Annotated in this window: 97 protein-coding genes and 3 pseudogenes (1 of these 100 running past the window's edge); 45 read left to right on the top strand and 55 right to left on the bottom strand. The window is 61.6% G+C overall.

Going from position 1 to position 115,343, the window contains the following annotated elements:
• Positions 1-1,522 (top strand): thiamine pyrophosphate-binding protein (locus HV796_RS20495; protein ID WP_175228336.1); only part of this gene is annotated, 1,522 nt, incomplete at its 5' end.
• Between the two features lie 98 nt (positions 1,523-1,620).
• On the opposite strand, the gene HV796_RS20500 is transcribed toward HV796_RS20495, so the two are convergent.
• From HV796_RS20500 to HV796_RS20510, 3 genes and pseudogenes are all read right to left on the bottom strand, one after another.
• Entirely contained in the window at positions 1,621-2,100 is a 480-nt protein-coding gene (locus HV796_RS20500) for a PRC-barrel domain-containing protein (RefSeq protein WP_175228337.1), read from the bottom strand.
• Positions 2,101-2,202: 102 nt separating this feature from the next.
• Positions 2,203-4,581: a glucose/quinate/shikimate family membrane-bound PQQ-dependent dehydrogenase gene (locus tag HV796_RS20505; RefSeq protein WP_281369804.1), complete on the bottom strand. Its 2,379-nt coding sequence runs from the start codon at positions 4,579-4,581 to the stop codon at positions 2,203-2,205.
• A gap of 252 nt (positions 4,582-4,833) precedes the next feature.
• Positions 4,834-5,907, bottom strand: a pseudogene (locus HV796_RS20510) (DNA topoisomerase IB); the annotation flags it as partial.
• A 326-nt stretch (positions 5,908-6,233) separates the two neighbouring features.
• Here HV796_RS20510 and HV796_RS20515 point away from each other — a divergent pair.
• Positions 6,234-6,704: a hypothetical protein gene (locus HV796_RS20515; RefSeq protein WP_175228340.1), complete on the top strand. Its 471-nt coding sequence runs from the start codon at positions 6,234-6,236 to the stop codon at positions 6,702-6,704.
• A gap of 54 nt (positions 6,705-6,758) precedes the next feature.
• Here HV796_RS20515 and HV796_RS20520 read toward each other — a convergent pair whose 3' ends face one another.
• The 3 genes from HV796_RS20520 to HV796_RS20530 form a co-directional block, all read right to left on the bottom strand.
• Positions 6,759-8,393, bottom strand: coding sequence for an FGGY-family carbohydrate kinase (locus HV796_RS20520; protein WP_175228341.1), 1,635 nt, complete (start codon positions 8,391-8,393; stop codon positions 6,759-6,761).
• Between the two features lie 171 nt (positions 8,394-8,564).
• The gene (locus tag HV796_RS20525) at positions 8,565-9,752 is read right to left on the bottom strand and encodes a GMC family oxidoreductase (RefSeq protein WP_175228342.1); all 1,188 of its coding nucleotides are present in this window, start codon (positions 9,750-9,752) and stop codon (positions 8,565-8,567) included.
• A gap of 139 nt (positions 9,753-9,891) precedes the next feature.
• Positions 9,892-11,226, bottom strand: a complete 1,335-nt coding sequence (locus tag HV796_RS20530) for an aminotransferase-like domain-containing protein (protein ID WP_175228343.1) — start codon at positions 11,224-11,226, stop codon at positions 9,892-9,894.
• A 94-nt stretch (positions 11,227-11,320) separates the two neighbouring features.
• Between HV796_RS20530 and HV796_RS20535 the strand changes: the two genes are divergently transcribed.
• Complete coding sequence (locus HV796_RS20535; protein ID WP_175228344.1) at positions 11,321-11,935, top strand: DJ-1/PfpI family protein; 615 nt, start codon at positions 11,321-11,323, stop codon at positions 11,933-11,935.
• Between the two features lie 23 nt (positions 11,936-11,958).
• Here HV796_RS20535 and HV796_RS20540 read toward each other — a convergent pair whose 3' ends face one another.
• A complete protein-coding gene (locus HV796_RS20540; protein ID WP_175228345.1) occupies positions 11,959-12,792 on the bottom strand; it encodes an SDR family oxidoreductase in 834 nt (277 codons plus the stop codon).
• 215 nt (positions 12,793-13,007) lie between these two features.
• On the opposite strand from HV796_RS20540, the gene HV796_RS20545 reads away from it, so the two are divergent.
• The 4 genes from HV796_RS20545 (at position 13,008) to HV796_RS20560 (ending at position 18,665) form a co-directional block, all read left to right on the top strand.
• On the top strand, positions 13,008-14,861 hold the full coding sequence (locus HV796_RS20545; RefSeq protein ID WP_175228346.1) for an FAD-binding oxidoreductase: 1,854 nt from the start codon (positions 13,008-13,010) through the stop codon (positions 14,859-14,861).
• A gap of 45 nt (positions 14,862-14,906) precedes the next feature.
• Complete coding sequence (locus tag HV796_RS20550) at positions 14,907-15,623, top strand: haloacid dehalogenase type II (RefSeq protein WP_175228347.1); 717 nt, start codon at positions 14,907-14,909, stop codon at positions 15,621-15,623.
• Positions 15,624-16,098: 475 nt separating this feature from the next.
• The gene (locus HV796_RS20555; protein ID WP_175228348.1) at positions 16,099-17,070 is read left to right on the top strand and encodes a helix-turn-helix domain-containing protein; all 972 of its coding nucleotides are present in this window, start codon (positions 16,099-16,101) and stop codon (positions 17,068-17,070) included.
• Positions 17,071-17,765: 695 nt separating this feature from the next.
• The gene (locus HV796_RS20560; protein ID WP_175228349.1) at positions 17,766-18,665 is read left to right on the top strand and encodes a pirin family protein; all 900 of its coding nucleotides are present in this window, start codon (positions 17,766-17,768) and stop codon (positions 18,663-18,665) included.
• A gap of 47 nt (positions 18,666-18,712) precedes the next feature.
• Here HV796_RS20560 and HV796_RS20565 read toward each other — a convergent pair whose 3' ends face one another.
• On the bottom strand, positions 18,713-19,585 hold the full coding sequence (locus HV796_RS20565) for a hypothetical protein (RefSeq protein WP_175228350.1): 873 nt from the start codon (positions 19,583-19,585) through the stop codon (positions 18,713-18,715).
• A 315-nt stretch (positions 19,586-19,900) separates the two neighbouring features.
• On the opposite strand from HV796_RS20565, the gene HV796_RS20570 reads away from it, so the two are divergent.
• The 8 genes from HV796_RS20570 to HV796_RS20605 all read left to right on the top strand — a co-directional run bounded on the left by HV796_RS20570 (position 19,901) and on the right by HV796_RS20605 (position 29,127).
• The gene (locus HV796_RS20570) at positions 19,901-20,695 is read left to right on the top strand and encodes a sulfite exporter TauE/SafE family protein (RefSeq protein ID WP_175228351.1); all 795 of its coding nucleotides are present in this window, start codon (positions 19,901-19,903) and stop codon (positions 20,693-20,695) included.
• Between the two features lie 173 nt (positions 20,696-20,868).
• Positions 20,869-21,633 carry a tetratricopeptide repeat protein gene (locus tag HV796_RS20575; RefSeq protein ID WP_175228352.1) on the top strand — a complete coding sequence of 255 codons (765 nt, stop codon included), beginning with the start codon at positions 20,869-20,871 and terminating at the stop codon, positions 21,631-21,633.
• A gap of 195 nt (positions 21,634-21,828) precedes the next feature.
• A complete protein-coding gene (locus HV796_RS20580) occupies positions 21,829-23,427 on the top strand; it encodes a methyl-accepting chemotaxis protein (protein ID WP_175228353.1) in 1,599 nt (532 codons plus the stop codon).
• A 411-nt stretch (positions 23,428-23,838) separates the two neighbouring features.
• The gene (locus HV796_RS20585; protein ID WP_175228354.1) at positions 23,839-24,945 is read left to right on the top strand and encodes an AI-2E family transporter; all 1,107 of its coding nucleotides are present in this window, start codon (positions 23,839-23,841) and stop codon (positions 24,943-24,945) included.
• An 18-nt stretch (positions 24,946-24,963) separates the two neighbouring features.
• Positions 24,964-26,511, top strand: a complete 1,548-nt coding sequence (locus tag HV796_RS20590) for an efflux transporter outer membrane subunit (RefSeq protein ID WP_175228355.1) — start codon at positions 24,964-24,966, stop codon at positions 26,509-26,511.
• A complete protein-coding gene (locus HV796_RS20595) occupies positions 26,508-27,635 on the top strand; it encodes an HlyD family secretion protein (RefSeq protein ID WP_175228356.1) in 1,128 nt (375 codons plus the stop codon). Before HV796_RS20590 ends, HV796_RS20595 begins: the two co-directional genes overlap by 4 nt.
• Positions 27,636-27,643: 8 nt before the next feature.
• Positions 27,644-28,681 (top strand): DUF2955 domain-containing protein, encoded by a 1,038-nt coding sequence (locus HV796_RS20600; protein ID WP_175228357.1) that lies wholly within the window; start codon positions 27,644-27,646, stop codon positions 28,679-28,681.
• Between the two features lie 56 nt (positions 28,682-28,737).
• A complete protein-coding gene (locus HV796_RS20605; protein ID WP_175228358.1) occupies positions 28,738-29,127 on the top strand; it encodes a potassium channel family protein in 390 nt (129 codons plus the stop codon).
• A 37-nt stretch (positions 29,128-29,164) separates the two neighbouring features.
• Here HV796_RS20605 and HV796_RS20610 read toward each other — a convergent pair whose 3' ends face one another.
• A complete protein-coding gene (locus HV796_RS20610) occupies positions 29,165-30,910 on the bottom strand; it encodes an FAD-dependent oxidoreductase (RefSeq protein WP_175228359.1) in 1,746 nt (581 codons plus the stop codon).
• A gap of 289 nt (positions 30,911-31,199) precedes the next feature.
• Here HV796_RS20610 and HV796_RS20615 point away from each other — a divergent pair.
• Positions 31,200-31,388 (top strand): annotated as a pseudogene (locus HV796_RS20615) (OsmC family protein); the annotation flags it as partial.
• 68 nt (positions 31,389-31,456) lie between these two features.
• On the opposite strand, the gene HV796_RS20620 reads toward HV796_RS20615, so the two are convergent.
• The 10 genes from HV796_RS20620 to HV796_RS20665 are packed head-to-tail and all read right to left on the bottom strand — an operon-like array spanning position 31,457 to position 41,557.
• The gene (locus HV796_RS20620) at positions 31,457-32,527 is read right to left on the bottom strand and encodes an SDR family oxidoreductase (RefSeq protein WP_175228360.1); all 1,071 of its coding nucleotides are present in this window, start codon (positions 32,525-32,527) and stop codon (positions 31,457-31,459) included.
• 48 nt (positions 32,528-32,575) lie between these two features.
• Positions 32,576-33,655, bottom strand: a complete 1,080-nt coding sequence (locus HV796_RS20625) for a maleylacetate reductase (protein ID WP_175228361.1) — start codon at positions 33,653-33,655, stop codon at positions 32,576-32,578.
• Positions 33,652-34,515: an intradiol ring-cleavage dioxygenase gene (locus tag HV796_RS20630; protein ID WP_175228362.1), complete on the bottom strand. Its 864-nt coding sequence runs from the start codon at positions 34,513-34,515 to the stop codon at positions 33,652-33,654. Before HV796_RS20630 ends, HV796_RS20625 begins: the two co-directional genes overlap by 4 nt.
• A 20-nt stretch (positions 34,516-34,535) precedes the next feature.
• Complete coding sequence (locus HV796_RS20635; protein WP_175228363.1) at positions 34,536-34,820, bottom strand: YciI family protein; 285 nt, start codon at positions 34,818-34,820, stop codon at positions 34,536-34,538.
• A gap of 27 nt (positions 34,821-34,847) precedes the next feature.
• On the bottom strand, positions 34,848-35,771 hold the full coding sequence (locus HV796_RS20640; protein ID WP_175228364.1) for an NAD(P)-dependent oxidoreductase: 924 nt from the start codon (positions 35,769-35,771) through the stop codon (positions 34,848-34,850).
• A 4-nt stretch (positions 35,772-35,775) separates the two neighbouring features.
• Positions 35,776-36,846, bottom strand: coding sequence for a 2,3-butanediol dehydrogenase (locus HV796_RS20645; protein WP_175228365.1), 1,071 nt, complete (start codon positions 36,844-36,846; stop codon positions 35,776-35,778).
• Between the two features lie 56 nt (positions 36,847-36,902).
• The gene (locus tag HV796_RS20650; RefSeq protein WP_175228366.1) at positions 36,903-37,874 is read right to left on the bottom strand and encodes an ABC transporter permease; all 972 of its coding nucleotides are present in this window, start codon (positions 37,872-37,874) and stop codon (positions 36,903-36,905) included.
• On the bottom strand, positions 37,871-38,845 hold the full coding sequence (locus tag HV796_RS20655; protein ID WP_175228367.1) for an ABC transporter permease: 975 nt from the start codon (positions 38,843-38,845) through the stop codon (positions 37,871-37,873). Before HV796_RS20655 ends, HV796_RS20650 begins: the two co-directional genes overlap by 4 nt.
• On the bottom strand, positions 38,829-40,406 hold the full coding sequence (locus tag HV796_RS20660) for a sugar ABC transporter ATP-binding protein (RefSeq protein ID WP_175228368.1): 1,578 nt from the start codon (positions 40,404-40,406) through the stop codon (positions 38,829-38,831). Before HV796_RS20660 ends, HV796_RS20655 begins: the two co-directional genes overlap by 17 nt.
• Positions 40,403-41,557: an ABC transporter substrate-binding protein gene (locus tag HV796_RS20665; RefSeq protein ID WP_175228369.1), complete on the bottom strand. Its 1,155-nt coding sequence runs from the start codon at positions 41,555-41,557 to the stop codon at positions 40,403-40,405. The genes HV796_RS20660 and HV796_RS20665 overlap by 4 nt, the downstream gene beginning before the upstream one ends.
• 207 nt (positions 41,558-41,764) lie before the next feature.
• On the opposite strand from HV796_RS20665, the gene HV796_RS20670 reads away from it, so the two are divergent.
• Positions 41,765-42,697 (top strand): helix-turn-helix transcriptional regulator, encoded by a 933-nt coding sequence (locus HV796_RS20670; protein WP_175228370.1) that lies wholly within the window; start codon positions 41,765-41,767, stop codon positions 42,695-42,697.
• 210 nt (positions 42,698-42,907) lie between these two features.
• Here the strand turns inward: HV796_RS20670 and HV796_RS20675 are convergent, their stop codons facing one another.
• From HV796_RS20675 to HV796_RS20685, 3 genes are all read right to left on the bottom strand, one after another.
• The gene (locus tag HV796_RS20675; protein ID WP_217477955.1) at positions 42,908-44,632 is read right to left on the bottom strand and encodes a SulP family inorganic anion transporter; all 1,725 of its coding nucleotides are present in this window, start codon (positions 44,630-44,632) and stop codon (positions 42,908-42,910) included.
• A gap of 212 nt (positions 44,633-44,844) precedes the next feature.
• The gene (locus HV796_RS20680; protein ID WP_217477957.1) at positions 44,845-45,675 is read right to left on the bottom strand and encodes a DMT family transporter; all 831 of its coding nucleotides are present in this window, start codon (positions 45,673-45,675) and stop codon (positions 44,845-44,847) included.
• 106 nt (positions 45,676-45,781) lie between these two features.
• Positions 45,782-46,228, bottom strand: a complete 447-nt coding sequence (locus tag HV796_RS20685) for a thiol-disulfide oxidoreductase DCC family protein (protein WP_175228373.1) — start codon at positions 46,226-46,228, stop codon at positions 45,782-45,784.
• A 146-nt stretch (positions 46,229-46,374) separates the two neighbouring features.
• On the opposite strand from HV796_RS20685, the gene HV796_RS20690 reads away from it, so the two are divergent.
• On the top strand, positions 46,375-47,505 hold the full coding sequence (locus HV796_RS20690) for a DSD1 family PLP-dependent enzyme (RefSeq protein WP_175228374.1): 1,131 nt from the start codon (positions 46,375-46,377) through the stop codon (positions 47,503-47,505).
• 240 nt (positions 47,506-47,745) lie between these two features.
• A complete protein-coding gene (locus tag HV796_RS20695; RefSeq protein ID WP_175228375.1) occupies positions 47,746-48,840 on the top strand; it encodes an SDR family oxidoreductase in 1,095 nt (364 codons plus the stop codon).
• 18 nt (positions 48,841-48,858) lie between these two features.
• On the opposite strand, the gene HV796_RS20700 is transcribed toward HV796_RS20695, so the two are convergent.
• On the bottom strand, positions 48,859-49,827 hold the full coding sequence (locus HV796_RS20700; RefSeq protein ID WP_175228376.1) for a homocysteine S-methyltransferase family protein: 969 nt from the start codon (positions 49,825-49,827) through the stop codon (positions 48,859-48,861).
• 224 nt (positions 49,828-50,051) lie between these two features.
• Positions 50,052-51,026 carry a GlxA family transcriptional regulator gene (locus tag HV796_RS20705; RefSeq protein ID WP_175228377.1) on the bottom strand — a complete coding sequence of 325 codons (975 nt, stop codon included), beginning with the start codon at positions 51,024-51,026 and terminating at the stop codon, positions 50,052-50,054.
• 124 nt (positions 51,027-51,150) lie between these two features.
• Between HV796_RS20705 and HV796_RS20710 the strand changes: the two genes are divergently transcribed.
• Complete coding sequence (locus HV796_RS20710) at positions 51,151-51,831, top strand: DJ-1/PfpI family protein (RefSeq protein ID WP_175228378.1); 681 nt, start codon at positions 51,151-51,153, stop codon at positions 51,829-51,831.
• Here HV796_RS20710 and HV796_RS45415 read toward each other — a convergent pair.
• Complete coding sequence (locus tag HV796_RS45415; RefSeq protein WP_175228379.1) at positions 51,828-53,249, bottom strand: methyl-accepting chemotaxis protein; 1,422 nt, start codon at positions 53,247-53,249, stop codon at positions 51,828-51,830. The two genes, HV796_RS20710 and HV796_RS45415, sit on opposite strands and share 4 nt — an antisense overlap.
• 336 nt (positions 53,250-53,585) lie before the next feature.
• On the bottom strand, positions 53,586-54,587 hold the full coding sequence (gene ftrA / locus HV796_RS20720) for a transcriptional regulator FtrA (protein ID WP_175228380.1): 1,002 nt from the start codon (positions 54,585-54,587) through the stop codon (positions 53,586-53,588).
• A 110-nt stretch (positions 54,588-54,697) separates the two neighbouring features.
• Between ftrA and HV796_RS20725 the strand changes: the two genes are divergently transcribed.
• From HV796_RS20725 to HV796_RS20735, 3 genes are all read left to right on the top strand, one after another.
• Positions 54,698-55,108 carry a rhodanese-like domain-containing protein gene (locus HV796_RS20725; protein ID WP_175228381.1) on the top strand — a complete coding sequence of 137 codons (411 nt, stop codon included), beginning with the start codon at positions 54,698-54,700 and terminating at the stop codon, positions 55,106-55,108.
• 219 nt (positions 55,109-55,327) lie between these two features.
• On the top strand, positions 55,328-57,328 hold the full coding sequence (locus HV796_RS20730; protein WP_175228382.1) for an ATP-binding protein: 2,001 nt from the start codon (positions 55,328-55,330) through the stop codon (positions 57,326-57,328).
• Positions 57,329-57,631: 303 nt separating this feature from the next.
• Complete coding sequence (locus HV796_RS20735) at positions 57,632-58,897, top strand: multidrug effflux MFS transporter (protein WP_175228383.1); 1,266 nt, start codon at positions 57,632-57,634, stop codon at positions 58,895-58,897.
• Between the two features lie 45 nt (positions 58,898-58,942).
• Here the strand turns inward: HV796_RS20735 and HV796_RS20740 are convergent, their stop codons facing one another.
• Positions 58,943-59,737, bottom strand: a complete 795-nt coding sequence (locus HV796_RS20740) for a class I SAM-dependent methyltransferase (protein WP_175228384.1) — start codon at positions 59,735-59,737, stop codon at positions 58,943-58,945.
• Between the two features lie 147 nt (positions 59,738-59,884).
• A complete protein-coding gene (locus tag HV796_RS20745; protein WP_175228385.1) occupies positions 59,885-60,637 on the bottom strand; it encodes a helix-turn-helix domain-containing protein in 753 nt (250 codons plus the stop codon).
• Positions 60,638-61,030: 393 nt separating this feature from the next.
• On the opposite strand from HV796_RS20745, the gene HV796_RS20750 reads away from it, so the two are divergent.
• Positions 61,031-61,537, top strand: coding sequence for a cupin domain-containing protein (locus HV796_RS20750; protein ID WP_217477958.1), 507 nt, complete (start codon positions 61,031-61,033; stop codon positions 61,535-61,537).
• Positions 61,538-61,550: 13 nt separating this feature from the next.
• On the opposite strand, the gene HV796_RS20755 is transcribed toward HV796_RS20750, so the two are convergent.
• The 13 genes from HV796_RS20755 to HV796_RS20815 form a co-directional block, all read right to left on the bottom strand.
• Entirely contained in the window at positions 61,551-63,032 is a 1,482-nt protein-coding gene (locus HV796_RS20755; RefSeq protein ID WP_175228386.1) for an efflux transporter outer membrane subunit, read from the bottom strand.
• Positions 63,033-63,034: 2 nt separating this feature from the next.
• Entirely contained in the window at positions 63,035-66,364 is a 3,330-nt protein-coding gene (locus HV796_RS20760; protein ID WP_175228387.1) for an efflux RND transporter permease subunit, read from the bottom strand.
• Positions 66,361-69,477: an efflux RND transporter permease subunit gene (locus HV796_RS20765; protein WP_175228388.1), complete on the bottom strand. Its 3,117-nt coding sequence runs from the start codon at positions 69,475-69,477 to the stop codon at positions 66,361-66,363. Before HV796_RS20765 ends, HV796_RS20760 begins: the two co-directional genes overlap by 4 nt.
• Positions 69,478-69,495: 18 nt before the next feature.
• Entirely contained in the window at positions 69,496-70,752 is a 1,257-nt protein-coding gene (locus HV796_RS20770) for an efflux RND transporter periplasmic adaptor subunit (protein ID WP_175228389.1), read from the bottom strand.
• 746 nt (positions 70,753-71,498) lie between these two features.
• Positions 71,499-71,783 (bottom strand): hypothetical protein, encoded by a 285-nt coding sequence (locus HV796_RS20775; RefSeq protein ID WP_175228390.1) that lies wholly within the window; start codon positions 71,781-71,783, stop codon positions 71,499-71,501.
• On the bottom strand, positions 71,780-72,262 hold the full coding sequence (locus HV796_RS20780; protein WP_175228391.1) for a DUF2778 domain-containing protein: 483 nt from the start codon (positions 72,260-72,262) through the stop codon (positions 71,780-71,782). The genes HV796_RS20775 and HV796_RS20780 overlap by 4 nt, the downstream gene beginning before the upstream one ends.
• A 4-nt stretch (positions 72,263-72,266) precedes the next feature.
• Positions 72,267-72,758 (bottom strand): type VI secretion system tube protein TssD, encoded by a 492-nt coding sequence (gene tssD / locus HV796_RS20785; protein WP_175228392.1) that lies wholly within the window; start codon positions 72,756-72,758, stop codon positions 72,267-72,269.
• Between the two features lie 330 nt (positions 72,759-73,088).
• Entirely contained in the window at positions 73,089-73,586 is a 498-nt protein-coding gene (yfiB, locus tag HV796_RS20790; protein WP_281369807.1) for an outer membrane lipoprotein YfiB, read from the bottom strand.
• A gap of 81 nt (positions 73,587-73,667) precedes the next feature.
• Positions 73,668-74,930 carry a diguanylate cyclase DgcN/YfiN gene (dgcN, locus tag HV796_RS20795; protein ID WP_175228394.1) on the bottom strand — a complete coding sequence of 421 codons (1,263 nt, stop codon included), beginning with the start codon at positions 74,928-74,930 and terminating at the stop codon, positions 73,668-73,670.
• Entirely contained in the window at positions 74,927-75,433 is a 507-nt protein-coding gene (gene yfiR / locus HV796_RS20800) for a regulatory sequestration protein YfiR (protein ID WP_175228395.1), read from the bottom strand. Before yfiR ends, dgcN begins: the two co-directional genes overlap by 4 nt.
• A gap of 495 nt (positions 75,434-75,928) precedes the next feature.
• A complete protein-coding gene (locus HV796_RS20805; RefSeq protein WP_175228396.1) occupies positions 75,929-77,161 on the bottom strand; it encodes an NAD(P)/FAD-dependent oxidoreductase in 1,233 nt (410 codons plus the stop codon).
• Positions 77,162-77,165: 4 nt separating this feature from the next.
• Positions 77,166-77,474, bottom strand: a complete 309-nt coding sequence (locus tag HV796_RS20810; protein WP_175228397.1) for a non-heme iron oxygenase ferredoxin subunit — start codon at positions 77,472-77,474, stop codon at positions 77,166-77,168.
• 32 nt (positions 77,475-77,506) lie between these two features.
• Positions 77,507-78,580: a fatty acid desaturase family protein gene (locus HV796_RS20815; RefSeq protein WP_175228398.1), complete on the bottom strand. Its 1,074-nt coding sequence runs from the start codon at positions 78,578-78,580 to the stop codon at positions 77,507-77,509.
• Positions 78,581-78,746: 166 nt separating this feature from the next.
• Between HV796_RS20815 and HV796_RS20820 the strand changes: the two genes are divergently transcribed.
• The 8 genes from HV796_RS20820 to HV796_RS20855 all read left to right on the top strand — a co-directional run bounded on the left by HV796_RS20820 (position 78,747) and on the right by HV796_RS20855 (position 86,771).
• On the top strand, positions 78,747-79,808 hold the full coding sequence (locus tag HV796_RS20820) for a LacI family DNA-binding transcriptional regulator (protein ID WP_175228399.1): 1,062 nt from the start codon (positions 78,747-78,749) through the stop codon (positions 79,806-79,808).
• A 271-nt stretch (positions 79,809-80,079) separates the two neighbouring features.
• Positions 80,080-80,550 (top strand): FecR family protein, encoded by a 471-nt coding sequence (locus HV796_RS20825; protein WP_175228400.1) that lies wholly within the window; start codon positions 80,080-80,082, stop codon positions 80,548-80,550.
• A complete protein-coding gene (locus tag HV796_RS20830; protein WP_175228401.1) occupies positions 80,547-81,164 on the top strand; it encodes an OmpA family protein in 618 nt (205 codons plus the stop codon). Before HV796_RS20825 ends, HV796_RS20830 begins: the two co-directional genes overlap by 4 nt.
• A gap of 123 nt (positions 81,165-81,287) precedes the next feature.
• Positions 81,288-82,751, top strand: a complete 1,464-nt coding sequence (locus HV796_RS20835; RefSeq protein WP_246355956.1) for a CHASE2 domain-containing protein — start codon at positions 81,288-81,290, stop codon at positions 82,749-82,751.
• A gap of 98 nt (positions 82,752-82,849) precedes the next feature.
• A complete protein-coding gene (locus HV796_RS20840; RefSeq protein ID WP_175228403.1) occupies positions 82,850-83,272 on the top strand; it encodes a DUF1801 domain-containing protein in 423 nt (140 codons plus the stop codon).
• A 185-nt stretch (positions 83,273-83,457) separates the two neighbouring features.
• Complete coding sequence (locus HV796_RS20845) at positions 83,458-84,828, top strand: MFS transporter (protein WP_175228404.1); 1,371 nt, start codon at positions 83,458-83,460, stop codon at positions 84,826-84,828.
• A 51-nt stretch (positions 84,829-84,879) separates the two neighbouring features.
• Positions 84,880-86,064 (top strand): amidohydrolase family protein, encoded by a 1,185-nt coding sequence (locus HV796_RS20850; protein ID WP_175228405.1) that lies wholly within the window; start codon positions 84,880-84,882, stop codon positions 86,062-86,064.
• Positions 86,065-86,114: 50 nt separating this feature from the next.
• The gene (locus tag HV796_RS20855) at positions 86,115-86,771 is read left to right on the top strand and encodes an O-methyltransferase (RefSeq protein WP_175228406.1); all 657 of its coding nucleotides are present in this window, start codon (positions 86,115-86,117) and stop codon (positions 86,769-86,771) included.
• A gap of 68 nt (positions 86,772-86,839) precedes the next feature.
• Here the strand turns inward: HV796_RS20855 and HV796_RS20860 are convergent, their stop codons facing one another.
• The 8 genes from HV796_RS20860 to HV796_RS20895 all read right to left on the bottom strand — a co-directional run bounded on the left by HV796_RS20860 (position 86,840) and on the right by HV796_RS20895 (position 96,790).
• On the bottom strand, positions 86,840-87,970 hold the full coding sequence (locus HV796_RS20860; protein ID WP_175228407.1) for a phosphatidylinositol-specific phospholipase C1-like protein: 1,131 nt from the start codon (positions 87,968-87,970) through the stop codon (positions 86,840-86,842).
• Between the two features lie 93 nt (positions 87,971-88,063).
• Positions 88,064-90,361: a GH92 family glycosyl hydrolase gene (locus HV796_RS20865; RefSeq protein WP_217477959.1), complete on the bottom strand. Its 2,298-nt coding sequence runs from the start codon at positions 90,359-90,361 to the stop codon at positions 88,064-88,066.
• An 11-nt stretch (positions 90,362-90,372) separates the two neighbouring features.
• Positions 90,373-92,616, bottom strand: coding sequence for a TonB-dependent receptor (locus tag HV796_RS20870; protein ID WP_175228408.1), 2,244 nt, complete (start codon positions 92,614-92,616; stop codon positions 90,373-90,375).
• A gap of 97 nt (positions 92,617-92,713) precedes the next feature.
• A complete protein-coding gene (locus tag HV796_RS20875) occupies positions 92,714-93,472 on the bottom strand; it encodes a TonB family protein (protein WP_175228409.1) in 759 nt (252 codons plus the stop codon).
• Between the two features lie 33 nt (positions 93,473-93,505).
• Positions 93,506-93,901 (bottom strand): ExbD/TolR family protein, encoded by a 396-nt coding sequence (locus HV796_RS20880; RefSeq protein WP_246355957.1) that lies wholly within the window; start codon positions 93,899-93,901, stop codon positions 93,506-93,508.
• Positions 93,898-94,533 (bottom strand): MotA/TolQ/ExbB proton channel family protein, encoded by a 636-nt coding sequence (locus HV796_RS20885; protein ID WP_175228410.1) that lies wholly within the window; start codon positions 94,531-94,533, stop codon positions 93,898-93,900. The genes HV796_RS20880 and HV796_RS20885 overlap by 4 nt, the downstream gene beginning before the upstream one ends.
• A 644-nt stretch (positions 94,534-95,177) precedes the next feature.
• Entirely contained in the window at positions 95,178-95,795 is a 618-nt protein-coding gene (locus HV796_RS20890) for an RNase A-like domain-containing protein (protein ID WP_175228411.1), read from the bottom strand.
• A gap of 155 nt (positions 95,796-95,950) precedes the next feature.
• Positions 95,951-96,790, bottom strand: coding sequence for a DMT family transporter (locus tag HV796_RS20895; RefSeq protein ID WP_175228412.1), 840 nt, complete (start codon positions 96,788-96,790; stop codon positions 95,951-95,953).
• A gap of 93 nt (positions 96,791-96,883) precedes the next feature.
• Here HV796_RS20895 and gcvA point away from each other — a divergent pair, with 93 nt between their 5' ends.
• Both gcvA and HV796_RS20905 read left to right on the top strand, forming a co-directional pair.
• Positions 96,884-97,792 carry a transcriptional regulator GcvA gene (gcvA, locus tag HV796_RS20900; RefSeq protein WP_175228413.1) on the top strand — a complete coding sequence of 303 codons (909 nt, stop codon included), beginning with the start codon at positions 96,884-96,886 and terminating at the stop codon, positions 97,790-97,792.
• A gap of 26 nt (positions 97,793-97,818) precedes the next feature.
• Positions 97,819-98,286, top strand: a complete 468-nt coding sequence (locus HV796_RS20905; protein WP_246355958.1) for a P-loop NTPase family protein — start codon at positions 97,819-97,821, stop codon at positions 98,284-98,286.
• A 72-nt stretch (positions 98,287-98,358) separates the two neighbouring features.
• On the opposite strand, the gene HV796_RS20910 is transcribed toward HV796_RS20905, so the two are convergent.
• Positions 98,359-99,309 carry a LysR family transcriptional regulator gene (locus tag HV796_RS20910; RefSeq protein WP_175228414.1) on the bottom strand — a complete coding sequence of 317 codons (951 nt, stop codon included), beginning with the start codon at positions 99,307-99,309 and terminating at the stop codon, positions 98,359-98,361.
• A 107-nt stretch (positions 99,310-99,416) separates the two neighbouring features.
• On the opposite strand from HV796_RS20910, the gene HV796_RS20915 reads away from it, so the two are divergent.
• Together HV796_RS20915 and HV796_RS20920 are read left to right on the top strand one after the other, a co-directional pair.
• Positions 99,417-100,928 carry a CoA-acylating methylmalonate-semialdehyde dehydrogenase gene (locus HV796_RS20915; protein ID WP_175228415.1) on the top strand — a complete coding sequence of 504 codons (1,512 nt, stop codon included), beginning with the start codon at positions 99,417-99,419 and terminating at the stop codon, positions 100,926-100,928.
• Between the two features lie 218 nt (positions 100,929-101,146).
• Entirely contained in the window at positions 101,147-102,247 is a 1,101-nt protein-coding gene (locus HV796_RS20920; RefSeq protein ID WP_175228416.1) for an NAD(P)H-dependent flavin oxidoreductase, read from the top strand.
• Between the two features lie 161 nt (positions 102,248-102,408).
• Here HV796_RS20920 and HV796_RS20925 read toward each other — a convergent pair whose 3' ends face one another.
• Both HV796_RS20925 and HV796_RS20930 read right to left on the bottom strand, forming a co-directional pair.
• Positions 102,409-102,645 (bottom strand): tautomerase family protein, encoded by a 237-nt coding sequence (locus HV796_RS20925; RefSeq protein ID WP_175228417.1) that lies wholly within the window; start codon positions 102,643-102,645, stop codon positions 102,409-102,411.
• A 94-nt stretch (positions 102,646-102,739) separates the two neighbouring features.
• A complete protein-coding gene (locus tag HV796_RS20930) occupies positions 102,740-103,450 on the bottom strand; it encodes an SDR family NAD(P)-dependent oxidoreductase (protein ID WP_175228418.1) in 711 nt (236 codons plus the stop codon).
• Positions 103,451-103,922: 472 nt separating this feature from the next.
• On the opposite strand from HV796_RS20930, the gene HV796_RS20935 reads away from it, so the two are divergent.
• A complete protein-coding gene (locus HV796_RS20935; RefSeq protein WP_175228419.1) occupies positions 103,923-104,882 on the top strand; it encodes a LysR family transcriptional regulator in 960 nt (319 codons plus the stop codon).
• 129 nt (positions 104,883-105,011) lie between these two features.
• Here the strand turns inward: HV796_RS20935 and HV796_RS20940 are convergent, their stop codons facing one another.
• Entirely contained in the window at positions 105,012-105,461 is a 450-nt protein-coding gene (locus HV796_RS20940) for an LLM class oxidoreductase (protein WP_175228420.1), read from the bottom strand.
• Between the two features lie 228 nt (positions 105,462-105,689).
• Here HV796_RS20940 and HV796_RS20945 point away from each other — a divergent pair, with 228 nt between their 5' ends.
• From HV796_RS20945 to HV796_RS20970, 6 genes are all read left to right on the top strand, one after another.
• Positions 105,690-105,971, top strand: a complete 282-nt coding sequence (locus HV796_RS20945; protein ID WP_175228421.1) for a hypothetical protein — start codon at positions 105,690-105,692, stop codon at positions 105,969-105,971.
• 326 nt (positions 105,972-106,297) lie between these two features.
• Positions 106,298-106,555 (top strand): nitronate monooxygenase, encoded by a 258-nt coding sequence (locus HV796_RS20950; RefSeq protein WP_246355959.1) that lies wholly within the window; start codon positions 106,298-106,300, stop codon positions 106,553-106,555.
• A gap of 193 nt (positions 106,556-106,748) precedes the next feature.
• Positions 106,749-108,701 (top strand): acid phosphatase, encoded by a 1,953-nt coding sequence (locus HV796_RS20955; RefSeq protein WP_175228422.1) that lies wholly within the window; start codon positions 106,749-106,751, stop codon positions 108,699-108,701.
• Between the two features lie 106 nt (positions 108,702-108,807).
• Entirely contained in the window at positions 108,808-109,386 is a 579-nt protein-coding gene (locus tag HV796_RS20960; protein WP_175228423.1) for a flavin reductase family protein, read from the top strand.
• Between the two features lie 183 nt (positions 109,387-109,569).
• Positions 109,570-110,421 carry an alpha/beta fold hydrolase gene (locus HV796_RS20965; RefSeq protein WP_175228424.1) on the top strand — a complete coding sequence of 284 codons (852 nt, stop codon included), beginning with the start codon at positions 109,570-109,572 and terminating at the stop codon, positions 110,419-110,421.
• Between the two features lie 282 nt (positions 110,422-110,703).
• A complete protein-coding gene (locus tag HV796_RS20970) occupies positions 110,704-112,431 on the top strand; it encodes a tetratricopeptide repeat protein (protein ID WP_175228425.1) in 1,728 nt (575 codons plus the stop codon).
• Here the strand turns inward: HV796_RS20970 and HV796_RS20975 are convergent.
• Both HV796_RS20975 and HV796_RS20980 read right to left on the bottom strand, forming a co-directional pair.
• Complete coding sequence (locus tag HV796_RS20975; protein ID WP_175228426.1) at positions 112,428-113,285, bottom strand: GNAT family N-acetyltransferase; 858 nt, start codon at positions 113,283-113,285, stop codon at positions 112,428-112,430. The genes HV796_RS20970 and HV796_RS20975 overlap by 4 nt on opposite strands.
• Before the next feature lie 528 nt (positions 113,286-113,813).
• Positions 113,814-114,185: pseudogene (locus HV796_RS20980) on the bottom strand (T6SS effector amidase Tae4 family protein); the annotation flags it as partial.
• Between the two features lie 224 nt (positions 114,186-114,409).
• On the opposite strand from HV796_RS20980, the gene HV796_RS20985 reads away from it, so the two are divergent.
• A complete protein-coding gene (locus tag HV796_RS20985; RefSeq protein ID WP_175228427.1) occupies positions 114,410-115,033 on the top strand; it encodes a glutathione S-transferase family protein in 624 nt (207 codons plus the stop codon).
• 106 nt (positions 115,034-115,139) lie between these two features.
• Positions 115,140-115,343: the beginning of an L-threonate dehydrogenase gene (gene ltnD / locus HV796_RS20990; protein ID WP_175228428.1), read on the top strand. 732 nt of this gene lie beyond the right edge of the window; 204 of the gene's 936 nt are visible here — the first part of the coding sequence; its start codon is at positions 115,140-115,142; its stop codon lies beyond the right edge, outside the window.

The following is a 115,343-nucleotide window of genomic DNA, read 5'->3' on the forward strand; positions in this document are numbered from 1 at the left end:
CGCGAGCGGCCGGTTTGGTGTGTACGCAACCACCAGCGGTCCGGGCTTCACGAATACGCTGACCGCATTGGCGACCGCTTACACGGACCGATCGGCTGTGCTCGCGTTGTCGGGCGAGGTCGGGCGCGACTGGATGGGTCGAGGCGCGTTTCAGGACTCGAGTCCCGCCGGGATGCGTGCGACGGCCATGGCGACGCCGGTGACGGCATTACAGCTCGAGCTCGGCGCGCCGTCGCTGACCTATCGGCATCTGGATCGTCTGTTGCACAGTATGTTGGGTCATGCGTCCCGCGGTCCGGTGCATCTGTCGATACCGGCCGATGTTCAGCGTGCGGAAACAGCAGGTCATTGGTCAGCGCTGCACGAACGGCTGTATCAGCCTCGCTTTGTCGACGCCCATCGTTGCGGCGCGTTCTGGGATCATATGGACTCGGGCCCGAAGGTGGCGATTCTGGCCGGCACCGGGTGTGCGCAGTCCAACGCCGCGGAGGAACTGAAGCGGTTCGCCGAACGCTTCGACGTGCCGGTGGCGACGACACTGTCCGCTAAAGGCGTGTTTCCGGAAGACCATCCATTGAGTCTTGGGGTGCTGGGCTGGTGCGGCAACCGCCCGGCACTCGATGCGCTTACGTCGGGTGAACTCGATGTGTTGTTCGTGCTCGGTTCACGTCTGAATATGCTCGATACGCTGATCTGGAGTGACGGCTTCAGGCCGCGGCATGCGCTGATCGTCAATGACATCAATCCTTCGGGCGTGTTTCGCGACTATCACGTGAATCTGTCGATACTCGGCGATGCACGTACGTGCCTTGAAATGTTGCACGATGCGTCGCCTGAAGTGGCCATGCGCCTGCGCGCAAGCGGTGCCGCGAGACGCGACTGGGTGGCGCGGCTGAAAACGGCAGGCGCATCGAATGACGCGGCTGTGCGGCCCGAGTCGAATTCCGGACATATTCATCCGGCCGACGCGGTGCTGGCACTGCGCCGGGTGATGCCCCGCTCGACGCGACTGTTCATCGACAGCGGCGCGCACGCGTTCTTTGCAGGGCACCACTGGACTGCGTATGAGCCGGGGCGGTTTTTTACCTCGATCAAGTATATGGGCGCAATGGGATGGGCGATCCCAGCCGCGATGGGTGCGCAACTTGTACACCCGAACGACCCCTGCGTGGTCGTTACCGGAGACGGTTGCATGCTGATGCATGGAGTCGAGATTCAGACCGCCGCACGATACCGGGTTCCTCTGATTTGTGTGGTGTTCAACAACTCGGCTTTCGGTAATCCAAAACTGCGCGCGGACCGCGTCAGCCCCGCGATGGGGGAATTGCATGCGTTGCCGACCCATGACTGGGCGGGATTTGCGAATGCTATTGGCGCAATGGGCATCACGGTTGACGATCCGTCGAACCTCGCGAATGCATTTGAGCAGGCATTGGAGGCCAGAACGACGGTAGTGATCGACGTGCGGACGGGCAATTTTCCGACACCGACTGAGCGCTTTGACGCGCAAGCCGTTGCATGAGTCCGCGACTGCATTCGCGCATCAACGGGCGAAGCCTGAAGTGACGGTGCGTGGACGCAGAGTCCGCGCCCACGCACCGTTACGTTACTGCTTGTCGTTTAAAGACCCTGCATATCTCTGCGTGGCTCGACGGCGCCGCGGGTTGTGCCGGGCATCTCCGACCAATAGGGCTGGCGATTGTAGTATTCGTGAAGCCGCATGCCCCACGAGACATCCGCCATCGACGGCCAGTGGTCCTTATCGAAACCCGGATCGTCCTTGATGCGCTGCGCGGTGATGTCGACGCGGAAGCATTTTTCGGCCGTATCGAGCGTCAACGCGGTCCATGGGATCGCGTGCAACGTCGTGCCCATGCCGAGAAAACCGCCTTCCGATAGAACTGCGTAGGCAATGCGGCCACTGCGCACGTCGAGCATGATGTCGGAAACCTTACCGACATGCTCGCCGTCTGCCGTGATGACCTTGTCGCCATCCAGCGTCGCCGCGGCCATGATTTCAGGGCCCGGCCCTTCGCCAACTCCACCGCCGACGATCTGTGCACCCGAGCCGGATGCGCCTTTCGGGTCATATGTGCTCATAATGTTGTCCTCCCAAGGTAAGGTGTGAGCGCTGTTGAATGCGCAAACCCTGTGCCTGGGTCTCCTGCGGAATTCGCACGCGATGTTCCGGCAATACCGCCTTTATTTCGCATCCGGCAGCGCATACGCGATCACATAGTCACCGAGCTTCGTGCCGAACGATCCATGCCCGCCGGCCGCGATCACGACATACTGTTTGCCGTTCGCCTCATAGGTCATCGGCGTCGCCTGGCCGCCCGCCGGCAGCCGCGCGCGCCACAGTTCCTGGCCGGTGTCGGTGCTGAATGCGCGAAGGTAATTGTCCGCGGTCGCGCCGATAAAGAACACATGGCCCGCTGTCGTGACCGGCCCACCGAGCATCGGCATACCCATGCGGAACGGCAAAGGCAGCGGCGAGCTGTCGTACACGGTGCCGATGCGTTTTTTCCAGACGATCTGATTCGTATTGAGGTCGAGCGCCGCGACGTAGCCCCACGCGGGCTCTTTGCACGGCAACCCGAATGGCGACAGGAACGGGTTCAGCGTCACCGCGAACGGAACGCCGTACTGCGGCTGGATACCTGCTTCAGTGCCGGTGCCGTTCTGACCCGCCGCGGGCGGTTCGGCGGGATTGTGCGGACCGCGCGGAACGAGCCGTGATACAAACGGCAGCGCAATCGGGTTCGCGATGGCAAGGTGCCGGTCGGTGTCGATCGCGATACCTCCCCACTCGAACATGCCGAGATTGCCAGGGAAGACCAGTGTGCCCTGCTCGGACGGCGGCGTAAACGGCCCTTCATAACGCAGGCGGTGGAACATCACGCGGCAGACGAGCTGGTCGTACATCGTCGCGCCCCACATGTCCGTGTCGCGAAGGTTTTGTGCCGGACGGAAAGTCAATTGCGAGAACGGCTGTGTCGCGGATACCCAGTCGCCATCCGCCGGCCCTTGCGGCACGGGCTGCTCGGGCGCGGGGACGAGCGGCGTGCCGGTGCGGCGATCGAGCACGAAGATGTTGCCGGTTTTCGCCGGCACGTAGATCGCGGGCACCACATTGCCGTGCACGTCGGTGAGATCGGCGATGGTCGGCTGGGCGGGCAGGTCCATGTCCCACAGGTCGTGATGCACGGTCTGATAGAACCACGCGAGCTTGCCGGTGGACGCATTCAGCGCGAGCAGTCCGCTCGCATAGCGTTCCTGCTGCGGCGTGCGGTAGCCGCCCCAGGTGTCGGGCGTGCCGACGCCCATCGGCAAGTAGACGAGATCGAGCTGCGGATCGTATGCAGCGGGCGCCCATGAGTTCGGCGAATTCTTCGTGAAGCTATGCTGGTCGTCGGGTATGGCATTCGGCGTATCGGAGCCTGGATCGAATGCCCACAGCAGCTTGCCTGTCTCGACGTCGAAGCCGCGGATCGCGCCCGACGGCTCGCTCGTCGAATAGTTGTCCGTCACCGAGCCGGCGACGACGATGACCTTGTCGGTGACCACAGGCGGCGATGTCGGTTCGTATTCCCCCGCCGTTTTAACGGGCTCTAGATTCTGCAGGTTGAGGTCGCCGTTATCGGCGAATGCTGGGCAGCGTTGGCCGGTTGCCGCGTCGAGTTCGAACAGATGACCGTTGTTGACCGGCAGGATCACACGGCGCGAGCACGCCGGCAGCGCGGCTTGCGCCTGTGCGGTCGTGGCAGCGCGGGCCGCGTCAGTCTCGTGATATGACACGCCGCGACAGGTGACGTGCTGAAAGCTCGGGTCGGTTTTCAGGCCCGGGTCGAAGCGCCATTTTTCCTTGCCGCTTGCCGCGTCGAGCGCGAACAGGATCTGGTGCGGCGAGCACAGAAAGAGCGTATCGCCGACCTTGATCGGCGTGACCTCGTCGGTGATCTCCACCGGGTCGCCCGGTCCTTTGTGGTCGCCGGTTTCGAACGTCCATGCGACTTGCAGGTCTTTCACATTCTGTTCGTTGATCTGCGCGAGCGGCGAATAGCGGGTGCCGCCCTGCGTGCGACCGTAAGTGGGCCAGTCGGCGGCTTGCGAGTCGGGCGTGGGCGTGGCGGCGGATTGCGCGGAAACCGTGCCGTCGATTTGCTGCGGGTCGTTGAATGCCGCATAGGTCAGTACGGCGGCGCTCGCGATCAGTCCGATGACCAGCGCTGCCACAGCATGCGTGACGGGTGCGGAAAAGGTGCGTGAAATGAACGGCAGTAGCAGCCAGATACCGAATATCACCAGCACATCGGTGCGCGGCGCGAGCGCCCATAAGTCGAAGCCTACCTCGTTCACCGCCCATACGACTGTGACGATCAGCAGCAGCGCATACAGCGCGAGCGCCCATCGGTTGCGACGGTAGACGAGCCACGCGACCGCGAGCAACACGATGCCGGCTATCACGTAGTACGGGGAGCCGTGCAGCACCAGCAGCCAGATGCCGCCAAATAGCAGATACAGGCCGGAAAGGCCGGCGAAAAGGATAGTCAACCACCGTGCGATTCGTGTTCCGTTCATATCGGTCGCCATGATCGAAAGTTGTTACTGGTGCGCGGTCAGCACTTCACGTGCCGATCAGTCTTTTCATTTACCGCGCATGGCCGAACTGTTACGCATGAGTGTCGTGCACGTGGCAGTCGCTTGACGAATACTCCCCCTCTGATAGTGCTTCGTAAACTGCTTCATGGTCGGTGCTCATTCGCTGCACAGTAAAGCGAGCTTCAAAAGCTTTGCGGCAGCGTCGGCGATCAATGGATGGGAGTCGGGCTACTTTCGACTCGCGAGCCGCGTGCGCTTATCCACCCGGGCGAGCAGTGCAATATAGGCAAGTTCATCGGCCTTCATGCGGCGTTTGGCCGATTGCGGCGGTAAGTCGGCCAGTTCTCCCGCATCGAACGCGGCGATGACGCCCGGATGGATATAGCAGCGCCGGCATACTGCCGGCGTATTGCGCAACAGCGTCGCGACCTCCTTCACCGTCGCGACGACGTGGCGCCGCGCGTCCGCTGCGCTTTCGCAAACCAGCTGGCGCAATGCGGCCATCGCAAAGACGCTGCCTGCCCACGTCCGATAGTCTTTCGCCGTGAAGTCGGCGCCGCTGACCGCGCGCAGGTATTCATTGATATCGGCTGAGCCGACCGTATGGCGTGTACCGTCTTCGTCGACGTACTGGAAGAGGTCATGGCCCGGCAATTCGGCACATCTGCGCACGATGCGTCTGACGCGGGGATTCTCGATCGATACGTCGTGCTCGACGCCTCCCTTGCCCGCGAAACGGAATCGCACTCCGCCGGAGCGTATCGTCACGTGCTTCTTGCGCAGCGTCGTGAGGCCATACGACTGGTTTTCACGCGCATATTCGACACTGCCGATACGGATCAGCGTCGTATCGAGCAGATGCACGACGGCTGCCATCACTTTCTCCCGCGGCATGCCGCTGCGGGCGAGATCGCGTTCGACGCGCGCGCGTATTTTCGGCAGCGCGCGCCCGAACGCGGCCATGCGGCCGAACTTGTCGGCGTCGCGTGTCTCGCGCCATTGCGGATGGTAACGGTATTGCTTGCGGCCTCGCGCGTCGCGAGCGGTCGCCTGAATATGGCCGCGCGGATCAGGACAAATCCACACGTCGCAGTAAGCCGGAGGAATCGCGAGTGCATTGATGCGTGCGATTGCCGTTTTGTCTTCGATGCGCTTGCCGTTCACGTCGAAATACACGAACGCATGCCCGAGCCTTTTGCGTGTGAAGCCGGGGCGGGTGTCGTCCACATGCCGCAGTCCGGGCGGCAGTTCACGCTGCACCGCTTGGGTAATCGCGCGGGCTGTGTCACTCGTCATCGTTTTCATCGGCGAAATCCGCTTGGCTGCTATGTGCCGTATCGGCGGCCTGAATCGTCACGCAATCGACGTGCCTGGACTTCAGCGCACGCGCGACTGGCCACGCAGGCGCGCTCATCCGGTTGGGCCTTCGTTTAGAAATTCGCAAGCGTGACTTAAGTTCTATTTAATGAAATACCTTTCAATCTGTCGTGAGTGATTCGACGGCTCATGGATATGGCCGACATGTCGCAGCGCAGTCCGAACCATTCATATCCGGCCGCTCCCGAGCCGATTTTCAAGCGCTTGTCGCACGCAGCTATAATCGCGCTCAAACTTTCCCAGGGATCTGATCCGTGAAAAAGAACGCTGCCTTTGCGCTCGTTACGCTCGTCACGCTTGCGCTCTCCGCCTGCTCGTCTACGGACAAGGATGCGCAGGCCGCGCAATTCGCGCATAACGAAGCCAATCTCAGCACCGCGCAGCACAACGCGGCGGTCGATTGCAGTGACACCGCGCAGTGCGACGCCGCATGGGTGCTGACAAAGCGCTATATCGAGCAGCATTCGAATACCTCGGTGACGCGCGCCGATGCGTTCTCGATCGACACCGACGTGCCCTCCAGTTCGGGCGACGTCGCTTTCTCAGCCACGCGTGTTGCGAAGGGGACGGGCGGCGGCGCGACACTGACGCTCTTTGCGCAGTGCCGCAGCATGTACGGCGCTAACGACGAGAAAGGTTCGGACTATGACGAGTGCGTCGAGAAGATCGTCAAGGCGCAGAACGGGTACGTGCCATATCTCAAGGCGCATGTGTCGGGGCAGTAAGCGCGTCGACTCAAACAGCCCCGATTACGGCGCACGGGTTACCGTCGCATTGCACTAGCGGATTTCTTTGGCGACACGCTGCAGCTTCGTGAATGCGCGATACCGCGTGTCGTGTACGGTCGCGGTGTCGCCTGGGCCCGGCGTATAGGTCTGGCTGATCCGCGACATGCGGGCCATGGCCGAGCGCAGGTCATCGAACATGCCGCCCGCCACGCCGCCCAGCATCGCCGCACCCAGCAACACAGGCTCGTGCGCCTCGGTCGCAAGCACGGGCCGGCCGGTTGCATCGGCGAGCAGTTGACGGACGAGATCGAGCCGCCCCGCGCCGCCGCTGATCACGACCTGCTCGATCGGCGCGCCCGCTTGAGCCTGCGTTTCGATGATTTGCCTCAGCCCGTAACCGATGCTGCAAAGGCCGGCGACGTAGAGCGCAACCAGACTATCCAGACCGGTTTCCATCCCGAGGCCCGCGATCACCGCTCTCGCATGCGGATCGGCAAACGGCGCACGATTGCCGAGGAACTCCGGAACGACATGCAGGCTTTCAGCGAGCTTCACGGCGTCTGACAAGCTGGTGGAATGCTTCGCTGCCAGACCGGCAAGCATCGCCGGCAACGACTCGCCGGACTGCTCCGCGCGGCTTTGAGCGCGTGGGGTTTCCGGGTGCATCGACAACAGTCGCTCGATCGCCGCGCCGGCCACCGATTGGCCTCCTTCGTTGAGCCATGCATTGGGCACCATCGCCGAGAAATACGGTCCCCACACGCCGGGTACGAAGACCGGCGCGCGAGTCGTCGTCATCGTGCACGACGATGTGCCGAACACGTAAGCCAGGCAGGACTCGGGTTTCCCTTCGGCGCCGACCGTGCCGATCCCGCCGGCGTGCGCGTCGATCATGCCCGCGGCGACTGGCGTTCCGGCGCGCAAGCCGAGTTCCGCGGCGGCGTGCGCGGTCAGTCCGTTGCCAAGCGGCGTGCCCGGCTCGACAACCCGCTGGCCGATGCGCGCAAAGCCTTCGTCCGCGAGCACGGCGAGGCCCACGGTGCGGAAGTAGCTTTCGTCCCAGCGCCGTTCGTGCGCGAGATAAGTCCATTTGCAGGTGACCGTGCAGGTGGACCGGGACAGATCGCCGGTCGCGCGCCAGGTCAGGAAGTCGGTCAGATCAAAAAACTGCCACGCGGCCGCGAACACGTTGGGCCGGTTCTCCAGCAGCCACAGCAGTTTCGGCGTCTCCATTTCGGGCGAGATCGTGCCGCCGACGAATTTCAGCACGTCGTGGCCGGTGCTGTTGATGCGTTGCGCCTGTTCGAGCGCGCGGTGATCCATCCAGACGATGATGTCGCGTTCGGCCTTCTCGGACGGACCCACGGGTAACGGTTGCCCGCCCGGGCCCAGCACGACGAGCGAGCAGGTCGCGTCGAACCCGATGCCGGCGATCTGCTCGGGCGGTATCGCGGCCTGCGTCAGCGCTTGCGTCACCGAATGACAGACCGCGTTCCATATCTCGCCGCTCGACTGCTCGACGATCGCGCCACTTTCATGGAACGCCGTGATGTCGTGTTTCGCCGACGCGACCATCCGGCCGGCGGCATCGAAGATGCCGGCGCGGGCACTGCCGGTGCCCACGTCGACGCCGATTACATAGCGTGTGCCGTTCGCCGCGCGGGTATTCAGGTTGCCTGAGGTCATAGCTTGCTGGTTTATCGCGGTTGCTCTAGTCGAAAATTAGCGTCATCAAAGCACGCTCACCGCTGAAAATAAAGCCGTGAACCCATACTTTTTTTGCGTGTGGATCAGCCCCAAACCCCAGGCGGCGAGCGGTCAATTTTTGTGCAAAGCAGCAAGCTGCGCAATTCGCCGTTATGTCGCTGTCGAGCGGATCATGTCGGCGGCCTTTTCCGCAATCATGATGGTCGGCGCATTCGTATTGCCCGATATGACGGTGGGCATGATCGACGCGTCGACCACGCGCAGCCCGGAAAGGCCATGAACGCGTAGCTGCGGGTCGACCACAGCGTCGCCGCCGATACCCATCTTGCAGGTGCCGACCTGATGGTGATACGTCACCGCGGATTGCCGGATGAAATCGCGCAGCGTGCTACGGCTTCGTACGCCACGTCCCGGATAGACCTCCGCTTTGCGCCATGCGGATAGCGTGGCGTGCTCGCCGATGTCCAGACAGAGGCGCACGGCGGACTCCATTGCAAGCAGATCGTCGTCGGTTGCGAAGATATTCGGATCGATCAGCGGCGCGACCGATGCGTCGTTTGAGATCACGCGCAATGAGCCGCGACTCGTCGGCCTGACCATGCCTGCAGCGAGTGTCCAGGCGTTCAACGGGCCGGTAAGTCCGGGGGCGTAATAGGGCAACGTCAGACGCGTGACCTGTGCACCGGTCAGGATGTGCAGATTCGGCCGAGCGCCGGCGGTCGATAGAAACGCCGCTGCTGCCGAATGCCGCCGGCCGTTCTTCACGGTCAGATCGGCGAAACCGACGCCTAGCGAGGTCGCGCCGTTGAAATCCTCATTCAGCGGAATACCCGCATCGACTGCGGCCTGAACCGCGGTCGCACAGAACGGATGACGATCGGCGATGCGCGACACGTTGAGCGGGCCACCCGTGCCGTGGTACGCGTTAGCGCCGCCTTCGTAGTGTTCGGATCTGATGAAGTACGGGAGTACCGATGCATAGTCCCAGCCGATACATCCTGCGTTGGCCCATGCGTCGTAGTCGCTGTGATGGCCGCGTATGTACACCATGCCGTTCAGCGAGCTCGACCCTCCGAGCGTGCGTCCCCGTGGCCAGAATAGCTTGCGCCCGTGCGCATTCGCCTGCGGAACCGTTTCGAACGCGTAGTCGCGTTCGGTGTGCCACAGCAGCGGCCAGCCAGACGGTATCCAGATGTTCGGGTCGTTGTCCGGCGGACCGGCTTCGAGCAGCAGCACGTTTGCGTCGCTCTCGCTCAAGCGCGCGGCGAGTACGCATCCGGCCGAGCCCGCGCCGATGATCACATATTCATAAGCCCCGCGCGTCGCTGATTTACCCATCGATCACTCCCTCTCTCCGTTGAATGACGGTTAAAGAAAGTATATCGATGAAAGTATCACATATATCAAATTTATCGAATTTAAATGAATTATGAATTTCGGCGTGACGTGCCCGCTATGCTCGCGAGCGGAACCGGCCTTAGTACGTGTGATCGGCGATGACAGATTTGACGCGCTGTAGCGCGTCTTTCAGCGTATCGAGTTCAACGGATCCCAAAGCCAACCGTATCGCGTGAGGCACCTGCTTTGCGGTGGAAAACGGCTCGGCCGTCGATACCCAGATCCGTTCGCGCCTGAGCGCCATTGCGATCTGATCCGCGCGGGTCTCCGCGGGAAGCGGTAGCCAGATGAAGTACGACGCGGGATGGCCGATCCGTTTCAGCCGGCCTAGTGCATCGGTCGCGATGGTCTGTCGAACCGCCGCATCGCTGCGCTTCTCCGATTCAAGGCGCTCGACGGTCCCGTCGTCGAGCCAGCCGCATGCGATGGCGGTCATCACGCCCGGCGTATTCCATGTGGTCGCTCGGATCGCACGCTCGATTTTCGGCACCCATTCGAGCGGTGCGGCGACATAGCCGACACGCAGACCGGTCGCGACGCTCTTCGAAAAACCGGAGACGTACACGGTCAGATCCGGCGCAAGCGTTGCGAGCGCCGGCGGCGCGTCTTCCGCGAGAAAGGCGTACGCGCCATCTTCGATGATGAGTAATCCGTAGTAACGTGCGATCGATGCCAGCGCGCGACGTTTGCGCATTTTCATCACCCAGCCGAGCGGGTTATGGAGCGTCGGCATCGTGTAGATCGCGCGGACCCGCCGGCGTTTGCACAGCGCTTCGAGCGCGTCCAGATCGGGACCTTCACCGGCGGCGGGCAATGGGACGAGTTCCAGCCGATGCGCTTGCGCGAGCAACTTGAACCCCGGGTAGGTCAGCGCGTCGACCGCGACGACATCGCCGGGCTGCAACAGCGCCATCACGGTGGTGGCGAGGCCATGCTGAGCGCCGTCGACTAGCATTACCTGAGCTTCGGTGACGCACAGGCCGCGGCGCGCGAGATGTCGCGCGACCAGCGCGCGCTCATGTTTGCGGCCGCCATGGGGCTGATAGCGCAGCAGTGCTTCCAGATCGCCCGCCGACGAGAGCTGCCGCAACGCCGCCCTCAACAGCTCCGCCTGGCCGGGTAGCGCCGGATAGTTGAAGTTCAGGTCCACCGTATCCGCAGCGACCGCGACCTGATCGATGCCCTGACCACGCGGAAGCAATGCTTCCTTGACAAAGGTGCCTCGTCCGGTTTCACCGCTGACAAGCCCCATCGCGTCCAGCTCCGCATAGACGCGCGTGGCCGTCACGAGCGCCAGTCCCTGTTGCGCGGCGAGCTGCCGGTGAGTGGGAAGGCGCGTGCCGGGCGCGAGACGACCGGTGCGGATGTCGGCCGCGAACCGGTCGACCAGTTGCTTGTAACGGGGCGTCGGCATAGGTGAATGTATCCATGACAATTTTTTGATTGTATTTATTTTTGACCGTAGCATGCCTTTACGCAACCCTTCATCGTCCCGACAGGAGGACACCGTGCATATTGCCATTCTGACGTTCGACGGCTTCAACGAACTCGATTCGCTGATCGCGCTCGGCATTCTCAATCGTGTGAACAAGCCGGACTGGCGTGTTTCGATTGCCTGTCCGACGGACGAGGTTCGATCGATGAACGGCGTCGTGCTGAAGGCGCAAGCGTCGCTGGAGGAGGCGTCGCGGGCCGATGCGGTGATCGTCGGAAGCGGCAGGCTGACCCGGGAGGTGGTAGCGGATCAAACCCTGATGGCGCGCCTGCAGCTCGACCCCGCGCGGCAATTGCTAGGCGCGCAGTGCTCGGGGACGCTTGTCCTCGCGAAACTGGGACTGCTGCAAGGCGTCCCCGCGTGCACGGATTTGACCACCAAACCATGGGTGCAGGACGCGGGGGTTCAGATCCTCAATCAGCCGTTTGTGGCGAATGGAAATGTCGCGACGGCGGGCGGCTGTCTCGCGTCGCAATATCTGGCTGCGTGGGTGATCGCACGCGTCGCGGGGATCGACGCCGCACGCCGTGCGATCCATTACGTCGCGCCGGTCGGAGAGAAGGACGAATATGTCGAGCGTGCGATGCGAAACATCGCACCGTTTGTGGAGGCGGCGGTTAGCCAGTAGTCAGTTGAAAGGCTGCCCTTCGCTTAGCGATCGAGGCTGGTTGAATGCGCAACTTCTTGCTGTGCTTCGAGGGTGGCAAGGCGTTGTGCCAGCGCGCGACGAATCACGTCATAAGCGTCTGCGCCTAATACGAGGCGCTCGGGTGCGATGTCCGCATCCATCGATGCGACGATGGCCTGTGCGACCTTGCGCGGATCGCCGGGGTCGCTCGCGGCGCCGGCATGCTGGATTCTGCGGCGGAACAGGCCGACGGTCGTCTGCTCGTACGCGTCGATCGGCTCCGCGTGCACCGCATTCGAACTGAACGACGTGCGCATGCCGCCGGGCTCGACAATCGTAAGCTGGATGCCGAATGGCGCGACCTCCTGTCTGAGCGCATCGGTGAAGCCCTCGAGTCCCCACTTCGCCGCATGATAGACGCTCGCTGACGGAAAAGCGGCCTGACCGCCCATGCTGGAGATCTGCACGATTCGGCCGCCGCGCTGCTTGCGCATCAGCGGCAAGATGCAGCGCGTCACCTGTATCGGTGCGAGCAGATTGACTGCGAACTGGCGTTCGATCTGTGCGTCCGACACTTCCTCCGCGGCGCCGCGAAGCACATAACCGGCGTTGTTGACTAATACGTCGATCTTGCCCCATGCGGTCGCGACACTGTTGATGGTCTGCTGGACCCGCTCGGTGTTCCTGATGTCGAATGTTTCGACTGTCAGCCTATTGCCGTATCGCTGTTGCAGCTCGTCGAGCGCGTGGGGGCGACGCACCACGGCTGCCACGCGCTCGCCGCGTTCGAGTGCGAGTTCGACCAGTTGCCGGCCAAGCCCACTAGACGCGCCGGTAATCAACCATACTTTCTGCAAGACTTCCTCCGTTCGAATGGACGCAGGCGGTCGAACCGACTGCCGTTCAGTGTGATGACAGTTGAACGGCATCGCTTATTCCACATTGCACGTATGCGATGCAGCGGTGGAAAGCAGGCCGGCTTTCAGATATTGTTTTTGTGCTTTCAGGTCAGCGATGCTCAGAGGTTGTCGTTCATCGGGTCAACAGAACAGCATCATGGAGACATTGGCATATGGCTTCATTGAAGCGCAGAACACTGATCAATGCCGCGATAGGTATCGCAGCAACCGGCTATATGTCGCGCTTTGGATCGCTGGCTGCCGGGCAGGAGCCGGACGCGTCATTTCCCGGAACATCGCGAAGAGTGCGCATGGCGGATCCGGACTGGCCATCCCGAACCGAGTGGGCCGCGCTCAATGAAAAGGTGGGGGGACGTCTGCTCGAGGTGGCATCGCCACTCGACGCATGCCGGAACGCACCGCGCGATGCAGCCTGCCGTAGCCTCGTCAAGCAGCTCAAAAACCCGTACTTCCTCGGCGACGAACCCGCTTTAACGCAAACGTCCGGCTGGATCGACGCATGGACTTCAACGCCGAGCGTGTATGCGGTGGCGGCCGAGCAATCGAACGATGCCGCGGAAGCGGTCAAATTTGCCCGCGCGCATCGGCTCAGGCTGGTGATCAAGGGCGGCGGCCATAGCTACCAGGGCACCTCGAATGCCGCTGACTCGCTTCTGATCTGGACGCGGCGCATGCGCGGCATTCGCATGTACGACGCATTCGTTCCATTGGACTGCGTGGGCGACGTGCCGCCGCAACCCGCGGTCACGGTGGCGGCGGGCGAAATCTGGATGCACGTCTACGACGCCGTCACGACGCGAGGCGGCCGCTATGTGCAAGGCGGCGGCTGCGCGACAGTCGGCGTCGCGGGGTTGGTGCAGAGCGGCGGATTCGGCAGTTTCTCAAAGAAATTCGGCACGGCGGCCGGCTCACTGCTGGAAGCGCAGGTCGTGACAGCCGATGGCATCGAACGGGTGGTCAACGCCCGTACTGACCCGGACCTGTTCTGGGCGCTCAAGGGAGGGGGCGGCGGCAGTTTCGGCGTCGTGACGAGCGTCACGCTCAAGACGCACCCGTTGCCGGAGACCGTTGGGGTTGTATCGACCGCGATCCGCGCCGCGTCGCCTGCGGCGTTTCGGCGCTTGATCGACAGCTTTCTCGCGTTCTATGCGGACAACCTGTTGAACGAACACTGGGGCGAGACGGTTTCGATGCGCCCCGATGCGACGTTGCGTATTTCAATGCTGTTTCAGGGCCTCGATCGCGCGGAGGCCACGCGCATCTGGAAGCCGTTCCTCGATTCGGTTGGCGGATCGGCCAACGATTTCACGATGATCGAGCCGATTCGCATTCTCGCGATTCCCGCGCGTCACCTTTGGGACCCGGCGTTCATCATGAAGAACGCGCCGGGTGTGATGATCGCGGACAGTCGATCCGGTGCGGAGCAAGACAATGTGTTTTGGGCTTCGAACGAAGGGGAGGCCGGTCAGTTTCTCTATGGATATGAGTCGATGTGGTTGCCTGCATCGCTACTGGATCGGTCAGCGCGCGCGTCGCTGTCGGACGCGCTATTTGAAAGCAGCCGGCAGTGGAGTGTGTCGCTGCATTTCAACAAGGGCCTGGCCGGCGCGCCGGAAGAAGCCCGTCTGGCCGCGCGCGAGACCGCGATGAACCCCGACGTCTTGAATGCGTTCGCTCTGGCCATCATCGCAGGCGAAGGGCCGCCGGCGTTTTCAGGAATGCCGGGCGCGACAGTCGATGCCACGGCTGCGCGCAATGCGGCGACGAGCATCCGCGCAGCGGCGCAATCGTTGCGCATTGTCGCGCCGCAAGCGGGCGCCTATGTGTCGGAAAGCAGCTTCTTTCAGCAAGACTGGCCGCGCGCATACTGGGGCGAGCATTATCCGATGCTTCGCGAAGTGAAGCGGAAATATGATCCGGACGGTCTCTTCTTCGTTCACCAGGGGGTTGGTTCGGATGAGTGGGGGCGGGATGGTTTTACGCGCTTGCCGTTGGGAAACACATAACGTCGCGACGCCCAGTTACGATGCGACGATCTGCAGGAGTGGCAAATGAACGACGTGAAGGCTTTTGTATTCGATGTTTTCGGCACGCTCGTCGATTGGCGAAGTGGGGTGGCGCGCGACGCGGCGCATTTTCTTCAAGGACAGGGTCGCGGCGCGCACGAAGCTGACGCGTTCGCCGACGCGTGGCGTGGGCTTTATCAACCGGCGATGGAGAAGATTCGAAAAGGCGAGCGGCCGTTTGTCAAACTCGATGTATTGCACCGCGAGAATCTCGAGCAGGTGCTGCCGGTGTTTGGAATCGATACCCGGCGTGTGCCGGCGCCGGAACTGGATGAGCTCAATCTCGCATGGCATCGGCTCGATCCGTGGCCGGATACGGTTGAGGGGCTCACCCGGCTGAAATCGCGGTACATCATCGCACCGCTGTCCAACGGCAATATCAGGCTGATGATCGATATGGCGAAGCACGGCGGCTTGCCCTGGGATGCGATTCTTGGCGCGGAGGTCGCGCAGGCCTATAAGCCCATGCCTGACGCGTATTTGCGGACCGCGCAGGTGCTTGCGTTGGCGCCGGACAGCGTTTGCATGGTCGCGGCTCACAATAGCGATCTCGCGGCGGCGCAGAAGTGCGGGCTCAGGACGGCCTTCATTGCGCGGCCCCACGAACATGGGCCGGCGCAGACGATTGATTTGAAGCCAGAAGGGAAGTGGGATTGGGTTGCGACGGATCTTGCCGATCTGGCAAAGCAGTTCGGCGTGTGACTGGCAGACAGATAACGCTCGCTGAGCTTACAAACAAAACGCTGCTGTGATGGGATGCGGTATGCGAAGTGCTGCTCATATTGGTCTATCGGGCAGACCACCGGCTGCGCGATAGTCAATTCGCGGCGTTGTTCAGTCAAAAACATTTGCATTACACGCTATCGCATCGACGTATGCGGACGATTTTCCGTTTGCGCGTGATCGGGCGTTTCTGCGCGTGCACTCTTAAAAGTCTTTGCCGCAACTATCGATACGTCACCTATGAGCTAGCGGCAATGGTTTATGCATTGACAGCCTATGTGCATGACCGCTAGTCTGCGGCCGTCGACTGCATTGCAGATGTATGTTGCGCAAGCGAAGCTGATTTGCCTGATCGTCGCAGCGCATTTGTCTGTGCGTGTCATATTCAGGCGTGCTGTATCTTTTGACCGATCGAATGCCCGATACCAGTACCCCGCCCTGTTCCAGGAAGCAGATGGACACTGAGCCCATTGAAGCAGGCGGTATCCGTATTCATGGTGAATCCGTTGATCGGCGACATCAACGCGCGTTTCAGGTCGACGGCATGCTCGTCGAGTTCGGCCCCGGTGGGGCGGGAGACTCGGTCGTGCATCACTGGAGCCTCGGGCCGCTCGGCCTGATGCTGCTCGAAGTGGGCGACCTGTCGCTGACGCCTGACTCGGCCTATAACGATCGATTCGTGTATCTCGCGGTCATCAAATCGGGTGATGTGACGATCGAAGCGAATGGCGAGATCCATAACGTGGGCGCGGAAAGCATGTTATTGATCGACCTCGACGCGCCGCACGTGCAGCACTTTGGCCAGCATTCGGAAGCGATCGTGCTTAGGGTGCCGCGCAAGATTCTCGCGGAACGCAGCGGTTTTCGCGAACGGCGGCTCGGGCTGATGACGCCGGATATGACGGAGCCGGATGTCCGCGCGGTCAGCGAGACCGTGTCGCTGGTCGGTCGGCAGCATGGCCGCACGAGTCTCGAGTTGCGTCGGCGGCAAGGCGAACATCTGCTCGACATCTTCAGTGTGATCATCGACGATCCGCACGGGCCTGGCCGTCAGCGAAGCAGCAGTGCGACGCTGCTTCGCGCGAAGCGGTTCATTTCGCAGAACATCGGCAATATGGAGCTGAGCGTCGCGCTCATCGCGTCCGCTATCGGTACATCCCAGGCTCATCTTCATCGGCTGTTTCGCGCAGACGGTCATTCGTTGATGCGCTATGTGCTGTGTCATCGGCTTGAACTCGCTGCCGAGTTGCTGACAAGACGCAGCGGACGCCGGATGCCGATCAAGGAAGTCGCATTCCGATGCGGCTTTGTGAATGCAGCTCACTTTAGCCGCGCATTCCGGCAGCGCTTTGGCGTTTCGCCGAAGGCGATGGCGACCACCGGGTTGAACGTGGACCCCACCAGCGGCGAAGATCTCGCTCGCTGATCGGATTGTCAGCGTTCCTTGCGCCGCTTTTGCCTCTTTCGCCCTCCCGCACACCGCGTGCCCGTCAGATCAGCTTTGGAACAGGTCCGATTTCTGCCGGCAAAGAATCCAATCAGAAAACTTAGCTTATCCAAAGATTCGGAATAGCCATATTGCGCCGCTTGTTATGAAAGCAAGTGCGCCGTTTGTCCCATCAGCGTTGCTGTGCGCACCGGTGAATCCGTCCGGTCGATGATGATCATCATCGATTCGGCGATACGTCGCCTTGTCCGAATATCGTGCATCGTCAGCAGCGCGATGCTGCGCGATCCGGCAAGACTTGCAGCTCGTAATGACGGTATGTGGCCGGCAATCGGTTGCAGGGCGCCAGCCTCGTTCGATGACAGAGGTGAGTATGGGAAAGCGAATGACGTCGGCCGCGTTCAACGGTCGTGTTTTGATCATCAACCTGCGCGGCACGGACCATCCCGTTTCCACACACGCCACGTTACGGTCGATACCGGCGTTCATGCGACTTGCCGCAGCGGAGCCGATTGACGCACAGCACACGCCAGAGCCCGCGACGTCGCACGCAAGGCGAATGCGGGCAAGATGGGTCAGGGTGGATGGCGTAGGGCTGGTTTGTCGCTGGAACTACGAGGATGAGTGATGACACCCATACGGCCACACCGTGCTACCGATCAACCGGAGATGTTATGACCGCGATACCCGACTCGCTCAACCCATTGCAAACGACACGCCGCAGGATTATCACGCGCACAAGAGGCCGAACGAATGGACCGGTCACGCAGTTCGTCAGCCCTTCGGACCTCGGCCGGTTACTCAAGCCCTTTGTGATGCTGGCGCGTTATGCCGTTCCCGAAACTGCTTCGTTTTACTACCCAATGCATCCGCATTCAGGCATCGCGTCGCTGGCGGTGATTGTCGAGGGCACGCTGAGCTCGTTCGACAGCAAGGGCAAGCCCAAAATGCTGCAGCGCGGGTCAGTGGAACTGCTAATGGCCGGACGCGGCGTCTGGCATGGCGGCCCGGTCAATACGACCGGATCGACGTGCGGCTATCTGATGTGGCTCGCGTTGCCGCCTCAGCACGAGCTCGCGCCGCCGGCCGAAGCGTTTCTCGATGCGAGGCAGACGCCGGTGGAAGGCGCTGCAAGGGTTTTGCTAGGCCGCTTCAATGGGACTGAAAGTGCATCGCATGTGCCTGTGGCGGTGACCTGTTTGCACGTCGAATTGCGCGAAGGCGACAACTGGCGCTACGACCCGCCTGAGGGTCACAACGTGTTGTGGATGGTTGCCTGCGCGGGCTCGTTCGCCGTCGGCGAGCGCGTCGACCATGGCGAACTGGTCGTATTTGAGCGATCGCATGCGAGCGTCGATGTCGTTGCCCGCAGCGATTGCGGTTTCATTCTCGGTTCCGCGCCATTGAGTCCCCACGATATCGTCGAGAGCCACTCGTCGGTGCATACGAGCGCCGCCGCGATGCGTGAGGCCGAAGACGAAATCACGCGCCTTGGCGAGCGGTTAAACGCGCAAGGGCGGCTTAGCGCCGAACAATGGGAGGGCGCAATGCAAAAGATGCGTTACCGCCGTTAGACGCGGCGCTAGTTCCGCTGCGGCCACGTGGCAGGCGGTGAGGAACTTCAGATTTCCCCGGCTAGCCAGAGCGCGACGTTGACCGCATAACGCTGGGTGTCCCGCAGCGCTTGCTGCTCAGTCTGCATTCCATTGCCCGGAAGCTCGCTGACAAAGCTTGGACAGCCAAGCCGCGTGTCCCAGTTGTAGTCCGCGAAGTGGTGGAAGGTGCTTTGCGCGACGGCCGGGCCGCCTGCGGGTGAGGGTTCGAAAGCGACCGCAAGGTTGAAGCGCTTGCCGGTCGCTTTGCTTGTGCCCCTTGCGATCACGCGAGCGGGTTCATCTTCCGGAGCGGTAACGGCGCCTTCGTGCGGATGGGCGGGCAGGAACCGGATGGCGCCGGCGGGAGAGTCGGGACTCGCTAATACAGGGTGGGTCGGTCCGACGATCGTGACTTCCTGAAAATCGCCATTTGCGCCCGAGTGGAAATTGGGCCACGAGATGTCGGTTGTGTAAGGGTCGTCCGCCACGCGTGTCGATTCGTCCGGGTGCAGGTTGCGCGTATGGAAATGGTGCGCCTTGCCCACTCCGCCCAACGTGCACAACGAACAGCCCAGATCCATATGGTCCCGCGTCACGAGCAGGCCACGACCCGATTGCCGGAATCGTGTGATGCCGGCGCAGTCCTCGGGGGCGAGACCGTTTCCCTCATCGACCGCAAACAGCCACAGTTCGTCGAATTCGGTTTCATCGAGGCGGGAAAGAATCGAGTCGGGCTGGCCGAGCGGATCGCGATCGCGAGCGACGACGTTGAATGTCACGCGTTCGTCATCATCCCGATGAGTGCGCAGCAATTCGGTCAAGCGGCTGAAGCGCGCAATTGACCAGTCGTTGTCGGCAGGCGGGATGGTCGTTTGGAGCAGGATCTGGATAGTACGCACGATGAATGGCCTGAAATTGTCCGGGCTAATGGTATGGGCTGTGTAACCGGCCTGCAAGCGACCACGCCACGGCCCCGTGTGCCGGGCCTCCGGGAATAGTCACAAGATTGCCGTCAACGACGAAATGGCCGCGAACAGACGACGCGTTGAGCGAAGGCGGCAACCTTGCGCATCGCGACGCATGCGGCGAATGCGGCGCATCCGCAAGGCTGATCTGCCCGTAATATATGCCAATAACAATCATTCGCATTTGAGGGGCGGCTGTCGTAGTATGTCGGCTCGCGGGTTATGCCGAACTGATGGCAGCGTGATCTGATGTTGAGTGCTTTCGTCGTGAACAATGTCTGGTTTTACGTATTGAGCGTACCTGCACTGCTGCTCACCAGTTTTTCGAAGGGCGGCTTTGGGCTGGGTCTGGGCGTGGTGACGGTCCCGTTGATGGCGCTTTACCTGCCGGTGCCTGAGGTGGTGACGATTCTGCTGCCGGTGCTGTGCGTCACCGATCTCATCGCGCTTTGGCAATACCGTGGCAAATGGAGTTGGCCGTTGCTGCGGCTTGCGATCCCCGCCGCGTTTGTCGGCATCGGTCTCGGCACGCTGGCACTCCATCATCTCGATGAAGCGTGGTTACGTCTTGCCGTTGGGGTCATCTCCGTCGACTTTGTCCGGCGCCGCTGGCGCAGACCGCATCGCGCCGCGCCGGAAACGGCGCCTCGCGACGAACCGGTGCCTCGTGTGCGGCCGGCTTCGTGCCTGTTCTGGGGCGCCACATCCGGCTTCACCAGCTTTATGGCCAACGCCGGCGAACCGGCACTGACGATGTATCTGTTGCCGTTCAGGTTGAGTAACAGCAGTTTTGCGGGAACCACCGCGGCCTTCTTCGCGGCGGTCAATCTCACGAAGCTGATGAGCTTTTCGATGCTCGGCTTGTTTACCCACACGACTTTGCTCACGAGCCTTCTGCTGACACCGATTGCATTGCTTGGCACTTTTGCAGGCTTCCGGTTCAACCGTCGGCTGAACGCGGCGCTGTTCCATCAATTCTCTTGCGCGATCCTGCTGGTGATCGGCGCGCGGTTGATCTATACGAGTCTGAAGGTCATCGTGTAGTCCGCCCGGCCGGCCGGAAATAAATTGATTCGGACCGCATAGTTCCACGAAGGCTGAAAGGGCATCGTGGCAATCCAATACTGGCTACCCCGGCCGACGCAGTAAAATGGCGCTCGTCCCATCACAATGAGCGGGCTCAGCCGATTGTTGGCGTGCTCGAAAGTTCAATTTCCATGTCCTATTTCGGAATCGGTCTACACGTCATCATCGCGATCTGCCTCGCCGTGCACGCGGTCCATACGCGGCAAAATATTTACTGGCTTTTTATACTTTTCTTTTTTCCGCTGCTCGGCAGCGTGGTTTATTTCTTTGCCGTGCTGTTGCCGGGTTTTCGCCAGTCGCGTAGCGGGTACGCCGCATCGCGGGCGATTGCCCAACTGGTCGACCCTGATCGCGCGTTGCGCGAGGCACACGCGGAATTCGATCGCGCGCCGACGGTTCAGCACAGGATGCGCCTGGGCGCCGCATTGCTGGCCGCCGGCCGGCCCGGCGAAGCGCTCGAACATTATCAGGCGGCGGCCAATGGCCCGTTTGCCGACGATCCCGGCCTGTTGCTCGGTTTGGCTCAGGCGCAATTTGCCGTGGCCCAGCATGCGGCGGCCAGCGCGACCTTGACGCGCCTCTTTAACGCGAATCCACAGGCGCGCAATCAGGGCGAACCGGCGCTGCTCCACGCGCGCACGCTCGCGGCGCTGGGCTCGGCCGATACGCGCGCGGCTTTCGAGGCCGCGCTCAAGTGCGCGGGCGACGCGGCGCCCCGGTGTCTGTTTGCCGACTGGCTCGCTAAACAAGGGGATCAGGCGGACCACGACCGGGCTCGCAGTCTGTATGCGGATATCGTGCACGACGCCAAATACTGGCCGCGCCACGCGCGAGACCATAACCGCGAATGGCTGCAGCGCGCACAGTCGGCTTTGGCGTCGATGCCGGCGCGTTGATCAATCCGGCTGGATTCGGGCAGGTAGTGCGTTGCTAACGCAACCTGAAGCAACTTAAAGCAACCGTTTGCGAGTGGAATCTAGATTTAAACCACAATTGCCATTTCATGCAATTTTCTTTCTAATAGCGTGCGCCGGGGAGTCTGATTCATTTTGGTTTGCTAACCCAGTCAACAGGTCTCCATAACAAAAGCCATGAACCCTCTGTTGCCGCTTAGAGTCCAGGTGGGCCGTCACGCGAAAACGCTTGCCGGGTATTTTCCCGCTCCGTTTGTACGCGATGAATCAAACGGTATCGATATCCTCGGTATCATGACCCCGCGGCTGCTAAGCGGCAATGCGCTGCTCAACCTCAATTACAGCGCGGTCGACGGTTTTACTCGCGCCACCCGGTCGACTGCCACGCTGTTCGTCGTAAATGGCGCAGACTTCGTGCGCGTCACGACGTCGGTCAAAAAACAGAACGGCGAGCGTGCCGTGGGCACGCAGCTCGATCGCTCGCATCCCGCGTGGCGGCTGCTGCGCGACGGTCAGTCCTATACAGGGTATGCAACGCTATTCGGCAAGCAATACATGACGCAGTACGAGCCGATCCGGGATAGCGCCGGTCACGTCATCGGTGCGCTGTATGTCGGCCTCGATGTCAGCGAAGCGTGGACCTTGTCGATCGGGGCCAAACTTGCGTGGCAGGCCTTTGCCGTGACGACGGCAGTTCTGCTTGTCTATGCGTGGCTGCTGCACACGGTGGTGCTTGCCGATGGCGCGAACCCCGTGCGCGCGCTCAGCCCGCTTCAGCAAGCGTGGCTGAGCGGCGGCGCGTTGCTCGGCGGGCTGCTCGTCAGCGCGCTGATCTTCGCGACGACCCGGCGCGGCCTGGGCACGCAATTGCGCGAAGCGAAGGCCGCCGCGGAAAGACTGGCGGCCGGCGACCTGACCGCGCAGGTGCATGTCAACCGGCGCGACGATCTGGGGCAGTTGATGCAGGCGATCAACGGCATTAGCGTGGGCCTGGCCGGTGTCGTCGACAATGTGCGGCGCGCGTCCGATACGATCGCGATGGCCGCGCGCGAAATCGCAGCGGGCAATGCGGATCTGTCGTCGCGCACCGAGGCGCAGGCCGGCTCGCTCGAGCAGACCGCGTCGGCGATGGATCAATTGACCACGATGGTCCGCGCCAATGCCGAACATGCGAATCATGCTCATGAACACGTCGCGTCGGTCTCCGATCTTGCCGTCAAAGGCGGGACCGTGGTGAACGATGTGGTTAGCACGATGTCGTTGATTCGCGGCAGCTCGCACAAAATTGTCGATATCATCAGCGTGATCGACGCGATTGCGTTTCAGACCAATATCCTCGCCTTGAATGCGGCTGTCGAAGCCGCGCGCGCGGGTGAGCAGGGCCGCGGTTTCGCGGTCGTCGCGGCCGAGGTGCGCAGTCTCGCGCAACGGAGCGCGACCGCCGCGAAAGAGATCGGCACACTGATCTCCGACTCGGTTGGCAACGTCGATGCAGGCGGTGAGCTGGTCGACGCGGCGGGCCGGAATATGGCTGAAATCGTCACGGCCGTCGGCAATGTGGTGTCGCTGATGGGCGAGATCACGCGCGCGAGCAACGAGCAGAGCACGGGCATCAGCGAGGTTAACCGCGCCATCGGGCAGATGGATGAGATGACCCAGCAGAACGTCGCGGTCGTCGAGCAGGCGGCGGCCGCGGCTGCCAGCATGGATGAACAGGCGCGCGCGCTCGAAGATGCGGTGCGGGTGTTCAGGCTGGCGAGTGATGGGGCGCACTGAACCGATCGCAGATTAGTTTGGTATCCGTATTATTTGGCGGCGATGATGTGCAGTGCATGAAATCGACCCGCCATTGCGTTTTCAGCAGTCTGTTAATGCGATTTTACGCAGATCGAAATCCGGCACCGCCGCTATTGTCCTTTTTGACCGGTGTCCTAGACTCAGACTGGCGAGTTCATCCCAGCGGTTCCATCGGGCGGCTGCGGGTATTGCCTGAGTGTTCCTGCTGTCCGGCCTCGAAAAGGAACCACGCATCGTTGACGAAAAGTTTCTCGTAGTACGAGTTCCGGCGATGTTTCCGCCGGATTGCGCGAGGAGCCATCGGTGGTTTTATGCTGAACGCCGCCCGGGTCCTTGCGGAGCCAGGTTGCCGTCGCGATATCCGCGCGGCGATCCGCGAGGAGACGATCGATGCTACCCACGCCGACTACCCAACGGGTGTTGTCCAGAGAGCTGCTCGATGTGCTGATCCGCGCCGGCCTTGTCGCTGTGCTGGCCGTGTTCTGCTTTCGGGTCTTCGTTCCTTTTCTCGACCTGATGGCGTGGGCGGTGATCCTCGCGATCACGCTCTATCCGCTTCAGGTCAGACTCCGGCGCGCGTTCGGCAACCGGGATGGCGTGATCGCGACGTTAATCGTGCTGGTCGCGTTCGCCGTTATTCTGTTGCCGACTTATCTGTTAGGCGTCGCGGTTGCCGAGTCGATCGAGCGCGCGATGACGATTGTCAGGAGCGGGAGCTTCCGCATTCCGCCGCCTGCCGAATCGGTGGCCAGCTGGCCGCTGGTCGGCCAGCGCGTGTACGACTTCTGGCAGCAGGCTTCAACCGATCTCACCGGTCTTGCCCACAAGTTTGCGCCGCAACTCAAGGAAGCCGGCCTCACCTTGCTTGGCATGGTCACGGGGCTGGGCGCCGGGCTGCTGGTGTTCTTTGTCGCGTTGATTGTCGCGGGCATTCTGATGGCTCATGGCGAGAAGGGCCATCAGAGCGCGGTTCAGATCGCCTCGCGCATCTCCGGTCCGGAGAACGGTACGCAGATCGCCGATCTATGCACGGCTACCATTCGCGCGGTCGCGCAAGGCGTGGTCGGTATCGCGTTCATTCAGATGCTGCTAATCGGTATTGCCTTCGTGGTGATGGGCGTTCCTGGCGCGGGCCTGCTCGCGCTCGCGGTGCTGCTGATCGGCATCATGCAGCTCCCCGCGACGCTGATTACCGTTCCCGTCATCGTCTTTGTGATCGTGACCGAAGGCGTCAGCGTGGCGACCATTATTTTCTCGGTCTATGTGTTTATCGCCGGGCTGGCAGACAACGTGCTCAAGCCGCTGCTGCTGGGGCGCGGCGTAGCGGTGCCGATGCCCGTCGTGCTGATCGGCGCGCTTGGCGGCATGGTTTCAGGCGGCGTGATCGGGCTTTTTATCGGTCCGGTGATGCTCGCGGTCGGGTACAAGCTGTTCTGGCGTTGGGTCAAGGATCAGCCGCAACTGCAGCAGGCGCCAAGGGAAGAAGAGCACACCTGACCTTGCCAGGATCGAGCCGTGTCCGCCATCGTGCGCCCCTATTCGCTAGTGCTCCTCGGTGCAGCGTGTCTGAGCGGGTGTGCGCGAGTAGGGCCGGATTTCCAGCCGCAGCACGAGGACTGGAGCGAACACTGGAGCAGCACATCGATCGAGCAGGTCACTGAGCAGGGCGTGGAACCTGACGCGCGGCAATGGTGGGCCGTCTTCAATGACGGGAATCTCGAAGCACTGATGGTCGAAGCCGATGCGCATAACGGCGACCTGAAAATTGCCGGCCTACGCGTGATCGAGGCGCGCGCCCAATTGGGTATTGCCGTTGCGGGACGCTACCCCCAAGTGCAACAAGCCAATGCCGACGTGCTTTACTCGGCGCGCAAACGCTCCGATGGATTCAACACGCGCTCGGGCGGTTACTGGCAGTACGGCGCGGGTTTCAGTATCGGTTGGGAACTGGATTTCTGGGGGCGTTTCAGCCGCGCGATCGAATCGGCTGATGCTTCGTTCTTTGCGTCGCAAGCGAACCGGGATGATGCGTTGGTCCTGTTGCACGCGCAAGTCGCCGATACGTATTTCACGCTGCGTACCGCCGAGGCGCGGCTGCGCATCGCGCGTGAAAACGCGAGGCTGCAAAAGCGCAGCTACGACATCACGCAGAAGCTCTTCAAGAGCGGCGAGAGCGACGAACTCGACCTCCAGCAGGCGAAGACGCAGTATCTGGGCACGTTGAGCAGTATTCCCGACCTCGAGAGCCAGATCGTACTCGCGCGTCATGCGCTATGCGTGCTCATCGGCAGGCCGCCTGGCCCATTGCCGGAGGTTGAGGTACAGCCGGACAAGTCGGGCGTGATTCCGCTCGTCGACCGGGCGGTGTTGCAGGACGTGCCGGCCGATCTGCTGCTACGTCGTCCGGACGTCCGCGCGGCCGAGTTTCAGATGGCCGCGCAGTCCGCGCTGATCGGCGTCGCGAAGGCTGATCTGTATCCGTCCGTGTCGTTGCTGGGCTCGCTGGTCTGGAGCGCCAGTTCGCTGACGGGGTCGCCGAACACGCTTGCCGTCGTGGGGGGGCCGAGCGTCACGTGGAACCTGTTCGACCACGGCAAGATCACCAACAACGTGCGCGTGCAGGATGCCCGCCTTCAGCAGGCGATCGTCGTCTATCAGAACACCGTGCGCGAGGCGGCGCGCGAGGCCGACGATGCCGCGACAGCGATGCTCGCGGCGTTGCAGCGCGACACGATCCTGCACGACGCGGAAGCAGCCGCGCGGCGTTCGCTTTCGCTTGCCAATACGATCTATCGGGAAGGGTACTCGGATTTCCAGCGGGTTCTCGATGCGCAACGTGCATTGTTCGCGCAGCAGGACGCCTATATCGTCAACCGGGGCAATGCGGTGGGCAGTCTGATCGCGCTCTACAAGGCGGTCGGCGGCGGCTGGTATTCGGACCAGCCGCTGATCGATCCGGCGACCCGCCAGCAGATGCAGCACCGTACCGACTGGGGCGATCTGCTGGACGAGACGAATACGCCCGCGGTTACCCCCCATTCGTCCGGACCTGCGTCCCAATGAGCGATATGCCCGAGCCCTCCGCCGCGCCACCGCCGAAGCAGACTGCGCCTGCCGCCGACCCGTCGGGAAAGGCGCTCAGATGGGTCGTATGCCTGATCGTGGTGAGCCTGATCTGGTATCTGCTCGCGGACCGCTTGACGCCTTACACGCAACAGGCGCGCATCGAAGCCAACGTCGTGCCGGTCGCCGCGGAGGTCTCGGGGCGGGTAACCGGCGTCCGCGTGCACAACAACGACCAGGTGAACGCGGGTGACGTGCTGTTCGAGATCGATACGGAGCCCTACCGGATTGCCGTCGATCGCGCGCGTGCCGATCTCGAGTCGACGCGCCGGCAGATCGGCGCGAGCACGGCCGGCATCGAGTCGGCGCAGGCCTCGTTGCGCGCGGCGATGGCCAATGAGGTCAAAGCGCGCCAGGACAGCGAGCGGCTCGAAAGGCTTTACCGCGAGGATCAGGGCACGGTCTCGCTGCGGCGCCTGGAAGTGGCGCGCGCGACCTACGATCAGGCTCGCAGCCAGGTGGCCGCGGCCCAGGCGGAAGTGGAACGCGCGCGCGAACAGCAAGGCGGCAGCGACGCGGACAATGCGCAACTGCGTAGCGCCGCCGCCGCATTGGAAAAGACCGAACTCGATCTCGCCAACACAACGGTACGGGCGCGCTCAGCGGGTGTGATCACCGACTTGCGTACCGAAGTCGGCCAGTTCGCCGCGGCCGGCAACCCGGTAATGACGCTGATAGCGATTCGCGACGTGTGGATCAGCGCGGATATGACCGAGAACAATCTGGGTCACCTGAAGCCGGGCACGCCTGTGTTGATCGCGTTGGATGCGCGGCCAGGAGAACGGTTCGACGGTCGCGTGCGCAGCATCGGATATGGCGTCAGTGTGGGACCGGGCACGCCGCCCGGCAGTCTGCCGACGGTGCAGAACAGTCGCGACTGGCTGCGGCCGGCGCAACGCTTTCCGGTGATCGTCGAATTCGCGAAGGACGAGCGTGCGCGGCTGCATGACATCCGTGTGGGCGGGCAGGCCGAGGTGATGGCGTTTCCGCTTCAGGGCAATCCGCTCAATCCGCCAGGCAGAGTGTTCATCTGGGCGATGAGCTGGCTCTCCTATCTCTACTGAACCCGTCTATGCCGAGTACGCTCCATTCCCGCGGGCGACGCGCATTGCGCATGGCTACCGGTACGGCGCTTTGCGTCGCGATCAGTTTCGCGCTCGATCTGCCGATTCCGGTGATTGCACCCGTGTTCGCCGTATTTCTGCTGGCGACGCAGCCTCGGCCGCTCACGTTGAAGGCCGGACTGGCTCTCGCTCTGATGGTGGCGGCGACGACCGGCAGCGGCTTGCTGCTGGTTCCGTTGCTGCGTTATTACCCGGCCGCCGGCGTACTGCTGGTCGGCCTTGGCCTTTTTCTCGCTTTTGACTATGGTCTGCGCGGCGGGAACAATCTGGTGGCGACTTTTCTGGCAGCCGGCCTGACGATGATCACGGCAGCCGGCACGGCTGATTTCCAGTTGGGCGTCACCGTCACGGGCGCGCTGGTGAAGGGGCTGCTGCTGGCTGTGTGGGTGTCGGTGGTGAGTCATGTGCTGTTTCCCGAGCAGCCGGTCCAGCGGCCGCCAGCCGGTTCAACCGCGATACCGGACGAACAGGCCCGGCGTAGCAGGCGGATCGCGCTGCGGGCCGCACTGGTCGTGATGCCCGCGTGGCTGCTTGCGATGAATGATCCGGCCAGCTACATGCCGATCATCATGAAATCCGTCAGTCTCGGCCGGCAGAGCTGCGCGACATCCGCGCGTGACGCGGCGCGCGAACTGCTTGGCTCGACCTTGCTCGGCGGGCTGCTTGCGATCGTGTTCTGGTTCGCGCTCAGGCTCTTTGTCAATCTGTGGATGTTCTACCTGTGGATGGTGCTGTTCGGCTTGCTGGTCGGGCGCAAGCTTTATCGGATCAGCCCGACGCGGTATTCGCCCGGATTCTGGCTGAACGGACTCGTCACGCTGATCATCCTGCTCGGTCAATCCGTGCAGGATAGTGCGGCTGGCAAGGACGTCTACACCGCGTTCGCGGTGCGTATGGGGCTTTTTCTGGTGGTGACGGTCTACGCGTGCGGGGTGCTTCTGCTCTTCGAACAATTTGGCCACCGCGATGACCCAGTCCCGGGATGAGTGTCATCGCGCCGCCCGAAAGCAGGTTCCTTAACGCGTTGTCGAGAGGAGCACACATGGAGCGTGCGAAAAAAGAAAAAGCGATCCCGTTGCGGGCGCGCGACATCATGCAGGAATTCTGCACGACAATCTGGTATCTGCGCCCTTTCCTGATCGGCCTGATGGTGTTGTTCGTCATGCTGACGATTGGCATGTATCACTTCGGAGGGCCGGTCGAGACGGTCAATCGGACGCCGTCGCCGATGGGGCAAACCGTGTACTTTTGCGCAATCACGGCACTGACGATCGGTTACGGCGACGTGGTTCCCACCACCATGCTCGGCCGGATCGACGCAGTCGTGCTAGGTCTGGTCGGCTTGCTGTTTACCGGGCTGATCGTTGCCGCGGCCGTGCGCGGTGTGCAGGAAGCGGCGCGGCGCGCGAGCGCCAGCGACGCAACGAGCTAACATCGCAGGCAAAAGCGTCGCTTCAGCTGCGTGTGGGCTACAGCCGCCGCTTCGCTGCCAGCAGACTATGAATTTGCGCGACCACCGCTGCGCCTTCCCCGACTGCCGATGCCACCCGTTTGGTCGACCCTGAGCGCACATCGCCGATCGCAAACACCCCTTCGACACTCGTTTGCAGCGGCATTGACGGCACGCCCTCTGCCGCGAGGTCGGCACCGGTCAGCACGAACCCTTTGCTATCGAGCTGCACACCGCATGTCTTCAGCCAACGGGTATTCGGCTCCGCACCGATAAACACAAACAGGTGATGCGTCGTCATGCTGCCTTCAATGCCACTCGCGCTACGGTAGTGCACACGTTCAAGTCGCGGGTCGCCTTCGAGCGCGGTCAATTCGATGTGCGTGTGCACCGTTACGTTTGGCAGTGACGTCACGCGTTCGGCCAGATAATGCGACATGCTGTTCGCAAGGCTCGCGCCGCGCAGCAGCACGTGAACGTGTTCGGCATGCGACGCCAGAAACACGATGGCCTGGCCCGCTGAATTTCCGCCACCGACCAGCAACACCGGCTCCTTGCGGCACAACCTCGCTTCGATCGGCGTGGCCCAGTAATAGACGCCGCTGCGTTCGAAGCGCTCGAGCCCATCGACCGCCGGACGACGATATTCGGCGCCGCTTGAGATGACCACCGTACGCGCCGTGATACGGCGCCCATCGGCAAGCTCGACGACAGGCGGTTGCCGGTCGCAATACAGCGCTTTGACTTCGCACGGAATGCCGATATGTGCACCGAACTTCTGCGCCTGCACGAATGCGCGGCCCGCCAGTGCGTGACCGGTAATGCCGGTCGGAAAACCCAGGTAGTTCTCGATGCGCGAACTCGTGCCCGCCTGGCCGCCCGGTGCGCGACAGTCGAGCGCCGCGACCGACAGTCCCTCGGATGCTGCATAGACGGCTGTGGCGAGTCCTGCCGGTCCGGCGCCGACGATGGCCACGTCGTACACGTGGGTCGGATCGAACTCCGGTATCAGCCCCAGACACGATGCGAGTTGCCCCTCGTCGGGATTGCGCAACACCGTGCCGTTCGGGCACACGACCAGCGGGAAATCGTCAGGCTGTGGCGTCAGACGCTCGAGCAGTGCGATGGCCTCGGCATCCTGGTTCGCATCGAGCGTGATGTTCGGGAACGCGTTGCGGCGCAGGAAATTCTGCAACGCGAGCAGTCGCGCGTCGCTCGATGAGCCCACCAGCACGACGCCGTGGCCGCGCTCGATCACCAGCACGCGGCGCAGAATCAGTGCGCGCATGATCTTCTCGCCGACGTCAGCTTCGCTGATCATCATGTCGCTGAGCTCATCGGGCCGCAGCAACACGGCCTCGACCGCTTCGATCACATGCGCGTCCACCACGGCGGGCTTGTTCGATAGCTGCGTGACATCCGAGGTGAAATCGCCGCGATGCGTATACGTGTGAATAATCCGCTCGTGGCCGAGACCGTCGCGGCCGACCACTCGAACCTTGCCGGAGAGCAACAGAAACATGCCCGGACACGGGTTGCCCGCGCGATAAAGCAGTTCGCCTGCCGTGAAACGGCACAGGCTGCCAAAGCGGCTCACCCGCTCGATTTCCGCCTGGGTGAGAACCGGAAACATCTGCGCGTGACGGGGATGATCGCGCACGCTCGGGTCTTCGACGATCGAGTGGTCGTCGAAACCGCTTATGTCGTCCACCGGCTGAAGGGTGGCTGTCGCGCTGTCCGGTTTTGACCCTGAGTCGTGGCTCATCGAGGCTGGTCCTCCAGCGGCACATCGGCGCCGCCATCGAAATCGTTCGGTTAAGTATGCAATCAAAAGCGTAGTCGAGTTGCTGCAGCGCGGCCAGGCGTTCTGGTAGCCGCGCCGGCCGCCCTTTGCGAGGCGGTTTTGCTGGGCGCCTGCCGGGTCATTTGGCTCTGGCTATCAAACATATCGAACTATTAAATCGCATGCGATTGACGTTTTGCGATTCATCGACCATTATTCCGTCCACGCGATTACATCGCATACGATTTAAATGGCAATTGACCTATTCACCCTTGCGCTCGATATCGAGGTCGATCTCGGCATGACCGGCGGTGCGTATTTTCTTCAGGCGCACCTCGACGTCAGCCTGCCGGGCATCGCACGCGACGTCGCCGAGGCGGTCGTGCACGCCGCGGATGAAATGTGCCCGTATTCGAAGGCGACGCGCGGCAACATCGATGTGGCGATCAATGTGATCTGACGCGGCTGCCGCGTGTGACGCGGTTGGGGCGCGTGCCGGCATGCACGCGCCCCGCTAGCCGGATGGGCTTACGCAGGGATGATGCGTTGCGCCTTCAACTGATCGAACAGCGCGAAGAACGCATCCGGCGTGCTCTGATAGTCGAGAAAACCGGCTTTGCGGCTCTTCGTCATATCGGTCAACACTTCCATCGGGCGCCCGAGGTCCGCATCCGTGTGCCACCACGAAACCAGTCGGTCGATGTCGGACTCTTTCAACTGGTGACGAGCGGCAATGTCGGCCCATTGCTTGCTCGCGTCCTGCATGCGGGTTTCGAGCGGCCGGATCTGTCCGTCGAATGGCGCCGGCTCGATGCCGAAGTAGTCCGCAATACGCGACCACATCCATTTCCAGCGGAACACGTCGCCATTCACGACGTTGAAGTCTTCGTTGCGCGCGTTCGGCGATGTTGCCGCCCATTCCAGATGCCGCGCGAGCAGCCGCGCATCGGTCATATCGGTGAGACGGTCCCATTGCGCGGGTGAACCGGGGAACACAAACGGCTGTTGGGTGGCTTTGCATAGCGTTGCATACACGGCGAGCGTCACGCCCATGTTCATCGCGTTGCCGAGCGCGAAGCCGATGATCGTATGCGGGCGATGCACGCTCCAGCCGAACCCGTACTTGCGCGCCGCTTCAAACAGACGGTCTTCCTGCTCGTAGTAGAAGTTATCGACGGGCTGCCTGCCTTGTTCCTCACGGAACGGCGTAAGCGGCACGTTACCCTTTGCGTATGCTTCGAACGGGCCGAGGTAGTGCTTGAGCCCGGTGACCAGCGCGGCATGCTTCAGCTTGCCCGTAGGGCCGAGTGCATCCAGCACGTGCCGCACCATCGCGCCATTGACGCGGATGTTCTCGCGTTCGGTGGCTTGCCGCGCCCACGCGGTAAAAAACACGTGACTGAAGTCGCGGCCGCTCAACGCGTTGGTCACCGACTCCGGCGAAGTCAGGTCGGCGGTGACGGATTCGATGCGCTGTTGTTGCGCGGTACGGCCGCGGGACAGACCCGTTACGTGCCAGTCGCCGCGAGCGAGCAGATGGTGCGCGAGATTGCCGCCGACAATACCTGTCGCACCGATGATGAGTGCTTTTTTTTCCATAAGGAGTGGGATCTAAAAAGTGCTTGTTAGTTACGCAGGGATAGGTTTTTATACGCGTTCGAACATCCGGCAGTCCGGCTGGATGCCTTCGAGCGCGCATTGCAGCAAACGGTGTACCGCGTCGTAAGAGAGCGGTCGCGGGTTGTAATAGGGCGCCTGCATCGCAGCGGTCGCAGCGGTGTCGAGGTCCGCGGCGCGCAAACCCAGCGCGCCTAGCGAAGCCGGCGCGCCTAGCGTGCGTCCGAGCGCATGCAGCGCGCTCGCCGGATCCTGCACATCGAGCGCTCGCGCAAGACGCTGTAGCGCATCCGGTGCAGCCGGCAGGTTGAACGCCATCGAGTAGGGCAGCATCACGGCGTGCGTTTCGGCATGCGGCAGGTTGAACTTGCCGCCAAGCGTATGGCAGAGCTTGTGATGCAACGCCATGCCGACGTTGCCGAGCACGGTTCCGCACAGCCATGCGCCATATTGCGCGGCCTCGCGCGCTTCGATGTCGTCGGGCCGCGCGACGATGCGGGGCAACGCGCGTGCGAGACTGCGTATCCCTTCTTCGGCAAACAGCGACATTACCGGATTCGCGTCCTGCGCGTACAGACCTTCAGTGGCATGTGCGATCGCATTCAGGCCGCTGGTCGCCGAAAGGGCGGCCGGCAGCGTCAGCGTCAGGGAGGCGTCGTAAATCACCGTGCGCGGCAACACGCGATAGCTCTTGCCGGTCTTCTTCTCGCTGGCGGACGTCAGACCGTAGATCGGCGTGACTTCGGAGCCCGCGTAGGTGGTCGGAATCGCGAGGATCGGCAGCGAGGTTTCGAGCGCGATCGCCTTCGCCAGCCCGAGCGTGGAGCCGCCTCCCGCGGCGACCAGACCATCCGCACCCGCGGCGCGTGCCGCGGCCACGGCCGCCTGCGCGGTCTCGACAGGCACGTGCATCACGGCCTGATCGAAGATATCGACGCATCGCTCGCCCGCCAGCCTGCGCACCCGGTCAGCGAGAAAGCGCTGCTCCGGCGTGCATAGAACGAGCGCACGCCGGATACACAGTTCATCGAGTTCGGCCGCGAGCTGATCGAGCGAACCCGTGCCGAAGACGATTCGGCCGGGCCGGCTGGTGTAGGTGAATGAGATCATGACGAGCGGTTCAGGACGAAGTCGAACTCGAGCGTGCTGAATGGCGTCGTGAAGACCGTACCGTCAGGCGCGGTGCCGCGCTCATGCCGGCGCCAAGGGGCGATCAGTGACGAGCGCACGCCGAATACCGCATCCGAGTCGAGGTAGCGATCGCCTTCGCGAAACACGTGCGTGACGAGCCGCTCGTAACCGGGTGCGGTGATCATGAAATGCAGATGCGCGGGGCGCCACGGATGCCGCCCTAGCGCATTGAGCATGCGTCCGACCGGACCGTCATGCGGAATCGGGTACGGTTCCGCGACGATCGAGCGGAAGTGATAGCGCCCGTCCGGCAGGCTGTGCAACACGCCTCTCGCACGATGGGTGTCGGCGTCGCTGTACTGGACGTCGTAGAAGCCCGCGGCGTCCGCTTGCCAGACCTCGATGCGCGCGCCGCTCACCGGTTCGCCATGCGGCCCGCGCACGACGCCCGATACGAAACAGGGCTCCCCGCGCGCACCGTTGGCGACATCGTCGCCATTGTGATACGCGGGGGCGTCGTCGACGAAGAAGGGGCCGAATACCGTCGCTTCGGTGCAGCCCTCCGGCTTGCGATGCGCCATCGCGGTCACGAGCATCGAAAGGCCGAGCGTATCCGACAGCAGGATGAACTCCTGACGGCGCTCGTCAGTGATATGGCCGACTTCGGTGAGAAAGCGTATGCCTGCTTCCCACTCGCGCTCGGTCAGATTCACCTCGCGCGCGAAGGCATGCAGATGCTTCACGAGACTCGTGACGATGTCTTTGAGCCGTTCATCGGTGGCTTGTGCGTGACGAGCCAGGACGGCATCGGTAATCGTGTTCTCGTCGAGATTTCGCATGGGTCGAATCCGATAGGCGGTTAGCGGTTGTCGACGCGCTTGAGGAACGGTCGGATATCGACCGTGCGCCAGATTCCCGCCTTGTTGAACGGGTCGTTGCTGTTAAAGCGCATTACGTCGGCAATATCGTCGGCTTCGTAGAGAAAGAAGCTACCGATCATAGTCTTTTCGTCGCCGGCGAGCAGTGGACCCGACATCACCATTTTGACCGGCGCGGTCGCGAGATAGGCCTTGTGCTCTTCGTAGTGCGCAAGCCGGCGCTCGACCATATTGTCGTGATCGAGGCAGTAGACGGTGTAGTGCATGGTGGCTCCAGAAAGGGATCAGCAAGTTCAGCGGACGATGCCCGCATGCGCCTCGACGGCGCGCACGATGGAAAAGAAGTCGAGCTCCGCGCCATCGCCTTGTGCGTACTGCGCGAACTGCTCGCGCACGAGCGCGGCGGCGGCCATCGGCACGCCTGCGGCGGTGCCGGCATCGACGACGAGCGACATATCCTTAAGCATTTGCGTGGTCGAAAAGGCCGGCGAAAAGTCGCGTTCCTTCAGCGGCCCCAGCTTGTATTTCACGAGCGGCGAAGCGGCCACGCTATCGCCGATCACCGTCAGCATGTCGGACCAGTCTACGCCCCCCTTCGTGCCGAGCGTCAGCGCTTCGGCGAGCAGCACGGCAGTCGAACCGACGAGGTGATTGATCGCGAGCTTCAGATAGCGCGCCTGTTGATCCTCGCCGACGTAGTACTGGCGCGCGGAGAGTGACCGGAAGACGGGCAACGCCTGCGTATAGGCCTGCTCGGGGCCGGATGCGAAGACGGTTAGCTGTGCTTTCTCCGCGAGCACGGTGCTACCCGACACCGGGGCGCAGACGTAGCCGACGCCGCGCTTGCGGGCGGCGTCGCGGACTTCGCCGGAAGCGGCGGGCGACACGGTGCTCATGTCGATATAGACCGCGCCGTCGTGGGCGTTCGCGATCACGCCATCGGTGCCCAACGCGACATTTCGTAGCACGCTGTCGTCCGGGATGATCGAAAAGACGTGTTGCGCGGCGCGCGCCACGCTCCTGATATCACCGGCGCGGCTAGCGCCGTGCTGTACCGCTTCGTCCAGACGTTGTCGATCGACGTCGTAGACGGTGACGTCGAATCCGGCATTGAGCAGATTGCGCACGATCGGCGTGCCCATCTTGCCGAGGCCGATCCAGCCGATCCGGCGGGGGTGCTGTGGGTCCTGCGTTTGCTGCGATTGCGGGTGCGGCATGGGGTCACCGTGTCTGAGGGTTGATGAGAATCTTCATCTTGTCGCTGCCTTTGTCACTCAGGACGTCGAAGCCTTTTGCGACCACATCGTCGGCATCGATCAGATCGTGGATCAGTTTTTCCACCGGGAATTTGCCGTTCGCGATCATGCCGATGATGCGCGGCCAGATCGTCACCGGGTAGCACCAGGTGCCTTCGATACGGATGTCCTTGAGTGACCATTTCATCGGATCGACGTTTGCGTGGCCGACATGCAGACCCGCCTGCACCACGGCGCCCGCCGAGCGCACCGCATCGACGCAGGCATTGAGCGCATGCTGGTTACCCGCGCATTCGATCGCCACGTCGACACCGACACCTTCAGTCAGGTCGCGGATTTTTTGCGGCAGCTCGCCATCGGATGGATCGAAAATTTCCGTCGTCACACCGAAGCCGGCCATTTTCGCGGCACGTGCCGCATTCGGCTCGCTGACGAATATCTTCGTCGCGCCGGCTGCGTGGCAGGCGAGCGCGGCAAGCACGCCGATCGGCCCCGCACCGGTGATCAGCACCGTCGAGCCGACCGTCACGCCGCCGCGGTCGACCGCGTACAGTGCGACGGCGGCCGGTTCGATCAGCGCGCCCTGTTTGTCGTTGACGCTGTCGGGCAGGCGGTTCGCGTGATAGTCGTTGAGCACGGTGTACTCGGCCATGCCGCCGCCGTTCCAACTTAGACCGACGCAACCCATCTTCGTACAGAGGTGGCGCATGCCGCGCACACAGTAATAGCACTGCCCGCATGACGCGAGCGGCATCACCGAGATCCGGTCGCCCCGCTTGACGGTTTTCACGTCCTTGCCCACTTCGACCACTTCGGCGCTGAATTCATGGCCCAACACCTGCGGCGCCTTGGCGCCCGTCAACGCGTGCGGCTCGGTCGGCACGACAATCGGTCCTGCCTGGTATTCGTGCAGATCGGTGCCGCAGATGCCGCACCACAGCGGCTTCACAATCATCTGATCGGCGCCCATGCCGGTCGGGTCCGGCACATTTTCAACGCGTATATCGTGGGCACAATGGAAACGCACAGCTCTCATGTCTCGACTCCTCTGATTGACGGGCCACGTTGGATGGCCTGATGCGATTGAATAGTTCAGCGCCGCCGGCGGCTCACGTAGCACGCGGACGCCGCGATGATGATCGCGCCCTTCACGATGATCTGCGCCTGCACCGGCATGCCGAGCAGCAGCACGATGTTGAAGACGATGACGAGGATCGCGGCGCCCGCGAGCGCACCGGGTAGCGAGCCGCGGCCGCCGGAGAGCGCGAGTCCGCCCATCACGGCGGAGACGATCGAGTCGAGCTCGAAACCGCGTCCCACCCAGTTATCGACAATGCCGACATAGCCGGATAACGTGAGCCCGGCGAGTCCCGCAAGCAGCGCGCTGATCACATAGCAGGCGATACGCACCGTGTCCGGGCTGACACCGACCAGTTTCGCGGCGATCGCATTGCCGCCGACCATATACACGCGCCGCCCGAACGTCGAACGATGAAGCAGCGTGCCGAATAGCACGGCGCATAACGCCAGCATCAGCACGTTGACGGGAAGGCCGGCGATTGAGCCGGTGCCCATCACGTGAAAGAGCGGTGGCACGTTGCCCGACGGCGCACCCTGCGTGTACGCGAAGCGCAGGCCGTCGAGCACGACGGCTGTGGCGAACGTCGCGAGGAACGGCGACACCTGGCGCTTCGTGACGAGCAGCCCGTTAAGCAGTCCCGCGCCCAGACATAGCACGAACGTGATCCCGAAGATCGCGGGCGCGGAGCGGTTGGTGCCGTCGAATGCGGTTGCGGCGACGGCGGCCGTCGCCATCACGGAAGCGACGGACAGGTCGAGTCCGCCGACGAGCACCACGAATGACTGTCCGATCACGACGATGCCGAGCGGTGCGAACTGCACCAGCATATTGAGCACGTTGTCGATGCGCAGGAAGGTCGGCGACCATGCGCCGGACAACGCGATCAGCAACACCAGAAACAGATAGATGCCGTAACGCTGCGCGACGACGAGCGGGCGGGCGCGCGCGGGCGTGGCATCACGACGCGGAGCAACCGAGTTCATGCGATCCTCCGTTTCTGCTGCACGTTGATACAGACGGCGGCGATAATCGCGATGCCTTGCACGATCAGCTGATATTGCGAAGGCACGCCGGCAAAGTTGATCAGATTGTTCAGCATGCTGAGCAGATACACGCCGAGCAAGGTCCCGATGACGCCACCGCGCCCGCCGCTCAGAATGGTGCCGCCAACGACGACCGGTGTGATGGACGCAAGTGTGTAGTTCGCGCCGAGATACGGCTGACCTGAACCGAACTGCGCCGCGAGGTAGACACCGGTCAAACCCGCGCAGAGTGCGGAGAACGTGTAGACGAACAGGATCACGCGTTTGCGGGGAATGCCCGATAGCGTTGCCGCGTTTTGGTCGTCGCCGACGAGGTACACGTATCGGCCGAGCCGTGTGTTGCGCATGAAGTACGACATCGCGACGTACAGCAGCAGCACGATTGTCGCGGTCACGGGCAGGTTTGCGTAGCGGCCGTAGGCCAGCGCGTCGAAGCCGTCGGGCACGCTGCCCGCCGGGCCGCTCGCGTAGTACAGGATGCCGCCTTGCAACACGGCGCCCATGCCCAGCGTGACGATCAGCGGATGCACGCGAAGCCATAGCACGAGCAGACCGTTTAGCAAGCCGACGAGAATAGACAATGCAAGTGCGACCGAAATCGCGATTTCCCATGCGCCCTGGGTGCTGTCCGAGAGCCCGGAGGTGAGCGTCGCGGTCACGCTGATCAACGAGCCGACGGAAAGATCGATGCCGCCTGTGAGCACAGCAAGGGTCTGGCCGAGTGCGACCAGCGCGAGTCCCGTCGACTGCTGATGGATGTTGAGCAGATTCGACAGCGTCGAAAACCGGTCGCTGACGCTCGCGCCTGCGATAAACAGCACGACGATCAGGCCCGTGACGATATAGCCAGCGCCGTTTGGCACGACGTGACGCCTGAAAAACCGGGGTGAGCGGTCAATGGGCGAACGCATGCGCGCCTCCCGTGTGGGTGGACCGCGAGCCCGTCGCAAGCGCCATGATGTCGTGCTCGGTCAACTGCTCGCCGCTGAGCTCGCCGGCGATGCGCCCTTCACGCATCACAAGTACACGGTCGGACATCCCGATCACCTCCTGCAACTCGGAGCTGATCATCAGGATGCCCAGGCCGCGCTCCGTCAGTTGTCGCATCAGCCGGTAGATCTCCGCCTTCGCGCCGATATCGACGCCGCGTGTGGGCTCATCGAGAATCAGCACGCTGGTGCATACGCGAACCCAGCGGCTGATCAGCACCTTCTGCTGGTTGCCGCCCGATAGGGTGGCTACGCTGCCTGTGGGCCAAGCTCCCGCAATGCTGTATTCGCGAATCGCGGCTGCGCCTGCGGCGCGTTCGTCGTTTGCACGCAGCAGGCCAACACGGGACACGCTGCGCAACGTCGAAGCGGTGACGTTTTGCGCCACGTTCAGGTACATCAGCAAGCCTTCCGACTTCCGATCTTCGGTGACGAAGCCGAGGCCGAGCCGGATCGCCGTGGCTGGCGTCATGCGGGCATGGCGCGCGCCGCGCACCTCGACCGTACCACGCGCAGGCAACGCGCCGAAGATGCCCGACGCGAGTTCGGTGCGCCCGGAGCCGACCATGCCGGCGAGACCCACGATCTCGCCGGCGCGCACGCACAGCGACGCATCGGCTACGCGATTGCCGACGTGCAGCCCTTCGACCTGCATCAGCACCTTGATGTCCGTATCCAGGTGGGCTTTCGGCGGGTAGATATCTTTCATTTCCCGGCCGACCATCATCCGCACGAGTTCGTCGTGCGACGTCTCGGCCACCCGCTGTGTGGCGATCTTGCAGCCGTCTTTCATCACGGTCACGCGGTCGCAAAGCGCGAAAATTTCATCGAGGCGATGGGAAATGTAGATGATCGCGACTCCGCGTTCGCGCAGCACGCGCAAGCGCTGAAACAGCAGTTGGACCTCCTTTCCTGCGATCACGGCGGTCGGCTCATCGAGGATCAGCACGCGTATCTCGCTTGCCATGGCCTTCGCGATCTCGACCATCTGCTGGTTGGCCACCGACAGCGTGCCGACGCGTTCGCGTGGGTCGAGTTGCACGCCGAGCTCGCGAAGCAGTGTCGCGGCGCGTTCGGTCATCGCGCGATGATCGATGAAGCCCAGACGCGTGCGGGGTTCCATCCCCGCGAAGATGTTCTGCGCGACGCTCGACTGTGGAAACAGCACCAGTTCCTGGTAGATGATGTGAATGCCGCGTGCTTTCGCTTGCGCGGGGGATTTCCACTCGACCGGCTGCCCATCGAAGCGCAATTCGCCTTCGTCCGGCGTATAAGCGCCTGCGAGCACTTTCATCAGCGTCGACTTGCCTGCGCCGTTTTCGCCGACCAGCGCATGAATCTCGCCGCCACGCACGCCGAAGCTGACCGCGTCGAGGCTTTTGACGCCGGGGAACTGCTTGGTGATGCCGACCGCTTCGATCACGTCGGGCTGTGCTGAAGCGGGTTGATGCGCGCCGGCGAGAAGGGGTTCGCGCTGGTTCATTTGTCACCCGGCAGCTTGACCTTGAATGTCGACGGGTTGTAGCCCGGCCCCATGCCGCTATCGATGATTTCGTCAGGTGGACCCTTCGCATCGACGAGCTGGTCGATGTACTGATCCGGGTGCGGCACCGACGCGGTCTCATCGCCGCGCGTCAACGCGATTTGTGGGCTGATCTCATAGATTTTCGGCAGCGACTGGCCTTGCAGCACCTTGAGCGCGACGTCGAGCGACGTGCCGCCCATCGATGGCGGATAACCGATCTCGAGCATCGGGATCTTGTACTTCAGCGCCAGTTGCAGCGGGCCGTTGAGGTCGGCGGTCGTATGCGGCGGAATTTCGCCGGGCTTGAAACCGGCCGCGACAAATGCGTCGATCGAACCGGCAACCGGCAGGCCGTGCGCACACCAGACCGCGTTGATGCTGTGCCCGTACTTCGCGATCATCGCCTGCATCTGCTGCTTCGCTTTGACCGGACTCCAGTCTGAATACACAGTGTCGAGCACCTTGATGCCCGGATACTGCGAGAACACCTGATGTGCGGCGGCTTCGCGATCCGCGCTGACGCTGGAACCTGCCTGGCCCGCGAGCATGATCACGTTGCCCTTGCCGTGCAGTTTCTCGACAAGCCATTGCGCCCAGAGCCGGCCCATCATCGCGTCCGAACCGGTCACGAACGAAACAAAGTTATCGGATGAAATACGCCGGTCGACCATCACGACCGGAATGCCCTGTTTCATCGCACGTGTGACGACAGGATCGAGCGCCTTTTGCGTGTTCGCGCTGACGATCAGCAGATCGACACCGCGCGAGATCAAGTCCTGGATGTCCGCCGCCTGCTTCGCATCGTCCATGTTCCCGTTCGTGATCAGCAACTGCTTGATCAGGTCGGGATGCTCGGACGCTTCCTTCATCAACGATTGCTGCATCACAACACGCCAGCTGTCGCCGAGGCCCGCGTTCGAAAAGCCGATCACGTACGGTGGCTTCTTCTTGAACTTCGCGGTGTCGGAGAACGGAATCTGCACGGCCGGGTTGAACAGGAACGTACGCGGTGCGCCGGTATAGTCCGCGCGCGCGGCCAAAGGTGTTGCGAGCATGAAGGCCGCGGTGGCGAGAACGCTCGCACAATGAAAGCGGGTCGAACGACGCATGATTGTCTCCGTGAATGTTCTGGTTTTTGCCGGGACATTCGCACTTTGCTTACGTCACGCACGCGCAGACGCGATCTATAATCTGGCGCTACCCGTGCTGAACTTAACGTGCATCCCGACGGCGCCAATGTGGCATGGTTGACGGAGTGCATCTAGCAATTGCTATTACTAGTAATGGCAGTAACAGGGAAAGCGAGGAGGCGACAGATGGAGAAGCAGCAGCGCTTGAATGAACTGGCTGATTTCCTGAGGACGCGGCGCGCGCGTCTTCGGCCGGAAGACATCGACTTCCCGTGCGGCAGCCGGCGCAAGACGCCTGGGCTGCGCCGCGAAGAAGTGGCGGAGCGCGCGGGCATTAGCGTGACCTGGTATGCGTGGCTCGAGCAGGGCAGGGAGGTCAATGTGTCGTTCAAGACAATTGAAAGCCTCGCGAATGCGCTGAAACTCTCCGCGCATGAACGCACGCACCTGTTCGAGCTGGCCAATCATTACACGCCGCCCGGGCCTTATCCGATTGCGCAGAACGTTACCGATACCGTCCGTCGGATGCTCGATCAGCTCGGCAACATGCCCGCGTATGTGGTCGACGGCAACTGGAACTATGTGACGTGGAACGAGGCGGCGGTGCGCGTCTTCGCCGACTTCCGGAAAATGCCGGCGGGGCGCTGCAATCTGCTGTGGTTCACGTTTCAGCAGGACGGCGCGCGTACGCTGTTCCGAGGTTGGGATGCGTACGCGAAATGCGTGCTTGCGCAGTTCCGCGGCGATTACATCCTGCGGCCATCAGGCGAAGTTTTTCTGCGTGATCTCGTCGAAGAGCTGAACGATACCGATGCCGATTTCTGCCGCTGGTGGGCGGAGCATGAGGTGCTCAAGCGCAGCGACTGGCGCAAAGTCATCGAGCACCCGGTCGCGGGTGTGCTTGAACTGGATGCGCTGTCACTCGAGGTGCCCGACGCGCCGGGGATGCGCATTATGGTCTACACGCCCGCGCCATCGACCGATACCGCACAGCGCATTGACGCGCTGATGAAGAGCACGAAGAGTACGAGCAGTCCATTTGAAGCGGCGACGGTGCTCGAACCGTTTCGTAAGGCGCGGGCATCGGGAACAGGAACAGGAACAGGAACAGCCGGCTGACGAAGCGCATCGACGCGCGCTTCGCGCAGGAGCGCGCCCAGGTGTCGTTTACGAACGGGTCTTGTCGCCCCAAAGATCCAACGGACCGAACCGGTCTGCTCCTTGAGTTGCGAGCATCCACCCCGGATACTCAGATCGCGGCCCGCGATCGAGTAATACGCTTGCACGGTGGCAATGCGCGCGTAGTTCTTCGGGTTGGAAATACTGGAGTTACATCTGGGAGTCGGGCTGGCTATCGGCCTGCTGTTTCGTATGGAAAGCGCGGACCGCGGTTCTGAGCGTCGGGAAGTGCAGCTGTTCGTCCACCACCTGGCTGAGTCCATGCCTCTCGCGCCACTCCAGCCGCTGCGTGCGGCGACCAGCCAGCACGAACGTCACACCGCGCCGGGCGAGTTCCTCCCGCAATTCTTCGACGACGCGGCGCCCCGTCACGTCGAGGGACGTGACGGCTATGGCGTCCAGCACGAACCATCGCGGCGCGGGGACGGTCGCGTTGATCGCGTTGATCGCAGACAGTTTGAAATGGCGTGCGTTGAAAAAGACGATGGGCGCATTGAAACGAAACAGGCATAGCCCTGGCGTTTGCCGTGCATTCGCGTGGCGCGCGATGCTGTGAAAGCCCTTCATGCCTTCCACCGTGCCCAGTACCTCGCAGGGCGGCCGCGCGACGAGGCGAATAAAGCGGAACAACGCGAGTACGACAGCTAGCAAAATGCCTTTCAGCGAGCCGAACAGCACGACGCCCAGGGTGGCCGATACGCAAATGAAGAACTCGCCGCGCGACTCGCGCCACAGCGTTCTCAATGTGGCGAGATCGACGAGGGACACGGCCGCCATCACGAGCACGGCGCCCAGCGCGGGAGTTGGGACGTACTGTAGCGGCTTCGTGAGAAAAACCAGCACCAGACCAATCGTCGCGGCTGCGACCAGCGACGCCAGTTGCGTGCGGCCCCCCGCCATATCGTTCATCGCGGTGCGCGAGTCCGCACCGCTGATCGCGAACCCTTGCGTCAGCGCCGACACGATATTGGCCGCACCGATTGCGGCGAATTCGCGATCGTCATCGATCTCGTAGCGATTTCTCGCGGCGAAACTTCGCGCGGTCAGCATCGCACTGCAAAACGAAATGAGCGCGATACCAGCGGCATCGACGACCAGCGTGTCGAGCTTGTTGAACGGAATGCGCGGCACGGTGAACCAGGGCAAACCGGCAGGCACGGCGCCTATCGTGCGCACCCCATGGGAATCGAGCGAAAAGAGGCCCACCACGCATGCGGCGATGGCGAGTGTAGCCAATGCGGTCGGGACGCGCGGCGCGGCTTTCGGCAACGCGACGAGCAGTGCGAATGCGCCTAGCCCGACGGCCAGCGTCGGAAGATGGGTTTGTCCCACCTTTTCGACGATTTCGATAAACGGCCGAATGATGCCCGTCGTTTCGATCCTGAAGCCAAGCAGTTTGCCGACCTGTCCGAGTGCGATCGAAATCGCGATGCCGTTCATGAAGCCGGTGAGAATCGGCCGGGACAGAAAGTCCGCGCACGCGCCCAGGCCGATCAAACCTGCTGCAATGCAAATCAATCCTGCGACGAATGCGAGCGTCATCGACAGCGCGAGATAGGCATCGGAGCCCGGGGCCGCGAGCGGGGTCAGCGACGCGGCGATCAGTGCGCAGGTCGCGGCGTCGGGCCCGACGATCAGCTGTCGCGATGTGCCGAACAGCGCATACGCGACGAGTGGCCACAGGCATGAATACAGGCCGATGGCGGGATTGAAGCCGGCCAGTTCCGCGTAGGCGACGCCGACGGGCAGCGCCACCGACGCGACGCATACGCCCGCCACGATGTCATGGCGCAGGTCCTCGCGGCGGTAATGGACAAAGGCGGCCAGGCCCGGTGCTAGACGGGTGAGGCGTGCAAGCACTGTACGACGGTCCACCGTAGGCGATGCCATATCGAAGACGCGGCGAGAGTGGGGCGCGCTGTGCCTGCCAAACGGCGCGCGGGTGAGTCTGAAGTGTTCAGTGTAGTAGCAAATACGCCGCACTGTGGCGTCGGAAGGGGAGCACGCATCGTTCGGTGCTTCTATGCCGCTTGGGTCGACAGTTCGGATTGCCGCCGCGTCGATCGCCGCGTTCGCCGCGGCCGTTTCTAACGGCGCCTGAACGACGCGACGAATACGGCGCTGCAGATCAGGCCGCCGCCGATGACGGTTCTGATCGCGGGCGTTTCGCCGATCAGCAGCCAGGCCAACGCGATGCCGTAGACCGGTTCAAGGCCGAACACGACGCTGGTGGTTTGTGCACTGAGGTGCTTCAGGCTGGCGACGACGAGCCCTTGTCCAAGCGCCGTAAACACCACACCGAGAACAATCAGATAAACCCAGTCAGTTGCCGAAATAGGGGCTTGCGCCTGAAACGCGAAAGGCAGAATGCACAGCGCGGCGACCGCCTGCTGATAAAAGGAAATGCTGACGGACGGATAGCGGGCGGTATAGAGACGGTTCAACAACGCGAGTACCGCATACGCAAATGCAGACAGTATTCCCCACAAGACGCCTTGAGTCAGGTGGTTCCGGAAATCGAGGCTCGGCGTGACCAGCACCAGACCCACCGTGACGATCAGCGCAGTGATCACGTCGTCGCGGTGGATTCGCTCGCGAAAAGCGAGCGGTTCAAGAAACGTGGTGAAAAGCGGAAATGTCGAGAATGCCAGCAAGCCGATCGCGACAGTGGAGATTTGAATGGAATGAAAAAAGCTATACCAGTGCAGCGCCAGTATGCCACCGGATAGTGCGAGTGCGCCCGCGTCCTTCAGCGTGGCGAGACGCAGGCTTTTCCTTGACGCCACGGCGAACAGTAGCAATGCCAGACTGCCGAACACGGTCCGCCCGGCCGTCAATTGAGCCGCATTGACTGTCAGCAATTTCGCAAACAGGCCTGCGCAGCCTGCCAGCAATACCGCGAAATGAATCTGGGTCAAACCTAACGCGCGGTTGATTTCGTATTTATGCATCGGCGTAGGATACCGCACTCGTGCATCAGTCCTGCCGCACGCACGGTGCGCGTTCACGCAAACGCAAGCCGCTTCAATGACGCCCCGGCGTCGAGTGCCAGTGACGCGAATCGAATTGAATGGAACAGCTTGAGTCCGTGCATGAAGGATGGGTCTTTAGCCTGAGCAACCGCGAAATGCGCATGCGGTTTTGCGCAATCAGACGATATACAACCTGTGAAGCGCGGTGCAACAACGGGGCATGCAGCGGAGCAACCCGCCACCCTTGGCCGGTTAGCCTATAGGCCGCAATGATGCTGTCGATGCCTGTCACCCAGTGGCCGTCGGAAGTCCAACCGTGCAACTGCCTGTTGAGGGCCGCGAGATTGACACCAAGCAGCGTTGGATCGAAATCCGGTTGCCTGATGTCGATGAAGCGGATCTGGTCGTGCTGATCCCAGCGGCGTAGCCGATGAACCTCGGCGATGCATATTGGACAGTTCCCATCGAAGTACAACGTTAGAGAAGCTTTTGACGCCATCGCTATACTCCTTCGTCGATGTTCGCTCCTTCTGCCTGAAAAGTAGGATGACCAGGTGTCCAGGTCAAGGTCGCTCCTTCCGCCAGCCCGCAGCAACACTCACTTCGCCGCGCTATGATGCTGGCTGTAACCCGAAGGACCATACCATGAACATAGAGGAACTCAGCACACCGGCCGCGCTCGTCGACGTGAACCGGATGACGCAAAACATTGAGCGCATGCAGAGCAGGCTCAAAGCACTCGGCGTGCGATTTCGCCCGCACGTGAAGACGACGAAGTGTGGACCGATCGTACGGGCTCAGATCGCCGCGGGTGCCCAGGGCATCACGGTGTCGACGTTGAAAGAGGCCGAGCAGTTCTTTGCGATGGGTATCGATGACATCGTGTACGCCGTCGGTATGGCGCCCACGAAGCTGAATCAGGCGCTCGCGTTACGTCGCCGGGGTTGCGGCCTGAAGATCATGACCGATAGCGTGCCATCCGCCGAAGCGATCGTCGCGTTCGGACGCAGCCATGGAGAAGCCTTCGATGTATGGATCGAAGTCGACGTGGACGGTCACCGCTCCGGCATCGCGCCGGAAGACGATCTGCTGCTGGCGGTCGGGCGCGTGCTGGCGGAGGGTGGAATGAAGCTGGGTGGCGTGCTTGCGCATGCAGGGTCGAGCTACGAGTACAACACTCATGGCGATCTGGTCCGGATCGCGGAGCAGGAGCGCGCGGGATCGGTTCGCGCCGCGCAACGGCTGCGTGCGGTGGGGTTGCCTTGCCCTGTCGTCAGCATCGGCTCTACGCCGACGGCACTGTCCGCCGAGCGCCTCGACGGCGTCACCGAAGTGCGCGCCGGAGTCTATGTGATGTTTGACCTTGTGATGCATAACGTCGGTGTTTGCAAAACGTCCGACATCGCGCTGAGCGTGCTCACTACGGTAATCGGCCATCAGGAAGACAAAGGATGGGCGATCGTCGACGCGGGCTGGATGGCGATGAGTCGCGATCGCGGCACGCAACCTCAGCAGCATGATTTCGGGTACGGCCTCGTGTGCTCAAAAGAGGGTGAACCGCTCGAACACTATGTGATGACGAGTGCAAACCAGGAGCATGGAATTGTCTCGCGAGTGGGCGCTGTCGACCAGAACATCGCGACGCGTCTTCCGATCGGGACTTTGCTTCGCATCCTGCCGAACCACGCGTGTGCGACGGGAGCGCAACATCCGGCTTATCAGGCAATTTTCGAAGATGGCTCCGTGGAAACCTGGCCGCGGTTTTATGGTTGGTGACAGCGCGGACTAACACCGCGCGGGATCCGCGCCGCTAGCCCGGATCGCCGGCATAGCGACCTATCACTCCACGGAATAACCGCCATTCCGTGACCGCTACTACCGCGTCCCTATCGACACGCCTAAATTTTCGTTGACCGACGGCCTTGTCGGGAAGCGCCTCACGCAGCTTCGATATTTTCAGCAGTGGATCTCGATGTGTGCGGCTCGAACAGCATTGACGGGAATGGAGGTAACGGAATGAGCACGAGAAACAAGGTTCTGGTGGCGGGAGCAAGCGGACTCATCGGCGTAGCCGCGATCGAATCCTTTCTTTCAGCGGGCTGGGATGTGGTCGGTCTATCGCGGCGCAAGCCCGAACTGCCGAGTGGGCGAGAGTTTGGGTTTATCCCGCTGGATTTACGCGACGCGCGTGCTTCCCGTGATGCGCTGTCCGCGCTCGCCGATGTAACGCATGTCGCGTATGCGGCAATCTACGAGAACGCCGATGATCTGGTGAGCGGCTGGTCGAACGCGCAGCATATCGACATCAACAATGCGATGCTGCGCAACGTAATCGAACCCCTCGTGTCCGGGAAGTCGAAGCTGAAGCACGTGTCCATCCTGCAGGGAACGAAGGCATACGGCGTCCACCTTCACCCAATCGCCATTCCGGCACGGGAGAGCGACCCGCGTGACAATCACGCGAACTTCTTCTTCGATCAGCAGGACTACGTTCGCGACGCGGGGGCGAAGCACGGCTTCAGCTACACCGTGTTGCGTCCTCAACTGGTCACCGGAAAGACGCCCGGCGCGCTCAATGTCCTTCCGGCCATCGGCGTCTATGCGGCGATCCGGCGCGAGAAGGGCGAGGCATTCAGCTTTCCGGGCGGCCCGTCGTTCGTTTGGGAAATGGCCGACGCCGATCTCGTCGGACAGGTGATGGTGTGGGCGGCGCAATCCCCGCAAGCGGCAAATGAAATCTTCAACGTTACCAATGGCGATGTCTTCGAATGGCGAAGCGTGTGGCCGGCGATGGCGAAGACGCTGGGCGTGAAGGTCGGTGGCGACGAGCCTACCCGTGTGGCGCAGTACATTCGCGACAACGCCGATGTCTGGGCGAAAATCGTCGAGAAGTACGGCCTCGCGAGCGGCGATCTGCGTTCGTTTGTCGGACAGGGCGATCAACATGCCGACTTCGCGTTTGCGTATGGCGCCCCAGCGGGCCCCGTCGCTTTTGTCAGTACCGTCAAGCTTCGCAAAGCCGGATTCAATGCCGCAGTCGATACGCGCGATGCATTCTGCGAAGCGCTTCAGTCGTTCATCGACCAGAAGCTGCTGCCGCCGGCGAGGTAATGACGGTACAGCACGGGCTCACGCCGGCAATTCAATGGCGCTGACCCGTTGCATCGCCTGACATATCTGATCGGCGTGGCGAACGTCGGTGCCGCAGCATCCACCGACCACCGTCATACGCGGCAAAAACCTGCGCAAGAACGCATATTGCGCGCCGAGGTCCGCAGGGTCGCCTTCGTCCAGTTCGGTCGCGTCATTCAACTCGGCGTGGCTGAGGCGCGATGCGTTCGCCCGCACGCCGCGAATGCGTTGTAGCCAGTCGCCGCTTGTTTGCAAGGTCGACTCGAAATGCGACGGGTGCGCGCAGTTGATCATGAAGAACGCTGGGTGGCCGTCAGTTTCTGCGTCGGTGCGTTCGACGGCTTCCTGTAGTGTTTCGCCTGAGGGCAGGCGTCCATCCGTTTCGACAGTAAACGAAACGAAGATGGGCATCGCACACGCTTGGGCCGCTTGCGCGGCGCCGATCGCTTCGTCGATATAGGTGAATGTGTTGACGCTGACCATATCGGCCTGAGTCGCCGCGAACGTTTCAATCTGGGTTCGATGATAGGCGCGCGCCTCGTCGGCGCTCATGCGCGCACCGGCCTGATACCCGTCGCCGCGTGGGCCGATCGTGCCGACGATGACGCACGGCGTTTGAGGCGTCTGCCACTTTGCACGCAGTTCGAGCATCAGATCAACCGCGCGCCAATTCGCATCGGCTAGTTCGCTGTCCGAATAGCCGAGTTTGCGTCCCCAGTCGCGATTCGCACGCCATGTCGGCGTCGTGAGCATGACACCGACGCCGCGCTCGCGGGCAAGCGTCGCGAAGCGCTCAAAATGACTTTCGATGAGCGCGACGCCCGCGTCGTCTTTGAGCAGGTCAAATGACGCGAAGTGCGGCAGGTCGATGCCTTCGTGAAAGAGCAGCGTTGTTTCCAGTCCTCCCGGGGCGAGAAACAGCTGGTCGTGGTCCAGCATGGGCAATTGGGAACGATACTGGCTCATTGAAACTCCGCGAGGAAAGAAGGTATGGGCCATTGCACGTCTGCGCAACAGCCACCGTTAAGCGTGAAATTCTTCGGGGAAAAAGCTACTCCGGACGAAGCCGTAAAACAATCGAACTCCGCGTTTCTTAATTGTTTTTGCAATTTGATGGCAGACCGGCCTGCAGGACGCGTGAAAATGCCATGTGGAAAGCGCGCTGTTTGCGTGCAAGCCAGCCATACATGCTATGAAAACGAAAAGCGCTCCCGATATGTTTGGGGCGCCACACGCAGTAGACGAACGAAGCTGCGCCGCATGGTCTCCTCACTACCGAATCCGCAACGGGTCGCGACGCGCTTGATCGACCATGAAGTCTCGCCAAGTAGCCGCTGCGCCGCTTCGACCCGGAGTTGCTCGACCGCGCGCGCGGGCGTGCGGCCTGTTTGCGTTTTGTAATGCCGCATAAAGCTGCGTTCGCTCATATGAAGGCGCTTCGCAAGCATCGGCACCGAAAGATCGGACGCAAGATGCGCGGCCATCCACGCGTGCAATTCGCCGAACCGGTCATCGGCCCTTTGCATCGACAGCATCGCGCTGAACTGCGACTGGCCACCCGGCCGCTTCACAAAGACGACGAGTTCGCGGGCGACATCCAGTGCGATCGAGCGGCCGAGGTCTGCTTCGACGAGCGCCAGCGCCAGATCGATTCCCGCCGTGACACCCGCGGATGTCCATACGGTGCCATCTCGAACGAAGATCGGATCGGTTTCGACGCGAAGCTGAGGATAGCGACGCGCGAGTTCGTCGCATCGGGCCCAGTGCGTGACCACGCGGCGTCCATCCAGCAAGCCGGCCTCCGCCAGCAGAAACGCACCCGAGCACACCGACGCGACACGCGATGCGCGCGCTGCCTGCCGCCGCGTCCATCGGGTCAACCGCTCGTCCGCCGCCGCGGCGATGACGCCGCGTCCACCCGGGATGATCAGCGTGTGGATAGGCCCTTTCACGGACCGTATCGAATCGGCCAGTAACGCGAGGCCGGATGCGGAGGTCACGAGGCCGCTGTCGGCAGCGACGACGCGCGTCGCATAAGGCCTGTCGAGCCCGTGTTGCGCGGCGATTTCATTGGCGGACGCAAACACCTGAAGGGGGCCACAGACGTCGAGCAGCTGAACGTCCGGAAAAGCCAGCAGCAAAACGGAGCGAAACGGGCTTGACATGGTTGTGGCAGAAAGTGAGGGGTAAATGGCAATTTCGCCAAAGACTACCCGCATAGAATTGACCTGTCCACTTCACGTCCCCGACGAAGGTGCACATCTTCCGCCCATTAGATGAGGTATTTCCATGACGCTGCAAATCGGATTTCTGGTTTTTCCTCGCGTACAGCAACTCGACCTGACAGGACCGTATGACGTGCTCGCATCATTGCCTGACGTGACGACGCAGGTGATCGGGAAATCGCGCGAACCAGTGATATCGGGCAATGGACTGGTGCTGACGCCGAGCACGACCTACGACGACTGTCCGCCACTCGACGTGATTTGCGTGCCGGGCGGAAGCGGCGTGACCGACCTGCTGCAGGACGCGCAAACAATCGGCTTTGTTCGGAAACAGGCCGCCGGCGCGCGCTATATCACCTCGGTGTGCACCGGGGCGTTACTGCTTGGCGCGGCAGGCCTGCTTGAAGGGCGGCGCGCGACGACGCACTGGGCGTTCCACTCACTGCTCGAACCGCTCGGTGCGATTCCGACGCGTGGCCGCGTGGTGCGTGATGGCAACCTGATCACGGGAGGAGGGGTGACCGCAGGCATCGATTTCGCATTGACGGTGGCTGCGGAACTGGCCGGGCTCGACGAAGCTCAAGCGATTCAGCTCGAACTCGAATATGCGCCAGCGCCGCCGTTTAACGCGGGAGACCCGGATGTGGCGCCGCAAGCGGTGGTGGAACTGATCCGGCAGCGGTCGGCACAGGAGTTCGCTACGCGGCATCGGATTGTCGCGGAGCTGAGCGCGGTTCGCCGTTAGCCCTGCGCGACGAGAAACACGGACATCGCGCCGCGCAACTGTTGGGCTTGCTCGCGCAAACTGCCCGATGCCGACACGACGCCCTTCACATGTTCGACATTGCCGCCAAGCGCCACGTCCATGTCGTCGATGCCCTGGCTGAAACGGTCGACATCGTGGCTCTGGGCGTCGCTTGACGAGCTGATATGCTGAATCAGCTCCGCCACGTTTTCGACGTGTCCGACGACGTGTCGCATCGCGTCGCCGGCCTGGGTTGCGAGCGCGGAGCCGCGCTCGACCCGTTGCAGCGACTCGGTGATCAATGCCTTGATATCGTGCGCCGCACTCGCGCTCCTTTGCGCGAGTTTGCGCACTTCGTCGGCGACCACCGCGAAGCCACGCCCGTGCTCGCCCGCGCGGGCGGCTTCGACTGACGCGTTGAGCGCGAGAATGTTGGTTTGGAATGCGATTCCTTCGATCGTCGCGATCATGTCGCCCATCCGGCTCACCGCTTCGTCGATCGCGCCCATGGTTCCCACTACCTCGCCGACCACTGCGCCGCTTTGCTGGGCGACACTCGAGGTCTGTTTCGCGAGCCGGTCCGCCGTCGCCGCGTGCTCTGCGCTCGCCTTGACACGCTGCGCCATCTGCGCCATTGCGACGTTGGTTGCCTTGAGCCCATCGGCTTGCGTCGCGATTTCATCCAGCAGTGCCTGATTTTCGGTGGCAATGTTCTCGGACGATGCGGCCATCCGATCGATCGTCAGCGTGATTTCGCGCAACACGCGATGAATCGCGTCGAGTGTGTTCTTGAAGGTGCGGCTGCTTTCACCGTTCAGTGTGATGGGAGGAAAGCGCAAATCGAATCGGCCTTCCTGCCGCGACAGATTCTCTCCAAGCACCGCGAGTTCGCGGCCCGCTTGCGCATCGGCTTTCATGTGCAGTGCGATATAGATCAACAGGCCGGTCTGCGCGATCACGTAGCCAGCGTGCACGAGTACCGTCGACAGCGCCGGCTGCGTGAAGCAATACACATTTAGCCCGGCAAGTTGAAGATAGTTGAACGTGAAGTGGTGCACCGCGATCACGGCCGCGGCACAGATAATCGGCCGCCAGTCTCGATAGGCGAGCAGAAACGACAGCAGCACGAACACGCCGAAGTGCAGTTCGGCGAGGCCACGCGCCTGATGGATCTGGAGTGCGGCGAACGTCATCAGACTGGCTGCAAGAACGAGGCGGGTGACGAGCGCGCCGGCGCACCAGAACACCAGCACCGACGCAAGCGCCACGGTGGGAAGCGCAACCCACCATACGGCGGACCACGTGAGGTTGCTGTTCGCGAGCAGACATGAAATGCCGAATAGACACCAGATGACAGCGAGCATCAACTTGTCCGCCTTCACGTAGATGCCACGTAACAACGCGTCGGTCGATTTCATGATGGCCCCCGTGCGACTCACGTCGCTATCGCCATGCAGATCGCATTTATTTCGGTGTACCTATGGCGGCCGGATGCGGACTGCCATGGCTCTCAGATGTATAGCTGTTTTTATCGCGGCGCCGTTGAGTGTTCGGGTGATGGTGCCGTCGCGGCGATGATCATACAAATAAGTTTCCGTCCCGGCAAGAGATCGACGAGCGGCAAACGTTTCGCGCACAACCAATTATTAAAATCAGATATTCCGGTCCCGAACGGGGGGCGTGCGAACTTGTCGTGAGAGGCATGAGCGGGCTGGCACCCGCATGATGGGGCGGCGTTTGCGCGTGGTCAGATATTAGGTGGCGTGCGCGGACGGTGATTTGCCGGTGCTTTCACGTGCACCAAACTTCTTCCGGTATGCGGTTGGGCTGGTTCGTGTAACCCGCCTGAAGTGCCGGCGCATCGATTCTTCGGAGCCGAATCCCGCGAGTTCGACGACACGCGCGATCGGCAAATCAGGCCTCGATTCGAGCAGATCGCGTGCGATGGCCACGCGCTCGCGCACGACCCATTCGTATGGGCCCATTGCGGTCGCGTCGCGAAACTGGCGCTGCAGTGTGCGTGAGCTCATCGACGCCTTGGCCGCAAGCGATTCGACGCTGTGCGGCAGCGCCGGATGCTGTCGGACCCAGTCCATCAGCTTCGCCAGCCGGCTGCTCCCGTCGCGGGGCATCGGACGGGGAACGAACTGCGCCTGGCCACCCTCGCGATGCGGCGGTACAACGAGGCGTTGCGCGACCCGGTTCGCGACTGCGCTTCCGTAATCGCGGCGCACGAGATGGAGCAGCATATCGAGTCCGGCCGCCGATCCCGCCGACGTCAGAATTTGTCCTTCGTCGACGTAAAGCGCATCGGGTTGCACACGCAGTGCCGGATAGCGCTGCTGGAGCCGGTCTGCGTAGCGCCAGTGGGTCGTCACGGTCCTGTCGTCGACGATGCCAGCCGCGGCAAGGACGAACACGCCCGAACAGATCGAACATAGCCTCGCGCCTCGCGCGTACGCGGCGCGCAGCTTCTTCAGCAGCGCGGCGGGGGGCAGTTCGTCGGGGTCGCGCCAACCTGGGATGATGATGGTGTCGGCGCGATCGAGCATGGCGAGCGTATGCGGCGCGGAAACCGTTATGCCACCGGCGGCGCGAAGCGGCCCGCGCTCGATTGCACAGACGGAAAAGCGATACCAGTCGACGCCGAGTTCAGGGCGTTCGAGCGCAAACAGCTCGGTTACACAGCCGAATTCGAATGTGCAGAGGCGGTCGTACGCGACGGCAACGACCCGATGAGGACGATGTGATGACATGGCGCGATATTACCGTAGATTGACGATTGCGCCACTGCCCATGCATGCGCCGGGGCGGGACAATGACGTCGCCGTATGCTTTTCGACGCCAACCAACTTAGGAGCTTTAGATGCCGCCCGTCTTTGACACGCCTGCCGCCGACAGTGCCGCAGCGCTGGATCACTTTGCGTCATCGCTGCGATTCGAAACCGACTGTGCCGACGTTCACGCGGCACTGGCCGGAGACGAGGCACGCGGTGTCGATTTCGTGCTGCTCGACGTGCGTAGTCCTGTGCTCTTTGCGCAAGGACACGTGCGTGGTGCGGTCAATCTGCCGCATCGCAAGATCATCGCGTCGAAGCTCGAGCGCTATCCGCCCGATACGCGCTTTGTCACCTACTGCGCAGGACCGCACTGCAATGGCGCGACACGCGGCGCGATCCGGTTGGCGCAACTGGGGCGGCCGGTGAAAGTGATGATCGGTGGGATCAGTGGCTGGATTGACGAAGGTTTCGAGCTTGCGGCAGGGGAAGTCGGGTAGCGGCAACTGACAACGGTGGCACCCATGTGCTTGCAGCGAATCAAGCCGGCACGGAGCGATTTCAATGGTGTACCAGGGATCATTTTGGCCACGCGCGATGGATGCGAATAACTTTCGCTTGGTTGTACTTCACAACGTAACCTGGTTGTAAAATGTCGGCCGATGAAAATGCAGCGGACTAACACATCGAGCTGCTGAATTGCGTTGAAGGAGATCAGCATGGCCGACCAATATCCGGTTGAGGTGCAACCGGACTTCCTTGAGAAAATCACGCGGGCGAAACCTGTTCCGGCGCTGTCAGAACTTATATGGAACGCCTTTGATGCGGACGCATCAAAGGCGGAGGTGTCCTTTGAGTACAACGACCTCGATACGCTGGACGCTATCGTTGTGAAGGACGATGGGCACGGTATCCCGCGCGCGGACGCGCCGACTTTTTTTCGATCGCTGGGCGGTTCCTGGAAAAAGCCCGGTGCGCAAACGGCCTCGGGTCGGTTCCTGCACGGTCAGGAAGGGCGCGGGCGATTCAAGGCGTTCGCTCTAGGCCGGACGGCGGAATGGGCGGTGGTCTACGAGCGCGACGGTAAGTTGTGGTCTTACGCGATCAAGATGGTCTCGAACGACATTCGCCATGTCAACATCGGCGATGAGGTAGAGGTTACGGGCAAGGCCACGCGCGGTGTGACGCTAACCATTGGTGAACCGCTCAAGGATTACCGCACTTTCACCTCGGAAGCAGGACGACAGGAATTAGCTGAGGTGTTCGCACTTTACCTTGCCGACTATGAGAATAAGGCGAGCATCATCCTTGACGGACAGGTGGTTAATCCTAGTTCGACCATCGCGAGTCGCAAAGTATTCAATCTGACTGATGTCGAGGTAGATGGCAAGGTTCACTGGGTCCGTTTGCACGTAGTCGAATGGAAGGCAGCGGCTAATCGTGCGCTATACCTGTGTAACGATCAGCGGTTTCCCCTCGTGCAGGTCGATCGTCGTTTCCATATCGGCCCCTTTCATTTCTCTGGCTATCTGGCTTCGCCGTATTTCAATGTGGCGCAACGGGATGGGACCGTCGAACTGGCCGAAATGCAGGAGCCGGTCGTGGCCTCGATCGACGAGGCGCAGCAGACAATTAAGGACTATTTTCGTACGCGTGCTGCCGAAGAGGCGCGCACGGTTGTCGAGGAATGGAAGGACGAACAGGTCTATCCATTCGCAGGCGATCCAACGACACCTGTCGAAAAGGTGGAACGACAGGTGTTCGATATTGTGGCGGTGAATGTCGCGCGCCATTTGCCGGACTTCAGTACCACGCAGGCAAAAAATAAGGCGTTTCAGCTCCGCATGCTACGGCAGGCGATCGAAAAGAGCCCGGAGGAGTTGCAGGTTATCCTCGACGAGGTACTGCGTTTGCCTAAGCGTCAGCGCGACGAACTCGCGCAACTCCTGCGCGATACTTCATTGTCGTCGATCATCAGTGCAGCGAAGATCGTGTCCGACCGCCTGAAATTTCTCACTGGTCTGGAAGCCGTGCTCTTCGATCCGGAACCGAGAATGCGGCTGAAGGAACGCTCGCAGTTGCATCGGATCATCGCGCAGAACTGCTGGTTGTTCGGCGAGGAGTTCAATCTGTCTGTGGACGATCGGTCGCTGACACAGGTGCTTATCGAGCACAAGAAGATGCTCGACCTGAACATCGTTATCGATGCGCCGGTCAGACATATATCGCAGACACGCGGAATCGTAGATCTGATGTTATCGAAGGCGACGAAGCAGTATCGTGCAAACCAGTTGACGCATCTTGTGGTCGAATTAAAAGCACCCAAAGTCCCTATTGGGGCGGCCGAGGTCACGCAGATCGAGAACTATGCGTTCTCGGTAACGGCAGATGCACGCTTCTCAAAGGTGGGTGTGATGTGGCATTTCTGGGTCATCAGTGATGAACTGGCGCCGTACGCCGAGCATCGGGTACGGGACGATGCCGGGCTGGTGCATGCGAAAGACAACGTCTCGATCTACTGCAAAACATGGGCGCAAGTGCTTGACGAGAATCGTGCCCGATTGAAATTCTTTCAAGACAAACTCGAAGTGCAAGTGGACAAGGCCGCGTCGCTCAAATATATCCAGGAGCGATACGCGCCTTATCTTGAGGGGGTCTTTGAAGGGGAGGAAATCGACGCGGAGGCGGAAGACGCAACGTCGGACGCTACGTCAGCCTGATCCCGATTGATCGGCGCGATCGGGGCGATCGGGGCGATCGGGGCATACCTGGCGTTCCAAGCGGGTAGCCGGTACGGCATGGAACTGTTCAGCGAACGCTTCGAGGTGCTGCCGACGTGTAAGCCAGGCGGAAAAGCCCCGCCTCTTCGCCACGCCCCAATTAAACCATCCCTCTACTCGAAGTGAACGTCACATCGAAGACGGAAGACAGGCACAATATGCGTTTTGACGCCGCAACCGGTCGCATTCGACATTCGAACTGCTGAATGCCGCGTCATCGCGATCCACTTCGACGAAGTCTTCATGAATCAGGCTATTCCCGAGCGTTCCTCAACGACCACGCGTTTACCTTTACCCAACTCGCCGCGCTTCCTGCTGGTTCTGATCTGCCTGTTCGCATCCGCTGGGCAGTTCGCGATCGACATCTACGTGCCCGCGCTGCCCGAGATGTCCCGTTACTTCACGACGTCGCCTCAGGCGATCCAGTCGAGCGTGTCGGGCTATATGGCGGCTTACGCGCTTGGCCAGCTTATCTTCGGGCCTATTGCCGACGCGTACGGGCGTAAGCCGGTGCTGGTATTTGGCCTGATCGTCTTCACCATGGGCTGCGCGCTGTCACTCGTTGCGCCGAATCTGGAGACGTTCATCCTCGCCCGCTGCCTGCAGGGCTTCGGGATTGCCGCCACCAACCTGCTCGCGAAGGCGATCATCACCGATTCGTTCTCCGGACAGGCGCTGATACACGCGTTCACCTATATGTCGATCGCGTGGGGACTTGCGCCGATCGTGGCGCCGGTCATCGGCGCTCACCTGCAGACGTTGTTCGGCTGGAAGTCCTGCCTGGTGTTTCTGCTCGTCTATTCGCTCGTGCTGTGGACGGTACTGTGGCGTTATCGTGAAACCTTGCCGCAGCGCGTGCATCTCGCGCCGCGCACGCTGGTGACGAACGCGCGCAAGGTGCTGTCGAGCCCGGTGTTCCAGAGCTGTTTTCTCGCGCAGGGCCTGTGCTATAGCATCCTGCTGGTATTCAACATCGTCGCGCCATTCATGGTGCAGAACACGCTGCATTACCCGCCGACGTATTTCGGCTATCTCGCGCTCGGCATCGGCATGATGTACTTCCTCGGCGGACTGTCGAATCGAATCCATAGCCCGCGCCTGCCGAGCGCGGAGCAGCGGCTGAAAATCGGGGCGCGGGTGATGGCGGCCACGTCGATCGCGATGCTGCTGCTTGCGCTGACGGTCGGCCTGCGCGTGTGGACGCTCGCGATTCCCGTGCTGGTCATGGGCCTTTGCGCCGGCGCGATGTATCCGACCTTGATGGCAAAAGGCAACTCGCTGTTCCCGCAGATCGCGGGCCTGACCAGCGCGATTCTCGGGTGCGCGCTGCTGCTCGTGTCGTCCGCGATGATGGGGCTGGCCGGCTTCGTATCGGTGCATATCCTGACGCCGCTCGCGGTGTTCTTCGTGATTCTCGCGTTCACGGTTGTCGGGATGGTCACCAAACTGCTGCGACATCTGTCGCAGCAGTCCGCTGCCGCCGCGCGGCCGGGCGGCGAGGTGGCGTAAGCGTGGACGGAGGCCTCTAACCATGAGGCATCTGCAACCAGCCCTTTAAGCAAGCCGCCTGGCGATAAGCGTGTCGAACTTCAGAATGCCGGCGCCATGCGGTTGTGTGGACACCCACTCATAGCCGTGCTTTTCCATCAGCGCCATCAATTCGTTTGGCGTACGTTCGGCGAAACGAAGCATCGTTTCCCGCTTCAGATCGGAAGCGCGGTTGCGCATGGTCACGTGTGCCTTGTGGTGGCGGTCCGGGCCGAATTCCCAGCTATACCGGCAGTGGTACGTGATGCCGTCGTGCGTATTCACGTAATCGTGATCCTTGGGGCCGCTGACGACGCTCGCCCAGTCGCGCACGTTGAACAACAGATGTCCGCCCGGACGCAGCACATGGTTGACCCCGGCCAGGCAGTCCCGGAAGTAGGCGTCGTAATCGTGGACCGAGTCCGGATAGCTGTAGATCGCGTAATTGATCAGCACACAATCGAACTTGGCCGACCACGGCTCGATATGCTTCAGGTCGGCAAACGCGCTTTGCCGGTATGCGTCAGCGGGAATGCCCGCTTTCATACCGTTCGCTCTTGCGCTTTTCAACATGCTTTCGCTGTAGTCTGCACCGAACACGCGGTAGCGCTTCCCGGTTTGCTTCGCGGGCAAGCCGCGATGCAAGGCCACCATGTGATAACCCATGCCGCATCCCGCGTCCAGAATGGAAGCCTGATCGGGCAATGAGGTGGCGATCCAGTCCGACATCACGGGGTCGTGAATGTCGCTTGCTAAAACTTCTTCCGGCGAAACCATCGACAGATACAGGTCGTTGATATCGCGGTAAGCGTCGTCTTTCATGTCAATTGAGAAAATACAAGGAAGGGAGCGGACCGGCGAGTCGTCCAGTCGCTATCGAATATGTCGGCGGAATGACGAAGAGGGTTATTACAGTACGAAGTACGTTAATTTGCCGAAAAGAGAGGCGCGGGGCGTATAAACCTTATATCAACGGCTGCGCTTGAATTCGGTCGGCGAGACGCCCACGATGGCGCGGAATACCCGCGAGAAATGCTGTTGGGTCTGAAAACCGCAGTCGATCGCAATATCGAGTATCGATCGATGCGGTTTCGCCAGCGATACTTTCGCGTATTCGATGCGCGCGCGTTGTAGATAGCGATGCGCCGTCATGCCGAAAGTGCGCTGAAAGAGCAGCGAAAAGTGCGAAGGGCTATAGCCGGCGTAACCCGCAAGCTCCTCCAACGTAATCGACCGGTCGAGGTTGGCCCGCACGAATTCCGCCACACGGCTTGCTTGCGCGGCAGTCAGGCCGCCGGCCTGTCTGGCCGGCACCGACGCGCGCTGCGCATGGCCGCTGACCAGCGTCGCGGCGAGTGCCTGCTCGATACCGTCGATGTAGAGGCGGCCCACCCTGTACTCATTGGCCTGTTCGAGATAGAGCGCTTGTAGCAGTGTGGTGAGTTGCGCATCATGCACGCCGCTGCTGGGAACGATGTCATGGAGACCGCGTTTGCCGAGTGTTCGCGCGGCGTCTTCGAGCACGCGATCTTCAAGCCTGACGCTCATCACGCGTGCGGACTTCACCCAGCGAATCGTTTCCGGCTGGTCGCGCAACGACAACACGACCGCACCGGCCGGCACCGGGATGCTGGCCGGCGGCTTTGCTTCGACGGCATGCTCGACGAAGCCCGAATCGAGAAACAGCGTCAGCACCTGCTCGGGAATGACACGCGTGCTCAATGTATCGCGATGCGTCTGGTGAGTTTCGATGAGTAATGATGGCGACGGCGAAAGCATGCCGACAGGCTCGCCTGCGAACAGGGGTTTTCGTGTTCCGTTCGCGATCGCGGTAATACGCTCCGGCTTCATCGGCTGCCTTTGATTGCCATTTATTACGCCATTGTAGGGTCAGGCGTTCGACGCGCGCACCGGAGTGCGCACCCACGGCGCGCGGATGCGAAGCGCGCGGTTGAAGGTTGCTTCGCGTAAGCGGCCATGCCTGTCAGTCACGCGACGACTACTGCGCCACATTCCTGGACACAAAATCCTACGAAGCGACACATTCGCTCGCTGCCGATATGGCTCAATGGCTGCGGCACCCGATGCCCTATTCGCTGACAAGGACCCCGCACCATGAACCTGCCCAACCCGCCCGCGCCCGTGATGCAGCGCGCGGCGCCCACGTACGCGTTTCTCGGCGTGCAGATGCGCGTGCTGCTTTCGTCGAAGCAGACCGGCGGACAATTTTCGATGATCGAAGGGATCATGCCGCCCGGCGGCGATGGTGGTCTCCACATTCACCTTCGCGAGGATGAGTCAATGGTCATTCTCGAGGGGGAACTGGAGGTCACGATTGGCGATGAAGTGATGACGCTGCAAGCGGGTTCATCGTATTTCGCGCCGCGCGGCGTGCCGCAGCGACTGCGCAATCGCGGCACCACGCCAATGCGGGGTATCGTCATCACCACGCCGGGCGGTTTCGACGAGTTCATCGCGGAAGCCGGCGTGCCGATCGACGGCACGGCGACGACGCTCGACGCACTGGCAAGCGCGCCAGCGCCATCCGCGCAAGAGATGGTCGCGTTGTTGCGGCTGGCCGAAGCGTTCGGCATCGCGATTCTGGTGCCGCCCGGCGCTTGATGGAAGGGTCGACCTACGGGGTTGCCGCCGCAGTCGGCGACGCCACGTCCGGGTGCAGCGGCTCATGCAGCACGCCGGACCATCCTCCGCCCAGGTCCCCGATCAGTGACGCAGCGTTCAGCAACCGCTGCTGCTGCACGTTCAACGCATTCTGCTGGTCGGTCAATTGCGTCGCCTGGGCGGTGGCGACCGTCGTGTAGTCGACGGTGCCGGCCTCGTACTCATTCAACGCGATCTGCGTGCCGTGAATCGCGTCCTGGACTGCGGCGTCGAGCACCTGCGCCTGGTCGGCAAGAATGCGCAAGCCCGACAGATCGTTTTCAACGTTCTGGAACGCGCTCAGCACGGTACCACGGTAATTGGCAACGGCGGCGTTGTAGCTCGCCCGTGCGGCGTCCACCTGCGCGCCGCGCAGGCCGCCATCGAATATCGTTTGGCTCGCGCTGGCCCCGAGCGACCAGACATAGTTGCTGATATGCAGCAGGCCGTTGAGCGGCGACTGCGTGAATCCGTCTAGTGCCGACAGCGAGATGGTCGGATAGTACGCGGCCACGGCAATGCCGATCGTCGCGTTCGCGGCCTGCATTTGCCGCTCGGCGACCGCGATGTCCGGCCGCCGCTGCAGCAGCGTGGATGGCACGCCCGCCGGGATGTCGGGCAGCGTCGGCAACGCGGTGCTATGCGGAATGGTCAGCTCTTCAGGGTTCTTGCCGACCAGCACCGCGATCGCATGCTGGAACTGCGCGCGGGATACGCCGAGCGCGATCAGGCTGGCCTGCGCGCTTTCGAGCTGCGTGCGCGCCTGCACCAGATTCGACGGCGGCACCGTGCCCGCGCGGTCCTGCTCGGTCACGACACGCAGAAATTCCCGGAACGCTTCGACGGTCTGCGTCAGCAGGTCGATATTCGCATCGGTGATCCGCAAGTCGATGACCGCGTTCGCCAGCGCAATCTGCTCGGAGAGCGTGGCGTTCACCAGCGTGGCCTCGCTGGCTTGCGCGGTCGCGGAGTTCTCCTCGATCTGGCGGCGCACCTCGCCCCACACATCGATCGTCCAGCTGGCGCTGCCTTCCAGCGAGCCGCCGTTGTTGATGCGCGCGCCGCCGCTTTGCGGAAGGAACGACGAGCTGCCGAAGGTACTGGTCGGGCTGCGCTCGCGCGTGACCGACCCCGTCACGCCGAGCGTCGGGAACAGGCCCGCGCGCGCGACCCGCACTTCGGCCAGCGCTTGCTGGTAGTTCGCATAGCTCTGGCGCACGGTCTGGTTCGATACCTCGACCTGCGGCATGAGTTCGTTGAGCAGCGGATCGTTGAAAGCCGTCCACCAGTCGCCTTTAGGACCTTCAGCCGCCGCCGGTTGCGCCTGCTCCCAGCCCGGCAGCTCCTGCCACGTGGCCGGCACCGGCACCGGCGGACGGTGATAGTCGGGGCCGACCATGCAGCCGCTCGTCAACGCGACGAGCGATATCGCGAGTAAGGTGCGGGTCGTGTTCATGATCATGCGCTCGTGTCGGTTGCATCCGGTGTTTCGGGCCCACGGTTCCAGGGCAGTCGCGCGGACCAGCGCGCCACCTTCGAACGCAGGCGGTCCAGATAGAGGTAAATCACAGGCGTCGTGTACAGCGTGAACACCTGGCTCAACAACAGCCCGCCCATCACGGTCACGCCGAGCGGCTGGCGCAGCGATGCGCCCTGGCCGATGCCGATCGCCAGCGGCAGCGCGCCGAGCACCGCGGCCGCGGTCGTCATCATGATCGGACGCAGACGCACAACGGCGGCCTCGTGAATGGCCTGGCGCGCGTCCTTGCCCTCTTTGCGCTGCAATTGGATCGCGACGTCGACCATCATGATGCCGTTCTTCTTGACGATACCGATCAGCAGGATGATCCCGATCAACGCGATGACCGAGAACGGCGTGCCGAAGATCAGCAGCGCGAGTGTCGCGCCGATGCCGGCGGACGGCAGTGTCGAGAGAATCGTCAACGGGTGGATCGTGTTCTCGTAGAGCACGCCGAGCACGATGTAGACGACCAGCAGCGCCGCGACAATCAGCAAAGGCACCGTGCCCATCGACTGCGCGTACGCCTGCGCGGCGCCCGCGAACGCGCCGTGCACCGAGGCGGGCATGCCGATGTCGCGCGACGCTTGCTGGATGGTCTCTTCCACGGCACTCAGCGAGCCGCCCGCCGGCAGATTGAACGAGATCGTGCCCGCCACGAGGCCGCTCTGGTGGTTGACCTGGGTCGCGGTATGGCTGCTGGTCCAGCTCATCATCGCGGGGAGCGGCACCATCGTTTCCGCGGCGGTGCTGTCCGCACTGCCGCTCGAGCTGCCGCCTTTGCTGTTCGAAATGCTGTTGGTCACCGCATTGGCTTGCGCATTCGAATTGAGCGCGTTGGTGGCGGCCGCCGCGCTGGCTGCCGCGGCGATGGCGACCGGCTGCGTGACGCCGCTGATGGTGGCGCCCTGCATCTGCGTCTGCTGCGTGCCGCTCGGGTTGCCCGCCGCGGTGCTCAGGTAGATGCCGTTGATCGACTGCGGGTATTGCCAGTATTCGGGTGCGACTTCCATCACGACGAAGTACTGGTTCAGCGGATTGAAGATAGTCGACACCGTGCGCTGCCCGAACGCGTCGTAAAGCACATTGTCGATCTGGTTTGCCGCGAAGCCGTAGCGCATCGCCGTGCTGCGGCTGATATTCACATACGCCTGCAGGCCGTTTTGCTGAAGATCCGAATTCACGTCGAGAATCTGACTACGGTATTTGCCGAGTTCGGCGACGAGCCGGGGTACCCAGGTGAAGAGCGCATCGGGGTCGTCGCTCGTGAGCGTGTACTGGTATTCCGCTGCCGACTGCCGGCCGCCTATACGCAAATCCTGCTGTGCCTGCAGGAACAGTTGTGCGCCGGATACCGCACTGAGTTTAGGCCGCAGACGGTTGACCACCTGGGTGGCCGACAGGTGCCGTTGCGCAAGCGGCTTCAGTTCGATAAACACGTTGGCGGTGTTGAGCGCCCGTCCTCCGGTAAAGCCGGCCACCGATGCGACGGCCGGGTCTTTCTGTACGATCGCCTGCAATTGCGCGAGCTTCTTTTGCATGGCGTTGAACGAGATGCTCTGGTCCGCGATGATCTGGCCAATCAGAATACCGGTGTCCTGCTCGGGGAAGAACGTCGCGGACAACAGACGGAACAGGAACACATTCGCGACGAGCAGCGCGATCAGCGACAGGCCGATCAGCAATGCATGGTCGAGCACGAGGTTGAGCGAGCGGCTGTACGCGTTGCGGAACCGCGTGAACTGCGCGTCGATCCACAGCGCGATGCGTGGCTTCGGATGATCGGCGCGCTCGCGGCGCAGCACGTAAGCGCACATCGTGGGGGTAATCGTCAGCGAGATCACGAGCGACAGCAGGATCGCGATCGACAGGGTAACCGCAAACTCGTGGAACAGCAGGCCGACGATGCCGGGCATCAGCAGAATTGGCAGAAACACCGCGATCAGCGACAGGCTCATCGAAATGACCGTGAAGCCGACCTCGCCGGCGCCGCGTATCGCGGCTTCCTTCGGGTCGAGCCCGGCTTCGACATGACGCACGATGTTTTCGAGCACCACGACCGCATCGTCGACGACGAAGCCGGTGCCGATTGTCAGCGCCATCAGCGACAGGTTGTCGATGCTATAGCCGAGCAGGTACATTGGCCCGAACGTGCCGACGATGGACAGCGGCAAGGCGACAGCCGGGATCAACGTGGCACGCGGCGAAAGCAGGAACACAAACACCACGCCGACCACCAGCAGCACCGCGAGAAAGAGCGTGCGCTCGGTGTCGGCGGTCGAGGCGCGGACGGACTCCGACCGGTCGATCGCGACATTCACGTGAATCGCCTTCGGCAGTGCCGCTTCGATGGCGGGCAGGCGCGCCTGGATTTGCCCGACCGTCTTCACGACGTTGCTGCCCGGCAGCGGATAAACGATCACCAGCACGGCGGACTTGCCGTTATACAGGCCCGCGTTGCGGATGTTTTCGTTTGAATCGATCACGCTCGCGACGTCGCGCAAAAACACCGGCGCGCCGGACCGGTACGCGATGACGATGTCGCGATACGGCGCCGCGTTGCTGATCTGGTCGTTCGACAGAATCTCGTAACGCTGGTCGTTCTGATCGATATGTCCTTTCGCGCTGTCCGCGTTGGCCGCGCCGATCGCGGCGCGCACGTCCTCGAGGCCGATTCCATAGCTGTTCAGCTTGCCCGGCTGCAATTCGACCCGCACCGACGGCAATGCCCCGCCGCCCAGCGTGATCTGGCCGACGCCATCCACCTGCGAGAGCTGCTGCTGGATCACCGAGTCGGCGGAGTCATAGAGCTGGGCCTTCGTGAGGGTGTCCGAGGTCAGCGCCAGCACCATGATCGGCGCGCTCGCCGGGTTGTACTGGCGATAGGTCGGGTTGCTGCGCAAGGTGGTCGGCAAATCCGCGCGGGCCGCCTGGATCGCGGCTTCGACGTCGCGCGCGGCGCCGTTGATGTCGCGGTTCAGGCCGAACACCACGACGATCATCGATGAACCGACGTAACTGATGGACGTCAGTTCGGCGACGTCCGCAATGGTGCCGAGCCGGCGTTCGAGCGGTTCGGCGACGGTGGCGGCCATGTTCTCAGGGCTCGCGCCCGCCATGTTCGCCTGCACGACGATCACCGGATAGGCGATGTTCGGCAAGGGGGCGACCGGCAACTGGAAATAGGCGAGAAAACCCGACAGCAGAATCGCCACCGCGAGAAGGCTGGTCGCGACAGGCCGCCGGATAAAAAGCGCCGAGATGTTCACGGCGTGCCCCGTTGCGTGTCGTTTTCACCGTCGCGGCGTTTGCGCGAGAAGCGCTGCGCGAGCCGGTCGAAGAACAGGTAGATGACCGGCGTCGTAAACAGCGTCAGCATCTGGCTCAGTGTCAGGCCGCCGATAATCGCAAGGCCGAGCGGCCGGCGCAGTTCGGAGCCCGTGCCCGTGCCGAGCAGCATCGGCAGCGCGCCGAGCATCGCGGCGAGCGTGGTCATCAGAATCGGCCGGAAGCGCAGCAGCGATGCCTCGAAAATCGCATCGCGCGGCGATTTGCGATGCACACGCTCGGCCTCGAGCGCGAAGTCGACCATCATGATCGCGTTTTTCTTCACGATGCCGATCAGCAGCACGATGCCGATAATGCCGATCACGTCGAGATCGCTGCCCGCGATCATCAGCGCAAGCAGCGCGCCGATACCGGCCGATGGCAGCGTCGACAGAATCGTCACCGGGTGGATATAGCTCTCATACAGCACGCCCAGCACGATATAGACGGCCGCGAGCGCGGCGACCAGCAGATACACCTCGCTCGACAGCGAGTCTTCGAACGCCTGCGCGGCGCCCTGGAAGGTCGAAGTGATCGACGGCGGCAGATTCACCGCGTGCTCGGCGTCGCGAATCGAGCGCACGGCGGCGGAGAGCGATGCATCCTTCGCGAGATTGAACGAGATCGTCACCGACGGAAATTGCGCGAGGTGGCTGACCACGAGCGGCGTGCGCACGATGCGGATATTCGCGATGCCCGATAGCTGCACCTGGCCGCTGCTGCTCGTCTGGCTCGGCAGATAGAGGTTGCCGAGCGCGCGGACGTCGGGCAGCGACTCGGGCTTCGCGACGAGAATCACGCGATATTGGTCGGATTGCTGGAAGATCGTCGAGACGATGCGCTGGCCGAGCGAGTCGTACAGTGCGTTGTCGATCGTCGCCGCGGTGATCCCGTAGCGCGCGGCGAGCTGCCGGTTCACTTCGACATAGACACCGAGGCCATCGACGTTGAGGTCGCTCGCGACGTCGGTGATCGACGGAATCTGCTTCATGCGCGCGATCAAAGCGGGCACGACTTGCTGGAACGCTTCCTCGCTCGGACCGCGCAGCACGAAGTTGTACTGGTTCTTCGTGACCGTGGTGTCGAGCGTCAGGTCCTGTTCGGGCTGCAGATACAGCCGGATGCCCGCCACATTTTCCGTTTCCTGCTGGATGCGGCGGCCGATTTCCTCTGCGCTCAACGAGCGGTCGTCGCGCGAGCGCAGGTTGATCAGGAAGCGGCCATTGTTGAGCGAGGTATTGGTGCCGTCGATGCCGACGTACGACGTCAGCGACGTCACGTCGGGGTCTTTCAGGATCGCTTCGGCGAGCGCGGCCTGACGTTTGACCATCGCCTGATACGACACCGAGTTGTCGGCCACGCTGATGCCTTGCAGAACGCCGACGTCCTGCACCGGGAACAGTCCCTTCGGTATCACGATGTAGAGAATCAGCGTGAGCGCCACCGTGCCGAGCGCGACGAACAGCGTTAGCGTCTGGTGGTCGAGCACCCAGCGCAGGCCGCGCTCGTATGCCGCCAGCGTTTTGTTGAAGAGCCCTTCGCTGATCCGTTCGAAGCGGCTCGGGTGCCGCTCGGCCTGTGCGCGCAGAATGCGGGCGCACATCATCGGCACGACGGTCAGCGATACGACGGCCGACAGCACGATGGTGACCGCCAGCGTGATCGCGAACTCGCTGAAGAGGCGGCCGATCACGCCGCCCATGAACAGCAGCGGAATCAGCACGGCGATCAGCGACACGGTGAGCGACAGAATCGTGAAACCGATCTGGCCGGCGCCTTTGAGTGCGGCCTCGAGCGGGTTCATGCCTTCCTCGAGGTAGCGCACGATATTCTCGATCATCACAATCGAGTCGTCGACGACGAAGCCGGTCGCGATAATCAGTGCCATCAGCGACAGGTTGTCGATCGAGTAATTGAGCTGGTACATCACCGCGAGGGTGCCGATCAGCGAGACCGGCACCGAGATGCTCGGGATGATGGTCGCGGGCACATTGCGCAGGAACACGAAGATCACCGCGACGACCAGCACGATCGCGAGGATCAGTTCGAACGCCGCGTCCCGCACCGACGAGCGGATCACGCCGGTGCTGTCCGCGACGACCGTCACTTTCATGCCTGCCGGCAGTGTCGATTCGAGCTTCGGCAACTGCTGCATGATCTGGTTCACGGTCCGGATCACGTTCGCGCCCGGCTGGCGCTGCACGTTCAGGATGATCGCCGGCTCGTGGTTGTACCAGGCGCCGCGTTCGACATCCTGCGGCGCCTGGCTCGCATGGGCGACATCGCGCAGGAACACCGGCGCGCCATTCTGATAGGCGACCACCGAGTTCATGTAGTCGTCAGGGTCGACGATCTGATCGTTGCCGTTGATCGTGTAGTCGAGATCGGGGCCGTCGAAATTGCCCTTCGGCTGGCTGACGTTGATGTTGGCGAGCAGCGTGCGCAGGTCGTCGATATTCAGGCCGTAGGCCGCGAGTTTCTGCGGATCGGCTTCGACGCGGATGGCCGGCACGTTGCCGCCCGCCGTCGCCACCAGACCCACGCCCGACACTTCGGAGATCTTCGTGGCAAGGCGATTGTTGGCGACGTCCTGCAACTGCGTGAGCGATAGCGACGTTGACGTGATCGCGAGCGTCAGGATCGGCTGGTCGGCGGGATTGACCTTCGCGTAGGTCGGGGGCGCGGGCAGGCCGGCCGGCAGGAAGCTGTTCGCCGCGTTGATCGCCTGCTGTACGTTCTGCTGCGCGACATCGAGGTTGAGCGACAGGTCGAACTGCAGCGTGATGATCGACGCGCCCTCGGAGCTGTACGAGATCATCTGCTGCAGACCCGGTATCTCGCCCAGCTGGACTTCGAGCGGCGCGGTCACCGTCGTCGCCATCACGTGCGGGCTCGCGCCGGGGTAGAAGGTTTGCACCTGAATGGTCGGGTAATCGACCGATGGCAGCGACGAGACCGGCAGGAACTTCATCGCGACAAGACCGATCAGCACGAGCGCGATCATCAGCAGCGACGTGGCTACCGGTCTCAGGATAAACAGACGGGAGAAATTCATCGGCGCGGGGCGGGCGGCTTAGGACGCGGCTTTTGCGACGTCAGGTTCCGCGCCGGACGCGGCTCGCGCGCCTGACGCACCTGATGCGCCTGCTGTACCCGATGCCGCCCTTGCACCGCTTGCCGGCGCCGCCCGCGCGGCGGCGGGTCTGATATGCGCGCCGTCCGACAGACGGTCGAGTCCGTCGGTGACGACGCGCTGGCCGGCCGCCAGGCCCGATGTGATCGCCGTGTATTGGCCGCTGGTTGGGCCGATCGTGACCTTGTGGACCGACGCCGTATTGTTGTCGTTCACCAGATAGACGTAGTCGCCGGGCGCGCCGGTTTGCACGGCTGCCGTTGGCACGAGCACCGCATTCTGCAGGGTGTCGACGAGTAGCGTCACGTTGACGAATTCATTCGGGAAGAGCGCTTCGTCGTCGTTGGGCAGGCTCGCGCGCAGCGTGACCGTGCCGGTTGCGGTCGCCATCTGGTTGTTGATCGTGTAGAGCTCGCCGGCGGCAAGCTTTCTTGAGTTGTCGCTGCTATAGACGGTGACCGGCAGTTTGGCGCCGGTATTGACGCGCCGCAGCACCTGGTCGAGCGCGTTCTGCGGCACCGTGAATTCGACGGTGGTCGGCTTCATCTGTGTAATGACGGCGATGCCCGGCTGGCTCGAAGCGGTGACGTAGTTGCCCGGATCGATCAGCCGCAGGCCGATGCGGCCGGACACGGGCGCGGTGATGTGGCAATAGATCAGGTCGAGGTCGAACTGCGCGATGTTGGCGAGGTCCGCCTTGACCGCGGCTTCGTCCTGCTGCACGAGAAACTGCTGGTCGACGTAGGTTTGTTCGGCGATCGACTTGTGTTCGTTCAGCTGCGTGAAGCGCGCGAGGTCGGCGCGAGCCTGCGCGAGCGACGCTTTGTCTTTTGCGAGCTGAGCCTGCGCCTGCTGCTTGCTGATTTCGAACTGACGCGGGTCGATCTGCGCGAGGAATTGGCCCTTCTCGACGTCCTGGCCTTCGTGATAGCCGACGGCGGTCAGGTAACCGCTTAATTGCGGTAACACGGTGACGGTCGCAATCGGGGTGATGGTGCCGAGCGAGCTGAGCGTCACGGGCATCGGGCCGAGCGTCGCGGTGGCGACGGTCACGACCTGTGCGGCTGTGGCGCGCGGCGGTTTTTTGCCATGCAGCAGATGCAGCACGACGATGACGATGAGCACGATGGCGATCAGCGCGATCGCGAGCAGACCGCGGCGGCGCGGTTTCTTTTGTGGCGTCGACACGGCGTTCAAAGGTACCTCGCAGCGGGGAAGGGTGAACGGTGACCACCCCGCGACGCGCGCGGGCTGGCCGTTCGGCCGATGCCGAGCGCATAAACGTACTGGATTCGCATTCTCATGATTGGTTCTCCATTCAGAAGGAGCGCCCCGTCCAACCAGGATCGAGAATTAAAGCAAGCTTTCGAATGATGCGTCAGCCTGCACCCAAAGTGCATAGGATGACGTGATGTACCGCACGCACACCTTACGAATTGCAAGCAGATCGTTCCTTTGGCATTGGCAGTGACCTCTCACTTTAACCGGTCGGGTGAGTGGGATGCAGAAAGGATGTAATGCGGGGTAATGGGGGGCTGGGTTAACGTGGAGGCGGCCTCGTCGGTGAGGCCGACCCTATGTCAGGTTTTGCCGCGGTTTTTCCAGCGTCGCACTGCTCGTGTGATGTGCCACAGGACGAAGCCGGTGAGCGTCCAGGAAATGCAGGCGACGATTAGCGTCGCCATGACTTCGGCGTCGTCGGGGTCAAACTCTCTAAGGCCCGCGGTGCGTAAGGCCAACCTGGTCATGAAGCCAGTCGGGCATCGGGGCAGGCCATTCCAGATAGATGTTCGCGATTGACGATCCGATGAGAAAGGTTGCTATGACGAAGGCGCCGATACGGATTGCTCTTTCATTGCATCACCACTATTTGGCATCGTTGTACGTCAGTGAGACGAGTTGAGGTCCAGGAAACCTTCCGCCGTCGCCTGGTCGATCCTGAGTCAGGTTTTGCCGCGGTTTCTGAAACGCCGGACCGTGATTGCTAGCAGCCATAGCACCACGCCCGTGAGCGTCCATGAAGTGAGGGCGACAATCAGTGTCGCCATGACCTCGGCGTCGTCAGTACTGTCAACGTCGCCAAGTCCCGTGACGCGTAACGCGAACAGGGTCGTGTGGTAAAGCCAGTCAGGCATCTCCGCAGGCCAGCCCAGAAAGATGTTGGCGATCGATCTTCCGATGTAGAAGGTCAACGTAACGAAGGCGCCAAGGCGCAGTGCCTTATTCATTGCACCACCACGGTTCCATACGCTTTATAGGTCGTACCTGGCACAGGGACATCGGGAGGTCTCGAACGGATATGGCGTTCAAGCCTGTCAAATATCTCGCTCGATGGCACAGTGATGCAGCCTTTACTGAGTCGATTTTGACCTTCTGGATGCAAACGGAATTCGCCTCTTCTGACACCATTGATATTGGTCGTATCCCCCGTTTTTTCATTCCAGAGCATGAACCATTTTGAGTGATCAGTTGTGCCGACGTTGGCTTCTGAAAGCCAGTCGTAGAACCATCCCATACGCCCGCCCGACTGTCGGTCGAGCAGATAGTATTTTCCCGGTGGAATTGGGCCAATGTCCTTAATCGAAGCTGCCCGCGGATTATCACGACCATCCTCTTGCCCCGAATACGCTGTAACCCCACCAAACCCCGAACAATAAAGTGTCGACGTTGACTGGCCGTTCAACCTGAATGTGCACTGTACTGGCATCGCATCACCCCGCTCGCGCAGTGCGCCAGGCGTCGGCAAACAGCAGATTGCCGTCGTGGTAGTTCCACGTGATCTCGCCGTACCGCAACTCGACAATTTCAAAGTGGTTCCGATGCGCGTACTGATGTTCCTTGATGTTCATCAGCTTCGGCGAGATCGACGCGATCTTCACGTTTTTCATCGACATCGTGAAGTAATTTTCCTCAATGCCGGCCTCGGTCGTCCTGTACCACCTGAGCACCGCATGGCGAAGCGTGTCCCCGCGCACTATCGCTTGATAGAGCAGCGGCGATGACCGGTCGATTTCCTTTTCGAACATCAGCGGCCGGTGGGAGTGCGTGGTGATCAGCTTGCCGGTGTGATGGTCGACAGGTGCGTCCAGACCGTGCGTGACGCTCAGTACTTCAATGCTGCCTTCGCGGCCCACGACTTCGCTGCCACCGCGAATCGACGTGTCTCCATCATCGGTAAGCCAAAGGTGCAAGGGTGTGCCCATCGTCGATACTCTCCTGTTTGATGCGGGTTGAAATCTGTCACTGCTTTGGCGATTTTTAACAGGGCGATTTGCACTGCTTGTAAAAAACTGTCGACAGCGGTCATCGCGGTATCAACGAGCGCGGGACTTGACCGATCAGCCAGAAGAGAAAAGAGGAAGAGGTGACGATGCCCGCGCAACAGCGGGCATCAGGAGAGACGAATCAGAGCGGGTGATTCAACGAAGCGCGTGCACCGCAAACGCTTGTTCAGTAGAGGGGTGCTGCCTGCCGGCTGACGCGTAAAACGTCCCGCGCATCAGGCGGCGCTCAGGTAGAGCTTGCCGCGGGTCCTAACTCGTCGATATAACAATCGCCACGCGGCGATTCTGTGCGCGCCCTTCAGCGGTGCTATTGTCGGCGACCGGATGTCGCTTGCCGGCGCCGATGGGCGTCAGACCATCGCGCGCCATGCCCGCGTCCACGAGTGCATTGGCCACGGCGTTCGCCCGTTGTTGCGACAACCAGTCGTTGTGCGCATCGCTACCCGTTGAATCGGTGTAACCGTAGACGCGCACGGTTGAGATGCTTACCTTGATCAACGTCGACGCAACGCGGGTGATCACGTCCTGTGCCGCAGCCTGTATTTCGAACTTGTCGGTCTCGAACAGAACCTTGTCACTGATGCCGAATTCCCAGCCTTCGTCAGTTTCATGAAAGCCCGCTTCTTTCAGCGCCGCAATTTGCGCGGCCGTCAAGCCATGCTTCGGCGGTGTGCTTTGACACCCTGTCAGCAGCACAAGCACGGCCAGCAAGCTTGCGATCAGAGCCGGCATCAACCAGCCGCGCATTTTAAAGCTTCGTTCCCGTGTTACATCAACAGTGCATTCCACTTCAAACCCCATTTGCGTGTGTCAAACATGTTTGCTTTTTTATTTTGCCAATTGCCACGCGCGATCGCCATGACGCTTTGCCTGATACATCGCGGAATCCGCGGTGCGCAACAGGCTTGCGACGTCGTGTGCATGCAGCGGAAACATTGCGATGCCAATGCTGACCGATGTCGTGACCTCGTGGCCTCCCGGCAATGTTATCGGCTCAAGCATCGATTCGCTTAAGGCCTCCGCAATGGCAATCGCCTCTTCTTCATCGGTTAAGCCCTGCAAGAGCGCGACAAACTCGTCACCGCCGAGGCGCGCGAACAGATCGGTTTTGCGCAGTGCCTCACGCAGCCGCGAGGCGATCGCTACGAGTACAGCGTCACCGGCGTCGTGGCCCAATGTATCGTTGATTTCCTTGAAGCGATCGCTGTCGATATACAACAGCCCGACTGTTGTGCCCGATACGCGTGCTTCACGAATGATCGCTTCGAGTCGCGACTCGAAGTGCGCGCGGTTCGGCAGGCCGGTCAGGCGGTCGTGATTGGCCTGGTGCGCGAGGGTCGCGTTCTGTTCGTTTAACGAATGCTGCCAGACTTCGAACTCGTCGAGCAGCGCATTGAAGTCGTCCCCCAGTTCATGAAGCTCCGCAATGGGCGTCGCTTGCACCCGTCTGCTGAAAGCCCGGTCGCGCCGCACCGCGTGGGCAACTTCGGCGAGTGCGCGCAACGGCTCGACGATGTTGCGATGCATTTGCCTCGCGATCAGCGTCCCCGCGCCAAGAATGATGATGAGACAGACAAGCACCGCGCCGATCCCGCCGGCAAGAAAGATAGCGAACTGGTGTCCGCGTCCGCGCACGCGAATCTTGCCGACAACCTCGCCATTGTGCGTAACCGGTACCACGGCGCCGCCCGGCAGCGGCAGGTCGGCAAGCCGGTGCACCCAGCGTGTCAATGGCCCATCTCCGGTGCGTTGCCAGATGGCGAACGTTGCGCCGTGAGTGTCGGTAATGCGGACTTCCGCGAGGTCCTCGTGGCCCGCTATCTGGGCAATCGCATCTTCGGCCGCTGTTTTGTCGTTGAACACGACGGCCGCCTCGACCGTGTAAGCGATCGAGCGCGCAAGCAGCATCAGGTTGTCGTTGGCGTAGGTGCGCAACACGGTCCACGCGACGAGTACCACGCACACCGCCGCCAGTGACACGGCCGCAAATGCGAGTCGTGCATAAGTGCTCCGCAAGACGTGTTCAAGCGACGGACGGCGCGTGACGTCACGGTGCGGACCCGTGTGCCTTCGGACGATGCGGGGCTTCATGGCGTACTCCGTTTGCGCGCGAGCTCCAGTACTTGCGGGCTCACGCGCACACCACTGCGCGCCACACTATCGAGATTCATATCGAACGTAACGCGATTTTTACTTGTGCTCAGGCAAAACATCGCGCCGAGCGTACACGTCGGGTCGTTTTCGCTGATCGTTAGAATCGGATGTCCGGCGCGGCTTGCATCGACCTGCTTGCGTTCGGCATCGGATAGCGCGCCCATATACAGTGCGTCGCAGGTGGCGCCGATCGTCGGATCGGATGCAGAGGCTTGCCGCGCGGCGACAACCGGTGGCGACGAAGAAGCCGATGGTTCGGCGCTATTGAGTGTGAAACCCGTGTCGCCGACGATGCACAGACGCACTTGCGGCCGCGGCTGCGGCCAGCGCGTGAAACTGATGATGCCGAGTACGACTTGCCGGACAGCCGCGTCCTGCCCGATAGGTGGCGTGTCCGGAACCGTATTTTGAGCGTGGCTCTGGATTGCGACGATTGACATGATCAGGCTGCTCACCCAAATGCCGATCCTGCAATTCGGCTTCGAGCGCACGATCGTAGCTTCTTTCATTCTCTGCACGATATCTCGCCGACGCCTCAACGCTACCGCCGCCCGGCGGCAGAACGGTAGGTCGAAGCGCACGAGGTACTCTCGGAAGACCCGCAATTGAGGGAGGTCAACGCATTAATGTTTCGGATCGCGCGCTTCGCGTAGACGCGAGCGCCACGCAACGCAGACAGGCAGATTCTGTGACCGGAACAGGCGACGCGACAACGGCCGCCGCAATTCTGCCACGCATTGGCAGGGGAGAACAACGAGTATCCTCAAAGGGTATTGAGATTCTCGTCATGGAGCGGCAATCAACGCCCGAAGCGACTTGTGCGGAGCAATTGAATAACCGGCAAACGATTATATTGAATGGCCTGTGCCTTTTTTTTATGTAATTTTAGTGAGAATCGATGCGATGAGTTAACGTGCAATCCGCGACGTTAACGCTCAGACCAGACTCTTCAGTGCCACATTGATATCGGCGACCGATTCCGGCGCAATCGCGTTACCGCTGTCGACCAGCATTCGCGCGAGCCTCATTTCTTTCACAAAAGCGCTGGCGGTGCCGTATCCGCTCGCGCCGACCAGCCGCGCATTGACGTCGAAATGAAAGTGAATCTCGGCATCGCCATTCAGCGCGCGCGTCACGGCACGCGTACCCAACGCGGGTTCGCCAGCAACCTGCAATTGATGGTCATACTGATCGGACCAGAACCACGGCAGTGCGCGATATGCTTCGCCCGCGCCGAGCATATTGCGCGCTGCCACGCGCGCCTGCGTTTCGGCGTTGTGCCAGGTTTCCTGACGGATCAGTTGTGCGGTGTAGCGGCTCGGAAACAGCGCGACGTCGCCGGCGGCGAAAACGCCCGGCGCCGATGTCTCGAGCGATGCATCGACCACTACGCCGCGCTGAACGCAGAGGCCCGCGTCACGAGCCAGTTCGTCTGCCGGGTCGATGCCGATGCCGACGATCACGGTATCCGCCGTCAGCACGTCGCCATTCGTCAGGGTTACGGCGAGCGCACCGTCGTCCGCCTGGCCGATCGACCCGGGCATCGTGTTCAGGTGAATCCGTACGCCGTGGCTTGCGTGCAGCGCATGGACGCGCGCCGCAATCGAAGCGGGCACGCAGCGGCCCAGCAAGCGCGGGGCGCCCTCCAGAACGGTCACATCGCAACCGCGCGCACGCGCGGACGCGGCGACTTCAAGCCCGATAAAACCACCGCCGATCAGCATGATGCGCGCGTCGGGCACGAAACGCCGCTCGATACGCGCGGCATCGTCGAGCGTGCGCAGCGCGACCACGCCTTCGAGTTGCGCGCCGGGAATGGCGAGCTGCCGCGGATGGCCGCCGGTTGCCAGCAGCAGCGCTTCGTACGCGAACGTGCGGCCGTCGCTCATCTGGAGCGTGCGTGCATGGGGGGCGAACGACTGGACTCGGCCGACGATATGCTCGATCCGATCCTGTTGCCACGCGTCGGCAGGCCGCAACTGGCACTGCGCCGCTTCGCGCTTGCCGGTCAGCAAGCCTTTCGAAAGCGGCGGGCGCTCATATGGCCAGTGCGTTTCGGCGCCAATCAATGCAATACCGCCGCGCCAGCCCGCTTCGCGCAGCGTCTGCGCGGCACGCCCGCCTACATGGCCCGCGCCGACAATAGCCATCACGCGTTCGGATGTCATCGCTTCAAACCTCAATCAGAATACGTCCGCCTTCGACCTTGGCCGGATAGGTCTTCAGCTTCTCACACACCGGCGCGCACAGCGGTCGACCATCGCGGACGTCGAAACGGCCGTTGTGCTTCGGACATTCGATGACGTGCCCCATCACCAACCCATCGCTCAGCTGCACGTGTTCGTGAGTGCAGAGTCCGTCGCTTGCGTACACGTTGTCTTCGACGCGATAGATCGCGTAGGTGTGTCCGCCGTGATCGAACCGCATAACGTCTTCATCTTCGATCTCATCGAACGCCGCTGCGTCGAGCCACTGCGTCATGTTTGTCTCCCGGGTTTTATCCTTGAATGGAATCAGGCGCGTGCCGCTGTTTCAGGTATAGGCCGTGCGACGGAATAGGAAGGGTCGCGGGTTTGCCGCACGAGCGCCGGAATGATCTCCGCGTATGCGGCAAGTGTGCTGCGATAGGGCGGCGGCATGTCGGCTTTCACAACCTCGTGCAATTGCGGCAACGCGTGGAACGGCACCATCGGGAACATATGATGTTCGACATGGTAGTTCATGTTCCAGTACAGAAAGCGGAACACCGGATTCATGCGTACGGTACGGCAGTTGCGCCGATGGTCGAGCACGTTCTCGGGCATGCCGGCATGCTGCGTCAGACCGAAGTACAGATAGAGCCATCCGCCGTACAGGCTCGGCAACCCGATATACAGCAGCGGCAGCATAGTACGGAAATACAGGCACGTGGCAATGGCCACCGTATAGATGGACAACGTGATGCGGGCCTCGCGAATCACCTTCGGCCATTCGGACTCGGGAACGAATGTCTTCTCCTCATCGCCGACGCGGCCGAATGCGGACGAAATCATCTTTGGCAATTCGTGCGCGACATGCTTGATGGCAAAGACACTGAGCGCGAGTCCCAACCAGTCGGTGGGCTTTTGCGCGGCGATCTCCGGATCGCGCCCGACGATCAGCGTATCCGTGTGGTGCCGGGCATGACTGTAGCGCCAGACCGTTGCCCGCCGGAATATCTGGAACGATGCGATCTGATAGAGCACGTCGTTCATCCAGCGTGTCCTGAATGCGGTGCCATGCCCGCATTCATGCCAGCGTGAATCGGCTGGGCTGCAGTACAGCGTGCCGTACAGGCAGAACGCGGGAATCGCCCACAGCGAATGCGCGCGCCACGCAAACCACGCAGCGATGCCGCTCGCAATGATCGCCGCATACCAGATCAGCGTATCGCGAATCGCACGCGCGTCGCTGCGCTGCATCAATTGCTTCATCACGGGGCGCGGCACCGGCGATTTATACCAGGTGGCGTTGACGAGGCCCGCGGCACGCGCGTGTTCGCCTGCGCCGCCGATCAGCCGGTATCCGTCGCGCGGCGCCGCGCGGGAAGGCGTCTGCGTATGGGCCACCTGTGTCTCCTCGATCTGGTTTGAGCCGTACACCGTCCAGTGCGATGTGCGTGTGTGATCAACATAATTGACGGCCGCGGTTCGCTCAACTTGAAGATTGACGAAATTTCGTCAATCTTCTAGCGTAGGAAAGCACGTCGCCCGGAGCGACGGCGAAGGAGACCACGTGCCCGTCGAAACACCGCCGCGATGGCGCAAGCGCACTGCGCGTTTCGTTGAGATTGCCGAACTGGCCGGAGTGAGCACGGCCACCGTCGATCGGGTCCTCAATGAGAGGGGCAGCGTGTCGGCGAAAACACGCGAGCGTGTCGTCGCGGCCGCACGCGAGCTTTCACTACCGCGACTGTTGCCGGACACGCAACACGGGTTGATTCATATCGACGTATTGCTGCCTGACAGCGACGCGCCGTTTTTCCGGCGCTTGCGCGACGCGGTGCAACGCGCAATGCAGATGCTTGACAGGCGTGTCGTTGTGCATCGCACCCTGATGTCCTCCGCGGACGAAGCGCGTTTGCCGCAGATGCTGGCCGAATCCGGCTACCGGCGCGCAGCGCTGATCGTCACGACGCACGACACGCCGCAGGTGCGCGCCGCGCTCGCGGCGGCGATCGCGCGTGGCGAACCGGTTGTGACGATGGTCACCGACGTCGGCGGCGTCGAACGGCTGCATTACGCAGGCATCGACAACCTGCGTGCCGGCCGCACGGCCGGCTACTTTATCGGCCGGCTCGCGCATCGGCCGGGCAGGGTGCTGCTGCTGCCGGCCCGGCTCGATTACCGGGCCCACGTCGACCGCATCGACGGCTGTCGCGCGCTACTGGCGGAGCGCTTTGCCCACCTGAACGGCGAAATCGATGCGGACCAGACTTTCGACCAGGACGATCGCAGCTTCCATGCGGTCAGCGCGGCGCTGAAGCGCGGCGGTCTGGTCGGCATCTACAACACCGGATACGGTTCGGCGGGCATCGCCGCCGCGCTGCGCAAGTTCGACGCAGCGGGCAACGTGATATGGGTCGGCCACGAGATGCTCGATCAGCATCGTGCGTATATCGACGCGGGCGTCATGGATATCGTGATTGACCAGGACCCCGATGGGCAGGTGATCTCGGCGCTGCAGCATGTGCTCCACGCGTGCGGCGTAGTGGACGAAGTACCGCACGCGGCGCCTGTCGAGTTTCGGGTGTTCTGTTCTGCGAATGTCAGAGAGACCGGGTATCTGGGCGGATAGCCATCATAAAACCAATTGGACTTTGGCCTTGTATCGCGTCAGTCTTAGGTGGAACGCGTAGACTTGTCGCTTCAGTCAGATCATATTGGGCAGCGGCGGATTCAAGCAAAACCTCTGCCAAAGATATGCGCGACCGCGGCGCGAAATGCGCGCTAGCGCACAGAGCGATCAGACGAGGGACCCTATTCTCAGCACGATCGCCGGAATGCCGCGTTCGACTTGAAGCACAACGCGCAGTACATCGTTTCACTCGCCATCACGGTGGTCGCCTATGCGTCGCAGCCAAGCCATCCGGTACGCGTTGATTCTCTCGTGCGTTTGTGTGCCTGCCGTCGACGCGTGCGCCGCCGACGTCATCGGCTTTGTCAAAACGGTCAAAGGCACGGCGCACATCGAACGCGGCGGGCAAAATCTGAATGTGGCCGTCGGCAGCGAAGTGTATAGCGGCGATCGCATCGTGACCGGTCCCGACTCCTACGTCGGCATCACGCTGCACGACAATACGCTGCTTTCCGAGGGCGCCGGCTCCACGCTCGAGCTCAACAACTTCGCATTCAACACGACCACCTATGAAGGTTCGCTCGATGCAACCATCAGGCGTGGGTCGCTCGCGGTCGTCGACGGCAAGATCGCAAAGGCCAATCCGAATGCGGTGCGTTACAGTACACCAACTACCACGCTCGGCGTGCGCGGCACGGAGTTCATCATCGAAGTCGGCGGCGATGCGGAGAATGCACGGTGAAGGCCGGGTTCGGGCGGCTTCGGCTCATACCGGAAGCGTTATTCGCCGTACTGGTTTTACTATCCGCATGCAGCACACCGCGCGACAAGGTCACGCTGTTGCCGAATCAGGACGGCACGGTCGGATCGGTTGTGGTGAAAAGCGCGACCCAGACGCAAGTGCTCGACAAGGCTTACTCGAGCGTGGACGTCGCGCAGGGCGGCGCGATCGAGAAAACCATGGACAGTCCGGCCGCGGTGCAGGCGCACTATGGTCCGCTGCTCGCCGCACAGCCTCCGCGTCCCGTCACGTTCACGATCAACTTCCTGTTCGATTCCGCGACTGAACTGGCGCCGGAATCGGCCGCCACCGTTGCAAAGCTAAAGGCTACGCTGGCGAACTGGCCGGCGCCCCACCTGACGGTAGTCGGGCATACCGACATGGCCGGCGCAATGGACTTCAACGACAAACTGTCGATGCGGCGCGCGCAGACTGTCGCGGCGTTTCTGGTCAAGTCGGGCATTCCTGCGCAACAGATCGAGACCGCGGCCCGTGGCAAGCGCGAGCCGCTTGTGCGCACGCCAGACGGTGTACCCAATCAGGCGAACCGACGCGTCGTGATTACCATTCAATGAATCGGGCCATCCGCTTTTCGCGCGTCGGATCGGCATTGATCTGCGCGGGCAGACATGAAACGCTATCGCGATTCCCTGATTACCTTTCTGAAGAAATTGCCAAGGGCGTACAAGGGGCGTCCGATGGCATTCGCCATTCTGTGCGGCCTGAGTCTGCTCAACCTGTGTAGTGAATGGCCGCATGAACTGCCGCGTCCGGCTTTTCTGGACACCTATGACCGGCTGTTTCCGGACTCCTTCGGAACGCCGAGACAACTGCTGTTCGATCACTTCCAGCGCTGGTTTCCACGCACGCCGACCGCCCAGCCTGTGACCATCGTCGCGATCGACGACAGGACATTGGGCGCGGTCGGGCAGTGGCCGTGGCCGCGCAATCGGCTCGCGAGCCTGATCGATGCCATTGCCGCGCAGAAGCCGGCCGCCATCGGCCTCGATATCTATATGCCGGAGGTGGATCAAACTTCGCCCGACAAGGTCGCCGACAATCTGCCTCCGACGGCGGCGTCGCTCGCGGCCGGCTTGCGTGCGCTGCCGAGTCACGAGGCGATCCTCGCTCGATCGTTGCATGCGACGCGCGCTGTGCTGGGCGCAGTCGCATTCGATCATGCGACGGCCAATACCCGTACCGATCTGCGAAGTGCGCCGATACTCGTGCATGGCGCCGACGGTGCCGATCCGCTCGATAGCGTTCTGCGATTCAACTATGTGCTCGCAAGCCTGCCGGAATTGCAGGCTGCGGCGCAGGGGCAAGCATTGCTGAACGTCGCACTCGAACAGGGCACGGTGCGGCGTATTCCGCTGATCATGGGTTTGGGTAACAAGCTCGTTCCGGGTATGGCGCTTGAAATGCTGCGTGTCGCGACCCGTTCGCCGGTGGTCGAAGTGTTTGCCAGTCCGGCCGGCGTGCTGGCGGTGGGCGTCGCGGACGTGCAGGTGCCCACGCAGCCGAATGGCGAAATATGGCTGCACTTCGCGTCTATCCGGTCGACCCAGAGCCGCTACGTGTCCGCACGCGATGTCCTGCAGGGCAAAGTCGACCCGGACCGCATCCGCAACAAGCTGGTACTGGTCGGCCTGACCGGGACCGGTCTCACCGATGTCCGCGCGACCCCGCTGGGCGAACAGGTGCCGGGTATCGAAATCCAGGCTCAGGTCATCGAGACGATTTTTGAAGGACACTTCCTGCAACGCCCGGCGTGGCTGAAGTGGGGCGAAACCATATTTATCATGACGTTTGGGATGCTGATTATCTGGTACTTGCCACGCACCGATTCGCCTCTCGCGACATTTATCCGGTCCTTTTCGAAGGCTTCGGCGATTCTCGGCATCATCCTGAACCTGTTGTCGCTGCTGAGTTGTGTTTTGCTATTCAAATATGGTGGCTTGCTCGTCGACGCCGCTTCCATCTTCATCATCGGGTCGGCGGTGATGGGATCTTTCTTTTCAACGGCGCTGCTCGACGACGATGCGAAAAGACGGCAACAGGCGGCACGCACGCAAATGCCGGATGGCGAGCAGAGCGACGCCGGAAAGTCGGTTGACGGCGCGTTGGCGCGCTGGAAACGGATACATCGAAGTTCGAAATAAATCGTTTGACCTGTGTAAGCGCCAACGAGAGGCGTTTTCCGCCATGGATTCGACATATCATTCAGCACCGTCGACCCGAACGCGAGGCGTGAAGACTCATGGACCCATCGGAACAGATTGACCAGTTGATCGCCGGCATCACCGATTGGCGCGGTAAAACTTTCGCTGGTATTCGCAAGAGCATTCTCGCGGCCGATCCGAACATCATCGAAGAATGGAAGTGGATGGGAAGCCCAGTGTGGTCGCGCGACGGGATGATCGCGGTCGCCAATGCCCACAAAGGGAAAGTGAAACTAACCTTTGCGCACGGCGCGCATCTTCCGGATCCCGAACGGCTCTTCAACGCGGGCCTCGAAGGCAATGCAAGGCGGGCCATCGATTTCTTCGAAGGCGATGCGATCAATGAGCGCGCGCTGAAGAACCTGGTGCGTGCCGCTATCGACTACAACCACACCCGGCTAAAGAAGAACGCACCGCTGGCCGATGCCCGATCGAAATCGCATAAAAGCAGAACGGCATAAAGCTATAGCGCCTTCCTGGTAATTGTCCTGGTCAACCGTCCTTGGAATTCTGCTTCCTGCGAATTACAGTTGAACGACCCACATCGCCGATGACGAATCGGCACCTCGTGTCTTGCCCGATTGCCTGCTTCCTTTTTCAGGGGGCATATTGTATGTCTGACTCTAACCATATTTAGGGGACGTCAATGGCTGCCACGCAATCAGGGGCGATGCCCCTTTCCGAAGCCGAAGCCAAAATCCAGCTACGCCGCGCGGTGATCGCGAGCACGATCGGCACCACGATCGAATGGTACGACTTCTTTCTCTATAGCACGGTGACCGGCCTCGTCTTCGCGAAGCTGTATTTTCCGCAGTCCGATCCGCTGGTCGGCACACTTCAGGCGTTTTTGATCTACGCGGTCGGTTTTCTGGCAAGGCCGGTTGGCGCGGCGATTTTCGGTCACTATGGCGACCGCATCGGCCGCAAGGCCACCTTGATCGTCACCTTGCTGCTGATGGGGCTTGCGACATTCGCAGTGGCCTTCGTGCCCACCTACGCATCGATCGGTGTCTGGGGCGCGATTATCCTGACGGTGCTGCGCTTTATCCAGGGCGTAGGCGTCGGTGGCGAATGGGGCGGCTCGGTGTTGATGTCGATGGAATGGGCGCGCACGGACTCGCATCGTGGGTTCGTCGCATCGTGGCCGCAGTTCGGCGTGCCGGCGGGGCTGTTTCTCGCGAATCTGGTTGTGCTGGCCACCAGCGAAGTCTCGGGGAGCAGCTTTCTCACGTGGGGCTGGCGCATTCCGTTTGTCGTCAGCATCGTGCTCGTCGCGATCGGCCTTTATATTCGCTTGCATATTCTCGAGACGCCGATTTTCGCGAAGCTCCTTGCCGAGCAAAAGATCGAAAAGACGCCGACGCTCGAGGTGATACGCCGCCAGCCGAAAGACATTCTGCTTTCCGCGTTTGCCCGTATGGCTGAACAGGCGCCGTTCTATATCTACACGGCCTTCGTGTTCACCTATGGCGTGACGACGCTCGGTGCATCGCGCGATCTCCTGCTGACGGCGGTACTGGTCGCATCGCTGATCGAGTTCGTCACGATACCGTTCTTCGGCCATCTGTCCGACGTGATCGGGCGGCGCAAGATGTACATCATCGGCTCTGTTTGCGTCGGCCTGTTCGGCTTTATTTACTTTGGTCTGCTCGATACGAGAAATCCGGTCTGGATTTTCATCGCCATTGTGCTATCGCTGGTGCCGCACGCGATGATGTACGGTCCGCAAGCCGCTTTTATCGCCGAGTCGTTCACGGGGCGGTTGCGTTACAGCGGTGCGTCGCTCGGCTACCAGCTGGCTTCGATCATTGCAGGCGGTCCCGCACCGCTGATCGCGACCGCGCTGTTCGCTTACTATCATTCGGGCTATGCGATCGCGTTGTATGTTTTCGTGTGCGCGGTGATTAGCGTGGTCGCGGCGTCGATGCTGGGTGACTATACGAATAAGGACATTTCGCGGGAATACGACGAGGCGCATGCGATCGGCGACCACGGACACGCGCCTCCGGTCAGATGACCGCGGCAGGGCGCCGGCCGCGGCGCGCCGGCGCGGCGGCCTGATACGCATATGGCTTGCTTACTGATTCGCGACGTGCGCACGAGCGAAGGGGTGCGGCTCGACATCCTTGTCGAAGACGGTCGAATCGCACGGTCGGCCGCGGTCATCGACGCGCAAGACGGCTGGCTCGTCGAGCACGGTGCGGGCGCGCTCGTGCTGCCTGGACTGGTCGAAGGCCACACGCATCTGGACAAGACCCACTGGGGTAGGCAGTGGTATCGCAACGAAGTCGCGTCCAGCCTGAATGATCGAATCGAAAACGAGCGCCGCTGGCGGGCCACCAGCGGTCATGACGCTGGAGAGCAATCGCTCGCGTTGGCGCGCGCTTTCCTCGCTGCGGGCACGACACGCTTGCGTACGCACGTCGATGTCGACACCGACGCCGGCCTGCGGCATCTGCACCGCGTGCTGGCGACGCGTGAGACATTGCGCGGGCAGATGGATATCCAGATTGTCGCGTTTCCGCAATCGGGCGTGCTCAGACGCCCGGGCACCGATGCGCTGCTGGCTGACGCGTTGCGCGCCGGAGCCGATCTGCTAGGCGGACTCGACCCATGCGCGATCGACGGCGATGCGGTCGAGGCGCTTGATCTGCTGTTTGGGCTGGCCGACCGGCACGGCGTTGGCCTCGACATTCACCTGCACGAGCGCTCGACAATGGGCGCGTATTCGCTCGACCTGATTCTTCAGCGTACCGCCGCGTTAGGGATGCAACGGAAGGTCGCGATCAGTCACGCGTTTTGCCTCGGCGACATCGGCAGTCGTGAACGCGATGCGTTGCTCGCACGTATGGCTGAACTGCGCGTGGCGGTGGTGACGACCGCGCCGGCATCGGTCGCGGTCCCGTCTATTGCCGCGTGCCGTGCAGCGGGCGTGACCGTCGTTGGCGGTAATGATGGGATTCGCGACACGTGGACACCGTACGGTTCGCCCGACATGCTCGAACGCGCGATGTTGATCGGCATGCGTCACGACTTCCGGCGTGACGACGATCTCGAGATCGCGCTCGATTGCGTCACGCATAGTGCCGCGCGCGGTTGCGGCTTCGCGGATTACGGATTGCTTTCCGGTGATCGGGCGGATGTCGTGCTCGTGGATGCGCAGACGCCCGCGGAAGCGGTGGTTGCGCGACCCGTGCGCAAGCTCATCGTGTCGGCGGGGCGTATCGTGGCGCGCGACGGGATGCTGGTCTGAAGGCGGCGGCATAATGCGTATTCCGCCACTTCTCATAGGCCGTCAAGATCATGACTGAATGGTCCGCCGTAGACGAATACATTGAGAGCCGCCTCGTGCCACCCGATCCGGTGCTCGATCATGCGCTCGCCGCGAATGCCGCAGCCGGGCTGCCGGCCTATGACGTCGCGCCGAATCAGGGAAAACTGCTTTATCTGTTCGCTCGCATGATCGGCGCGCGGCGTGTGCTTGAAATCGGCACGCTGGGCGGTTACAGCACCATCTGGCTTGCTCGTGCGCTTCCCGAAGGCGGCAAGGTCGTCACGCTGGAAGCGAATGCCGTTCATGCGCGTGTCGCGCAATCGAACATCGATCACGCGGGCCTTACTCATGCGGTCGATCTGCGAATTGGCCCGGCGCTTGAAAGTCTGCCCGCGCTCACCGCTCAGGCGCCATTCGATCTGATCTTCATCGACGCGGACAAGCCTAACAACCCGTCCTATCTGGAATGGGCGCTGAAGCTGTCGAGACCCGGAACGGTGATTATCGGAGACAACGTGGTGCGCGCCGGCGAGGTCGTGAACGCGGCTAGCGCGGACCCCAACGTGCAGGGCGTTCGCCGCTTCTTCGACATGATTGCGCACGAACCGCGTCTCACCGCGACCGCGTTGCAAACGGTCGGCGTCAAAGGGTGGGACGGCTTTGCGATTGCAGTCGTCGATGCGTGATTTCGCGCATCGCGTGGCCCGGATCCGACCGTAGCGCCGCGATCCGGGCGATGGTCGTCAGGCGCAGGTCAATGTGAGCCGATTTGCGCATCCCGACAATCAGCAGGCGCGTTGACACGATCACACCGTGCTGCTAACCCGTGAGGCAACTCAACCTTGAACCCGGTTTTCGCCGGTTCGGCCGCGGGATAGTCCGTGCTGATAATCTGCGCGCCACTGTCGAGCGCGCGGTCCCGCCGCGTCGTGTCATTGCGCATGGCTTCGACCGTGCCATCGTCGGTTCTCGTCCGGATCAGGTAGCCGTCGCGCACCAGTTCTTCGATGTGTGCGACGTCGGGCTCATTGACCTCGATAAACGCCGCATCCGGCGCACCGGGCGTCGAATTGGTGAACAGCACACGTCCCGCAAGCGATGGATGACCATCGCGATAAATCGCCGCCATTTTCGGCGGGTCGAGCAGGAACACCACCTTGCCGCGCGCCTGCTTGAGGGTTGGCCAGCCGCCATGCGTGACGGCTTCATTCAGTGTCGCATGGGTACTCCGAACATCGTCCGGTGTCACGATTTCATTACGTTTGAACACAGAGAGAATGGCGTGGTCGAGCGCGTCGAAGGTTGCGCGATCGAACGGCTCCGGCATCACGGTAGGCAGTGGCCATTGGGTCTTGAGCGGCTTTTGCTTGGGCTCGATCAGAATAAACAGCGGCACATGCCGCGGGTTGGCGAGAGACCATGTCCGGATCTCGCGCAGACACGCGGTGAACGGCTGGCACACGCTGCGGTAGTCGACATCCTGGATGTGCATCACCTTGAAGCCGGGTTTGCGCATCAGGTGTTGCGGATCGAACGGCGGATCGGCGGGCAGCCCCGCGGCCTTCACCATTCGCGGACCGGCCGGGTCCGCATAGAGGCCGCCGCCCTGATCGCTGAATACGTCGAGCTCGACTTGCCTGACGCCGCCTGATAACTGGGCAGTCAGCGAAGGGTGCCGATAGTTCAGTAGCGGCAGCAGTTCGGGATGGTTCGTTTCCCATACCTTCGTGTCGCCCGGTGCGATGCCGACGTGATAACTGTTGTGTGTGCCGATCACCTGAATCTGGTTCATGTGCACGGTGCTATCTTCGGTTTGCGCCTGGCAGAGCATGGACACAAGCGTTAGCCCGCTTAGCATCAGGCGTTTGGAAAACGGCAATTTCATAAAACTTCCTATACGGAACGAGCGAACCTCGACGAGGCAAAAGGAAGGACTGAGCCCGGCCGAATACTCAATCCTTGCCAGAAAAATCGCACTTCAATGAGTGGCTGCCGCCGCGCTGCAAAGCGGCGACACCGGATCGGACAGCGATGGCGGCGGCACGCGCGTGCCCCAACCGGTCGGGGTCGGTCCCATCGTCAATTCAAGTGTTCCGCCGTTGGCGATCTGCGCATGGCGGAACCACGCGTTATCGAGCGGTTCGCCGTTGAGCGTCGCCGACTGGATGTAGCGATTCAAACGCTCGCGATCCCAATTCCTTGCGACGATCCGGAACACCTTGCCCGACGGCATGTCGATCTGCGCTTCGGGAAAGCTGGGCGTGCCGATCAGATAGACATCCTGACCCGCATTCGGATAGATGCCGAGCATCTGGAAGATGAGCCACGACGACATCGCACCGGAGTCGTCGTTGCCGGGCAAGCCGGCACGTGAATCGTTGAACTGTCGGTCGAGTTGATCGACGATGCGGTCCGCCGTTTTGTCCGGGCGGCCCGCCCACAGATAAAGCATCGGCAGCAGGAAGCCGGGCTCGTTCGACATGTCGAAGTGCTTGCGGTCGAAGAGGGTATCGAGCCGGTGAATAAAGGCCCCGTTGCCGCCCGACAGACGGATCAGCCCGCGCACATCTTGCGGCGCGTAGAGCGAGTAGGTCCAGATATCGCCTTCATACTCGAAGTTCGGCCAGGTGCCGCGTATCGTCAGGTCGGGCGGCGCCCAACTGCCGTCCGGATTGCGCGGACGGATGAAACCGGTCACGCCGCCGGTGGCGAGGCTGCTGTCCCACAGGTTAGCCCAGTTGCCCGCGCGCGCCGCGTAGCGCTGGGCGGCGGCGCCGTCGCCCAGGCCGCATGCGAGTTCCGCGATGGCGAAATCGTCGTATGCGTACTCGACCGTGCGCGATCCCGACCGCTCGTCGGCGAGGGTCACGTAGCCCTTGCTGTTGTAGTCGGCGAGACCGCCGCGGCCTTGCATGCGCGGGTCCGGCGGCGGCACTTGCGCATCCTTTTGCATCGCGGCGAACGCGGTGCGGTAGTCGATGCCGGTCATGCCCTTCATGTACGCGTCGGCCACCACGACGTCCGCGTTGCTGCCGCCCTGCGTGCGTCCGCTCGTATTGCCGCTGCGCGCGTCGGGCATATAGCCTTCATGCCGGTAGATGTCGATCAGCGAGCGGATCGTATCGCGCTGGCGGTCGGGCGCGATCAGCGTGAGCAGCGGCCCCTGCGAGCGAAACGTGTCCCAGATCGCGTAGTAGTCGTCGTAGTACGGCTCTTTCGACTTCCATAGCGGATTCTCGCCGGTGCGATCCGACGGCAGCAGCAGCGCGTGATACATCGCCGTATAGAACTCGCGCCGTTGCGCATCGGTCGCACCGCGAATGCGAATCGGCGCCAGCACGTCGTTCCACGCTGTGGTTGCCGCATCGCGCACGGTCTCGAAGTTCCAGCCGGGCGCTTCAGTGGTTACATTGCGGCGCGCTTGCGCCTCGCTGACGAATGAGATGCCCACCTTGATCTGAATGACCTGGCCCGCGGTGGTCGTGTAGTCGAGTGATGCGCCGAGCGGCGCGTCGCTGGCGACCGACGCACGCGTTGCCGTCGATATCGAAGCGTCCGACCAGGTGTGCGCCTGCCTCGCCGGTGTGTCGGCCACGAGATAGAAGTACACGCGATATTCGCCGCCTTCGTTCCATCCGCCTTGATAGCGGCCGACGCCGGTCACTTCATGGTCGGACAGAACGGTGACGTTGCCGCCGACAAACTGCTGCGATTCGGCGCCATTGCCGTGATTGAGCAAATGCGCGATGTCGACGGTGACATGCGCGTCTGCGCTGCTCGGGAACGTATAGCGATGAAAGCCGACGCGGCGTGTGGCGGTCAGCTCGGCGAGCGTGTCGTAGCGGGTGAGCCGTACGCGGTAATAGCTGGGGCGCGCCGCTTCGTCCGCGCGTGCGGATTTGATGTCGCCGGGCGCGAGCGGCCCGGTGACGGGCGCGACAAGAATATTGCCGTACTTGCCGGAGCCGCCGCTCAGATGCAGGTGGCTGAATCCTTCGATCAGACCGGTGCTCGCATAGCCGCCGGCCGCGGGCCGCCCATCGACGCTCTCGACGTCGGGACCGAGCCTTACCATGCCGAACGGCAGCGTTGCGCCGAGAAATACCTTGCCGCCCGAATCGACGCCGAGGAACGGATAGACCGCGCTGGCGTTTTCTGTTTCGGGTTGCGTCTGCGCGGCGCTTGCCCCGGGGAGGCACGCGGCATACAGCATCGCCGCAGCGGCGCAGCCGGCCGCCTTTGTCCGGACAGATCGGAATAGTGACATTTTGTTCATCGCGGATGGCCTCAGAAGTACACCGTCGCCTGCAGCGTGAAGTTGCGTACGGGCAGGAAATAGAAAGTCGGATCGACGGCCGCGCCATTGCCCTCGGTCGCCGTACGCCGGTTGAACAGGTTGTCGACGAGCAGTTGCACTTTCAGGCGCTTCTTGTAGCGGAAGCCGAGCACGACGTCGGTGTACCAGTACGCGGGCAGATTCACGTTCGAGTTGTTCGGGTCCTCGCCCGAACCGGTGAAGCGCGTGCCGACATACTTCGTCAGCACCGATCCGAAGAACGGTCCCCGGTCGTAAAGCACACCGAACAGCGCGGTCGTGCTCGGCGCGTTGGCGATCGTCAGTCCCGTTTGCTTGGACTTCGCGCTGTTCAGGCTGCCATTGACCGTCACCGCGAAGCCATGCGGGAGCTGGTAGGTCGCTTCGGCTTCGAGGCCCTTGTAGATCACGCCGCCCTGGTTGAAGAACACCGGCTGGTTCGTCACGCCATCGACGGTTTCAAGCATGCTGTTGATTTCGTTCGCGAAGTCGATGTAGTAGCCGTCGAAGTCCGCTGCCAGCGTGTCGCTCTTGTAGACCACGCCCGCTTGATAGTTCAGCGTCTTTTGCGGATCAAGCGGCTGCTGTTGCGGCGCGAGGCTTTGCAGCACGCTGACAGGCGGCGCCTGGAAACCCATCGCCCACTGTGCGTATACCGATAACGGCGGCGTAATCCGGTAGTTGGCGGTGACCGAGCCGAGGTCCGCGCTATACGACGCACTATTGTTCAACGCGATGAAGTTTTGCAGGCCGTCGAAGCTGCGGTTGAAGTTGATGTGCTTGTAGCCTGGCGTGATGGTCAGCCCGGGCAGCGGCCTCCACACGAACTCGACGAAGGTCTGCGCGGTATTGGTGACCGCGAGGTTGCTGTTGACGAGCGAACCTTTGCCGGGGTTCGTCAGGAATTCGACCGGCGTATTGGTCCGCAAGTCGACGTCCTGCTGGAACTGGTTGATGCGCGCATGCTCGAGCCAGGTGCCCGCGCGAATCGTCGTCGACGTCAAGCCGTGGCCGACATCCCCTTCGATCTTGAAGATGTCCCCCCACGAACGGTATTGGCTTAACGATTGCGTGCCGGGCACGCCGCCGTCGGCGAGGTTCTTCGAATTCGGCGTGCGCAGCGTCGTGTCCAGACCGCCAAGACCTTCGTCGGAAAGCGCGTACGTGTATAACTTGTTGTCGATCCGCACGACACCCAGATCGCTTTGCACGCCGATGTATTCGAAATCCGCGCGGCGGTGATCGGTGTTGTAGCCCGCGAACGCTTGCGACGTCGGATCGCTGTTCAGGTTGCCGAAGCTTTTTCCGAACTGGTTGGCCGTTTCAGTCGTGATCTGCGAAAACGTGTTCCAGATGACGTCGCTGACGCTCGAAAACAGCGTCACCACCGTGTTGTCGCCGATCGGCTGGTCGATCTTGAACGCCCAGTTATTGCGGCGGAATCCGGCGTTCTCGAGGAGGCCGTTGCTGCGGGTATGGTCGAAATTGAGCTGCGCGGTCGTGCCGCCCGTCTGTGAAATCACGCCGGAATTGAGCACACCGCCTTCTTCCCACGATGCGCCGGTGCCGATCGCGCTGAACAGATAACCGCCTGGCGTTTGTGCCGGCGTAGCCGAGAACAGCGAGACCGTGCCGCCGAAAGTCGCATTGCCGACCGTGCTCGCGGTGCCCGGCCCGCGGTCGATCACCACGTGATCGAGCACGGCGGCCGGAAAGAACGACACCGTCGCGTGCCCAAATGCGCTCGGGTCGCCGAATGGGATGCCGTCCCACGTCACGTTGTACTGCCCGTCCTGGAAGCCGCGGATCGTACCGCTCTTGCTGGAATAACCGGCGCCGTTCGGCGTTGCGTTGACCACCGAAGGCGCGTATTGCGCAATCGCGAGATAGTCGGAGTTCGGTTGCGCGATGTTCCTGATCATGCGTGAATTCAGCACGGTTTGCGGCTGAATCGAGTCGAGCGAGGCCTGGGTCGGCGCGATGGCGGGAGCGGTCTTCGCCTGCGCGTTGGGCGCGTTCGGGTCGTTGTTTTCGGTGTCGGCCGCACCCTTCGCACCGACCTGGCCTAGATCGACGGGTTGACCCGATGGATTGGATGGGGCATTCGAATTCGTTGGGGCATTCGTATCCGACGGGGCATTCGACGAAGCTGGCTTGTCCTGTGCATGCGCGTTAAGTGCGAATGCCAGAAGCGCGAGCGAAGCTTTGAAGCGCATGACGACTCCTTGCCGATCAGCAATAGGGAAAGGGGTGCCGCTGTCGAGCGGCGAAATGGAAAGCGGGCGAACCGCCGGGCGACGAACGTCGCGCGGGTCAGGAAGACGGCGCGAAGGTCACGACGATCTCGAGGTTGAGCAGATGACCCTTGAGCTCCGGCGGAGGCACAGGGAAGGACGCATCGTTCAGTGCGGCAAGTGCGGCATCGTCGAGCATTTTCTGCCCCGCCGATTGCACAACATGCGGGTTCGATATCGCGCCGTCCTGATACATGAAGCCGAGCCGGACGTGTCCGCTAAGCCGCATGATTCGCGCGGCGCTCGGATAGCGGACAGCGGCCTGCACCGCATCGCGCAGGCGCGCCTGGAAGATGGCCGACGGTTTGGCATCCGAACGGGTGGCCTGCGGCTGCTGAGCTTGCGGCTGCGCTGCGTCGACAGGCGGCGCGGGCGTGTCGTGCGCGTGCTCCGTTTGCGCGGGCTCGGTCGGCGCTGTCGACGCAGCGGGTGCTTTCGGCAGGTCAGGCGTGGGCTGGACCGGATTCGGGTTGCGCTTCGTGACCGTCGGCTGCTTGAGCGGATGAACCGGCTGCGGTTTCACAGGCACCGGCGGTTTGGGCGGGGCCATCTGCGCGGGCGCTGCCGGTGGCACCGGCGCCGGTGCTGGGGACGGTGCGGCAAGCGTGACCTTGATCGGCTCGGGCGGCTTCGGCTGCGGTTGGGTCGTGTGATGTGTGAACCAACCTGCTACCGCAGTGAGCATCAGCACTTCAATGACGAACGAGACGACAAGCGCTTCGACGACGACGGTCCGCGGCGGCTTTGCCGCTTGCGGCTGTTGCAGGGTAGTGCTCATTTCAGCATTCCAGTATTGCGGTCGGCCGCGTGTTTAACGCTGCACTTTGGCGGCCAGCGCGATCTGCGTGACACCGGCCGTCCGGCACGCGTCCATCACGGCCATCAGGCTTTGCACCGATGTGCCTTGATCGCTTGCGATCGTCACGGCCGTTTTGGCCGGGTCGTTGTGGGCGAGCCGGCGGGAAAGCTCGGGTAACGTAATCGGCTTGTCGTCAACCAGCGCGCTGCCGTTCTTCGTGAGTTCGACCAGCACTTTCGGATGCGGCACGTCCGTGGCGGTCGAGCTATGTGGCAACTGCGACGCGATGCCGCTGCTCGGGATCATTCGCAACATCGCGATCACGAAGAAAACCAGCAGGAAAAACATGATGTCGATCATCGGCACGATTTCGATGCGTGCCTTGCGGGGTTCGAGGTAGCGCATCATGCTTCGCCTCGCGCGCTCGATCCGTCGAGACGGTTGACCAGCATCGTCTTGAGCGTTTCCATGTCGTGTACCAGCAGGCGAACGCGCGTCTGCAATGCGTTGAGGAAAATCAGCCCGACGATCGCGACCAGCAGCCCCGATGCGGTCGCAACCAGCGCTTCAGCGATGCCGCCCGTGATCTGTGTGGGGGCCGTTCCTGGTTGGCCCAGCACCTGGAACGAGTTGAACATGCCGATGATCGTGCCCAGCAGTCCGAGCAGCGGCGCTAGCGTGACAGCGGTATCGAGCAGCCACAGCGAGCGGTCCATACGCGGCACTTCGAGCAGGATCGCTTCCTCGAGCCGGTCACCTAACCGCACGTGATCGCGCAATTCGGGAAAATTCAACGGGACGCGTAGCACGCTGGCAAGCGGCTGACGCTGCACATTGCGCAGCAGGTTATTGAGTTCCTGTAAATCGAGATGATTGAGCGATTCGACGCGTTTAATGACGAGACTGCCTTTTTCTCTAAGCCGCGCAAGAAACCATGCGCGTTCGAGGCTAATTGTGAGTGTCATCAGAAACAATACGGGCATGATGAACAATATACCGCCCGACGACATTGCGATGCCAACCAGATTACTGAAAGACAATTGACTGCTCCGGCTAAAGAAAATGAAATACAGAAAATCAGATTGATCTGAAGTTAAATGACAAAGTGATCGCTAACAATGGCAGGCAAATCTAGGCCGGGCGTGTTTCAACTATGTGTCTGCCGATTTCAGTAAAATTGAATTTCTCTATTTTTTAATTGCGGAGAACTGACTGACTGATTCTTTAAAAAGACGCTTTCTTTTATTGATTCATGCGCTGTGCGCTGGCGATCACAGACATCAGAACGTCCATTCTGCTTACATTGAAAGTGTGCGAAATGAAGTTCCGGCAATGCGTTTCGTAAAAGAGAAGCGAGCTTGAAGCGACGCAAGGCGGGCAAAATCTGATCGGGTTTGCGAACGCTGCTTCGCGAGGCCGTAGTAGCCGGTGGCGGGTGAAAAAACCAATGGGCGCCAAGCGGTGTGCTATTCAGGCATCTATGGAGGAATCGTGCCTTGCCCGAAACGGAATGGCATCTGGTCGGACTGTCGATCCGGCATCTTTGACGAAGTTGTGCGCGATCATCGACGCTTGTGTGTTGAGGTGACTTGCGTCATTGAGCCTGGTCGGGGTGCCCGTGTTCAGACCGCGGGGCGGCGGTCCGGGCAAGGCACCCCATTTCATGCGATACGGCTTTGGCCAGTTAGTCCGCGGGGTACGCGGTCACGAGAAAGCATCGGCCGTCTGCGGTCTTTCTAAGGATTGCCGTCCATTTTTTCGTGCTGGCGCACACGTATTTCCGGTTATCGCAGTGGTCGACGTTTTTGCCGAGGTCTCTGCCTTCAAAGCGGGTCACGACCGTTCCGATGGTTCGCTCGGCCGTGCCATGCAGTTCGAGCGTGCCCGCGGGACCAATCGCAAATCGCGGAGACTCGTCGATGATGCTTGGCTTGATCGATCGGATCAGTGCCTGCTTGTCCGACCATGAACTCGCCGCGCGGCCATTAGGCTGGCATTTCGTGTCTTCACTGCCTCCGCCGCGGTTCTCGAGTCGCCCAATGAGTCCCGATTCCGAGACATTGAGATGGCACGCCTGGGCGTGGCCGCCGGCCTCTTCCTGGTTGTCCAGCCACGCGACCCAATTGTCATGTGGCGGGGGAACGCACGTTTGAGCGGACGCGGCCATCGCCGCAAACAGCAAGATGAATATGGCAGCCGGCTTCAACGCATACCCGAAAAACGGGCGATGGGTCAGATTCACTTTTTTCATGGCAAGGTCCCTGAGGTTTGTACGGTACCGAGTGCTCGCGGTGCCGCGCAAACGCGTTCCATTCGCGTGCGTGCGAATCGATGAGGGGCTCGGTGAATCGACTATATGGGCGAGGAAAGCGTGGAATCTGATGGTTTCTGATGGGTTCGTCGAAGTGCCGACGGCATGCGTGAAATGGCAAAGCGATCGCTCTGGTCGATTGACAATCATGTCAATTTAAGCGTGACCACCCCGAGCAGAATGATGATCGCCGCGACAGGACGGCCGTAGCCTTGGCGTTCTTTCAGAACGAGGAGTGAAATCGCGGTGCCAAAGAGAATGGCCGATTCTCGCAGCGCGGCCACCATGGCGATCGGCGCCTGCGTCATCGCCCACAACACCAGCGTATAGGAAGCGAGCGTGCAAGCGCCGCCGCCTAGCATCAGATACCAGCGGTCGCGAAGGTAGCGAAGCGCGGCCGATCTCCAGCGCGTCATTGCCCAGATCAGAACAGGCGGTGCGGCGAGCGCGAACATCCACATGGTGTATGACGCGGCATGCCCGGATAGCCGCGCGCCGGTTCCGTCAACCAGCGTATACGTCGCGATGATGAGCGCGTTCAGCAAAGCGACGCGCGTCGTACGGCCCGTATTGTGACCGGCATGATTCACCAGCAGCAGGGCCAGAATGCCGCCGCAGATCAGCAGCACGCCGGCCCATTCGCCCGCGGTCAGCCGTTCGCCGATCAGCGGCCCGCTTACCAGCGCGATGAGCAACGGTGGCGTGCCTCGCATCAGCGGGTACGCGTGACTCATGTCGCCACTGCGATAAGCGGCGCCGATCAGCAGGAAGTAGACGACATGGATGGCCGCGGATGCCGCGATGTAAGGCCAGCTGTCCGAATTCGGCAGTGGCACGAAGGGAAGGACGGCCGCGCACAGGATAGCCGCGCTGCCTGTGACGAACACGATATCGAGGAAGGTGTCCGGGCTCGATTTCACTAACGCATTCCAGCTTGCGTGAAGGAATGCTGCGAACAGAACGATCAGCATCACGCTGGTAGACATAAACCGGCCCCCTGTATTTTCAACAGGATATCTATCTTGAACTCACGTGACAAACCAGATAAATTGGCAGTTCGGGTTAATTAAACTATCGCGATGAAACGGGCACTGCCTCCCCTCAATGCATTGCGAGCCTTTGAGGCCGCGGGTCGGCTCGGCAGCTTCAAGGACGCGGCCGCGGAATTGCACGTGACACATGGCGCGGTGAGCCAGCATGTGCGCGTGCTTGAAGAATGGCTTGCTGCCCCGCTGTTCGAGCGGCGAAACCGGCGCGTGGTGCTCACGCCGGCTGCGAAGGCCTATCTCGACGAGATCGGTCCGGTGTTCGAGCAACTGGTGCAGGCCACCTCGAGGTACGGTATTTCCGCAGCGATTTCCCGCACGCTGTCCGTCAATTCCATTGCGACTTTCACATTGCGCTGGCTGGTGCCGAGACTCGCGAAATTCCATCTCGAGCATCCGGGCGTGGACGTCAACGTGGAGACGTCGAATGAGCCGGTGGAGAGCTTGAAGGAGACCTACGACGTGATCATTCGCGGCGGCCCGGATACGTTCTATGGCTATTCGATGCGGCCGTTTCTGCCCGAGGAGCGGGTGCCGGTCTGCAGTCCCGCGCTGTTGAAGCGATTGCCGATCCGGATGCCTGAAGATTTGCGCGAACATACGTTGCTGCATACGTCGAGTCTGCCGAGGCTCTGGCCGGACTGGCTCGCGAAGGCTCACGTGCCTTCATTGAACCCGGCTGCGGCGCTGACCTTCGACCACTTCTATCTGACGTTACAGGCTGCGATCGACGGCATAGGCATCGCAATGGGACCGACCGCTCTCGTCACGGACGATCTCGCCGCGGGGCGGCTGGTGATGCCGTTCGACGGTCCTCGCCTGCCTTCGCGCAGCTATTGCACCTATGTTCCTCTGGAGAGGTCCACCGACGATCGGGTGAACCTGTTTTGCGCGTGGCTTGAACGGGAGGGAGCACGTTCCCGCACCGAAGGCACGTCATAGCGTGTTACTGACCGGACATCCGCACGATGAAGGCAGACAGAACACTGGTGATCGGAAATTCCGGTTCGGGAAAAAGCTGGCTCGCACAGCGCATCGCCGATCATTTCGGCATGCGATGCATCGACCTCGATCTGATTCACTGGCTACCGGGCGGGTACAACGTTGCGCGGGAACCTGAGGAGGCGCTGCGACGGGTCCGACATGCCGCACAGGCGCAGCGCTGGGTCATCGAAGGCATTTACGGGGGGCTGGTCAACGAGGTTCAGACGAGCGCAACGGCACTCGTCTGGTTATGTCTTGATGAAGCGGTATGCGTTGCCAATATCCGTGAACGGGGGATTCGTCGAAACGGCAGTGTCGAATCGTTCGCTGCATTGCTGCAGTGGCGCAGAGCTATCGGACCCGAAGCGGGTCGAGTTCGTACGCTGCGCACGAAGCCATTTTCAATCGTTTCGCCGGTGAAAAAGAAGTCCTCCACAGCCGCGCTGAGATAACGGATTTCATCAACTTGCTGCTGCTTTCGCCGCCGGCGAACAACGATTGAGTGAAAACGGAACGACCGGTCCTCAAGGCCGCTGCAATGGGAACCCGCCCGCAAACGTCTGCCGGAGATAAGCAATAAACGCCGCAATTGCGCGCGGCACATGAGGCGCATACGGACGCACGACATACAACTGTTCGGCAAATGCGCCGAGCGGGCGCCAGTCCGGCAGCACGATTTCGAGCTTGCCCGCCTGCACCGCGCTTTGCGCGGTGAAATCAGGCACGAGCGCGATGCCGAGATCGTCGAGCGCCGCATCGCGCAGCGCCTCGCTGTTATTGGCCGAAAACGCGCCGTTGACCGGTACGCTGACAGGCGCCATGTGAGCTTTTCGCGCGGCTTTGTGCTCGAACGTCCAGACGCCCGAGCCGCTCGCGCGCGGGTAGGACAGACAGTCGTGCGCCGCGAGGTCCGCGGGCTGCGCGGGCCGGCCACGGCGTTTCAGATAGGCGCGCGTCGCCACCGCAACCGAATGGGTTTCGCAAAGCTTCCACGCGACGTGCGTCTCCGGCGCTTGCGCGCTGTGCCGTATCGCCATATCGAAGCCTTCGGTCGCAATCGAGCTGAGCCGGTCCGACACTTCCAGTTGCACCTTCACTTCCGGATTGGCGCGCAGGAATTCCGACATGCGCGGCACCAGCTGCTGACGCACGAACGCCACCGGCGCGGTCACGCGAACCAGTCCGCGCGCGACGCCGGCCAATTCCCGAACTGTCGAAAAGACCGACGCGATCTCGTCGTAGCGCGGCCGGGTGCTTTCCACGAGACGTTGACCGGCCTCGGTGAAGCGCACACTGCGTGTGGTGCGCTGCACGAGCGGCACGCCGGCCGCGCGTTCCAGTTCGGCAATACGCTGGCTCATCGCCGCCTTGCTGACCCCGAGGCGCGCGGCCGCGGCCGTGTACGAACCCTGTTCAGCCAGTACCGTCAGCCAGTGCAGGTGCACCCAGAGCCCTTCGATCTTTTGCGTGTCCATCGGCGGATTGTTCACCATAGAAAACAATAATTTCAATGTTACCGCCTTTGCATGCCCGCCGATGATTCATACACTGCAGTCACAGCACTTACCGTAAAGGAACGGATATGCAAGCCTATACAGACACTGCGGACGTCACGCATTTCATCCACGGCGAACCGGTGCGTAGCACGGGCCAGCGCACGCAGCCGATTTTCAATCCGGCGACGGGCGAACGGCCGCGCAAGCTGCTGCTTGGCGAGGCGGCGGATGTCGATGCGGCCGTGGCGAGTGCGAAGGCCGCGTTCCCGAAATGGGGCAATACGCCGCCGATTCGCCGTGCGCGCGTGATGCTGCGCTTTCTCGAACTGATGAACAAACATCGCGACGAACTGGCCGCGATCATTACCGCGGAACACGGCAAGGTGTTCTCGGATGCGCAAGGCGAAGTGGCGCGCGGTATCGATGTGGTCGAATTCGCGTGCGGCATTCCGCAGCTGCTGAAGGGCGATTACACGGAACAGGTGTCGACGGATATCGATAACTGGACCGTGCGGCAGCCGCTCGGTGTGGTCGCCGGCATTACGCCGTTCAATTTCCCGTGCATGGTGCCGTGCTGGATGTTCCCGGTCGCGATTGCGACGGGCAATACGTTTATCCTCAAGCCGAGCGAGCGCGATCCGTCGGCCTCGCTGTTCATGGCGAAGCTGCTGAAAGAAGCGGGTCTGCCCGATGGTGTCTTTAACGTCGTGCAAGGCGACAAGGTCGTCGTCGACGCGTTGCTGGTTCACCCGGATGTGAAGGCAGTCAGCTTTGTCGGTTCGACGCCGATTGCGAACTATATCTACGAAACCGGTGCGAAACACGGCAAGCGCGTGCAGGCGCTCGGCGGCGCGAAGAACCATCTGGTCGTGATGCCTGACGCGGATCTCGAGAAGACGGTCGACGCGTTGATCGGTGCGGGTTACGGCTCGGCTGGCGAACGTTGCATGGCGGTCTCCGTTGCGGTGCTGGTCGGCGATGTGGCTGACAAAATCATTCCGCGTCTTGCGCAGCGTGCGCGCGATCTCATCATCAAGAACGGCATGGAGCCCGATGCGGAAATGGGCCCGATCGTTACGCGCCAGGCGCTGGAGCGCATCGAAGGCTATATCGAACTGGGTGTGCAGGAGGGCGCGAAGCTGGTGGTCGACGGCCGCGGCCTGAAAGTGAAGGGTCATGAAGACGGCTTCTTTACGGGCGGTACGCTGTTCGATCACGTGACGCCTGAGATGCGCATCTACAAGGAAGAAATCTTTGGGCCGGTGCTGTCATGCGTGCGCGTCAACGATTTCACCGAGGCGGTTGATCTGATCAATGCGCACGAATTCGGTAATGGCGTCGCATGCTTTACGCGTGACGGACATGTCGCGCGCGAATTCGCGCGTCGCATCGAAGTGGGTATGGTCGGCATCAACGTACCGATTCCGGTGCCGATGGCGTGGCATGGCTTCGGCGGCTGGAAGCGCAGCCTGTTCGGCGATATGCACGCGTATGGCGAAGAAGGTGTGCGCTTCTATACGAAACAGAAGTCGATCATGCAGCGCTGGCCCGAAAGCATCGAAAAGGGCGCTGAGTTTGCGATGCCGACTGCGAAGTAACACCGGGTTGTCGATCAGGTGACGAACGCCGCGTGCGCATGCACGCGGCGTTTTCTATTGGCGCGCACGATGGGAGACGCACGTGAGGTCAACCTGTACGCGTGATCGCTCGGTTGCTTTGTTCCGGTTGCTTAAGAGACTTTTTACCGGCGAGCGGTTGACCGCTTGCATATGGAAAGAGATGATCGTCCGTAGGACTGTTTCGACAAGGACATGACATGAACACTCGTGCCAAAGATCAATCTCTTCTGCAGATGCTAAGCATCTCGAAACCGATCATTCAGGCGCCGATGGCTGGTGTCAGTACGCCGGCATTGGCTGCTGCGGTATCGAATGCGGGCGGCCTCGGCTCGCTAGGTGTGGGCGCGATGAAAGCAGAGGCGGCGCGCAAGACGATTAGAGACACGCGCGCACTGACCGACAAGCCTTTCAACATCAACGTGTTTACGCACGCGCCGGCGGTAGCCGATGCAGCCGTCGAGAAAGCGTGGCTGAACTGGCTTGCACCGCTTTTCGCCAGCTATGGTGCGAGCGCACCTGAGAAGCTGAGCGAAATCTATACGAGCTTTGTTGAAGATCAGGCGATGCTCGACGTCTTTCTCGAAGAAAAACCGGCGGTGGTGAGCTTCCACTTCGGACTGCCGTCGCAGAAGATCATCGATGCGCTGCAGAACGCGGGAATTACGCTATTCGCATCGGCAACCAACCTGAACGAAGCCGCGGCGGCGGTCGATGCGGGTGTCGACGCGCTGGTTGCGCAAGGCATCGAAGCGGGCGGCCACCGAGGCATGTTCGATCCCGACGTGTTCGACGAAGGAATCGGCACGTTTGCACTGACGCGTCTTCTGGTCGAGAAATTCGAGCTTCCGGTGATTGCGGCCGGGGGGATCATGGATGGCGCGGGCATTGCGGCGGCACTCGCGCTTGGCGCACAGGCGGCGCAGCTCGGCACCGCATTCGTTGCATGTCCCGAGACGTCGATCGATGAAGGCTATCGAGCGGCGCTACTCAGTGATGGGGCGCAGCATACGATTCTGACGTCGGCCATCTCGGGCAGACCGGCACGCGCGATGATGAACCGGTTCGCCGAACTGGGCCGCGAAGCCAATCTGCCGCCAACCCCTCAGTATCCGATCGCCTACGACGCCGGCAAGGCCTTGCATGCGGCGGCGAAAGCAAAGGGCGAATTCGGCTACGGCGCGCAATGGGCTGGCCAGGCCGCTGCGCTGGCGCGCTCGTTACCGGCCGCGGAGCTGGTCGCGGCGCTCGATGCGGAGCTCCGGGAAGCCGTCCGGCGCTTACAGCAGTACGGCGGCTAATACACCGACACCGCTCTGTCCAACGGCGACATGCCCGATTGTGCGCGACGTGCGTCGCGTCATCGGGCATGTCGCCGTTGCCGCTATGCTGATGTGAAGAAGATCTGAAAAGGTCGGTTCCGATCAGCCGATAATCACGGAGCCGCAACATCGCCTGATCGTCACGCAGGCTTCGATTTTCTCAGTCGCCGGAATTCGTCGACTGGCAAACCACCCCAGCCCCAGTTTTCCTTCTCGACTTCCTGAATCACCACAAACGTGGCCTCCAACGGCTTGTTGAGTACGTTCAGCAGAACTTCGCTCACGCCCTTGATCAGCTGCGCCTTTTCATCCGGCGTGACTGCGTCCCTGCCGGGCGCCGATCCTTCGCGGGTTACCTGAATGGTCACGATTGGCATGGAAATCTCCGTCATGTGAGACGTTAAATGAACACATACACAGAAAAAAGGCGCCGTCGCCGGCGCCTTGTCGGATTGCACGGCGAGCCGTGACTTAATGGCCTGCGCTTTGGCCGCCGTCCACGTGCAGGATTTCGCCGGTGACGAACGGCGCGTCATCGAGGTACAACACCGCGTTGACGATATCACTCATTTCGCCCATATGGCCGACCGGGTGGAGCGCGCCGAGCGCGTCATGCGTTTCCGGTGCATGCATCGGCGACTTGATGATGCCGGGCGACACCGCATTGGCGCGGATGCCGGTCTTCGCGTATTCAATGGCGAGTGATTTGGTCGCCGCGTTCAGGCCGCCCTTCGTCAGCGACGCGAGTACCGACGGCACACCGGAGACCGCATGGTCCGCGAGCGTGGTCGTGATCTGAACCAGGTGACCGCTGCGGTTTTTTTCCATCTGCTCGATCGCGAGCTGCGTGATATGGAAGAAGCCGCTTACGTTCACGTTCAGGACAGCCGCATAATCTTCCGCCGTATATTGCGTGAACGGCTTCGCAATGAAGATGCCCGCGTTGTTGACCAGCGTGTCGACGCGGCCGAAGTGGCTGACGGCGGCGTCGATTGCGCGTTTCGCGACGCCGCGGTCACCGACGTCGCCAGCGATCGCGACGATGCCCGGGTCGTCCGACTGCTTGATCGAACGGGCGACTGCGACGACGCCGTAGCCTTTTTCACGGAACGCTTTAACCAGTTCTGCGCCAATACCTTGCGATGCACCGGTGACGACGACGACTTTCTTCGGGTTGCTCATGATGGACCTCAGTTCAGTGGTTGGTTGGTGGATCGAGCCAGCGGCATCGACTGATCGTCAATTTAGGCAACCTGAGGACGTTTGCGTAGACCCGCCGTGGACAAAGAGACTTAACTGCGAGGAACAAATCCGCGTTGGGTCACGCGCACCAACGGCATCTGAACGTTGCGAGGTCCGGAAACAGGCGTGGGAGCGAGTGACGGGGATCGGAATCGAGGGGCTACGGCACATTGTTGACCCGGTGTAACAACCGTTGTTACATGCGGGTATGCATGCGCGCGATGTCCGTTATGCGGTGCGTCAGACGGGAACGTACCGCACGAAGCGTGCCGCATGCGGTGCGCATCGCTGCAGGTCAGACGAAACTGAGGCAACATTCGACCGCGCCGGTGCAGGGCGGCCGCGTGTGGATGCGCGCCACGGACGCATCGGGAAACGATCGATCGGTAGGGAAAACGGAGGGCGTCGCTAGATGGATACGTTCCGCAACATGAAGATCTTCGTCGAAGTCGCCGAAGCAGGGAGCTTTACGGGTGCTGCGCAGCAACTCGACACGACCACGGGCTATGTGTCGCGCTCGGTGTCCGAACTCGAAGCGCATTTGCGCACGCGGCTGCTCAATCGGACCACGCGCAGAATCGCGCTGACCGAAGCGGGCGAGCGCTATCTGCAACGGTGTCTGGCGATTCTCGATTCCGTCAGCGACGCGGAGCTCGAAGCATCCGAAGCGCATGCAAGACCCGCTGGCACGCTCAGGGTGCATTCGATGTCGAGCATTGGTCAGAACTACGTGGTGCCGGCGGTGGCCGCCTTTCAGGAGCGCTACCCGGCGGTGACGGTCGATCTGACCTTGTCACAGAACGTGCCCGATCTGCTGGAGGATGGCTATGACGTCGCGCTGCGTTCAACCCCTCGGCCGTTGCCGGATTCGAATTACATTTCGCACCAGCTCGGCACCATACATGGCGTGCTGTGCGCGTCGCCGGCTTACCTCGAGTTGCACGGCCGCCCGGAATCGGTGGAGGACCTCGCGAATCACACCTGTCTGCAGGTGGCCATTCCGATTTTCCCGTCGGATCGCTGGACATTGATCGGCCCGAACGGAGAGCGCGAGTTTCTTCTGCCGCAGGCGCGCTTTCGCGTGAACTTGCCGGATGCGATGGCGACGGCGCTGCACGAAGGGATGGGAGTCGGGGCATTGCCCATGCTGACGGTACGCGCGGCGTTTCGTAACGGCACGTTGGTGCGCGTGTTGCCCGAATATCATTTGCAGGATCTGAACATCTACCTGGTCTATGCGTCGCGCCAGTATCTGGATGCGAAGATCAGAGCGTGGGTCGAGTTCCTGAAGGAATGGGTTGCCGACGCGTTACGTGAGGACGCGATAGTCCTGGCCGGCACAGCGGGCGCGGACGAACCGGACGCGGCATAAGCGCAGCGACGAGAAAGGACGCTAAAGGACGTGTGAGGGAAAATTATTCGTGTGGCTCAAAGTACGGCAACACGTCGCGCTGGAGGCTGTCGAGTATTTCCAGGTAGCTGCGTGGCGTGACCTTCGGATTTAAAGCGACGTGCACGATACCCGCATCGCGCGCCTGCTCGAGGAACCCGCGTAGCGCACCACTGCCGATCGCGAAACCGCCCCTGATACGCTGGAAGGCAAAGTCCGGTTGCGGGTGAAGATAGAGAAACCCCCCAATGCGAGCGGCTTCACGCAATTGTCTTTTCCATCAGCGTCAACAGGGTTCACCTGATCGACGGCCTTGTTCAATTCGACCGCGTCGTTCCATTCGCGGACAAACGGCTTCAGGCGCGCGGGCTCCGGTACGAAGCCCATGTACCCGTCCATATGCGTTGCGATCCAGTCGAGCGTCTGCTGCGAGCGGCCGACCGCGAGCGTCGGTACCTTGCCGTGCATCGGCTTCGGCAACAGGTTCAGCGAGCCGTCCGAATGGCCGAAACGGGACGACGCGAAATGCGGGAAGGTCTGTTCGCTTGCGCTGCGAAACACCCTGCCGCTAGTAACTGTCGATACACCGTGTCAAGAACGGCGGGCATCCGGGTCGGCCGTTGGTAATGGGACCGGCCAATGTCGAAATGGAATGGCTTCCATTCACGAGGATTCAGTAAACAATGCTGTGAAAGCGGTGACCTTAATCTTGAGCGACCTCCTGCCTAGAATGGTCTTCATGAGTTGCGGACACGGGTTCGCAACACCATGCAATCAACGGAGGTCATCATGAAATCGCTTCTTCGTTCACTGGTTGTGGTTGGCGCGTTGACGGTTCCCGTTTTCGCGTTCGCACAGGCTAACGGTGCAACGGCTTCGCAAGCTGACGCGGTGAGTGCGACACAAATGAGTCATAGCGGCTATGGCGGTGTCGCTGACGGATCGACTGCTGCTGGGAACAGTGCCCCGCGGCATCATTGGCTTGGCTTCCTGCGTCACGGCAACGGCGGTAACCAGCCGGGCGATTGTGTCGGCCCGGTCAGCTTTTGCCAGATCTATTTCGGTAGTTGATTGAGATTGTGACGTGCCCCGCCCGGGCGATGCATGCGCACGCATGATCGCTCGGGCGTTCTACGTACCGCCTGCCTTTGCCAATCTCCGTTGAACGCATTCCGCGTGATGACGCACCATCCCAACTCATGCACACAACGTGCGACAGTTCGCTCTGCAATGGAACCGGCCATGCGTTGCATATCGCTTCACTCATTATGATGAGATGCATCCATGCGGCAATGGATCAGGCAGACCCGCGAACTGACGGATAAGCCATTTGACATCAGCCTCGTTCCGTCATCGCACTCGCCCGCAACGCGATCGAGCAAGGCATCGATATTTTGGTGGCGCAAGGCAGTGAAAGCGGTGGTCATTTGAACCGCGGGACGATCGGACTTCTGTCGCTGCTGCCGGCTATTCTCGGGATTGCAGAAGGACGTCCGGTGCTCGCTGCAGGAGGCATCACCGATCGATATGACGTGCGCACCGTGTCGGCACCGCGTTTGTCGCGTGCGAAGAGTCCAATGCGCATCCGCTCTACAAGCAGAGGATCATCGACGCGACAGTCGACGATACCGACTATCGAACAGGCTACTCGTTGAGGCGTTGATAAATCGGGTTGCTGTTTCAATCCATAAATATTGAAAAGAAATAATAAAATAATTCAGATTGTGCAATAACGACGTGTCATTAATATGATTAGCCCATTACCACTCAATTGGTAATGTGCACGTCATGCTGCATGCATAGACTCCGGATTCTTTCAGCCGTCCAACACCCCGGAGTCTCTCGCGAATGCGTTCAAACAACATACGTCTGGCACTGCATGCAACGGTTTTATCCAGCGCTGTATTGCTCGCTGCGTGCGGCGGTAGCGATGTCGATGGCAGCCCTGATGCGTCGACGCCGCCCGCAGCGCCGCCCGATCAGAAATTCGTCGACAGCGCGCCCGTTCCCGATGTTCCCGCGTTCGTCGATAACATCGCGACCAATCAGCGCGGCGACGCGCGCTTCGCAACACTGGACACCAATGCCGGTGCGCGTCTCGTGTCGCGTTTTCTCGACCTCTGGCATCCGCTCACTGAGATAGTCGACGCAGGCGTGACCGCACCCGCGGTGGGTTCGTTTCCGGCTATCGTTCCATCGACATGGACGGGCTTGCCGAACGACGGCACGTCCGGCGGCACGATCCTGAACGCGTCGGTGCTCACCCGGAATATCCAGTTCGTGATCGACGAGACCACGAATCGTACGCAGGCCCAGGCGGATGCCGCCTATTTCGATGACCGGCGCGGCAAAGGTTATAGCGTGACCGATGGGATGGGGCCACTCAGCGACGCATGGCGTAGCGCGTCCCAACAGACGACCACGATCACGAGCATTCCTGCGAATGCGACGACGGTGCTATTTAACGATACCGGGAACAATATCGGCGTGGGCAGCGCATCGAACCCGACCTTCGGGAAGATGGTGGACCTGCTATCGACGATGGGCAATAACGCATCGACCGAGCCAGCCAAACGCTTCTACAAGTATGCGCGGCCCTATCGCTGGAGCAATAGCGTGATCGTCGATCCGACGCTGGTGCCGGCGGAAGCCACCGATCCGACTACGGACGGCGGCTATATCAGCGGCCACGAAGCCGAAGCGATGCGGGACGCGGTCACCATGGCTTACTGTGTGCCGGAGCGGGGGCCGGAAATGATCAGCCGCGGTCTCGAACTGGGCGAGAACCGCATTCTCGCGGGGATGCATTCGCCGCTCGATGTGATCGCCGGTCGGATGTTCGCCTATGCGGCCGCTGTCGCCAACCTGAGCGATCCCGCGAATGCGACGCTGAAAAGCGATGCATGTCAGCAAGCGCGGGCTGCGCTGATGGCGGCGACCCACACCACGCCCACGACGTTCTTTGCGTTCGCGCATTCTCTGCCGGTGAGCGTCGATCGGTTTGCCGACTTTGCAACCAACAAGGCGGCGTCGAACAGCCGGATGACGTTCGGGTTTTCGCAGATCGAATCGACCGATGTGCCTCCGGTCGTCCCGAAGGGCGCGGAGGTGTTGCTCGAGACACGCTACCCGTATTTGAGCGCGGATCAACGTCGTGTGGTGATCAAGACAACTGAGTTTCCTTCCGGATTCCCGGTGATGGATGATGCCGAGGGTTACGGGCGCATGGACATGTTTGCCGCGTACAACGGCTATGGCGCGTTCAACGGAAATGTGACGATCTCGATGGATGCGACGCAAGGCGGTTTCAGTGCGAACGATACCTGGCAAAATGACATCTCGGGTAGCGGCAAGTTGACGCTCGACGGAACCGGCACGTTGCAACTTGCCGGCAACAACACCTATTCGGGTGGCACCCAGGTATCAGGCGGCACACTGGCAGCGGGTTCGGCGACCGCCTTCGGCACGGGCGACGTGTACGTCGGCGCGGGTTCGGCGATGATCGGGGCGAGCGCGCCGGTCAAGGTCAGCGGCAAGTTCACGCTGTTGCCGGGCACCACGCTGCAGATGGAGGTCGATGGCGCCGGAGGCGGACAACTGAACGTCGGTGGTCAGCTGACGTTCGTGAACAGTACGCTGCACGTGACGTTCGCCAACGGTTTCACACCGAAGGTGGGCGACACGATTCAGCTGATCAACGGCGGTGTTGGCACGCAACGGTTCTCGACTATCACGGTCGACGGGTTCAAAGCGTCGGCAGTGTATTCAGGCGGCACGGTGTCGATTCACCTCGATTCATAGGTTCGCGACCCCATGCGCAAGCGGTCGTCGGGCGCGGGGAGCAACGAGCGTATGCATTGCAACCGCTTTACAATGCAGACGTTCCTTTGTTTCCCGTGATTGTCCGATGACCCCATTCAAAACTGTTGCCCTCGAACATGCCAGCCGTCTGATCAACCATGGGCCGACGGTGCTCGTCACGAGCATCGACGGCGCGCGGCGCAATATCATGGCGGCGGCGTGGTCGATGCCCGTCGAGTTCACGCCGCCGCGTATCGCGGTGGTTATCGATAAGCATACCTTTACGCGCGAACTGGTCATGGCGAGCGGAACCTTCGGTATTTGCGTGCCGGGCGCGAGTGCGGTCGATGTGACCTATGCGGTGGGCTCATCGAGTGGGCGCGATACGGACAAGTTCGCCGAGTACGGCATCGTGCCGATTATCGGCCCTGTTCTGGGGCTGCCGCTTGTCGAGACAAACTGCGCGGCATGGCTCGAATGCAAACTGATTCGCGAGCGCCACACCGAAGACGCTTACGACACCTGCTTCGGTGAAGTCGTGTCCGCGGCGGCCGATCCGCGTGTATTCAACAATGGCCACTGGCTCTTCGACGCATCGAACGAGTCGCTGCATACCCTGCATCATCTTGGCGCCGGGAATTTCGCGCGCGCGTCGGACATGCTGCGCGCAAAGCCGCTGCCGTAAGCTACTTTTCTTCTGGCAATACGCGGAGTCGACACGCATTTTCGCGGGCCATCGCGCGCCGGTACGTTTGGCTCTACGTCATTCCGTACGTCAGTGCGCGCCTCGCGATAAATAATACGGAAGCCCGTGAAAGAATGGCCGGGTCACGCAACCGACAACGGGAACTGACCTATGGCTGTCGCAATGTCCTACCATCGTCGCGCCGTCAATGGCATCAAGCTGCACTACGCGATTGCAGGCGAGGGGCCTCCAGTCGTGCTGTTGCACGGGTTTCCTGAAACATCGCACACCTGGCGGCGCCAGATACCCGTGCTGTGCCGTCAATACCAGCTGATCGTGCCGGACCTCAGAGGCTACGGCGCTTCGGACAAGCCGGTGAGCGGCTACGACAAGCGCTCGATGGCAAACGACATCAAGGAATTGCTGGCCACACTCGGCATTTCGTGCGCCGCAGTGATCGGACATGACCGCGGCGCGCGCGTCGGTACTCGGCTCGTGAAAGATCATCCATCCTGTGTTGCGCGTTTTGCGGCACTCGATAACATTCCGACGCGCTTTATCTTTGAGCGGATGAATGCCGATTTTGCGCAGGCCGGCTGGTTCTTTTTCTTCAATGGTGTGCGCGACCTGCCGGAAGCGTTGGTGCAGGGGCGCGAGGAATTGTGGCTGCGCCATATCTTTACGTCATGGCTCTATGACATCAGCGCGATTAGCGACACGGACATTGAAGTTTATCGCCGTGCGTATGCGGCACCGGGCGGATTGCGCGGCGCGTTCGAGGACTACCGCGCATGGAAGCAGGACGTCGAACAGGACAAGCAGGATGCGGACGTGAAGATCGCGTGTCCGACACTCGCGCTATGGGGCGCCGAATTCGAAGCGGCGAAGATCCTCGATATGCGCGAGGTGTGGCGCGAGATGGCCACGGACCTGACGTGCGCGCCGATCGCCTATGCCGGGCATTTCCCGCACGAAGAGCGGCCGCTCGAAACAAACGAGGCGTTGCTGGCTTTTCTGCGTGACTGGAAAGGTTGAGCGCCTGCGGTCCACCGGAATAAAGGTTACAGCCGTCCGGCCTGGACGCACCGGCGCTTTCGGAATACGAAATGCACATGAAAGTATTTCGTTGCTCATTCGTTAGTTAGTTCTCTCGTCGATATTGAATGAATGCTTTCAACGCTCGAATAGCGCGGAGCAATGCGGTTTTTTCGCGCGAATGGGGCGACGCCTGCCGGCTTAACCTTAAAGCATCGGGCCACGTCCGGTACCCGGGTGGCCGGCTTGCGTGGCGTCCACGGCGTATTCAAATCGACAACCATGGCCACACTTCATGCAGAAGAGCTTTCGCGCCCAGAGCAACGGCATCCCGCATCGTCCAATTCCGTTCAGCGCGACGCCAAGTTCGCTGACGCGCTGGCGAAGGTAAAGCCGCTGCTCGATTCGGATGCGGTCATGAGCGAGAGCGACCTCGTGCAAGCGCTCAATATCGCCGCGGTGTGTTCGCTAGGGCTCAGGAAGGCGGAAGAGGCGGAAGTGTATTGGCGTCGTCTTATCGACGTACAGCCCGATTTTGTCGACGCGTATAACAGTCTCGGCATCCTGCTCAAAGGGCTGAACCGTCTGCAGGACGCGGAAGCGATCTATCGGCAGATGCTGTCGGTGTACCCCGATCACGCCGAAGGGCTCAATAACCTCGGTGCGGTGCTGTTCGATCTGAATCGCTTGCCCGAAGCCGAAGCGGCCTATCGCGCGGCATTGGCGAAGCGCCCGGATTTTGCGGAGGCGAGCCACAACCTCGGTAAAGCGCTGCATGCAGCCAACCGGTTTGCCGAAGCGGAAGAGGCGTATAGACAGGCCTTGCAGATTGAACCGAGCAAGGTCGAGATTCATATTCATCTGGGCAATACGCTGGAACAACTGGACCGCCTTACCGAAGCGGACGAGGCATTCCAGGCTGCGTTGGCGATTCGTTTCGATGTTCCGGAGGTGCATCACAATCGCGCGATCGTATTGAAGACGCTTGGGCGGTTGTCCGAGTCGGAGGCGTCTTATCGGCGCGCGCTGGCTTTTCGTCCCGATTTCCATCTTGCGCGGTTCTCGCTCGGCTCACTGTTGCTGAGTCTCGGTCGGTATGAAGAAGGCTGGCCGCTTTACGAAGCCCGTTACGATCAGGAAGGGCGCATCCATCACCACAGTGCGGCGGTGTTGCAGTGCCCGCGCTGGCGGGGCGAGACGCTTGCGGGTAAGACGCTGCTTGTGTGGCAGGAGGACGGTCTCGGCGACATGATCCAGTTCGGCCGGTACTTGCCTGTGCTCAAGGCGCAAGGCGTCGCACGCATTACGTTTGCCTGTGCCGCGCCGTTGCGGCGCATGTTTGCCGGCGTCGACTGTGTCGACGAAGTGATGAGCCACGGTGAAGCGTTATTGCGTTCGAGCACGTACGACTCCTGGACGAGCCTGATCAGCGTTCCGGCGTATTTGCGCACGACGCTGAGTACGATTCCGCCCAAGCTTCGCTTGACGCCTGATCCGGCGCTCGTGCAGCAGTGGGCCGAGCGGCTTGCCGGGTTGCCTCGCGGTCGCAGAATCGGCGTGGTGTGGAAAGGCAATCCGAAACATCACAACGACGCGAAACGCTCAGTGCGGTCGCTTGCGACGCTGGCGCCGCTTTGGAGTGTGCCGGGTCTGACCTTCTTGAGCTTGCAGAAGGGGCAGGGCGAAGACGAAGCGAATGCAGCGCCGGCTAATCAGCCGCTGCTGCATCTCGGTTCGGACCTGAAAGACTTCGCCGATACTGCGGCCATCGTCGCGCAACTCGATCTGCTGATCTGCGTCGACACATCGAGCGCGCACCTTGCGGCGTCGCTCGGCAAGCGCTGCTGGATGATGCTGCCCGCGCACGATGTCGACTGGCGCTGGATGCGTGACCGGACCGATTCGCCGTGGTATCCGGAAACGCTGCGTTTGTTCCGGCAAGCGAGAGGCGAGAGCTGGGACGCGGCCATCGAGCGCGTGCGCGATGCGTTGCGCACAGTTGCGTTCTAGCCAAGCTCGAACGTAGTCACGCCGAACAGGCGTGCAAGCGGAATCGCCGGTTGCGCCCGGGTGTACATCCGCGCGGTTTCGAACACGCTGTTCATTCCGTATCGCTGCGCTAGCGCGACGGCTGTCACGTTCGGCTCCGGCACGTCGAGCGCGACCGTCTCGCCCGCACATTGCGCGAACAACGCGTTGAGCAGTGCTTCGGCGGTGCTTACGTCGTTGGCGAACAGCGGGCCTATCTTGTGGCCGGTGCGGCATTTACGCAGTACACCATAGCCTTCGAGACGGCCGTTGTGCCACGCAGCCCGCGCAATGGAATCCGGCTGCGCAATCCACGCGGCGAGGAAACGATCGCGCGACGCAGGGAAACATTGCCGATCGTATGAGGCCAACTGATCGAACGGCACTTCCGCAAGCGGGGTCATCGGTGCGCTCTGCATGCACTGCGCGACGCCTTGAAAGCGGATATTCCGGTGTGCGAGCTGAAACCCGGATTGGCGATAGTTGTCTTGCTGCGCCACGACTCCATCGAGGCCGATATTGCGGTTTGAGAGGTACTTGATCGCGTGTTGCCAGATTCGATAACCGAAGCCACGACCGCGATATTCCGGCTTCACGATGTATAAGCCGATGAAACCGAAGTGCTGACCGTACCGGACTGCTGAAATCGACCCGATCGGCTCGTCGCGCAACGTGCCGACGAAAAATCCGTTGGGGTCCGCGATGCGGAAGCACGCTGCATCGTGCAGGCCGGGGTTCCAGCCTTCCTGTTCCGCCCATTGAATCGCGAGTCCGATTTCGTCGGGCTTCATCGGGCGAACGACAAAATCGTGCGCGGGATCGATCACGTCGCTCATGGGTCCTCCGTGGCCGGCTTTCATGCCGGGCAGTTTAGCGTACGCGAAACTGGAAGGGTCCTGAGGATTCGAACTGTACCGTGAGGCGGCCGTGCGCCACTTCCCGCATCAAAAGCAAAAATGCCGTTCAGTGCTTAACTGAACGGCATGACCGCCGAAGCGGAGGTTTCCCTTGACTATGTATGGCTATGGACAGAGTTGCTGGTACGGTTGGTCACATCCGGGCATAACCAGGCAGATAGAAGAGGAATACAAGCAAACTCGCGGCAAAAAAGAACGCCGCCCATCGATGTACCGACCAACGCCCGTACGCGATTGCATTCAGGCTCGCAAAAGCAGATGCAGGTACCAGGAATAGCGCTGCCATGGACAAGAGCGTTATGAGGTGTGAACTGCAATGCTCCATGTCGGCGCAACCCGAAGCAGACCGATTCCCGTGCGTCCAGTTGACACGAGTTAAGACATAGAGTGCCAGCCACGTCCAAAATAGTCCCCATCCGAAGCCCAACATCGCGACTGCAATCCGTTTCACTTGATCTCCCAGAGCAGGATTTGCTTCGACTTTCCAAGATCGGAGTACATATTATTGTCCGTTCGAGCTTTGAGCCATGATAGCGGGTTGGGCAGCGCAGGAACACCCAGACGGAAGCGCAAGAACGATTCTGTCGACGGAGTAAGCGTGTCCTTGTTCCAAAGGTCAATATGCCCGCCGCTGGCATTACCCGAATCTTAGCCTTCTCGCGTCCAGTACCTTGAGAATTGAATGATCCCGGTGCGTGCTTTCACTTTGCTTTGCCAGTCCGCGCCGGTAACATTCTCCGGCTTTGGTAGCCCGGCAAATGGTTGCAATTTCAACCATTGTGCCATTTCGTCGGCACGCGTCGCCGTTGGCTTTCCGTCCGGCGTTTCGATAAGATACGGATAGCCCTGCATCGAAACATCGCGAACGCTCGCCGTGACCGTTCAAATGGCGTAGCGTGTCTGATCTCGATCTGAGCGTCATGACGCGCGACGTCACGGCAAGCGCGCTTATAAATCCGAGGGACGAAATACGCGGCGACAAGTACCCCGCGAACCTCGCGCATGAACTAGAATGACCTGGCCTCCACTTAAAAAAACAACCTATGGTGAAAATTCTCGGCAAGGCCACGTCGATCAACGTCCGCAAGGTGCTCTGGGCTTGTGCCGAACTCCAGATTCCGTTCGAGCAGGAAGACTGGGGAGACGGGTTCAGATCGACGCAAGCACCGGAATTTCTCGCGCTGAATCCGAATGGCCTTGTGCCGGTCGTCCGCGACGGGGATTTCGTTCTGTGGGAGTCCAACTCGATCATCCGCTACCTTGCGTCGCGCTATCACGGAGGCTGGCTTTATCCGGCCGAGCCGCTCGCGCGCGCGAGGGTCGATCAGTGGATGGACTGGCAGGCCACCGACCTGAATCGCTCATGGGGCTATGCATTTCTCGGCCTGGTCAGACGGTCGCCGGCTCACCAGGATGCGGCCGGGATTGCCGATTCGCTGGAGCGCTGGGCGAAGCATATGCGCGTACTGAACGGGCAACTGGAAGGAACCGGCGCATTTATCGCGGGCAGTCAGTTCTCGTTGGCCGACATTCCCATCGCGCTGTCGGTCAATCGCTGGTTTGGCACGCCGTTCGAACACCCGCATTTTCCAGCGATAGCGGAATACTTCGAACGTCTCAATGAACGTTCCGCATTCTCGCGTTATTGCCGCAACGGACAACCGTAGTGGGTTGACTCGCTACGGCTAGAGCCGATCACCGGAGATTCGCAGACGACGCCTGCGTATCGCGGCCGAGGCGATGCGTTTTTCCGAACAGGTCTACAGTACCGGTATGCATCGATTTTGGTCGTCGAAGATTGACCCAGGAGACAGTCGAATGAAACGACAGGTGGGAGTGATTGGCTTGGGAGCCATGGGGCTCGGCGTTGCACGTTCGTTGCTTAGGGCGGGATTCACCGTGCATGCGTACGATCTGCGCAGCGATGTGCTGCAGCGTTTCGCGAACGAGGGCGGTGTTGCAGCTGCGAACCCAGCG

Source organism: Paraburkholderia humisilvae (assembly GCF_902859855.1).
Lineage (GTDB): Bacteria > Pseudomonadota > Gammaproteobacteria > Burkholderiales > Burkholderiaceae > Paraburkholderia > Paraburkholderia humisilvae.

Bases quoted from the DNA above. Each gene is read 5' to 3' on its own strand.
- HV796_RS20500 (WP_175228337.1), bottom strand. From the start codon at position 2,100: ATGAGCACATATGACCCGAAAGGCGCATCCGGCTCGGGTGCACAGATC.
- HV796_RS20505 (WP_281369804.1), bottom strand. From the start codon at position 4,581: ATGAACGGAACACGAATCGCACGGTGGTTGACTATCCTTTTCGCCGGC.
- HV796_RS20520 (WP_175228341.1), bottom strand. From the start codon at position 8,393: ATGACCTCAGGCAACCTGAATACCCGCGCGGCGAACGGCACACGCTAT.
- HV796_RS20525 (WP_175228342.1), bottom strand. From the start codon at position 9,752: ATGGGTAAATCAGCGACGCGCGGGGCTTATGAATATGTGATCATCGGC.
- HV796_RS20530 (WP_175228343.1), bottom strand. From the start codon at position 11,226: ATGCCGACGCCCCGTTACAAGCAACTGGTCGACCGGTTCGCGGCCGAC.
- HV796_RS20545 (WP_175228346.1), top strand. From the start codon at position 13,008: ATGGCTTCATTGAAGCGCAGAACACTGATCAATGCCGCGATAGGTATC.
- HV796_RS20550 (WP_175228347.1), top strand. From the start codon at position 14,907: ATGAACGACGTGAAGGCTTTTGTATTCGATGTTTTCGGCACGCTCGTC.
- HV796_RS20555 (WP_175228348.1), top strand. From the start codon at position 16,099: ATGGACACTGAGCCCATTGAAGCAGGCGGTATCCGTATTCATGGTGAA.
- HV796_RS20560 (WP_175228349.1), top strand. From the start codon at position 17,766: ATGACCGCGATACCCGACTCGCTCAACCCATTGCAAACGACACGCCGC.
- HV796_RS20570 (WP_175228351.1), top strand. From the start codon at position 19,901: ATGTTGAGTGCTTTCGTCGTGAACAATGTCTGGTTTTACGTATTGAGC.
- HV796_RS20575 (WP_175228352.1), top strand. From the start codon at position 20,869: ATGTCCTATTTCGGAATCGGTCTACACGTCATCATCGCGATCTGCCTC.
- HV796_RS20580 (WP_175228353.1), top strand. From the start codon at position 21,829: ATGAACCCTCTGTTGCCGCTTAGAGTCCAGGTGGGCCGTCACGCGAAA.
- HV796_RS20585 (WP_175228354.1), top strand. From the start codon at position 23,839: ATGCTACCCACGCCGACTACCCAACGGGTGTTGTCCAGAGAGCTGCTC.
- HV796_RS20595 (WP_175228356.1), top strand. From the start codon at position 26,508: ATGAGCGATATGCCCGAGCCCTCCGCCGCGCCACCGCCGAAGCAGACT.
- HV796_RS20600 (WP_175228357.1), top strand. From the start codon at position 27,644: ATGCCGAGTACGCTCCATTCCCGCGGGCGACGCGCATTGCGCATGGCT.
- HV796_RS20605 (WP_175228358.1), top strand. From the start codon at position 28,738: ATGGAGCGTGCGAAAAAAGAAAAAGCGATCCCGTTGCGGGCGCGCGAC.
- HV796_RS20610 (WP_175228359.1), bottom strand. From the start codon at position 30,910: ATGAGCCACGACTCAGGGTCAAAACCGGACAGCGCGACAGCCACCCTT.
- HV796_RS20620 (WP_175228360.1), bottom strand. From the start codon at position 32,527: ATGGAAAAAAAAGCACTCATCATCGGTGCGACAGGTATTGTCGGCGGC.
- HV796_RS20625 (WP_175228361.1), bottom strand. From the start codon at position 33,655: ATGATCTCATTCACCTACACCAGCCGGCCCGGCCGAATCGTCTTCGGC.
- HV796_RS20630 (WP_175228362.1), bottom strand. From the start codon at position 34,515: ATGCGAAATCTCGACGAGAACACGATTACCGATGCCGTCCTGGCTCGT.
- HV796_RS20635 (WP_175228363.1), bottom strand. From the start codon at position 34,820: ATGCACTACACCGTCTACTGCCTCGATCACGACAATATGGTCGAGCGC.
- HV796_RS20640 (WP_175228364.1), bottom strand. From the start codon at position 35,771: ATGCCGCACCCGCAATCGCAGCAAACGCAGGACCCACAGCACCCCCGC.
- HV796_RS20645 (WP_175228365.1), bottom strand. From the start codon at position 36,846: ATGAGAGCTGTGCGTTTCCATTGTGCCCACGATATACGCGTTGAAAAT.
- HV796_RS20650 (WP_175228366.1), bottom strand. From the start codon at position 37,874: ATGAACTCGGTTGCTCCGCGTCGTGATGCCACGCCCGCGCGCGCCCGC.
- HV796_RS20655 (WP_175228367.1), bottom strand. From the start codon at position 38,845: ATGCGTTCGCCCATTGACCGCTCACCCCGGTTTTTCAGGCGTCACGTC.
- HV796_RS20660 (WP_175228368.1), bottom strand. From the start codon at position 40,406: ATGAACCAGCGCGAACCCCTTCTCGCCGGCGCGCATCAACCCGCTTCA.
- HV796_RS20665 (WP_175228369.1), bottom strand. From the start codon at position 41,557: ATGCGTCGTTCGACCCGCTTTCATTGTGCGAGCGTTCTCGCCACCGCG.
- HV796_RS20670 (WP_175228370.1), top strand. From the start codon at position 41,765: ATGGAGAAGCAGCAGCGCTTGAATGAACTGGCTGATTTCCTGAGGACG.
- HV796_RS20685 (WP_175228373.1), bottom strand. From the start codon at position 46,228: ATGGCGTCAAAAGCTTCTCTAACGTTGTACTTCGATGGGAACTGTCCA.
- HV796_RS20690 (WP_175228374.1), top strand. From the start codon at position 46,375: ATGAACATAGAGGAACTCAGCACACCGGCCGCGCTCGTCGACGTGAAC.
- HV796_RS20695 (WP_175228375.1), top strand. From the start codon at position 47,746: ATGAGCACGAGAAACAAGGTTCTGGTGGCGGGAGCAAGCGGACTCATC.
- HV796_RS20700 (WP_175228376.1), bottom strand. From the start codon at position 49,827: ATGAGCCAGTATCGTTCCCAATTGCCCATGCTGGACCACGACCAGCTG.
- HV796_RS20705 (WP_175228377.1), bottom strand. From the start codon at position 51,026: ATGTCAAGCCCGTTTCGCTCCGTTTTGCTGCTGGCTTTTCCGGACGTT.
- HV796_RS20710 (WP_175228378.1), top strand. From the start codon at position 51,151: ATGACGCTGCAAATCGGATTTCTGGTTTTTCCTCGCGTACAGCAACTC.
- HV796_RS45415 (WP_175228379.1), bottom strand. From the start codon at position 53,249: ATGAAATCGACCGACGCGTTGTTACGTGGCATCTACGTGAAGGCGGAC.
- ftrA (WP_175228380.1), bottom strand. From the start codon at position 54,587: ATGTCATCACATCGTCCTCATCGGGTCGTTGCCGTCGCGTACGACCGC.
- HV796_RS20725 (WP_175228381.1), top strand. From the start codon at position 54,698: ATGCCGCCCGTCTTTGACACGCCTGCCGCCGACAGTGCCGCAGCGCTG.
- HV796_RS20730 (WP_175228382.1), top strand. From the start codon at position 55,328: ATGGCCGACCAATATCCGGTTGAGGTGCAACCGGACTTCCTTGAGAAA.
- HV796_RS20735 (WP_175228383.1), top strand. From the start codon at position 57,632: ATGAATCAGGCTATTCCCGAGCGTTCCTCAACGACCACGCGTTTACCT.
- HV796_RS20740 (WP_175228384.1), bottom strand. From the start codon at position 59,737: ATGAAAGACGACGCTTACCGCGATATCAACGACCTGTATCTGTCGATG.
- HV796_RS20750 (WP_217477958.1), top strand. From the start codon at position 61,031: ATGAACCTGCCCAACCCGCCCGCGCCCGTGATGCAGCGCGCGGCGCCC.
- HV796_RS20755 (WP_175228386.1), bottom strand. From the start codon at position 63,032: ATGAACACGACCCGCACCTTACTCGCGATATCGCTCGTCGCGTTGACG.
- HV796_RS20765 (WP_175228388.1), bottom strand. From the start codon at position 69,477: ATGAATTTCTCCCGTCTGTTTATCCTGAGACCGGTAGCCACGTCGCTG.
- HV796_RS20775 (WP_175228390.1), bottom strand. From the start codon at position 71,783: ATGAATAAGGCACTGCGCCTTGGCGCCTTCGTTACGTTGACCTTCTAC.
- HV796_RS20780 (WP_175228391.1), bottom strand. From the start codon at position 72,262: ATGCCAGTACAGTGCACATTCAGGTTGAACGGCCAGTCAACGTCGACA.
- tssD (WP_175228392.1), bottom strand. From the start codon at position 72,758: ATGGGCACACCCTTGCACCTTTGGCTTACCGATGATGGAGACACGTCG.
- yfiB (WP_281369807.1), bottom strand. From the start codon at position 73,586: ATGCGCGGCTGGTTGATGCCGGCTCTGATCGCAAGCTTGCTGGCCGTG.
- dgcN (WP_175228394.1), bottom strand. From the start codon at position 74,930: ATGAAGCCCCGCATCGTCCGAAGGCACACGGGTCCGCACCGTGACGTC.
- yfiR (WP_175228395.1), bottom strand. From the start codon at position 75,433: ATGTCAATCGTCGCAATCCAGAGCCACGCTCAAAATACGGTTCCGGAC.
- HV796_RS20805 (WP_175228396.1), bottom strand. From the start codon at position 77,161: ATGACATCCGAACGCGTGATGGCTATTGTCGGCGCGGGCCATGTAGGC.
- HV796_RS20810 (WP_175228397.1), bottom strand. From the start codon at position 77,474: ATGACGCAGTGGCTCGACGCAGCGGCGTTCGATGAGATCGAAGATGAA.
- HV796_RS20825 (WP_175228400.1), top strand. From the start codon at position 80,080: ATGCGTCGCAGCCAAGCCATCCGGTACGCGTTGATTCTCTCGTGCGTT.
- HV796_RS20835 (WP_246355956.1), top strand. From the start codon at position 81,288: ATGGCATTCGCCATTCTGTGCGGCCTGAGTCTGCTCAACCTGTGTAGT.
- HV796_RS20840 (WP_175228403.1), top strand. From the start codon at position 82,850: ATGGACCCATCGGAACAGATTGACCAGTTGATCGCCGGCATCACCGAT.
- HV796_RS20845 (WP_175228404.1), top strand. From the start codon at position 83,458: ATGGCTGCCACGCAATCAGGGGCGATGCCCCTTTCCGAAGCCGAAGCC.
- HV796_RS20850 (WP_175228405.1), top strand. From the start codon at position 84,880: ATGGCTTGCTTACTGATTCGCGACGTGCGCACGAGCGAAGGGGTGCGG.
- HV796_RS20855 (WP_175228406.1), top strand. From the start codon at position 86,115: ATGACTGAATGGTCCGCCGTAGACGAATACATTGAGAGCCGCCTCGTG.
- HV796_RS20860 (WP_175228407.1), bottom strand. From the start codon at position 87,970: ATGAAATTGCCGTTTTCCAAACGCCTGATGCTAAGCGGGCTAACGCTT.
- HV796_RS20865 (WP_217477959.1), bottom strand. From the start codon at position 90,361: ATGAACAAAATGTCACTATTCCGATCTGTCCGGACAAAGGCGGCCGGC.
- HV796_RS20870 (WP_175228408.1), bottom strand. From the start codon at position 92,616: ATGCGCTTCAAAGCTTCGCTCGCGCTTCTGGCATTCGCACTTAACGCG.
- HV796_RS20875 (WP_175228409.1), bottom strand. From the start codon at position 93,472: ATGAGCACTACCCTGCAACAGCCGCAAGCGGCAAAGCCGCCGCGGACC.
- HV796_RS20880 (WP_246355957.1), bottom strand. From the start codon at position 93,901: ATGATGCGCTACCTCGAACCCCGCAAGGCACGCATCGAAATCGTGCCG.
- HV796_RS20895 (WP_175228412.1), bottom strand. From the start codon at position 96,790: ATGTCTACCAGCGTGATGCTGATCGTTCTGTTCGCAGCATTCCTTCAC.
- gcvA (WP_175228413.1), top strand. From the start codon at position 96,884: ATGAAACGGGCACTGCCTCCCCTCAATGCATTGCGAGCCTTTGAGGCC.
- HV796_RS20905 (WP_246355958.1), top strand. From the start codon at position 97,819: ATGAAGGCAGACAGAACACTGGTGATCGGAAATTCCGGTTCGGGAAAA.
- HV796_RS20910 (WP_175228414.1), bottom strand. From the start codon at position 99,309: ATGGACACGCAAAAGATCGAAGGGCTCTGGGTGCACCTGCACTGGCTG.
- HV796_RS20915 (WP_175228415.1), top strand. From the start codon at position 99,417: ATGCAAGCCTATACAGACACTGCGGACGTCACGCATTTCATCCACGGC.
- HV796_RS20920 (WP_175228416.1), top strand. From the start codon at position 101,147: ATGAACACTCGTGCCAAAGATCAATCTCTTCTGCAGATGCTAAGCATC.
- HV796_RS20925 (WP_175228417.1), bottom strand. From the start codon at position 102,645: ATGCCAATCGTGACCATTCAGGTAACCCGCGAAGGATCGGCGCCCGGC.
- HV796_RS20930 (WP_175228418.1), bottom strand. From the start codon at position 103,450: ATGAGCAACCCGAAGAAAGTCGTCGTCGTCACCGGTGCATCGCAAGGT.
- HV796_RS20935 (WP_175228419.1), top strand. From the start codon at position 103,923: ATGGATACGTTCCGCAACATGAAGATCTTCGTCGAAGTCGCCGAAGCA.
- HV796_RS20945 (WP_175228421.1), top strand. From the start codon at position 105,690: ATGAAATCGCTTCTTCGTTCACTGGTTGTGGTTGGCGCGTTGACGGTT.
- HV796_RS20955 (WP_175228422.1), top strand. From the start codon at position 106,749: ATGCGTTCAAACAACATACGTCTGGCACTGCATGCAACGGTTTTATCC.
- HV796_RS20960 (WP_175228423.1), top strand. From the start codon at position 108,808: ATGACCCCATTCAAAACTGTTGCCCTCGAACATGCCAGCCGTCTGATC.
- HV796_RS20965 (WP_175228424.1), top strand. From the start codon at position 109,570: ATGTCCTACCATCGTCGCGCCGTCAATGGCATCAAGCTGCACTACGCG.
- HV796_RS20970 (WP_175228425.1), top strand. From the start codon at position 110,704: ATGGCCACACTTCATGCAGAAGAGCTTTCGCGCCCAGAGCAACGGCAT.
- HV796_RS20975 (WP_175228426.1), bottom strand. From the start codon at position 113,285: ATGAGCGACGTGATCGATCCCGCGCACGATTTTGTCGTTCGCCCGATG.
- HV796_RS20985 (WP_175228427.1), top strand. From the start codon at position 114,410: ATGGTGAAAATTCTCGGCAAGGCCACGTCGATCAACGTCCGCAAGGTG.